This is a genomic window from Exiguobacterium qingdaonense (assembly GCF_018617855.1).
GTDB lineage: Bacteria > Bacillota > Bacilli > Exiguobacteriales > Exiguobacteriaceae > Exiguobacterium > Exiguobacterium qingdaonense.
In genome coordinates this window covers 1-113242 of the sequence record NZ_JACSKY010000006.1, presented here as the reverse complement: position 1 = coordinate 113242, position 113242 = coordinate 1, and the positions used below count along the sequence as shown (strand labels likewise).

The 113242-nt window shown below is 48.2% G+C and carries 119 protein-coding genes, 1 pseudogene and 1 other annotated feature (1 of these 121 cut by a window edge); of the genes and pseudogenes, 60 read left to right on the top strand and 60 right to left on the bottom strand.

Features of this window, described 5'->3' with window-relative positions:
• The 3 genes in view from nagE to KNP00_RS08870 are tightly spaced (at most 20 nt apart) and all read right to left on the bottom strand, a layout consistent with a single transcriptional unit that may run on beyond the window.
• Window positions 1-542: the 5' portion of an N-acetylglucosamine-specific PTS transporter subunit IIBC gene (nagE, locus tag KNP00_RS08880; protein WP_215144303.1), read on the bottom strand. Its footprint begins 949 nt before the window's first position; 542 of the gene's 1491 nt are visible here — the first part of the coding sequence; the start codon lies at window positions 540-542; its stop codon lies off the left edge, out of view.
• Window positions 539-1387, bottom strand: a complete 849-nt coding sequence (locus tag KNP00_RS08875) for a PRD domain-containing protein (RefSeq protein WP_240542804.1) — start codon at window positions 1385-1387, stop codon at window positions 539-541. The genes nagE and KNP00_RS08875 overlap by 4 nt, the downstream gene beginning before the upstream one ends.
• Window positions 1388-1407: 20 nt before the next feature.
• Window positions 1408-1896: a PTS sugar transporter subunit IIA gene (locus KNP00_RS08870; RefSeq protein WP_215144302.1), complete on the bottom strand. Its 489-nt coding sequence runs from the start codon at window positions 1894-1896 to the stop codon at window positions 1408-1410.
• A gap of 459 nt (window positions 1897-2355) precedes the next feature.
• Between KNP00_RS08870 and KNP00_RS08865 the strand changes: the two genes are divergently transcribed.
• Together KNP00_RS08865 and KNP00_RS08860 are read left to right on the top strand one after the other, a co-directional pair.
• A complete protein-coding gene (locus KNP00_RS08865; RefSeq protein WP_215144300.1) occupies window positions 2356-4272 on the top strand; it encodes an endonuclease MutS2 in 1917 nt (638 codons plus the stop codon).
• A gap of 64 nt (window positions 4273-4336) precedes the next feature.
• Window positions 4337-5044 carry a hypothetical protein gene (locus KNP00_RS08860; RefSeq protein WP_215144298.1) on the top strand — a complete coding sequence of 236 codons (708 nt, stop codon included), beginning with the start codon at window positions 4337-4339 and terminating at the stop codon, window positions 5042-5044.
• 36 nt (window positions 5045-5080) lie between these two features.
• On the opposite strand, the gene KNP00_RS08855 is transcribed toward KNP00_RS08860, so the two are convergent.
• Window positions 5081-5629, bottom strand: coding sequence for a hypothetical protein (locus KNP00_RS08855; RefSeq protein WP_215144296.1), 549 nt, complete (start codon window positions 5627-5629; stop codon window positions 5081-5083).
• A 145-nt stretch (window positions 5630-5774) separates the two neighbouring features.
• On the opposite strand from KNP00_RS08855, the gene KNP00_RS08850 reads away from it, so the two are divergent.
• Genes KNP00_RS08850 through KNP00_RS08840 form a run of 3 tightly spaced genes read left to right on the top strand, consistent with a single transcriptional unit; the run spans window position 5775 to window position 8421 of the window.
• Window positions 5775-6425: a response regulator transcription factor gene (locus KNP00_RS08850; protein ID WP_215144294.1), complete on the top strand. Its 651-nt coding sequence runs from the start codon at window positions 5775-5777 to the stop codon at window positions 6423-6425.
• Complete coding sequence (locus KNP00_RS08845) at window positions 6422-7690, top strand: HAMP domain-containing sensor histidine kinase (RefSeq protein ID WP_215144292.1); 1269 nt, start codon at window positions 6422-6424, stop codon at window positions 7688-7690. The genes KNP00_RS08850 and KNP00_RS08845 overlap by 4 nt, the downstream gene beginning before the upstream one ends.
• Window positions 7681-8421: an AAA family ATPase gene (locus tag KNP00_RS08840; RefSeq protein ID WP_215144375.1), complete on the top strand. Its 741-nt coding sequence runs from the start codon at window positions 7681-7683 to the stop codon at window positions 8419-8421. The genes KNP00_RS08845 and KNP00_RS08840 overlap by 10 nt, the downstream gene beginning before the upstream one ends.
• 111 nt (window positions 8422-8532) lie before the next feature.
• Here the strand turns inward: KNP00_RS08840 and KNP00_RS08835 are convergent, their stop codons facing one another.
• The gene (locus KNP00_RS08835) at window positions 8533-8970 is read right to left on the bottom strand and encodes a hypothetical protein (RefSeq protein WP_215144290.1); all 438 of its coding nucleotides are present in this window, start codon (window positions 8968-8970) and stop codon (window positions 8533-8535) included.
• A gap of 160 nt (window positions 8971-9130) precedes the next feature.
• On the opposite strand from KNP00_RS08835, the gene KNP00_RS08830 reads away from it, so the two are divergent.
• Window positions 9131-9742 carry a class I SAM-dependent methyltransferase gene (locus tag KNP00_RS08830; protein ID WP_215144373.1) on the top strand — a complete coding sequence of 204 codons (612 nt, stop codon included), beginning with the start codon at window positions 9131-9133 and terminating at the stop codon, window positions 9740-9742.
• 16 nt (window positions 9743-9758) lie between these two features.
• A complete protein-coding gene (locus tag KNP00_RS08825; protein ID WP_215144287.1) occupies window positions 9759-10421 on the top strand; it encodes an NAD(P)H-dependent oxidoreductase in 663 nt (220 codons plus the stop codon).
• A 38-nt stretch (window positions 10422-10459) separates the two neighbouring features.
• Here KNP00_RS08825 and KNP00_RS08820 read toward each other — a convergent pair whose 3' ends face one another.
• Window positions 10460-11095 carry a nitroreductase family protein gene (locus KNP00_RS08820; RefSeq protein WP_215144285.1) on the bottom strand — a complete coding sequence of 212 codons (636 nt, stop codon included), beginning with the start codon at window positions 11093-11095 and terminating at the stop codon, window positions 10460-10462.
• On the bottom strand, window positions 11092-11538 hold the full coding sequence (locus KNP00_RS08815; protein ID WP_215144283.1) for a MarR family winged helix-turn-helix transcriptional regulator: 447 nt from the start codon (window positions 11536-11538) through the stop codon (window positions 11092-11094). The genes KNP00_RS08820 and KNP00_RS08815 overlap by 4 nt, the downstream gene beginning before the upstream one ends.
• Before the next feature lie 180 nt (window positions 11539-11718).
• Here KNP00_RS08815 and KNP00_RS08810 point away from each other — a divergent pair, with 180 nt between their 5' ends.
• The 5 genes from KNP00_RS08810 (at window position 11719) to KNP00_RS08790 (ending at window position 17513) form a co-directional block, all read left to right on the top strand.
• Window positions 11719-13899: a malate synthase G gene (locus KNP00_RS08810; protein WP_420828316.1), complete on the top strand. Its 2181-nt coding sequence runs from the start codon at window positions 11719-11721 to the stop codon at window positions 13897-13899.
• On the top strand, window positions 13896-14192 hold the full coding sequence (locus tag KNP00_RS08805; protein WP_215144281.1) for a hypothetical protein: 297 nt from the start codon (window positions 13896-13898) through the stop codon (window positions 14190-14192). The genes KNP00_RS08810 and KNP00_RS08805 overlap by 4 nt, the downstream gene beginning before the upstream one ends.
• Before the next feature lie 73 nt (window positions 14193-14265).
• The gene (gene aceA / locus KNP00_RS08800; RefSeq protein WP_215144279.1) at window positions 14266-15537 is read left to right on the top strand and encodes an isocitrate lyase; all 1272 of its coding nucleotides are present in this window, start codon (window positions 14266-14268) and stop codon (window positions 15535-15537) included.
• 216 nt (window positions 15538-15753) lie between these two features.
• Complete coding sequence (locus tag KNP00_RS08795) at window positions 15754-17079, top strand: PepSY-associated TM helix domain-containing protein (RefSeq protein WP_215144277.1); 1326 nt, start codon at window positions 15754-15756, stop codon at window positions 17077-17079.
• Window positions 17076-17513 carry a hypothetical protein gene (locus KNP00_RS08790; RefSeq protein ID WP_215144270.1) on the top strand — a complete coding sequence of 146 codons (438 nt, stop codon included), beginning with the start codon at window positions 17076-17078 and terminating at the stop codon, window positions 17511-17513. Before KNP00_RS08795 ends, KNP00_RS08790 begins: the two co-directional genes overlap by 4 nt.
• A gap of 26 nt (window positions 17514-17539) precedes the next feature.
• Here KNP00_RS08790 and KNP00_RS08785 read toward each other — a convergent pair whose 3' ends face one another.
• Together KNP00_RS08785 and KNP00_RS08780 are read right to left on the bottom strand one after the other, a co-directional pair.
• On the bottom strand, window positions 17540-17803 hold the full coding sequence (locus tag KNP00_RS08785; protein WP_215144268.1) for an LlsX family protein: 264 nt from the start codon (window positions 17801-17803) through the stop codon (window positions 17540-17542).
• 65 nt (window positions 17804-17868) lie between these two features.
• Complete coding sequence (locus KNP00_RS08780) at window positions 17869-19062, bottom strand: LysM peptidoglycan-binding domain-containing protein (protein ID WP_215144266.1); 1194 nt, start codon at window positions 19060-19062, stop codon at window positions 17869-17871.
• A 265-nt stretch (window positions 19063-19327) separates the two neighbouring features.
• Between KNP00_RS08780 and KNP00_RS08775 the strand changes: the two genes are divergently transcribed.
• Complete coding sequence (locus tag KNP00_RS08775; RefSeq protein ID WP_215144264.1) at window positions 19328-20077, top strand: FixH family protein; 750 nt, start codon at window positions 19328-19330, stop codon at window positions 20075-20077.
• Between the two features lie 33 nt (window positions 20078-20110).
• Here KNP00_RS08775 and KNP00_RS08770 read toward each other — a convergent pair whose 3' ends face one another.
• From KNP00_RS08770 to KNP00_RS08750, 5 genes are all read right to left on the bottom strand, one after another.
• A complete protein-coding gene (locus KNP00_RS08770) occupies window positions 20111-21736 on the bottom strand; it encodes an ABC-F family ATP-binding cassette domain-containing protein (RefSeq protein ID WP_215144262.1) in 1626 nt (541 codons plus the stop codon).
• A gap of 123 nt (window positions 21737-21859) precedes the next feature.
• On the bottom strand, window positions 21860-22309 hold the full coding sequence (locus tag KNP00_RS08765) for an SACOL1771 family peroxiredoxin (protein ID WP_420828315.1): 450 nt from the start codon (window positions 22307-22309) through the stop codon (window positions 21860-21862).
• 52 nt (window positions 22310-22361) lie between these two features.
• Window positions 22362-23600 (bottom strand): peptidase T, encoded by a 1239-nt coding sequence (gene pepT, locus KNP00_RS08760; RefSeq protein ID WP_215144252.1) that lies wholly within the window; start codon window positions 23598-23600, stop codon window positions 22362-22364.
• Between the two features lie 98 nt (window positions 23601-23698).
• Window positions 23699-24373 carry an LrgB family protein gene (locus KNP00_RS08755; RefSeq protein WP_215144250.1) on the bottom strand — a complete coding sequence of 225 codons (675 nt, stop codon included), beginning with the start codon at window positions 24371-24373 and terminating at the stop codon, window positions 23699-23701.
• Window positions 24370-24723, bottom strand: a complete 354-nt coding sequence (locus KNP00_RS08750; RefSeq protein ID WP_215144248.1) for a CidA/LrgA family protein — start codon at window positions 24721-24723, stop codon at window positions 24370-24372. Before KNP00_RS08750 ends, KNP00_RS08755 begins: the two co-directional genes overlap by 4 nt.
• Window positions 24724-24842: 119 nt before the next feature.
• Here KNP00_RS08750 and KNP00_RS08745 point away from each other — a divergent pair, with 119 nt between their 5' ends.
• Window positions 24843-25328: a P-loop nucleotide/nucleoside kinase family protein gene (locus KNP00_RS08745; protein WP_215144246.1), complete on the top strand. Its 486-nt coding sequence runs from the start codon at window positions 24843-24845 to the stop codon at window positions 25326-25328.
• A gap of 39 nt (window positions 25329-25367) precedes the next feature.
• On the opposite strand, the gene KNP00_RS08740 is transcribed toward KNP00_RS08745, so the two are convergent.
• Together KNP00_RS08740 and KNP00_RS08735 are read right to left on the bottom strand one after the other, a co-directional pair.
• Window positions 25368-28520 carry an efflux RND transporter permease subunit gene (locus tag KNP00_RS08740; RefSeq protein ID WP_215144244.1) on the bottom strand — a complete coding sequence of 1051 codons (3153 nt, stop codon included), beginning with the start codon at window positions 28518-28520 and terminating at the stop codon, window positions 25368-25370.
• Window positions 28521-28546: 26 nt separating this feature from the next.
• On the bottom strand, window positions 28547-29113 hold the full coding sequence (locus tag KNP00_RS08735) for a TetR/AcrR family transcriptional regulator (RefSeq protein WP_215144242.1): 567 nt from the start codon (window positions 29111-29113) through the stop codon (window positions 28547-28549).
• 221 nt (window positions 29114-29334) lie between these two features.
• Here KNP00_RS08735 and KNP00_RS08730 point away from each other — a divergent pair, with 221 nt between their 5' ends.
• The 4 genes from KNP00_RS08730 to KNP00_RS08715 all read left to right on the top strand — a co-directional run bounded on the left by KNP00_RS08730 (window position 29335) and on the right by KNP00_RS08715 (window position 33216).
• On the top strand, window positions 29335-30396 hold the full coding sequence (locus KNP00_RS08730; RefSeq protein ID WP_215144240.1) for a Fe(3+) ABC transporter substrate-binding protein: 1062 nt from the start codon (window positions 29335-29337) through the stop codon (window positions 30394-30396).
• A gap of 133 nt (window positions 30397-30529) precedes the next feature.
• Window positions 30530-32167 carry an ABC transporter permease gene (locus KNP00_RS08725; RefSeq protein WP_215144238.1) on the top strand — a complete coding sequence of 546 codons (1638 nt, stop codon included), beginning with the start codon at window positions 30530-30532 and terminating at the stop codon, window positions 32165-32167.
• Window positions 32167-32874: an ABC transporter ATP-binding protein gene (locus KNP00_RS08720; protein WP_215144236.1), complete on the top strand. Its 708-nt coding sequence runs from the start codon at window positions 32167-32169 to the stop codon at window positions 32872-32874. The genes KNP00_RS08725 and KNP00_RS08720 overlap by 1 nt, the downstream gene beginning before the upstream one ends.
• A gap of 150 nt (window positions 32875-33024) precedes the next feature.
• Window positions 33025-33216 (top strand): hypothetical protein, encoded by a 192-nt coding sequence (locus KNP00_RS08715; RefSeq protein WP_215144234.1) that lies wholly within the window; start codon window positions 33025-33027, stop codon window positions 33214-33216.
• 67 nt (window positions 33217-33283) lie between these two features.
• Here KNP00_RS08715 and KNP00_RS08710 read toward each other — a convergent pair whose 3' ends face one another.
• The 3 genes from KNP00_RS08710 to KNP00_RS08700 all read right to left on the bottom strand — a co-directional run bounded on the left by KNP00_RS08710 (window position 33284) and on the right by KNP00_RS08700 (window position 36407).
• Window positions 33284-34183, bottom strand: a complete 900-nt coding sequence (locus tag KNP00_RS08710; RefSeq protein ID WP_215144232.1) for a class F sortase — start codon at window positions 34181-34183, stop codon at window positions 33284-33286.
• 18 nt (window positions 34184-34201) lie between these two features.
• Window positions 34202-35542, bottom strand: coding sequence for a copper amine oxidase (locus KNP00_RS08705; protein WP_215144230.1), 1341 nt, complete (start codon window positions 35540-35542; stop codon window positions 34202-34204).
• A gap of 85 nt (window positions 35543-35627) precedes the next feature.
• On the bottom strand, window positions 35628-36407 hold the full coding sequence (locus KNP00_RS08700) for a helix-turn-helix domain-containing protein (protein WP_215144228.1): 780 nt from the start codon (window positions 36405-36407) through the stop codon (window positions 35628-35630).
• 123 nt (window positions 36408-36530) lie between these two features.
• Here KNP00_RS08700 and KNP00_RS08695 point away from each other — a divergent pair, with 123 nt between their 5' ends.
• A complete protein-coding gene (locus tag KNP00_RS08695; protein ID WP_215144226.1) occupies window positions 36531-38180 on the top strand; it encodes a glycoside hydrolase family 13 protein in 1650 nt (549 codons plus the stop codon).
• 103 nt (window positions 38181-38283) lie between these two features.
• Window positions 38284-38787 (top strand): flavodoxin domain-containing protein, encoded by a 504-nt coding sequence (locus tag KNP00_RS08690; RefSeq protein ID WP_215144224.1) that lies wholly within the window; start codon window positions 38284-38286, stop codon window positions 38785-38787.
• Here the strand turns inward: KNP00_RS08690 and KNP00_RS08685 are convergent.
• Window positions 38751-40349, bottom strand: coding sequence for a glycoside hydrolase family 55 protein (locus KNP00_RS08685; RefSeq protein ID WP_215144222.1), 1599 nt, complete (start codon window positions 40347-40349; stop codon window positions 38751-38753). The two genes, KNP00_RS08690 and KNP00_RS08685, sit on opposite strands and share 37 nt — an antisense overlap.
• 265 nt (window positions 40350-40614) lie before the next feature.
• Between KNP00_RS08685 and KNP00_RS08680 the strand changes: the two genes are divergently transcribed.
• The 4 genes from KNP00_RS08680 to KNP00_RS08665 all read left to right on the top strand — a co-directional run bounded on the left by KNP00_RS08680 (window position 40615) and on the right by KNP00_RS08665 (window position 42407).
• Window positions 40615-40815, top strand: coding sequence for a cold-shock protein (locus KNP00_RS08680; protein ID WP_015880427.1), 201 nt, complete (start codon window positions 40615-40617; stop codon window positions 40813-40815).
• Window positions 40816-40931: 116 nt separating this feature from the next.
• Window positions 40932-41345 (top strand): pyridoxamine 5'-phosphate oxidase family protein, encoded by a 414-nt coding sequence (locus tag KNP00_RS08675; protein WP_215144220.1) that lies wholly within the window; start codon window positions 40932-40934, stop codon window positions 41343-41345.
• A gap of 178 nt (window positions 41346-41523) precedes the next feature.
• Complete coding sequence (locus tag KNP00_RS08670; protein WP_215144218.1) at window positions 41524-42030, top strand: DoxX family membrane protein; 507 nt, start codon at window positions 41524-41526, stop codon at window positions 42028-42030.
• Window positions 42031-42110: 80 nt separating this feature from the next.
• A complete protein-coding gene (locus KNP00_RS08665) occupies window positions 42111-42407 on the top strand; it encodes a DUF3817 domain-containing protein (protein WP_159563308.1) in 297 nt (98 codons plus the stop codon).
• A gap of 20 nt (window positions 42408-42427) precedes the next feature.
• Here the strand turns inward: KNP00_RS08665 and KNP00_RS08660 are convergent, their stop codons facing one another.
• Window positions 42428-43690, bottom strand: a complete 1263-nt coding sequence (locus tag KNP00_RS08660; RefSeq protein WP_215144216.1) for an MFS transporter — start codon at window positions 43688-43690, stop codon at window positions 42428-42430.
• A gap of 102 nt (window positions 43691-43792) precedes the next feature.
• On the opposite strand from KNP00_RS08660, the gene KNP00_RS08655 reads away from it, so the two are divergent.
• The gene (locus KNP00_RS08655) at window positions 43793-44983 is read left to right on the top strand and encodes a helix-turn-helix domain-containing protein (protein ID WP_215144214.1); all 1191 of its coding nucleotides are present in this window, start codon (window positions 43793-43795) and stop codon (window positions 44981-44983) included.
• Window positions 44984-44987: 4 nt separating this feature from the next.
• Here KNP00_RS08655 and KNP00_RS08650 read toward each other — a convergent pair whose 3' ends face one another.
• The 3 genes from KNP00_RS08650 to KNP00_RS08640 form a co-directional block, all read right to left on the bottom strand.
• Complete coding sequence (locus tag KNP00_RS08650; RefSeq protein ID WP_215144212.1) at window positions 44988-45995, bottom strand: S66 family peptidase; 1008 nt, start codon at window positions 45993-45995, stop codon at window positions 44988-44990.
• Between the two features lie 296 nt (window positions 45996-46291).
• Complete coding sequence (locus KNP00_RS08645; RefSeq protein ID WP_215144210.1) at window positions 46292-47284, bottom strand: 5'-3' exonuclease; 993 nt, start codon at window positions 47282-47284, stop codon at window positions 46292-46294.
• Between the two features lie 199 nt (window positions 47285-47483).
• Window positions 47484-48806, bottom strand: a complete 1323-nt coding sequence (locus KNP00_RS08640; RefSeq protein ID WP_240542802.1) for a hemolysin family protein — start codon at window positions 48804-48806, stop codon at window positions 47484-47486.
• Between the two features lie 189 nt (window positions 48807-48995).
• Here KNP00_RS08640 and KNP00_RS08635 point away from each other — a divergent pair, with 189 nt between their 5' ends.
• Window positions 48996-49793 carry a glucose 1-dehydrogenase gene (locus KNP00_RS08635; protein WP_215144208.1) on the top strand — a complete coding sequence of 266 codons (798 nt, stop codon included), beginning with the start codon at window positions 48996-48998 and terminating at the stop codon, window positions 49791-49793.
• A 33-nt stretch (window positions 49794-49826) separates the two neighbouring features.
• Here the strand turns inward: KNP00_RS08635 and KNP00_RS08630 are convergent, their stop codons facing one another.
• Window positions 49827-51782 (bottom strand): HAMP domain-containing sensor histidine kinase, encoded by a 1956-nt coding sequence (locus KNP00_RS08630; RefSeq protein WP_215144207.1) that lies wholly within the window; start codon window positions 51780-51782, stop codon window positions 49827-49829.
• A 187-nt stretch (window positions 51783-51969) separates the two neighbouring features.
• Here KNP00_RS08630 and KNP00_RS08625 point away from each other — a divergent pair, with 187 nt between their 5' ends.
• A complete protein-coding gene (locus KNP00_RS08625; protein WP_215144205.1) occupies window positions 51970-52290 on the top strand; it encodes a PadR family transcriptional regulator in 321 nt (106 codons plus the stop codon).
• Window positions 52287-53318 (top strand): DUF4097 family beta strand repeat-containing protein, encoded by a 1032-nt coding sequence (locus KNP00_RS08620; RefSeq protein ID WP_215144203.1) that lies wholly within the window; start codon window positions 52287-52289, stop codon window positions 53316-53318. The genes KNP00_RS08625 and KNP00_RS08620 overlap by 4 nt, the downstream gene beginning before the upstream one ends.
• Window positions 53319-53353: 35 nt before the next feature.
• On the opposite strand, the gene KNP00_RS08615 is transcribed toward KNP00_RS08620, so the two are convergent.
• The 4 genes from KNP00_RS08615 to KNP00_RS08600 all read right to left on the bottom strand — a co-directional run bounded on the left by KNP00_RS08615 (window position 53354) and on the right by KNP00_RS08600 (window position 57698).
• The gene (locus tag KNP00_RS08615) at window positions 53354-54046 is read right to left on the bottom strand and encodes a LutC/YkgG family protein (protein ID WP_215144201.1); all 693 of its coding nucleotides are present in this window, start codon (window positions 54044-54046) and stop codon (window positions 53354-53356) included.
• Window positions 54046-55446, bottom strand: a complete 1401-nt coding sequence (locus KNP00_RS08610; protein ID WP_276312659.1) for a LutB/LldF family L-lactate oxidation iron-sulfur protein — start codon at window positions 55444-55446, stop codon at window positions 54046-54048. Before KNP00_RS08610 ends, KNP00_RS08615 begins: the two co-directional genes overlap by 1 nt.
• 2 nt (window positions 55447-55448) lie before the next feature.
• Window positions 55449-56186 carry a (Fe-S)-binding protein gene (locus KNP00_RS08605; protein ID WP_215144198.1) on the bottom strand — a complete coding sequence of 246 codons (738 nt, stop codon included), beginning with the start codon at window positions 56184-56186 and terminating at the stop codon, window positions 55449-55451.
• Between the two features lie 228 nt (window positions 56187-56414).
• Complete coding sequence (locus KNP00_RS08600) at window positions 56415-57698, bottom strand: NCS2 family permease (protein ID WP_215144368.1); 1284 nt, start codon at window positions 57696-57698, stop codon at window positions 56415-56417.
• Between the two features lie 245 nt (window positions 57699-57943).
• Here KNP00_RS08600 and KNP00_RS08595 point away from each other — a divergent pair, with 245 nt between their 5' ends.
• The 5 genes from KNP00_RS08595 (at window position 57944) to KNP00_RS08580 (ending at window position 60751) form a co-directional block, all read left to right on the top strand.
• The gene (locus KNP00_RS08595; protein WP_215144196.1) at window positions 57944-58177 is read left to right on the top strand and encodes a hypothetical protein; all 234 of its coding nucleotides are present in this window, start codon (window positions 57944-57946) and stop codon (window positions 58175-58177) included.
• A 10-nt stretch (window positions 58178-58187) separates the two neighbouring features.
• Window positions 58188-59147 carry a LacI family DNA-binding transcriptional regulator gene (locus tag KNP00_RS08590; RefSeq protein WP_215144194.1) on the top strand — a complete coding sequence of 320 codons (960 nt, stop codon included), beginning with the start codon at window positions 58188-58190 and terminating at the stop codon, window positions 59145-59147.
• A gap of 67 nt (window positions 59148-59214) precedes the next feature.
• On the top strand, window positions 59215-59496 hold the full coding sequence (locus KNP00_RS08585; RefSeq protein WP_215144192.1) for a HesB/YadR/YfhF family protein: 282 nt from the start codon (window positions 59215-59217) through the stop codon (window positions 59494-59496).
• Window positions 59497-59593: 97 nt separating this feature from the next.
• Window positions 59594-59728, top strand: a complete 135-nt coding sequence (locus tag KNP00_RS14300; protein WP_256441184.1) for a hypothetical protein — start codon at window positions 59594-59596, stop codon at window positions 59726-59728.
• Between the two features lie 93 nt (window positions 59729-59821).
• Window positions 59822-60751: a manganese-dependent inorganic pyrophosphatase gene (locus tag KNP00_RS08580; RefSeq protein WP_215144189.1), complete on the top strand. Its 930-nt coding sequence runs from the start codon at window positions 59822-59824 to the stop codon at window positions 60749-60751.
• 90 nt (window positions 60752-60841) lie between these two features.
• On the opposite strand, the gene KNP00_RS08575 is transcribed toward KNP00_RS08580, so the two are convergent.
• Genes KNP00_RS08575 through KNP00_RS08565 form a run of 3 tightly spaced genes read right to left on the bottom strand, consistent with a single transcriptional unit; the run spans window position 60842 to window position 64212 of the window.
• Window positions 60842-61969, bottom strand: a complete 1128-nt coding sequence (locus KNP00_RS08575; RefSeq protein ID WP_215144183.1) for a DUF418 domain-containing protein — start codon at window positions 61967-61969, stop codon at window positions 60842-60844.
• A gap of 20 nt (window positions 61970-61989) precedes the next feature.
• Window positions 61990-63543 carry an ABC-F family ATP-binding cassette domain-containing protein gene (locus tag KNP00_RS08570; RefSeq protein ID WP_215144181.1) on the bottom strand — a complete coding sequence of 518 codons (1554 nt, stop codon included), beginning with the start codon at window positions 63541-63543 and terminating at the stop codon, window positions 61990-61992.
• Between the two features lie 60 nt (window positions 63544-63603).
• Entirely contained in the window at window positions 63604-64212 is a 609-nt protein-coding gene (locus KNP00_RS08565) for an NAD(P)-dependent oxidoreductase (protein ID WP_215144179.1), read from the bottom strand.
• A gap of 241 nt (window positions 64213-64453) precedes the next feature.
• Between KNP00_RS08565 and KNP00_RS08560 the strand changes: the two genes are divergently transcribed.
• Entirely contained in the window at window positions 64454-65101 is a 648-nt protein-coding gene (locus tag KNP00_RS08560) for an NAD(P)H-binding protein (protein WP_215144177.1), read from the top strand.
• Complete coding sequence (locus tag KNP00_RS08555) at window positions 65098-65490, top strand: RDD family protein (RefSeq protein WP_215144175.1); 393 nt, start codon at window positions 65098-65100, stop codon at window positions 65488-65490. The genes KNP00_RS08560 and KNP00_RS08555 overlap by 4 nt, the downstream gene beginning before the upstream one ends.
• A 20-nt stretch (window positions 65491-65510) precedes the next feature.
• Here the strand turns inward: KNP00_RS08555 and KNP00_RS08550 are convergent, their stop codons facing one another.
• Window positions 65511-66776, bottom strand: coding sequence for a purine/pyrimidine permease (locus KNP00_RS08550; protein ID WP_215144173.1), 1266 nt, complete (start codon window positions 66774-66776; stop codon window positions 65511-65513).
• A 73-nt stretch (window positions 66777-66849) separates the two neighbouring features.
• Here KNP00_RS08550 and KNP00_RS08545 point away from each other — a divergent pair, with 73 nt between their 5' ends.
• Entirely contained in the window at window positions 66850-67554 is a 705-nt protein-coding gene (locus KNP00_RS08545; protein WP_215144171.1) for an alpha/beta hydrolase, read from the top strand.
• A 35-nt stretch (window positions 67555-67589) separates the two neighbouring features.
• Here the strand turns inward: KNP00_RS08545 and KNP00_RS08540 are convergent, their stop codons facing one another.
• The 3 genes from KNP00_RS08540 to KNP00_RS08530 form a co-directional block, all read right to left on the bottom strand.
• Entirely contained in the window at window positions 67590-68768 is a 1179-nt protein-coding gene (locus KNP00_RS08540; protein ID WP_215144169.1) for an MFS transporter, read from the bottom strand.
• 116 nt (window positions 68769-68884) lie between these two features.
• Window positions 68885-69676, bottom strand: a complete 792-nt coding sequence (locus KNP00_RS08535) for an endonuclease/exonuclease/phosphatase family protein (protein ID WP_215144167.1) — start codon at window positions 69674-69676, stop codon at window positions 68885-68887.
• 51 nt (window positions 69677-69727) lie between these two features.
• Window positions 69728-71356, bottom strand: a complete 1629-nt coding sequence (locus KNP00_RS08530; RefSeq protein ID WP_215144165.1) for a PTS transporter subunit IIBC — start codon at window positions 71354-71356, stop codon at window positions 69728-69730.
• A gap of 228 nt (window positions 71357-71584) precedes the next feature.
• Between KNP00_RS08530 and KNP00_RS08525 the strand changes: the two genes are divergently transcribed.
• The 3 genes from KNP00_RS08525 to KNP00_RS08515 all read left to right on the top strand — a co-directional run bounded on the left by KNP00_RS08525 (window position 71585) and on the right by KNP00_RS08515 (window position 73411).
• Window positions 71585-72349 carry a TrmH family RNA methyltransferase gene (locus tag KNP00_RS08525; protein ID WP_215144163.1) on the top strand — a complete coding sequence of 255 codons (765 nt, stop codon included), beginning with the start codon at window positions 71585-71587 and terminating at the stop codon, window positions 72347-72349.
• Between the two features lie 57 nt (window positions 72350-72406).
• Window positions 72407-72865 (top strand): GNAT family N-acetyltransferase, encoded by a 459-nt coding sequence (locus KNP00_RS08520; RefSeq protein ID WP_240542800.1) that lies wholly within the window; start codon window positions 72407-72409, stop codon window positions 72863-72865.
• A gap of 87 nt (window positions 72866-72952) precedes the next feature.
• Window positions 72953-73411 carry a hypothetical protein gene (locus KNP00_RS08515; protein WP_215144161.1) on the top strand — a complete coding sequence of 153 codons (459 nt, stop codon included), beginning with the start codon at window positions 72953-72955 and terminating at the stop codon, window positions 73409-73411.
• Between the two features lie 627 nt (window positions 73412-74038).
• On the opposite strand, the gene KNP00_RS08510 is transcribed toward KNP00_RS08515, so the two are convergent.
• Complete coding sequence (locus KNP00_RS08510) at window positions 74039-74536, bottom strand: hypothetical protein (RefSeq protein ID WP_215144159.1); 498 nt, start codon at window positions 74534-74536, stop codon at window positions 74039-74041.
• Between the two features lie 108 nt (window positions 74537-74644).
• Between KNP00_RS08510 and KNP00_RS08505 the strand changes: the two genes are divergently transcribed.
• On the top strand, window positions 74645-75301 hold the full coding sequence (locus KNP00_RS08505) for a TVP38/TMEM64 family protein (protein WP_215144157.1): 657 nt from the start codon (window positions 74645-74647) through the stop codon (window positions 75299-75301).
• A 30-nt stretch (window positions 75302-75331) separates the two neighbouring features.
• Here the strand turns inward: KNP00_RS08505 and queF are convergent, their stop codons facing one another.
• Genes queF through queC form a run of 4 tightly spaced genes read right to left on the bottom strand, consistent with a single transcriptional unit; the run spans window position 75332 to window position 77623 of the window.
• Complete coding sequence (gene queF, locus KNP00_RS08500) at window positions 75332-75820, bottom strand: preQ(1) synthase (protein WP_015880473.1); 489 nt, start codon at window positions 75818-75820, stop codon at window positions 75332-75334.
• A gap of 11 nt (window positions 75821-75831) precedes the next feature.
• Window positions 75832-76542 carry a 7-carboxy-7-deazaguanine synthase QueE gene (queE, locus tag KNP00_RS08495; protein ID WP_215144155.1) on the bottom strand — a complete coding sequence of 237 codons (711 nt, stop codon included), beginning with the start codon at window positions 76540-76542 and terminating at the stop codon, window positions 75832-75834.
• Complete coding sequence (gene queD / locus KNP00_RS08490) at window positions 76524-76982, bottom strand: 6-carboxytetrahydropterin synthase QueD (protein WP_015880475.1); 459 nt, start codon at window positions 76980-76982, stop codon at window positions 76524-76526. Before queD ends, queE begins: the two co-directional genes overlap by 19 nt.
• The gene (gene queC, locus KNP00_RS08485) at window positions 76979-77623 is read right to left on the bottom strand and encodes a 7-cyano-7-deazaguanine synthase QueC (RefSeq protein ID WP_215144153.1); all 645 of its coding nucleotides are present in this window, start codon (window positions 77621-77623) and stop codon (window positions 76979-76981) included. Before queC ends, queD begins: the two co-directional genes overlap by 4 nt.
• Before the next feature lie 217 nt (window positions 77624-77840).
• On the opposite strand from queC, the gene nhaC reads away from it, so the two are divergent.
• From nhaC to KNP00_RS08465, 4 genes are all read left to right on the top strand, one after another.
• Window positions 77841-79217, top strand: coding sequence for a Na+/H+ antiporter NhaC (nhaC, locus tag KNP00_RS08480; RefSeq protein ID WP_215144151.1), 1377 nt, complete (start codon window positions 77841-77843; stop codon window positions 79215-79217).
• Between the two features lie 82 nt (window positions 79218-79299).
• Window positions 79300-79884, top strand: a complete 585-nt coding sequence (locus KNP00_RS08475) for a DNA-3-methyladenine glycosylase (RefSeq protein ID WP_215144149.1) — start codon at window positions 79300-79302, stop codon at window positions 79882-79884.
• Between the two features lie 82 nt (window positions 79885-79966).
• Window positions 79967-80479, top strand: coding sequence for a type 1 glutamine amidotransferase domain-containing protein (locus tag KNP00_RS08470; RefSeq protein ID WP_215144147.1), 513 nt, complete (start codon window positions 79967-79969; stop codon window positions 80477-80479).
• Window positions 80480-80644: 165 nt separating this feature from the next.
• Window positions 80645-81715, top strand: a complete 1071-nt coding sequence (locus KNP00_RS08465; protein WP_215144140.1) for an MFS transporter — start codon at window positions 80645-80647, stop codon at window positions 81713-81715.
• Window positions 81716-81984: 269 nt separating this feature from the next.
• Here the strand turns inward: KNP00_RS08465 and bshB2 are convergent, their stop codons facing one another.
• Genes bshB2 through pdxK form a run of 3 tightly spaced genes read right to left on the bottom strand, consistent with a single transcriptional unit; the run spans window position 81985 to window position 83883 of the window.
• Window positions 81985-82635, bottom strand: coding sequence for a bacillithiol biosynthesis deacetylase BshB2 (gene bshB2 / locus KNP00_RS08460; RefSeq protein ID WP_215144139.1), 651 nt, complete (start codon window positions 82633-82635; stop codon window positions 81985-81987).
• On the bottom strand, window positions 82632-83003 hold the full coding sequence (locus KNP00_RS08455; RefSeq protein WP_215144137.1) for a YojF family protein: 372 nt from the start codon (window positions 83001-83003) through the stop codon (window positions 82632-82634). The genes bshB2 and KNP00_RS08455 overlap by 4 nt, the downstream gene beginning before the upstream one ends.
• Window positions 83004-83058: 55 nt before the next feature.
• On the bottom strand, window positions 83059-83883 hold the full coding sequence (gene pdxK, locus KNP00_RS08450; protein ID WP_215144135.1) for a pyridoxine/pyridoxal/pyridoxamine kinase: 825 nt from the start codon (window positions 83881-83883) through the stop codon (window positions 83059-83061).
• A gap of 186 nt (window positions 83884-84069) precedes the next feature.
• Between pdxK and cbpA the strand changes: the two genes are divergently transcribed.
• Window positions 84070-84705 carry a cyclic di-AMP binding protein CbpA gene (gene cbpA / locus KNP00_RS08445; RefSeq protein WP_215144133.1) on the top strand — a complete coding sequence of 212 codons (636 nt, stop codon included), beginning with the start codon at window positions 84070-84072 and terminating at the stop codon, window positions 84703-84705.
• 65 nt (window positions 84706-84770) lie between these two features.
• On the opposite strand, the pseudogene KNP00_RS08440 reads toward cbpA, so the two are convergent.
• The 4 genes and pseudogenes from KNP00_RS08440 to KNP00_RS08425 all read right to left on the bottom strand — a co-directional run.
• A pseudogene (locus KNP00_RS08440) lies at window positions 84771-84929 on the bottom strand (IS3 family transposase); the annotation flags it as partial.
• Between the two features lie 121 nt (window positions 84930-85050).
• Window positions 85051-85569, bottom strand: coding sequence for a GNAT family N-acetyltransferase (locus tag KNP00_RS08435; protein ID WP_338082268.1), 519 nt, complete (start codon window positions 85567-85569; stop codon window positions 85051-85053).
• Window positions 85570-85632: 63 nt separating this feature from the next.
• Window positions 85633-86517 carry a diacylglycerol/lipid kinase family protein gene (locus KNP00_RS08430; RefSeq protein WP_215144130.1) on the bottom strand — a complete coding sequence of 295 codons (885 nt, stop codon included), beginning with the start codon at window positions 86515-86517 and terminating at the stop codon, window positions 85633-85635.
• A 132-nt stretch (window positions 86518-86649) separates the two neighbouring features.
• Complete coding sequence (locus KNP00_RS08425; RefSeq protein ID WP_074034233.1) at window positions 86650-87024, bottom strand: hypothetical protein; 375 nt, start codon at window positions 87022-87024, stop codon at window positions 86650-86652.
• Window positions 87025-87183: 159 nt separating this feature from the next.
• On the opposite strand from KNP00_RS08425, the gene KNP00_RS08420 reads away from it, so the two are divergent.
• The 4 genes from KNP00_RS08420 to KNP00_RS08405 all read left to right on the top strand — a co-directional run bounded on the left by KNP00_RS08420 (window position 87184) and on the right by KNP00_RS08405 (window position 91056).
• A complete protein-coding gene (locus KNP00_RS08420; RefSeq protein ID WP_215144128.1) occupies window positions 87184-87615 on the top strand; it encodes a MarR family winged helix-turn-helix transcriptional regulator in 432 nt (143 codons plus the stop codon).
• Window positions 87616-87732: 117 nt separating this feature from the next.
• Window positions 87733-88368 carry an FMN-dependent NADH-azoreductase gene (locus KNP00_RS08415; protein WP_215144126.1) on the top strand — a complete coding sequence of 212 codons (636 nt, stop codon included), beginning with the start codon at window positions 87733-87735 and terminating at the stop codon, window positions 88366-88368.
• 80 nt (window positions 88369-88448) lie between these two features.
• Window positions 88449-89126: a uracil-DNA glycosylase gene (locus tag KNP00_RS08410; protein WP_215144124.1), complete on the top strand. Its 678-nt coding sequence runs from the start codon at window positions 88449-88451 to the stop codon at window positions 89124-89126.
• Between the two features lie 134 nt (window positions 89127-89260).
• Window positions 89261-89454 (top strand) — a binding site (T-box leader).
• A gap of 45 nt (window positions 89455-89499) precedes the next feature.
• A complete protein-coding gene (locus tag KNP00_RS08405; protein WP_215144122.1) occupies window positions 89500-91056 on the top strand; it encodes an aromatic amino acid hydroxylase in 1557 nt (518 codons plus the stop codon).
• Between the two features lie 42 nt (window positions 91057-91098).
• Here the strand turns inward: KNP00_RS08405 and KNP00_RS08400 are convergent, their stop codons facing one another.
• On the bottom strand, window positions 91099-92097 hold the full coding sequence (locus KNP00_RS08400) for an alpha/beta hydrolase (RefSeq protein WP_215144120.1): 999 nt from the start codon (window positions 92095-92097) through the stop codon (window positions 91099-91101).
• A gap of 31 nt (window positions 92098-92128) precedes the next feature.
• A complete protein-coding gene (locus tag KNP00_RS08395; protein ID WP_215144117.1) occupies window positions 92129-92950 on the bottom strand; it encodes a Cof-type HAD-IIB family hydrolase in 822 nt (273 codons plus the stop codon).
• Between the two features lie 125 nt (window positions 92951-93075).
• Here KNP00_RS08395 and KNP00_RS08390 point away from each other — a divergent pair, with 125 nt between their 5' ends.
• From KNP00_RS08390 to KNP00_RS08375, 4 genes are all read left to right on the top strand, one after another.
• On the top strand, window positions 93076-93768 hold the full coding sequence (locus KNP00_RS08390; protein ID WP_215144115.1) for a response regulator transcription factor: 693 nt from the start codon (window positions 93076-93078) through the stop codon (window positions 93766-93768).
• Window positions 93765-95144 (top strand): sensor histidine kinase, encoded by a 1380-nt coding sequence (locus KNP00_RS08385; protein WP_215144113.1) that lies wholly within the window; start codon window positions 93765-93767, stop codon window positions 95142-95144. The genes KNP00_RS08390 and KNP00_RS08385 overlap by 4 nt, the downstream gene beginning before the upstream one ends.
• A gap of 65 nt (window positions 95145-95209) precedes the next feature.
• Window positions 95210-95572 (top strand): DUF1499 domain-containing protein, encoded by a 363-nt coding sequence (locus KNP00_RS08380; protein WP_215144111.1) that lies wholly within the window; start codon window positions 95210-95212, stop codon window positions 95570-95572.
• Complete coding sequence (locus KNP00_RS08375) at window positions 95572-96996, top strand: dihydrolipoyl dehydrogenase family protein (protein ID WP_215144109.1); 1425 nt, start codon at window positions 95572-95574, stop codon at window positions 96994-96996. Before KNP00_RS08380 ends, KNP00_RS08375 begins: the two co-directional genes overlap by 1 nt.
• Window positions 96997-97026: 30 nt before the next feature.
• Here the strand turns inward: KNP00_RS08375 and KNP00_RS08370 are convergent, their stop codons facing one another.
• The 3 genes from KNP00_RS08370 to KNP00_RS08360 form a co-directional block, all read right to left on the bottom strand.
• Window positions 97027-97806, bottom strand: a complete 780-nt coding sequence (locus tag KNP00_RS08370) for a flagellar motor protein MotB (RefSeq protein ID WP_215144107.1) — start codon at window positions 97804-97806, stop codon at window positions 97027-97029.
• Window positions 97784-98566 carry a flagellar motor stator protein MotA gene (motA, locus tag KNP00_RS08365; RefSeq protein ID WP_215144105.1) on the bottom strand — a complete coding sequence of 261 codons (783 nt, stop codon included), beginning with the start codon at window positions 98564-98566 and terminating at the stop codon, window positions 97784-97786. The genes KNP00_RS08370 and motA overlap by 23 nt, the downstream gene beginning before the upstream one ends.
• Window positions 98567-98652: 86 nt before the next feature.
• Window positions 98653-98904, bottom strand: coding sequence for a hypothetical protein (locus tag KNP00_RS08360; RefSeq protein WP_240542798.1), 252 nt, complete (start codon window positions 98902-98904; stop codon window positions 98653-98655).
• Between the two features lie 139 nt (window positions 98905-99043).
• Between KNP00_RS08360 and KNP00_RS08355 the strand changes: the two genes are divergently transcribed.
• Window positions 99044-100423: a TrkH family potassium uptake protein gene (locus tag KNP00_RS08355; RefSeq protein WP_215144104.1), complete on the top strand. Its 1380-nt coding sequence runs from the start codon at window positions 99044-99046 to the stop codon at window positions 100421-100423.
• Window positions 100424-100588: 165 nt separating this feature from the next.
• On the top strand, window positions 100589-100873 hold the full coding sequence (locus KNP00_RS08350; protein WP_215144101.1) for a hypothetical protein: 285 nt from the start codon (window positions 100589-100591) through the stop codon (window positions 100871-100873).
• A gap of 88 nt (window positions 100874-100961) precedes the next feature.
• Here KNP00_RS08350 and KNP00_RS08345 read toward each other — a convergent pair whose 3' ends face one another.
• Entirely contained in the window at window positions 100962-102032 is a 1071-nt protein-coding gene (locus KNP00_RS08345; protein ID WP_215144099.1) for an SDR family oxidoreductase, read from the bottom strand.
• Window positions 102029-104200 (bottom strand): PAS domain-containing sensor histidine kinase, encoded by a 2172-nt coding sequence (locus KNP00_RS08340; protein ID WP_215144097.1) that lies wholly within the window; start codon window positions 104198-104200, stop codon window positions 102029-102031. The genes KNP00_RS08345 and KNP00_RS08340 overlap by 4 nt, the downstream gene beginning before the upstream one ends.
• A gap of 120 nt (window positions 104201-104320) precedes the next feature.
• On the opposite strand from KNP00_RS08340, the gene KNP00_RS08335 reads away from it, so the two are divergent.
• Together KNP00_RS08335 and KNP00_RS08330 are read left to right on the top strand one after the other, a co-directional pair.
• The gene (locus KNP00_RS08335; protein ID WP_240542797.1) at window positions 104321-104821 is read left to right on the top strand and encodes a restriction endonuclease; all 501 of its coding nucleotides are present in this window, start codon (window positions 104321-104323) and stop codon (window positions 104819-104821) included.
• 216 nt (window positions 104822-105037) lie between these two features.
• Window positions 105038-105520: an LURP-one-related family protein gene (locus KNP00_RS08330; protein WP_215144094.1), complete on the top strand. Its 483-nt coding sequence runs from the start codon at window positions 105038-105040 to the stop codon at window positions 105518-105520.
• A gap of 121 nt (window positions 105521-105641) precedes the next feature.
• Here KNP00_RS08330 and KNP00_RS08325 read toward each other — a convergent pair whose 3' ends face one another.
• A complete protein-coding gene (locus tag KNP00_RS08325) occupies window positions 105642-106265 on the bottom strand; it encodes a DUF1836 domain-containing protein (RefSeq protein ID WP_215144092.1) in 624 nt (207 codons plus the stop codon).
• A 151-nt stretch (window positions 106266-106416) separates the two neighbouring features.
• Between KNP00_RS08325 and KNP00_RS08320 the strand changes: the two genes are divergently transcribed.
• A complete protein-coding gene (locus KNP00_RS08320) occupies window positions 106417-107067 on the top strand; it encodes a diacylglycerol/polyprenol kinase family protein (RefSeq protein ID WP_215144090.1) in 651 nt (216 codons plus the stop codon).
• A gap of 155 nt (window positions 107068-107222) precedes the next feature.
• Entirely contained in the window at window positions 107223-108143 is a 921-nt protein-coding gene (gene murB / locus KNP00_RS08315; protein WP_215144088.1) for a UDP-N-acetylmuramate dehydrogenase, read from the top strand.
• Between the two features lie 86 nt (window positions 108144-108229).
• Here murB and ald read toward each other — a convergent pair whose 3' ends face one another.
• The 4 genes from ald to trhO form a co-directional block, all read right to left on the bottom strand.
• On the bottom strand, window positions 108230-109360 hold the full coding sequence (gene ald / locus KNP00_RS08310) for an alanine dehydrogenase (RefSeq protein ID WP_215144086.1): 1131 nt from the start codon (window positions 109358-109360) through the stop codon (window positions 108230-108232).
• A 132-nt stretch (window positions 109361-109492) separates the two neighbouring features.
• On the bottom strand, window positions 109493-110716 hold the full coding sequence (locus tag KNP00_RS08305; RefSeq protein ID WP_215144084.1) for a PucR family transcriptional regulator: 1224 nt from the start codon (window positions 110714-110716) through the stop codon (window positions 109493-109495).
• A gap of 84 nt (window positions 110717-110800) precedes the next feature.
• Entirely contained in the window at window positions 110801-111214 is a 414-nt protein-coding gene (locus KNP00_RS08300; protein ID WP_215144082.1) for a divergent PAP2 family protein, read from the bottom strand.
• A gap of 125 nt (window positions 111215-111339) precedes the next feature.
• Window positions 111340-112281, bottom strand: a complete 942-nt coding sequence (trhO, locus tag KNP00_RS08295) for an oxygen-dependent tRNA uridine(34) hydroxylase TrhO (RefSeq protein WP_215144080.1) — start codon at window positions 112279-112281, stop codon at window positions 111340-111342.
• A 224-nt stretch (window positions 112282-112505) separates the two neighbouring features.
• On the opposite strand from trhO, the gene KNP00_RS08290 reads away from it, so the two are divergent.
• A complete protein-coding gene (locus KNP00_RS08290; RefSeq protein ID WP_215144078.1) occupies window positions 112506-113135 on the top strand; it encodes a TVP38/TMEM64 family protein in 630 nt (209 codons plus the stop codon).
• Window positions 113136-113242 lie beyond the last annotated feature (107 nt).

Sequence of the window (113242 nt, the reverse complement as noted above, 5' to 3'; positions counted from 1 at the left end):
ACGAGACCTGTAAAGACGACCGGCCAGATGAAGTAAAGCGCGACCGATACGAGAATCATCGAGAAGGCTGTCATGATTGGAACGAGACGCTTCCCACTAAAGAAAGCAAGAGCATCCGGTAGTTTAACGTGACTGAAGCGATTATACATACTAGCAGCGATTAATCCAGATAAAATACCGATAAATGCATTTTCAATTCTCGAGAATGCCGGGTTGACGGCTTCTACATCAATTCCTTGGAACAACGCAACCGTTCCAGCCGCTAAAAGTGTCGTGACGGTCAAGTAAGCCACGAGTCCACTGAGGGCTGCCGAACCATCGCGGTTTTTTGACATTCCGAGACCTACACCGACTGCGAAAAGAATTGGAATGTTATCGATAATGGCTGCACCCGCTTTAATTAAAAATGCAGCGGCAATGTTTCCTGACCCCCAACCAGATGGGTCGATCCAGTATCCGATTCCCATGAGAATGGCAGCAGCCGGAAGTACGGCGACCGGTAACATGAGGGAACGTCCGAGACGTTGTAAATAGTTCATCATTGTTGATTTCCTCCTTTTTGGTGATGCTGATCTTGTAGACGTTGGATGTGAAGCGTAATATAACCAAGTTCTGACTCGGGCAAGACGATGCCATATGTCTCTTCCACTTCTTTTGCGACATCAGATGCGCACGCATAAGCAAACGTAAACTTCGTCTGAATCATGCGAAGCATGTCTTCATCAATCGTGTGATGATCGTAATGGTTGACCCGATCCATGACGAACCGTAAATGGGTTAATAATCGTTGGTAGGATAAGTCATCTTCTTCAATGGATACATCGAGTCGTCGTGAAATCGATTGAATCATGTCGCGGACAATCGTTGTCTGTTTGACCGTCTTGCGCAAATCACCTCCTTTCACTTTCATCGTATGGATATGAAGCGCGATGAACGCAGCTTCGTCTTTTGGCATTTGCACATTCAGTTTTTCGGCAATCTGTTCAATCGCCCATAGTCCAATCTCATATTCATTCCGGTAGAGGATTTTTATCTCGTTCAACAGTTTGTTTCGGAGTGAGATGCCATCCATTTCTCGTTCGATGGCGAACGAGATATGATCGGTTAAGACGATGTGGATGTGCTCATTAAACGATGTCTCAAGCCGCTTTTCAGCATACGAGATAATTTCCTCGGAAACGGTAAAGTGTTCAACCGGGATGCGGCTCAATAATTGTTGGAACTTGTCATTCTCCGGCATGATGAACAGCTTTTCGATTTTATGAGGATTCACGATGTCGTTCTTCGCTTTTTTAAACGCGACGCCCGGACCAATCGCAATCTTTTCTTCACCCTCGTCTGAGACGATGACCGCATTGTTGTTTAGAATCTTTTTGATTTTTATCATGTGTCCTCCTTATTCCGGAGTCACGCTTCCACTCGGGCAACAATCGTCTTACCCGGAACAGCTTCCTTCGTGAACGTGAAGGCGTAATGATGGGCAAGTGTGCCACCATTCGTCACGACCATTGGCGTGACCGTGTCTTTACCAGCTTGATGGATTTGTACCAAATCTGCGGTGAGTAGTAGCTGACCCATTTTGACATGGTCGCCGACATCTACTTGAAGGTCAAATGGTCGACCTTCGAGTTCGACGGTATCGAGTCCGACATGAATCAAAATCTCAGCACCATCCTCGGTCCGAATGCCGATGGCGTGCTTCGTCGGAGCGATTTGTATGATTTCCCCGTCAGCTGGTGAGACAACGGCTCCGTCTGTTGGTGTGATGGCGATGCCATCACCCATCATTTTTTCACTAAAGACAGGGTCCGCTACTTGTTCGAGTGGAATGACGTCTCCTTCCATTGGTGAGTGTAAGGTTGTTTTTTGTCGATTCATCAACTTATTCCATAGCATATCTTTTACATCCTTTCTTGAAACAAAACACCGAGAAAAACAAAACAGGCATGGAGTATAGACGGGTGGCATGCACCGTACGTCTTACCCCATGCCTGATCGAATCAGTCACATGTGATCGCTATTCGTTTCTTCACGTTCAACATAACATGTGTTGATTTGAGACACAAGTCTTTTTTTGAAAGCGTTCTCTAAAAATTTACAAGGTAGTGAATCTGTTGTATAGTAAGGACGAATCTAAATGAGAAAGGTGTTGCATGTTGATGAGTGAGGTTGTATCTGCCTAACGAACTGAAAAATGTCGGATGACATGTCTATTTGTCATGCCGTCATGTTCCGTTACAGATACCGCCCATCAAAAACTGCCAGACACCCGTCTGTCTTTTTGCGTTGGTCGCCATCGACCGACGCTTTTTGTTTGTGCGGTATCTCGATTCTATCATTTGAGGAGAGAGACACATGAACGAACAAACATTTGAAAAATTACAATACAACGAATTGATGACGAGAGTAGAACGCTTCTGTATCAGTGGATTCGGAAGACGACTACTCAGGCAACATCGTCCAACGAGTCACTTGGCGACAGTGAAGAAGCGTCTACAGGAAACGTCTGAAGCCCGCGCGATTCTAGATGCGACGTCACACGTGCCGTTTATCGGCGTGTCTGACATGGAGACCATCATCGGAAAACTGCAACGAGGAATCCAACTCGAAGCGACAGAACTTGAAGCGGTCGCCGAGTTTTTACGGGGAGCGCGCAAGCTGAAGCGATTCATGCTCGAACATGAATTTTTTGCACCTCTCTTGTCCACCTACGCTGCTGGGATGGGCGAATGGCGGACGCTTGAAGAGGACATCACACAAGCGATTCGAGCCGGACAGGTCGTTGATGAGGCGTCGAAAGAATTGAAGCGGATTCGCAAACAAGTCGATATTCTTGAAGGACGAATCGAGGAACGATTGACCAAGTTCTTAAAGAGTGCCGCTAATCGTGAGATGATCCAAGACGGATTCGTCACGAAGAAACAGGATCGCTTTACGATTCCAATCAAAGCCTCTTATAAGCATAAAGTGGCGGGGACGATTGTAGACACATCCAATCGAGGAACGACGGTCTTTATCGAACCGGAAGCCATATCGAAATTAAACGCCGAACTCGTCGTCAAGCGTACGGAAGAAGCGGTAGAGGTATATCAAGTGTTAGCGACGTTGACTGGTGGGGTGACAGAAGTCCTTCCTGACATCGAGTCGACACTCGACGTCATCGCCCAGTACGATATGGTCTTTGCCAAAGGGAAGTACAGTCAGTCGATCGATGGCGTGACGCCACACGTGAACGCGACAGGTCGCATCGAGTTGAAGCAAGTGCGACATCCGCTCTTAGAGAGCGCCGTGCCACTCGATTTTGCCATCGGTACGGACTATCGCGGTTTGATTATCACCGGACCGAACGCCGGGGGCAAGACGGTCGTCTTAAAAACGATTGGACTTCTCAGTCTCATGACGATGACGGGTCTGCATATCCCGGCACACGCTGACACGGTCATCTCGACATTCAACGAAGTGTTCGTCGACATCGGAGACAATCAAGATCTAGAATCAGCGCTCAGTACGTTCTCGGCACACATGCACAACGTAGCGAACATTATGCAAACCGCCGGGAAGCGTTCGCTATTGTTATTTGACGAGATCGGAAGCGGGACGGAACCGAACGAAGGGGCCGCTCTTGCCATTGCAATCTTAGAAGCGGCATATAAACGGGGTGCGATCGTGGTGGCCTCGACCCATTACGGTGAAATCAAATCGTATTCTGAAGCGCACCCTGATTTCATGAATGCCGCGATGCAGTTTGACCCGGAAACACTTGAACCGAAGTATCGATTGCTTATGGGTCAGTCCGGTGACAGTAACGCCCTGTTTATCGCCCGTAAAATGAAATTGCCCGAGGCGATTTTGAAACAGGCATCTCGTTATATGAATGAGAAAGCGTATGACGTCACGAAAGTCGATGACTCTAAAGTCACGCGAGAAGTAGAAGAGGTCCCGCTTGAAGAGGCAGATATGTATGAAAAAGGTGACCGTGTCCGCTTGTTAGAGACGAATCAAGTCGGACTTGTGTACGTGTTTGATGCATCCCGTCGGCACGTCCGAGTATTCGTAGACGGGGAGTATGTAGAATTGCCGAGTCGTCGCGTTCGACTAGAAGCGCGTGCCGCGGAACTCTATCCGGCTGACTATGATTTGGAAACGCTATTCACGACGTATCAAGAACGTAAGGAAGCACACGACTTTGCCCGGGGATCGAAGAAAGCGTTGCGGCGAGTGGAGAAAGAGATTCGGGCAAGAAAGAAGCAAGAGCAATCGAAGCGGAAATGAATGCGGCATACAACGAATGGGTAAGAACACATAGAAAGAAAGTCTCGACAAGGGAGGGTCTCAATTGTTCGAATTAAGTTTTTGGTTTGCATTCGGCTTTGCGATGATTCACTTTTTCTCGGGGACGCTCATTCATGTACGCGAAGTGCCGAGAAGTCGATTTTTATCGGTAGCGGGTGGAATTGCAGTTGCCTATGTATTTTTACATCTGTTGCCAGAGTTGAATGAATACCAGCATGAATTAGAAGGGGAGATTGAAAACAACATATTCGCTTCTCTTGAGAATCATATATTGATGATCAGCATGTTAGGGCTAGCTGTGTTTTACGGGCTTGAACGGTTCGCGACGGCGAACAAGCGTATACAAAAGCCGTATGTGTTTTGGATTCACATCGGTTCGTTTACATTTTACACGTTTAGCATCGGCTATGTGTTAGCAGAGAGTGAGTTCCAATCAGACTGGTCGATGTTCCTCTACTTTGTAGCGCTTGGTATTCATTTCGTTACAGTCGATCAAGGGTTGCGACAGCATCATCAGAAACTTTACGATCGACAGGGACGTGTCTTGTTAGCGCTTGCTGTGCTTTTAGGGTGGGCAGTCGGCACCTATGCGGAAGTGAATGAACTCGGCTTATCGATTGTTGTCGCCTTTTTAGCAGGAGGTGTGATTTTGAATGTCATGAAGGAAGAGTTACCTGCTGAACGCGAGAGTAGTTTTGGTGCATTTTTGATTGGTCTATTAGGATACGCATTGTTATTGCTTTTCATTTAGTGAAAAGGCAGCCACACACGTTGGCTGCCTTTCGACTTACAAGCTATTGCTTTGATTTTCTACGTTGCTGTCGCTCTCTGAAGCATCGTCATGATGTGGTCCGTGACCATGCCCATGACGACCGCCTTCACGTCCGCCGCGCATACCACGTGCATCTTCTAAGTCATCGTAACTCGACACATCGGCAAAACGCTCTTCATGGTCGGCAAGAATTTGATCGGCTTCTTCTCGCGTCAACTTGCCTTCCTCCACAGCGGTCGCAAGTTTTTCTTCATGCGACGTCATGATGGCGTCGATGAATGCTTCGATTGAAATGCCTTTCTCTTCTGCGAGCTCAGGAAGTGCCTGTCGATTTTCACGTGCGGCGTTTACTTCTTCTTCCGTCAATCCGAGTGCCTCGATAAGGGCTACATGACCCGCTTTCCGATCACCGAACGTGCGAGACCCTTTTTCACCATGTTCACATTGTGTCGACTCTGTCATGGTCGATTCATCTGTCGTCGTGTCATTCGTTGAGGCATAGACGCCTGTGCCTGAGACAGCCAATAGACCGGCTAAGGCGATTGCAAGTTTAGTAGATTTCATGTGTATCTCCTCCTTTTGATATTTCAAGTGTAGAACTGAAGGGGATGGAAGTTGTGAGAGAGTTGCAAGGTTTCTGCAAATTGTCTTTGGGAAACGGTGGGACGTTCCATGTGTACGATATAATGGATGTGGAGGCGATTTGGAGATGAACATACTCGTTGTGGAAGATGAACAGAAACTGGCGGAGGGGATGTCCCGTTTTTTAACGTATGCCGGATTTGATGTGACCGTGGCCATGTCTCTCGGTGAGGCAAAGCGACAGTTACATCAGCGCTTTGATGCCGTTTTATTAGACGTACGTCTCCCCGACGGAGAAGGTTGGACGTTGATTCCAACATTAAAGGCGCAACAGTCATCGCCTGCCATCATTCTGACGACAGCACGTGGTGAGGCGGATGATCGCGTATTCGGATTAGAGCTCGGCGCGGACGATTATTTGGTCAAACCGATCGTTTTAAAAGAGTTGGAGATTCGTCTGAAACGTCTCGTCAAACAGACGGATATGATTGAGTTCGGAGCACTCACGATTAACATCAAGTCGAGAATGGTACAAGAACACGGTAAACCCCTCCGTTTGACGAATAAGGAATATGAGTTGTTGCTGTATCTATGGAAGCACGTCGGGGAGGCGCTAGACCGGAACCGTTTGCTCGACGACGTATGGGACTACGCATTCGTCGGAGATACACGTACGGTCGACACGCATATTAAACAATTGCGTGATAAATCCCCTACACTTAAAGAACAACTGAAGACCGTTCATCGAGTGGGCTATCGATTAGAGGAACGATCATGAATCGCTTGATGAAGAAGTTGTTGTGGACGGCTATCTTGCCCCTCGCTGTGATGGCATTTTTAACATTCGGCCTCACGTCACTGTTGATCGGACGTTTCGCGGAGAATGAAACGTATACACAGTTGGAGCGCGAGGCGACAATCGTGTATGAAGCCCTTCAAGAAGGACGTGGGATTCCTCGTCAACTTGACGTGATCCTGTTTCAAGACGGGCAACGTATCGAACTAGAACGTGGTGGACGGATGCAACGTATGATACCAATTACCCTCAATCCAGATGACTTAGCGGTTCAAGACGAAGTGAGTGTGAACGGAACCCGTTTCTTGACGTATTTACAAGAAGAAGGCGACATCCAGATCGTGACATACAGTCCTGTGCCATTTTCAAATCCACAGTTCCAACAAATCTATCTCATTTTAGCAGGTGGGTTTATTTTGGCACTGATGGTTGCCATCGGTGTCACATTTTGGATGAGTCGTCGACTCACACATCCGCTTGTCGAATTGAAACAAGCGACCGCATCGATTATGGAGGGACGCCATGATATTCGTCTACCGAACGTCACGGATGACGAGATTGGAGATTTGACCGTCACCATCGGACAAATGAATGCTTCACTTGAACAAAAAGAAGCGCTTCAAAAATCATTCATCTCTGGAGTGACGCATGATGTGCGTACACCGCTCGCCATCGTCCGGAATGAGGCGGAAATGTTAGAACTTGGCGTCGTAAATGACACAGAAATTGAGGCGACCGGAAAAAGTATTACCGAAGAAGTGGATCGGATTGACCGACTCGTCAATCAGATGCTCGAATATTCAAAGTTGTCGTCCGCTACGATTCCGCTTGAAATGGAGTCGCTTCAACTGGATGACTTGATTCGTCGATTGACATCACGCATGTCCGAATGGTTCCGACAAAAAGATGTGACACTCGACCTACAATTGGAACCTGTAACGATTCAAGCCGATCGACTGGCGATGGAGCGGGTTCTCTCGAACTTCTTGAGAAATGCGTATGAAGCAAGTCCTCGTGAGGGACGCATCACTATTAGACTGACATCCAATCGATTAGAAGTGATAGATGAAGGGAAAGGGATCGACCCTGCCATCCAGCATTCGATATGGGATATGTATGTAAAGGGAGATCGTTCAAACGGACATGGTCTAGGTCTCGCTATCACAAAATTACTTCTTGAGGCACAAGGACTTTCTTACGGGGTAGATTCAGATAAGGGGGCGACATTTTGGATCGAATGGACATGACTTTATTTTTACGAGGGGTACGGTTAGAGAGGGACCGCATCCATTCGACGGGCTATCCGTACTCGTTACCCATTTTTCAGACACTCGATGAACTGACGTTTCATCATCCTGTCACGTTTCTCGTCGGAGAGAACGGGAGTGGAAAATCGACTTTGATTGAAGGGATGGCCGTCGCGGCCGGGTTCAATCCGGAAGGTGGGGCACCGTCTTTTCAATTTGAAACGGAGTCGACGCATAGTTCGTTATATGAGGCGCTGCGTCCGATTCGAGGACCGTATCGACCGAAAGATGGCTTTTTCTTACGTGCCGAGACAGCGTATCAGTTATCGAGTTATGTGGATGAAATGGCAAAGTCGGGGCTTGATCCTGAACGGTTTTATGAGTCTTATGGCGGGCGTTCCCTTCATGAGCAGTCGCACGGGGAAGCGTTCCTCTCCCTCATGTTGCATCGATTCCGTGGCGATGGCCTCTATATTTTGGATGAGCCCGAGGCCGCATTGTCACCGATGCGGCAACTGACGATGCTCGCGCGCATGCATGAACTCGTCCAATCGGGGAGTCAGTTTATTATTGCGAGTCATTCACCAATCTTGATGTCGTATCCGGGTGCGATGATCTTACAAGTGGAGACGGGACTTTCCCCGACAGCGTTTGACGACCTCGAGCACGTACGGGTCATGCGTGACTATTTACAAGCGCCGGAGCGGATGCAGCGGATTTTGTTCGACTAAAAAACGGCCTCGGCCGTTTTTTTCATGCTTTCGTAATCTTTCGCAATAAGATGATCGCGAGACTAACACCTCCGGCAATCAACATATACAAGACAATCTCCATCCATGTGCTCATTCGTCTTCTCCTTCGGCAAATACAGCGAGTTCTCCTTGTGGCATCGCGACCAAGAGATAGGCGTCTCCACCGAGCGGTCTTGCATCTCCCGCTTGCCAGCATTCAAATTGATCTTGGTATCCATTAATGAATAAAAGCGAACCGGATTCAAATTCCAGTTCGAGATGAGGGTGTTCGTCACCGAGGCGTACGTGATGGATGCGCTCTCGTCTTAAGCGCATGAGCTGTTCGAGTTGTTCACCTTCGTCAAACGTACTTTGCGTCGCGTGGACATGCCACGGTCCCTCGATAGAGATCCAAGATTCCAGTCCTTGGCGACTGAAATAGAGGAGATGATGATTCGGACCGGAACCGAAGTCGATTCCGACAAAGGAAGAGGCGGTAAAGAGGTGATGCAAAATAGATGTCGCTTGTTCGTGCTCTGTGGTAGACACACTGTCACCTCACTTTAAAGAGTTCGCATCATTATCATTTCACGTTACCACGCTAAAGTAAATGAATCACGCTCAATCTTATAAAATTCGTTGTAAGAAGAATGAACAATGAAACTAACGATATACTAGAAGAGACTATTGATTGGGAAAGGACAAACTTATGAACGAACAGCAATATGAGCAACTCCTACACATCCAAACGGTCAAACCACAGCAAGGATTTCCGTCCTCGGTAGAATATCATCGTTATGAACCGACTCCTTACGAGGCACTCGATTTGCTTCGGGATGCGTATCCGTTAGAGTCGACGGATACCATCGTTGATTTTGGTTCGGGCAAGGGGCGTCTGCCGTTCTATTTGGCGTATACGTTTCGCGTGCGGGCGATCGGTGTCGAGATGGACGGCGGGTTTCATGAAGAGGCGCTTCAAAATTTAATGAGTTATACGAAGAAACATCGGACTCGGGGAAGTGTTCAATTGGTACATGGGCTTGCGGAAGAGATCACGATCCCACCGGATGCGAATCGGTTCTATTTCTTTAATCCGTTCTCGGTGAACGTCTTCCGCCGAGTGATTGCCAACATCATCGAATCTGTTGAAACGGCCCCCCGTCCGGTCGACGTCATTTTATATTATCCGGCAGATGCGTATCTTCACTATTTGAACGATGAGACGCCGTTTCAGTATGTACAGACCGTTCGACTCCCACTCAAAAATCTTCATGAGCGATTTTTGATTTATCGGTTTGATATGATGGAGTCATCTTGGTAATGGAGGAGTGAGTACGATGAAAAAGAAAGACATTCTAGAAGCGTATCGTTGGCGTCAAGCGACGAAAGAGTTCGATGCGGATCGTAAAATCAAAGAAGAGGACATGGAGTTCATCTTAGAGACGGGACGTCTTTCGCCGAGTTCGTTCGGATTCGAGCCATGGCAATTCGTTGTCGTGCGTCGGGAAGATTTGCTCCAAAAAATTAAAGATCACGCATGGGGAGCGCAAGGGCAGGCTTTGACCGCGAGCCATTTCATATTGATTCTCGCAAGAACACCGAAAGCCATGCGTTACGATGCGGACTATATTCGTCATATCGTGACAGGCGTGCAAGGGCGGACGGAAGAAGAATACGCGCAACGCGTGAAACGGGTCCAAGAGTTCCAGGAGAACGACTACCGTCTTTTAGACGATGAACGCGTCTTCCAGGAATGGATCAAGCGTCAGACATATATTCCGCTCGGAAACATGATGACGGCTGCCGCACAAATCGAGATTGATTCATGCCCGATTGAAGGGTTCAATCAAGAGGAAATTGATGAGCTGCTCATCTCAGAAGGTGTCATGGAGCGAGGCGAATGGTCGCTTTCGGTCATGGTCGCTTTCGGGTATCGGTCGCGCGATTTCGCACCAAAAACACGTCGTGACTTTAACGAAGTCGTCAAATATATCGGATGAAAAAAGGTTCAATCGCCTCAGCGATTGAACCTTTTGAATTATTTCCAGTCTGTGATGCGGTCGACTGGGAAGCGGACAGATGGGTAACCTTCTTCTGCTGCTTTTCCGATTGAGAGAAGCATGACTGGAAGGTAACGCTCTTTGTCGAGACCGAACGCTTCAGCGATGTTCGCTTTGTCGTATCCACCGATTGGGTTTGTGTCATAACCATGTGCCCGTGCGACGAGCATGAGTTGCATCGAGACGAGACCTGAATCGAGTAGGATACTGTCTTTAATCATTTCTTTCGGTGCATCCTTGAAGATGCCTTTGATCATGTCGACTTGACGATCACGGACTTCAGTCGGCATCATGCCGCGCTCTACCGCCGTGTCGAAAATCTCTTCCGTGTAATCCGCCATTTGATAGTCAGCAAATACGGCGATGACAGCAGAAGACGTTTCCACTTGCCGCTTGTTGAAGCTCGCGAGGGGGAGAAGTGTTTCTTTTCCTTCAGCGCTATCGATGACGACAAAACGCCATGGCTGGAGGTTAAGGGATGAAGGGGCTGTCGTCGCTTCTTCAAGAATTTGTGTCATCTCTTCTTTTGAGATTTTGACGTTCTCATCATATACGCGAATCGAGCGGCGTCCTTTTACAATCTCCATAAAGTCTTTATGTGTAGCAGTGTTCATATTGTAGTCTTCCTTTCGTAGTCGATAGTATCTTGTAACACCTTGAGTGATGCTAATAACTGTTGTTGGTCCTCTACCTTCATATTTACAAAAAGTCGGTCCGTTAAGCACTGTTTTTGCTCAGTCCAACGTGCAATTTGGTGACGACCAAGGTCTGTCAACTCGACATAGATGACACGGTTATCCTTCTCACATCGTCTACGTGTGATCAGTCCCTGTGTCTCTAACTGTTTCAAGTGTCGGGTGATGGCCGCATGGTCGACATCGACTCGCTGTTGAAGTTCACGCTGTCGCAATGGGCCAACGTGATATAAATTGCTTAAAACATCATAGCGGGTCAAGCTGAGACCGCCCATTTCGGAGTCGAACAACTGGCCCATCTCTTTTTGTACGGTAATGATGTGATAAAGAATTTGATCGCGAAGCGAGCAAGAATCTCGCACTCACGTCACCTCCTTGATTCATTGACGAATCAATCATTGATATGTCACACAATGTATAGTAAACCGATTCGTAATCAATTTCAAATAAAAAGTTTTAAAAATGGGTTGTCAAACTGTTATATAATAGTCTATATTATATTCAACTGATATATAACAATTAATAAGGGAGGATGTGAGCGCTTGGAACGTTACAAACGACTCAACATGTATCAAGTTCACGAGAAACTGTTCGAATTTGTAAATGAAAGTGTGTTGGAATCTCATGAAATCAACGGATTTTGGGAAGGGGTCGAATCCATTCTAGAGCGTTTCATTCCATCGAATCAGATACTCTTGGATAAGCGTATGAAGTTTGAGCAGTTATTACAGGATTGGTACAGCAGACACGATGAAGTCGACCTCGTCGAATACGAAACCTTTCTGACCTCAATCGGTTATATCGAACCATTCGTCGAAGAATTCGGCATCAACGTATCCGGTGTCGACCATGAAATCGCCCATCAAGCCGGTCCGCAACTCGTCGTTCCGCTCGATAACGCCAGATATGCACTCAATGCGGCGAATGCCAGATGGGGGAGTCTTTATGACGCCCTTTACGGGACCGATATGATTGAAGAAGAGAACGGGATGGAGAAAGGGCGGGGATACAACCCAGTTCGAGGGAGTGAAGTCATTCGATTGGCTAAACGGTTTCTAGATGACACGTTCCCGCTCGAAATGGGCTCGCATCAAGACGTGACACGATACTTCGTCCACGATCATGTTGCCTATGCCGAAATCGGGGAAAAGGAGCAGGCGTTTGCTCACGATTCGTTCGTAGGATATACCGGGGAGCAGGACCAGTTAGACACATTGATCCTTCGGCATCACGCATTGCACGTCGAACTTCAATTCGACCACGAGCATCCGATTGGAAAAACCGATCCGGCTGGACTGATGGACATCGAGCTTGAATCAGCGCTATCCGCAATCGTGGATTGTGAGGACTCGGTCGCAGCTGTTTGTGCGGAAGACAAGGTCCACTTGTACCGAAACTGGCTCGGATTGATGAACGGGACGCTCGAAGCCTCGTTCCAAAAGAACGGGAAGCAGCTCGCACGACGTTTGAATGAAGACAAGCGAGTCATTGGGAAAGATGGTGTAGAAATCGTATTACCTGGACGAGCACTCTTATTTATTCGGAACGTCGGTCATTTGATGACGACCGACTTGATGCTTGATGCAGAAGGTCGTGAGGTACCAGAGGGGATCGTTGATGCCATCTTCACTTCATTGATCGCGAGTCGCCACCTACATCGTCGTCTCAACTCAAGAGAAGGGTCCATCTATATCGTGAAACCGAAAATGCATGGTTCCGAAGAAGTGGCTTTCACAAATGAGTTGTTTAACGCGGTAGAAGATGCGTTGGACCTTCCTCGTCATACGTTGAAAGTCGGGGTAATGGATGAAGAGAGGCGCACGTCGCTCAACTTAAAAAATTGTATCGCGCAAGTGAAGGATCGTGTCGTGTTTATCAATACAGGCTTCCTTGATCGTACGGGAGACGAGATTCATTCCTCGATGACACTCGGACCGATGCGGCGCAAAGGGGAAATGAAGACGTCACCTTGGCTCAGCGCGTATGAACGATTGAATGTTTCGACTGGTCTCGAGACAGGTTTCCATCATCAGGCACAAATCGGAAAGGGAATGTGGGCGATGCCCGACCGAATGCGGGACATGATGCATGAGAAGATCGCGCACGTAAGCTCTGGAGCGACGACGGCATGGGTCCCTTCTCCGACAGCAGCAACACTTCATGCGATGCATTATCATCAACTCGATGCGTTCGACGTCCAGCAATCATTGATTCAACAACCTTTTGAGAATGAACGACAACGACTCCTCGATATCCCGCTCGCAACACGTATCTATTCGCAAGAAGAAATCAAAGAAGAGCTCGAAAACAACTTGCAAGGGTTGCTCGGATATGTCGTTCGTTGGGTTGAGCAAGGCGTAGGTTGCTCAAAAGTACCGGATATCCACGATGTTGGTCTGATGGAAGACAGGGCGACACTCCGTATTTCAAGCCAACATGTTGCCAACTGGTTGTATCATGGCATCTGCTCTGTGGAACAAGTCGAGGCCACCCTTTATCGGATGGCACAGGTCGTCGACGAACAGAACGAGTCAGATCCGCATTATCGTGCGATGACACCGAATGTGGAGCAATCGGTCGCCTACCAAGCCGCGCATGAACTCGTGTTCCAAGGACTGGATCAACCGAACGGATATACAGAACCGATTTTACATCGCCGCCGCCGTGAATTTATGAAGCGACAAACTGTAGAGTTAAACCTTGAAGGAGGAACCTCATCATGACTACAAAAAAAATGGAAAGCGAACAGTTGATCGAACGTTGGGTCGTCCGTCGGATCGTTGCCGGAGAATCAACAGCTTCACTTGCAAACACAGCTTTCGTGTATGGGAACGATTTGATGCGGCTCGTCTTAGATCGGACAGATGGCTCGCTCCAAATCACAAAAGAACCAATCGATGAAGTCGTTGTGTTCCGTAAACCCGAGGATCGGGATGAGGCGAACATCTGCCGTTGCTGTGGGATGGAGCATTCAACGTTTAAAGCAGCATTAGAGTGTTGTGCATATCTCGATTGAAGTATTTCATTTGCATCAACTGTTATATAACAAATTAAATTTATTAAAATTAATATAATACAGGAGGGTATACATGATGAAACAACGAGAACAGTTGGAGAACAGTTGGAAGTCGGAGCGATTCGAAGGGGTGGAGCGTCCGTACTCTGTGGAAGAGGTCATGAAATTAAGAGGTTCCATCGTCATTGAGCACACGCTTGCGACAAAGGGAGCGGAACGGTTGTGGCAATTGATGCACGAGCGTGACTATGTACATGCGCTTGGTGCGTTGACCGGAAACCAGGCCATCCAACAAGTGAAGGCCGGACTTGAAGCGATCTATTTGAGCGGTTGGCAAGTAGCAGCAGACGCAAACCTGTCGGGTCACATGTATCCGGACCAAAGTCTATATCCGGCCAACTCTGTACCGAACGTCGTCAAACGGATCAATCAAGCACTCCAGCGTGCCGATCAAATCCAAACAGCGGAAGGAAAGGGCGACACCCATTGGTACGCACCGATTGTCGCTGACATGGAAGCAGGATTCGGTGGAGTGCTCAACGTATTTGAATTGACGAAGGCGATGATCGAAGCCGGGGCTGCTGGTGTTCATCTCGAAGATCAACTCTCTTCTGAGAAGAAGTGTGGTCATCTTGGCGGGAAGGTATTGCTCCCGACACAGACGGCTGTGAAAAACTTGATTTCGGCCCGTCTCGCGGCAGACGTTATGGGTGTCCCGACAATCATCGTCGCACGGACTGACGCACACGCGGCGAACTTGATCACGAGTGACATTGATCCAGTCGATCATCCGTTCATTATCGGGGAGCGTACACCGGAAGGGTTTTATCGCACAGAGGCTGGCATTGAGCAAGCCATCGCTCGTGGTCTCGCCTATGCACCGTATGCGGACCTCGTCTGGTGTGAGACGTCTGAACCAGATTTGGCGGAGGCGCGCCAGTTCGCCGAAGCAATTCATGCGAAATATCCGGGTAAACTTCTCGCTTACAACTGTTCACCATCGTTTAACTGGAAGAAGAAACTGTCAGACGAAGAGATTGCGACGTTCCAACAAGAGATCGGCGCGATGGGATACAAGTTTCAATTCGTCACACTCGCTGGTTTCCACGCGCTCAATTTCGGGATGTTCGAGCTCGCACGCGGATACAGAGATCGTGGCATGGCAGCTTATTCAGAATTACAACAAGCAGAGTTTGCGGCTGAAGTACACGGCTATACGGCGACACGGCATCAACGTGAAGTCGGAACAGGTTATTTCGACGAAGTGTCGCTCGTCATTTCAGGAGGTCAATCGTCAACGACCGCTTTGGCTGGATCGACAGAAGCAGAACAATTCACAAATTGATCATACATTGGAGACGCTGATTCGTTGGCGTCTCTCTATTTGTGTGAAAGTATGTGAAGAAGGTCCGGAAATATGTGAAAAAACAGTGAACATAAGTTCAATATAATTCCGTTAATTAGACGAATAGTTGTCACAAATTGATAGTTTGAAACGCTTCCAATTCCTTTATGATTAGTTTGTTCACAAGTTGGACACAACATCAAAGGGGGATTTTTCATGCAAGGGGAACGCTCGAATAAACGCAACGCTTGGTATCAGGCGATTTGGCGTTGGCACTTTTATGCAGGCCTTATATTTGCACCAATTTTCATCATCCTGGCTGTGACAGGGAGCATTTATTTATTTGAACCACAATTGACGAAGATGCAGTACAAAGACATGATGACAGCATCATTTACTGAAGAACAACCGATTGAGGCACAAAAGGAATCATTCACGAAAGAGCATCCGGACGCGATGATCACATCGATTCGTTTGCCAGATGAAGGAGAATCAACTCGAATCGGGTGGATGAATAATGACGAGATGATGTATACATATGTACATCCGGAAACAGCAGAAGTTTTAGGAACGCGAACTGCTGAAAGTAGTATGGATTTATTAGTTGTGATTCATGGCACACTACTCGGCGGACAAATCGGTAACTGGATTGTCGAACTCGCGGCCTCATGGGCCATCATTCTACTCATCACCGGTACATTCTTATTCTGGCCACGTGGCAAAAATCCGATTCGGATGCTCGTGCCGAAACTTGGCAAAGGACGGCAGTGGTGGAAACAGATGCACGGTAGCGTCGCACTATGGTCATCGTTAGGTCTTGTGATCATCATCAGCTCAGGCCTTGCGTGGTCATCTGTGTCAGGTGCGATGTTACAATGGGTGTCCTCATCGACGAACACGGGAGCACCGATGTATGCGTATGCGTTCGGTGCCAAGCCAGAGTCGACATTGACAACGAAGGATGTGGCAGAAGACGTACCTTGGGCGACACAAGAGGACATTGTCCCACTATCCTCGCCGAGTTCGTTATTGCCGATTGATTTAAATCGCGTATCGAGTGATGTTTCGATTGCGCGTCCGTATACGATTTCTTTGCCACAAGGTGAGACCGGGGTATATACCGTCACTTCGGCAGCAGGACACCCGTTCAAAGAAGCAACGGTCAACTTGGATCAGTATAGCGGTGAGACGCTTAGCTCTGTGACGTACGCGGACTATGGAGTTCTTGGTAAACTGATTACGGTCGGGATTGCCTTCCACGAAGGTCGGTTGTTCGGTTTACTTAATCAATTAGTAGGAGTTGCCCTTTGTTTAGGTCTCATTTTTGTTGTCATCAGTTCGTTCGTGATGTGGCGCAAGCGCAAAATCGGATCGATCGAACAGATGAGACGGTTCGAAGACGAACGCATCAAGCGAATCGTTGGGATCTTGATTTTACTACTCGGTGTCACGTTACCACTCGCAGGAATCAGTATCCTCATCGTACTCGTATTCGACTGGGTCATCGGTCGACGGAAGCTGAAAGCAGAGGTGGCAGCATGAAGCGATTCAAACAAGTTCTTCCTATCCTCATGGCAACGATGTGGTTAGGTGCGTGTCAACTTCAACCGGTCGACCGCGCGATTGATCCAATCGGCATCCAACTCATTGTTCCTGAACGTGCGGAGGTCGGATCGACGACGCTTGCGATGAAGGTGTCAAATGACGAGCGCGTGACAGAAAGCCATATTCAAGTCACACCGTATGATACCGAGGATACACGTACGTATGAAGTGATCGAAAAAGACGGATACCTCGTGACGAGTGTAAAACTCGATCAAGGAATCTATCAGGTGAACGGCATGGTGCATGAGGGGCAAAAAGTATATACGCCGTCCGCATGGATGATTGTCGGCGACGTACCACAAGATCAAATCGATCAATTGCAGCAACCGATCGTTCATTCACACGACCATGGTGGAGGACACCACCATTAAAAAAGTAACCGCTGCATGCGCAGCGGTTACTTTCGTTTGAGGCGTATTCCAATCTCGCCAATGAGGACGGCAATCCCCATAAAACCAGCACCAAGGATGGCCATCTGATTCTGATTGGCGACCCCGACCGCATTTTCGAATTGATAAATGTCGAGATGCAACAATTGAATCGGCTCACCAGATGTGAGTGCCTGTTCATAACCAAGCCAAATCAAAATCGAGAATGTGGCAATAGAGACAACAAGTCCGATGAGTGCAGCGATACTAACGCGGATTACGGTTCGAGTCATAGCGGTCCCTCTTTTCCTGTTTGTACAGGATACGGTACCGAAAGAGAAAAAGATTCATCGGACGTTTATTTTGGGATGGTGAGCACTTGCCCGATTCGGATCAGATTGACGTTCGTAATGTTGTTGGCAGCGGCGAGCGCTGACACGGTGACATTGTTTGTCCGTGCGATTCTGTAAAGCGTGTCGCCCGGCTTCACGGTATAGCTCACGGTCGTCGCAGGGGGCGGTGTGACGGTCGTGCCAGGTATGACGAGCTCTTGTCCGACGCGAATGAGACTGACGTTCGTGATTTTATTGGCAGTTGCGATTTTAGAGACGGTCGTCTTGTACATCGTCGCAATGCTGTAAAGCGTGTCGCCCGGCTTCACGGTATAGGTCACGGTCGTCGCAGGAGGTGTGACGGTCGTACCAGGTATGACGAGCACTTGTCCGACACGGAGAAGGTTTACGTTTGAGATGTTGTTAGCGACGGCGAGCGCTGACACGGTGACACCGTATGCCCGTGCAATTCTATATAACGTGTCACCTGACTTCACGGTATATGTTTTGTTCGTCGACGTGTTTTGATAGGTGAGTAATTGTGAGACCGTGACAAACTTGTAGCCCTTCGCCTTCAGTTGCGAAATCATCGTTGGGAGTGCGAGCGGTGTACCCGATGCCCCGGCACCTGTATGCATCAAGACGATTGAACCGGGTTTGATATTGGATTGCACTTTCGTATTGATTTGGCTCGCGGTCAACCCTTTCCAGTCAATCGTATCGATATTCCATTGAATCGTATATCCGTATCCGGCAGCCCCGACGCCGTTTAATACGGTGTTATTGACGGCTCCATACGGGGCTCTAAAAATCGGCTTCGTCGTTTTTCCGGTCACTGATTTGACTAAGGATTCGGTACGGTCGAGTTCGGATTTCATTTGAGTGGCAGTCAGTTTTGTGAAATCCGGGTGCGTATAGGAATGATTACCGAGCTGATGTCCTTTCGCGACTATGTTCCGGATAGATTGTCGATGATGATTTGTGCCGGTACCTGTTAAAAAGAAAGTCGCTTTGACGTCATACGTCGCCAAGATGTTCAAAATCTGATCGGTATTTGTACCATCCGCCCCGTCATCGAATGTCAATGCGACGACTTTACTCGTCGTGTTCACGCTCGGAATCAGTTTAGAAGCAGCGGCACTGACGGAGATGGATTGTGTAATCATCATCGCCAGTAGGATGAACAGTGCCATCGCCCCACGAATGACTTTACGTCCCATTTAAATGCGCCTCCATTCATGTTGTTATTTCCTTGATGTTAAGACTTTCCAAATAAGAAATCGATTTATAACTTATATACCCTTTTTTAATTGAAACGGACTGAAAATCCGAAATGAAATCAATGAACTTTGATTCGGATATATGTGTGAAATTTGTGAGAACGAACCGTGTGAAACCTCACAGAATGCTCACACCATCATTGGAAAAGAGTGGTATCATGAAGAAAGTGTGAAAGATGTAAGCGATTTAAAAGGAGGACTTATGATGAAAAAGGTGATGACACGATTTGGGGTCGTGTTTGGACTAATTGGATTGTTCGTACTCGGTGCGTGCGGTACTGAAAAAGATGAAGAAAGCGCAGCCTTACCGCAATCCATGGAACCGGTAGAGGCCGAGTTGACAGTTGCGGAAACGGCAGAAAAGGGAGAGACGGTACCATTGTCTGTTCGCGTCACGCAAGACGGTCAACCTGTAGATGATGCGGATGAAATCAAGTTCGAAGTGTGGAAGAACGATACGAAGGAAGATAGCGACATGATCAATGCGAAGCTCATAAAAGATGGGACGTATGAAGCAGAGATGACGTTCTCTGAAGAAGCAGTCTACACGGTCCAAGTGCACGTGACAGCTCGTGCTATGCATACGATGCCTACGACGGAGGTGACGGTCGGAAATCCGGAAACAACGTCTGAAGCGAAAGCTGATAGTGACCATCATCACCACCATGGCGCGGATATTACGCTTGACCTGAAAGAGGCGACGACAGGCGAAGACAAACCGATCATGGTGCACGTCATGATGGAAGATGAGATGCTTTCTGGAGCAGAAGTACAACTCGAAATCTTTCAAGATGGGGCAGAGAAACATGAATGGGTGAAGTTAGAGGAAGCAGATGCGGGGATGTATAAAGGTGCACACACATTTACTGAGTCGGGCGCATACAACGTTCAAGTCCATGTTACGAAAGGCCATGACATTCATGAGCACGTGATGGAGACGGTAAACGTTAAATAAAAAAATCGGCTCGCGTTTGAGCCGATTTTTTTATTATGCATTTTGGTAAAGGGATTCAACTTGTTGTTGAAGCGCTTCGTTCTCCAAGTATTCATCGTACGTTGCTTCTTTATCCACGATGCCATTCGGTGTCACTTCGATGATGCGTGTCGCAATCGTCGAGATGAGCTGATGGTCATGTGAGCTAAAGAGGAGCACACCTTTGAATGACTCGAGACCGTTGTTCAGAGCCGTGATCGATTCGAGGTCCAAGTGGTTCGTCGGATCGTCGAGGACGAGCACGTTTGAGTTCGAGAGCATCATTTTCGAGAGCATGCAGCGTACTTTTTCTCCCCCTGAAAGGACAGACGCCTTCTTCATGACTTCTTCGCCTGAGAAGAGCATGCGGCCAAGGAATCCACGAAGGAACGTATCTGACTCATCGGCTGGCGAGAACTGACGCAACCAGTCGAGGATGCTCTTTTCAGAACCCTCGAAATATTCCGAGTTGTCTTTCGGGAAGTATGACTGGGTTGTCGTCACACCCCATTTGACCGATCCTGTGTCTGGTTCCATCTCACCCATGAGAATTTTAAAGAGTGTCGTGATGGCAACATCGGAACGACCGACAAATGCGACTTTGTCCGTCTTGTTGAGTGAGAACGTGACGTTGTCGAGTACTTTTACACCATCGATTGTCTTCGAAACGTTGTCGACGTACAAGACATCGTTCCCGATTTCGCGCTCCATCGTGAATCCGACGAACGGATAACGACGTGATGACGGACGAATGTCGTCGAGTGTGATCTTATCGAGCAACTTCTTACGTGATGTCGCTTGACGCGCTTTCGATGCGTTCGAGCTGAAACGCGCGATAAAGTTTTGAAGCTCTTTTATCTTTTCTTCTTTCTTCTTGTTCTGGTCTGCCGCCATGCGCGTAGCAAGTTGGCTTGACTCATACCAGAAGTCGTAGTTCCCGACATACAATTGGATCTTTCCAAAGTCGAGGTCGGCCATGTGCGTACAAACTTTGTTCAAGAAGTGACGGTCGTGGGAAACAACGATGACCGTGTTTTCAAAGTTGATCAAGAACTCTTCTAACCATTGAATCGCCTTTAGGTCAAGTCCGTTGGTCGGCTCGTCTAAAAGGAGGATATCTGGCTTACCGAAGAGTGCTTGGGCAAGAAGGACTTTGACCTTCTCTCCACCTGTGAGTTCGCTCATTTGTTTTTGGTGGAGCGCTTCTGAGATGCCGAGACCTTGAAGGACCATTGAAGCTTCCGATTCTGCTTCCCAACCGTTCAACTCGGCGAATTCGCCTTCAAGTTCAGCTGCGCGCATCCCATCTTCATCAGAAAAATCTGCTTTCAGGTAGATCGCATCTTTTTCTTTCATGACGTTGTAGAGGCGCTCGTGACCCATGATGACGGTCTCGAGAACCGCGCTATCCTCATACGCGTAGTGGTCCTGTTTGAGGACGGCGAGGCGCTCGCCCGGTGTGATGCTGACATCACCCGTCGTCGTATCTTGCTCACCTGATAAAATCTTTAAGAATGTCGATTTACCGGCACCGTTCGCACCGATCAATCCGTAACAGTTGCCTGGCGTGAACTTGATGTTCACTTCTTCGAACAACTTGCGACCGCCAAATTGTAGGCTGACGTTATTTACTGTAATCATGTATGGTATCCCTCGTTTTTCTGATTAGTTTACGACGTGTATTGTATCACGTTTTTGAAAAACGCGCAGTGTCGTATCCCATCTAACATCATTGTGCGTTCAAAATGAGTCGTCATGATGGCTTCAGTCGACTCTTACAACAGTCGTATCGAGTTCGAACGCCACATTTCCTGCGAGCGCGCGTGAAATCATACATTGATCTTTCGCTTTTTTTGCGATGCGCTCGACCAGCGTGATCTCTCGGTCGGTCATCTCTGCCGGTACCTGAATCGTTGTCGCATAGCGAATCGTCTCATACGTGAAGATGCCGTTCGTCACATCGACGATGCCTTCCGCCTCAATCGTGATGCCACGGTGAGTCAGTTCACTTCGCCCGAGTACGGCCGCGAAGGTGATGATATAACACGTGGCCGCGGCCCCGAGTAGCATCTCATCCGGATTGGTGCCAACTCCGGGACCGTCCATTTCTGGTGGAATTGAAATCTGTGTCTTCAATCGCTCGGCCTCGAGGGTGCCGACGTCATTTCGTCCTCCATTCCAGCCGAGGTTCATGCTAAATGTATGTTTCATCAAAAATCGCCTCCAATGTCTCTAGTGTAAAAGAGAACGATTGGAGGCGCATATGTTATGCTTGTGCACGCTTCGCGAATGTGCGAAGTGTTTCGATAATGACCGTTGTCGCTTTTTCCATGTTGTTTACAGAAATATATTCGAACTTCCCATGATAGTTTTCGCCACCTGTGAAGATGTTCGGTGTCGGAAGACCCATATAAGAAAGTTGCGATCCGTCTGTTCCGCCACGAATCGGTTCGATCTTCGGTTCGATGCCGAGGTCGCGCATGACGTCAGCGACGGTATCGACGATGTGCTTGACCGGTTCGATTTTCTCGGCCATGTTGTAATACTGGTCTTCCATCTTGAGCTCAATCCGCTCTTCCCCGTATTTCTGTCTCCATTCGAGGACAAGTTTCTCCATCAACGCTTTACGCGCTTCGAACTTCTGTTTGTCATGGTCGCGGATAATATATTGAAGCGTCGTCTTCTCCACATCTCCGTTGAAGCCGTTCAAATGGAAGAATCCTTCGTAGTTGCTCGTGCGTTCCGGTGCCTCATCAGCAGGCAACCGGTTCTGGAACGCCATCGCGAGCTTCATCGAGCTGACCATCTTGTTTTTAGCGCTACCGGGGTGTACGTTCGTCCCGTGGAAGGTGACGGTCGCACCGGCCGCGTTAAAGCTCTCATACTGCAACTCTCCGAGCGGACCACCGTCCATCGTGTAAGCGAAATCCGCGTTAAAACGGGCGACATCGAATTTATGTGGACCACGTCCGATTTCCTCATCCGGCGTGAAAGCGATGCGAACCGGTCCGTGTGGAATCTCAGGGTGAGCCAATAAGTATTCAACGGCTGTGACGATTTCGGCAATACCGGCCTTATCGTCCGCACCGAGGAGAGTCGTGCCGTCCGTTGTCATGAGCGTATGCCCGACATACCCGTCTAGTTCCGGGAAGTCTTTTGGTGATAAGACGACATTCAGCGACTCATTCAAGACGATATCGCCACCTTCATAGTGCTCAACGAGTTGAGGCGAGACGTTCGTTCCCGTAAAATCAGTCGCCGTATCGACGTGGGCGAGGAAGCCGATTGTCGGGACGTCATAATCGACGTTACTTGGGAGTGTAGCGAAGAGATAGCCGTATTCGTCGGTCTCGACATCTGTTAGTCCGAGTTCTTTTAATTCTTTCTCCAAATGGCGAATCAAATCCCATTGTTTGGCCGTCGATGGTGTTGTTGTACTCGTGAAGTCAGACTGTGTATCAATCTTTGCGTAAGTCATTAAGCGTTCAATTAATTTTGCTTGCATGGATTGCCCTCCTCTAATAAGTTTCATCTTCATTAGTTTATCACGCGCGCTCGAAGTCGAAACAAAAAAGTCGCGCCCATCAAATGGACGCGATCTGTCTAAAAGAGAAACGGATATAAAATGGGCAAGATAAACGATGTGAAGATTGCGGTCAATCCCATCGCAGCACCGCCTGTCGCACCGGACAACGGATGTTCAGTCGCCGCCTGGGCGGTCCCGATTCCGTGACTGATCGTGCCGAGTGTGAGTCCGCGTGTGAACGGGTCGTCCATACGAATCCATGTCAATAATACCGGTCCGAGCATCGCGCCTAAAATACCGCAGGCAACGGCAATCGAGGCCGCAAGTGTCGCATCCCCTTCTAGCTGTCGAGCCAACTCAAGGGCGATCGGGGACGTAGCAGACTTGACCGATAGTGCAATCAATACATTTTCGGTGAATGAGAACAACTTTCCGAAGAGCACAGCGACAAAGATTGTGGAGAGTGATCCGATGATAATCGCGCCTAACGCTCGCTTCGCCCGAGCGAGTAGTACGGGTAAGTTGCGATAGAGCGGTAACCCTAGGGCCACCGTCGCCGGACCGAGTAAGATCGTGATGATATCGGTGGCCGGCTTGTAGGCATCATAAGATTGTCCCGTTACAAGCAATATTAAAATCAAGAGGGTGGTGCTCAAAAATACAACGTTCGTGAACGGGGAGGACCACTTTATGGAAAGTTTCCGACTGAACGAATACACGAGAATCGTCAATCCGATCCAAAAGTACGTCATGATGCCTCACCTTCTTTCCCGGAAACAAACGCCGTCACGACCATTCCGACCGCCATGCTGACGAGTAACGTGATAAGAAGGGGAATGCCGGCGGCTTTCAAAAGAGCGCCGTATGCCATGAGACCGACGGCGATTGGGATGAAGAAGAAGGCGAGATGCTTCGTCAAATATCCGGCACTGTCTTCAATCCATTCCACGCGAATGACTTTTGTCAGTAACAGGACGAGTAGCAGCACCATACCGATGACGCTACCCGGTACTTTCCAAGAGAACGTCTCAACGATCCAGTTGCCGAGTGTGCTCAACCCGAACAAGAGCGTAAGTCCGATGATCCATTTTAATAATTTCATATACATGACTTCCTTTCACGTCATTCAAAACGTATGAATCTTCTCAAATTCGACGGGATAGGTCAAGAAAAGGGTATGATACGTTTATTCTACTCGATGAAAAGGAGGAAGATAGAGCGATGGAAGAAAAGGGTACACTTTATTTCTTATGTGGGAAAATGGGGGCTGGAAAGTCAACGATGGCTAAACAACTTGCTACTGAACAGCAAGCCCTTCTCTTGTCAGAAGATGAATGGTTATCTACGCTATATCCGGAGGAAATCCATACGTTTGAAGATTATCGGAAACATGCGAATCTTCTTAAGCCACTTATTGAATCTCATGTGAAACAATTGCTAAAACTAGGGGTGAACGTCGTGATGGATTTTCCGGCAAACACGAAGGCGTCTCGCTCTTGGTTTCTCAAACTTGCTCAGGATATTGGCGCAGGTCACTGCTTGATTTACCTCGAGCGAAGTGACGAACAGTGTCTTCGACAGATTCAAAAACGCCGCAGCTTGGAACCGGAACGAGCCGCATTTGACACGGAAGACGTCTTTCATCATGTGACGTCCTTCTTTGAAGAACCGGAGTCTACGGAACACCTACATATCATCAAAATGTAAAACATGCGCCGCGGTTGATCCGCTGCGCATGTTTTTGGTTTACATTTGTTTTTTCTTACGGAATCGTGCGAAGAACTCATAGACGATCGGCACGATGAGCAACGTGAGGAGCGTCGAACTTGTCAGTCCGCCGATCACGGTGACGCCGAGACCTTTCGAGATGAGCGCACCGCCTTCAAGACCGAGTGCGAGTGGTGAGAGTGCACCGATTGTCGCGAGAGCGGTCATTAAGATTGGGCGAAGACGTGTACCTGCCGCCTCAAGCAACGCATCACGTGTCGATAAACCGGCTTCTTCTTTATGAATGACGCGGTCAATCAAGACGATGGCATTCGTGACGACAATCCCGATCAACATGAGTGCCCCGATCAAGGCAGAGACCGAAATCGTTTCACCTGTGATGAGAAGGGCGACGAGTCCCCCGATAATCGCATATGGGAGTGAGAACAACACGACGAATGGCGTGAGTGCCCCACCGAATGTGATGACGAGGACCAAGTAAACGATTGCAACAGCGGCAAGCATCGCGAGACCGAGCTGTGTGAACGATTCTTGAATCTGTTCTGTCACACCGCCGATATCATATGACACGCCGGATGGGAGCTCGATGTCCGATACGCGCTCTTCAATCGCAGCAGATGCCTCTGTTGCTTTATCCGTACTCAGTTCAACGTTCACTTGTGCGAGCAGTTTCCCGTCTCGCTCAACGAGTGTGTCCGGTGTCGTCCCTTCTTCGACTTCAATGAAGTCTGAGATCGGACGTGGACCGAACGGTGTCGTGATCTCTTGAGATTGAAGATCTTCGACACTGTCGTACGTCACTTGCTCGTTCGGAATGATGACGTCTAACTGCTTGTCATCCACCGTTACGCTCGCAAGTGGACTTTCTGGTGCCTGGAACTGACCGATGGCTTGTGCGATTTGACCTGCAGACACACCGGCTTCCGCTGCAGCCTGTTGGTCGACGTTGAACGTGTATTGTACATACGATTCACGCAAGTCAGAAGTCGCTTGACGGACATAGTCCGTTTCTTCTTCGATTGTTTCGATGAACGTCGGCACAATCGCCTCTAAATCTTCAAGCGTGTTGGCATATACGTTATATGTGACACCGCTCGTCGCACCGCCACCTGAGAAGTCTTGTTCTTTCCACTCGCCGTTCGATGCGAGCTCGTTCAATTTCTCGATATCGGCCAATTTCACATCGGCGAAATCTTCCGTATCTTGATCATATTGAACGATGAAAATTCCTTGTTTGTTGTTCCCGGGGTTCAGCGGATTTTCTCCACCGACCGTGAACTGAACGTCGGTTGCGTTCGGTTGTTCTTCCATGAAGTATTCTTCTGCCACTTCCGCTGCGGCAATCGAATCTTCAAGCGTTTGCCCAGGCTCTGGGTCAAACGTGACGAACAGCGTCTTCTCCGAATCTTGGTTCAAGAAGTTGACCCCGATCGCTGGGACGAGGGCAAAACTACCAAGAAGAAGAGCAGTCGCGAGTCCGAAGACGACGAGTTTATGGTTGAGTGACCAGTTCAAGATGCCACGATACCATTCGGCGAGCTTCCCTGGGCCTTCTTCCGGCTTTAACTTGTCTCGATTTTTAAAGAACGAGTCGGCCATCATCGGGACGACCGTAATCGCCACGAGCAACGAAGCGAGAAGGGCGAAGACGACGGTCAATGCGAATGGTAAGAACAACTCGCCGACGAATCCTGTGACAAATCCGAGTGGCAAGAAGACCGCAATCGTGACGATTGTCGACGAAGCGATTGGAATGAACACTTCTTTCGTTGAAGCGATAATCAATTCTTTTCCGCGAAGTTTTTCATTCTTCCGTGTGAGACGACGGTAAATGTTTTCAATGACGACAATCGAGTCATCAACGACACGTCCGATGGCGACGGTCATCGCACCGAGTGTCATGATGTTCAATGTGATATCCAATTGCTTCAACACAATCAGTGCCATGAGAAGCGATAACGGAATCGAGATGACGGCGATGATTGTCGAGCGGAAGTTTCGCAAGAACACCAAGATGATCAAGATGGCGAATAAACCACCGAGCAATGCTTTCGACAACATCGTCTCGACAGATTCTTCAATCGGTTGACCTTGGTCGAGCGTGATTGAAACGTTTGCTGTGTCGTACTCTGCCTCGAAGTCGTTCAGCACTTCTTTGACGGCGTTGACCACATCGACCGTGTTCGCATCTTGCGTTTTCGTTACTTGTACGCCGATTGAACGTTCTCCGTTTGAACGAGAAATCGATTCTTCAATCCCTCGGTCTTCGATGGTCGCAAGCTCACTTAACGCGACAGTCGGGACCGTTGTCGGGACGTTCGGCGGTAACGCTGAAGGTGTCTCCGATGGGATCTCTGTCGGTACATCTGGCGTTTGACCGGGTGGCAATTCCGTCGGGGCAGACGGGGTTCCTGGTGCTGCCTGGGCTGGTGAGTACGGGATTTGAAGGTCACGGAACGCTTCGAGTGTCTCAGACTTTCCGTCGATGACGACTGCCTGCTCCGTGTCACCTAATTCATACAATCCGAGTGCGATGCGGGCATCGTTCGCTCGAATCAACTGCTTGACCGTATCTTCCGTCAAATTGTATTCAGCGAGCGCGTCTTGGTCGAACTGAAGCTCGACTCGACGAATCTCCTGTCCCGCAATCTGGACGGTTTGCGCACCCTCTACGCCTTCAAGGGCAGGCTGCACTTCTTCTTCGACGAGTTTTGTCAATTCAGCCAAATCTAAACTTTCATCAGCAATCGCGGCTCCGATTACGGGGAAAGCGTCAAAGCTGAGACGCGATACTTGAGGTTCTTGAGCTGATTCTGGTAATTCGACGTTACTTAACGCATCTTTAACTTGCTGCTCGGCTTCATCCATGTCTGTACTGAAATCGTAATCGATTTGGATGTTTGAAGCGTTTTGGAATGATGAAGAGCGAACTTGCTCGACACCGTTTAAACTTTGTAGTCGGTCTTCTAAGACGGTACTTACTTCTTCGAGCACTTGTTCAGGTGATGCACCGGGATAAATCGTCGTGACAGAGACGGTCGGTGTCGTGATGTCCGGTAACGTCTCGAGTTTCATCGTCAGACCGGCAAAGAGACCTGCGGCCGTCAAAATGAGCGTCATCAACCAGACGGCGAACTTGTTGTTGACCGAAAAGGACGTAATTTTCTGCATAAATTCGTAATCTCCTCTAGTGTTTTTTATGATTGGCGATCAATGTCGTGTGCCCGTTCAATGAGCCGAGCGATGACGGCTTGTTTCAGTTCGACTGGTGGAACCCCGACCTCGAAATGTTCTGACATCATCATGCCTTCGAGTGCATAACGAATAATCATCGTCTCGACCGGGTCGGCAGTTTTTTGAAACTGTTCAAAGAACGTATCCAAGTCGTGTTTCCATCGATTGGCGTACTCTTGGTCGACAGCGAACAGAGTGAGAAATGCAATCATTTTCTCGACATCAATTTGAATGGTGGCACGTTCAGGATGCAAATTCGTCTCGTCGAATAGACGGACGAACGCCTCGACAGGGCCATACCCCTCTCGCTGTAGGGAAGCGTACAAATCGTTTTGCTCTTGTTGCAATCGTTCTACAATAGCAGTCAATAAAGCTTCTTTTGAAGCGTAGTGATACAAAAGACCACCTTTTGATATTCCTGCTACTTTGGCCACCTCATCTAATGTGAGGTGATGAATGCCTTGGTTCATGATGATATCCGTTGCCGCATCCAATAATTTTTGCTTCGTGATGTTCGATCGGTTTGACATGACTTCACCTCTTTTGTACCGACCAGACGGTTTGTGTTCAATATATCGTTCCTATTGATTTGAAGTCAAGAAATGATGACGTCAAAACTGTCACAAATCATGTATTCAAAGTGACAACGATTACAGAAAATCCTTGACGTGAGAATGATTATCAGTAATGATAGGTATTGAGAGTAATTATCATTACCAAGAAAAATGATTGAAACGTGGGGGAATGACAGATGAACAAAAAATATGCAGCGCTTGGGATTTCAGCAGCGTTAACGACATCACTCCTTGCCGCTTGTGCAAGCACGGACGAGACAACTTCAAATGAAGGTTCAGACGATTCGAACGTCGTGAATGTTTATTCGAGTCGCCACTACGATGTCGATCAACAACTATATAAGCAGTTTGAGGAAGAAACAGGTATCAAAGTCAACGTCGTGGAAGGAAAAAGTGACGAGCTTCTCGAGCGTTTGAGCACTGAAGGAGAGAACACGGAAGCAGACCTCTTCATCACAGCGGATGCTGGGAATTTGTATCAAGCAAAAGAAGCGGGTCATCTTCAAGCGGTCGATAGCGACAAGCTTGAATCAAATATTCCTGCCAAGTACCGCGATACGGATAACGAGTGGTTCGGCTTGACGAAACGTGCGCGTGTGATCGTCTACTCAAAAGATCGTGTACAACCTGAAGACTTGTCGACGTATGAAGCGTTGACAGAAGAACAGTGGAACGGAAAAGTACTCGTCCGTCCATCTGAAAACATGTACAACATCTCACTTCTCGCATCATTCATCGAAGTGAACGGTGTCGATGAAGCGAAAGAGTGGGCGAAAGGTCTAGTGAATAACATGGCGCGTGACCCACAAGGGAACGACCGTGACCAAGCAAGGGCTGTCGTTGCCGGCGAAGGAGACGTGGCCATCATGAACACGTACTATATGGGGCTCATGTTAAATTCTGAAGATGAAGAAGAGAAAAAAGTAGCTGAACAGCTCGGTGTCTTCTTCCCGAACCAAGACACGACCGGTACACACGTGAACATTTCTGGAATCGCGATGACGAAAGCATCGAAACATACAGAAAACGCTCAGAAATTGATGGAGTTCATGTCAGAACCTGAAGCACAAGAAAAGTTTGCCGGTGTGAACTATGAGTACCCTGTCAATGAGTCGGTTGAACCGAACGAACTTCTCCAATCATGGGGCGAGTTCAAAGAGCAAGACATCAACCTCTCTGTACTTGGAGAAAATCAACAAGAAGCCATTCGAATCTTTAATGAATCGGGTTGGAAGTAAGATGACTTCGGCTTGAACGAGAGTTCAAGCCGGAGATTTTTGCGTTTCTCACACCCTAGACGCTACACGGTACGCGTAGAAACTGATATGATGGGACAGGAATTGATTGTTTATAGAACGGGAGCGGTACGACATGAACTGGCACGCGGTAAAACGACAATTGAATGGATGGGCGATCCTCAGCTTTCTTGCGATTTTATTGATCGTCTTGCCGGGAATTGTCGTGCTCATCGAACTATTCGCGCCGGTCAATGACAACTGGCAGCACATCCAAGAGTATTTGTTGCCCCGTTACGTGCGGAATACGTTGTTCATCATGTTGGCTACCGGTGTATTGACGACGGTGATTGGAACGAGCCTCGCCTGGTTCGTGACCGTCTATGATTTCCCGTTCCGTCGCTTTTTTAAATGGGCACTCATCTTGCCACTCGCGATTCCCCCCTATATCGGGGCATATACGTATCACGGCATTTTAAATTACACCGGGGTGATTCAAACGACGCTACGAAACCAGTTCGAAATCACCGTCGATCAGTCATACTTCAACATCATGTCGATTCAAGGAACGGTGTTTATTTTCACATTGTTCCTCTACCCATACATCTATACGATTACACGGGCGTTCCTGCATAACCAATCGTCTTCGATGATTGAGAACGCACGAATTCTCGGTCGTGGTTCGTGGGATATTTTCTTCACGGTTGTCATCCCGATTTCTCGAGTGGCAATCATCGGTGGAGTCAGTCTCGTCCTAATGGAAGTGCTCAACGACTATGGGGTTGTGAAATACTTTGGAATTCAAACGTTCAGTACGGCCATTTTCAGTACATGGTTTGGAATGAAGGATACCTCATCAGCGTTGAAGCTTGCGGGTACACTCATGATTCTCGTCATCGCGATTTTGATGATGGAGCGTCTCGTCCGAGGACGAAAACAGTTCAGTTATGCTTCGACGAAAGTGAAACCGCTCAAACCGAGGCCGCTTCATGGCTGGCACCGTTACGCAGTATTCGCCTACGTCTCAATCGTCTTCGCTATCGCATTCGTCATCCCGTTCACACAGTTGACGGCATGGACGTTCCTGACGTTCGATACGGTATTTACGGCAGCGTTCTGGCAACTCGTTTGGAATACAGTACGGGTCGCCTTTATTGCGACGATGATCATCTTGCTTTTCGCGCTCATCATCGCGAACTATACACGACTCTTCCCGTCGAACATGACGCGTGTCATCTCCAAAGTGACGACACTCGGATATTCAATCCCGGGAGCGGCCATCGCGATTGCGGTCATCACCCTCTTCCTGTGGCTCGATGATCAAGTACTCAGTTTGGCACGCCTATTCGACCTGAGTCAGACGTTCGTATTTCGAACGACGCTCATCATGCTCATTTTCGCTTACGTGATCCGTTTCCTCGCAATCGGATATAATTCCATTGAGAGCGGGTTCGAGAAGGTCGGGAAGTCGTTCACCGAAGCATCCCGTATGCTCGGCTGGAACACCGTCCAAACCTTTCTTCGTGTCGATATCCCGATGATCAAAGGCGCCATCATGAGCGCGTTCATCCTCGTCTTTATTGACATTATGAAAGAGTTGCCATTGACGCTCTTTTTACAACCGTTTAACTTTTCGACGCTTGCGACACAAGCGTTTAAATATGTGAGTGATGAGAAGATTCATGAAGCGGCGCTCGCTTCGATTGTCATCGTGCTCATGAGTGGTCTGTTGATTTTCGTTTCCCATAAGGTGCTTGATAAGGAGGCCGACTAATGTTTGTTCAAATCAATGATTTACATTTCAGCTATAAAGGTGCGCATGAAGAGACAATCAAAGGGTTTTCCCTATCGATCACAAAAGGCGAAATCATCTCGCTTCTTGGGGACAGCGGGTCGGGGAAAAGTACGATTCTCCGCTTGATTGCGGGACTCGAGATGCCAAATCAGGGCGTCGTCGTCGTGAACGACTGCGTCTGCTGTGATGATTGCCAGTTCATGCCACCAGAAGATCGCGGTGTCGGGATGGTCTTTCAGGACTATGCGCTCTTCCCGCACATGACCGTCGAAAAGAACATTCGGTTTGGCCTTCATAAACTTGGTCGCAAGGAACGAAACGCACGTGTTGAAGAGATGCTTGCCCTCGTCAACTTGACGGAGTTCCGTCATCGTTATCCTTATGAGCTCAGTGGGGGACAACAACAGCGTGTCGCGCTCGCTCGTGCGCTCGCACCGAAACCGGCGCTCTTGATTTTAGACGAACCGTTCAGTAACCTCGACACGTCACTTCAACACCGGATTCGTGACGATTTGCGCCGTCTCTTGAAACAGACGGGCACGACGACGATTTTCGTGACACACGACGAGGAAGATGCCGAGGCACTCGCCGACCGCATCGTCTACCTCGGAGAAGGCAAAATTAAAAAGCAGGTCATGACGGAGAACAACAAGACGTTCAACCCGCAGATCCCTTGCTTCGTATAAGTTCCGCGCACTCATTGATAAAATGGGTGCGTTTTTTTCACATAATATATAGCAGTTCAAGATATTTAATTCATAAATATTTTTCAAATGATTAGAAATGGTTTCATCCGATAAACATGGGAAATATTTAAACTAAAGGAGGAGAGTGAAATGAAAAATAAGCGGGTGCTCAGTGGGGCCGTCATCATTGCGATTCTTGCTATTGTTGCATACGTTCTTGACGATTATTTTTATTACTCGGATATGAGGATGGCAGAGATTTTTGTGTACCCAATTGCGCTGTTACTCATCATTCTTATTTTTTTGACAGTCATTTTACCGCCACTCAGGAAAGCGCGATAACACACTTTCAAAAGACGAGTATTCCTCTATATGAGAGAAGTACTCGTCTTTTTCTTAAACGGATGATTTAATTCGTTGTTTGCGACGGTTTCGACTCATTTCCAAGCTGGTCAATCGCAGTCACGTAGTAGGATGCATCGTTCTCATTTGTGACTTCGATACTTTTTCGTGCATGGGATGGGACACTTTCGATGTGAGTCGCTTTTCCGTCGACGACTTCATAGACTCGATATCCGATCACGCTCTCTTGACGAACGGCGTGCCATGTCAATAAGTTTCCTTTCAGCTCGACTGCCGTCGGTGTCTCGAGATCGACAGTTTCGTTCAATTCGGTATCCACCAGCTCTGTATAGACGACGAATCGTTCATCATAGCCCCCGTCCCCGAACGTACCCGAACAGGTGATCAAATTTAAGTTCCGATTTGATGTGGCACCGAAAATCTCTTCAATTGGCGCGGTTTTCGTATCATATCGTTCTGTTTTTGTGACGCGGAACCGGAGTGTGTTACCCGCTTCATCTCGAATCAGAACGTCATCGCCTTTTGTCAGTTGGTCGAGTTGATAAAAGATGGCCGGGCCGGTCTTACTATCCACATGACCGGCAATGACAGCATTTCCTTTGCTACCGGGTGTGACGCCGGGTTCGAACCACCCGACCTGGTTCTCATCCTTTGGCACGCCCATCTGTCCATTCTCGAGTACCCCGACTTGCTCGACGGCGGTGTCGACATCGATTTTAGGGATCTGAATTTGAACAGGTGTGACGGCCTTGGCGTTTTCTTCTTCCTCGGCTAATCGCAACTTCTTCACCTCTTCCTGTAGAAGTGAGAATTCAGCCGTTAAATCCGGGCTCTCCTCTATTTGTTTTTCTTCTACAGGTGGTGACGACGATTCTTGGGCGCTCGTCCACGTCCAGAAGCTAAAACAAAAGAGAGAGAGCGCCAGAAACAAATGGCGCTTGTTCATGGGCTCCCTCCTTATTGATTACTGTTCAGACACTTTACGTTTGCGAAGCGTCACGAAGGCGAGTAAGATACCGCCAAGGACAGCGAGTGCAGCGTAGAGGCTGTTCATTGATTGTTCTTGTGCGCCACCGAGACCTGTTTCAGGCATCTCTTCAGGCATCATTGTTTCTTCAAATTTGTCAGGCATTTGTGTCACGATCGCGTTACCGAGTGTTTCACCAACACCGAACATGAACGCATACCCTTCGCGGAATGACATCCAAGCCGCTTCTGCATCACCAGCGACGTATTGGTCGAACGTGTCGAGGACGAGTGTTTCATGTTGCTTGATGGCTTCTTCACCGGCAGCTTGTGGTAAGTTACCTTCTGTTGCAGCATCAAGGAATGTGCTGAAGTCGACAGCGAATTGGTCGAGTCGCATACGCGCATCTTCAATCATCGCTTCATCGCCTTCAAGTGTAGCGGCGACGATGTCACCTTGTGCCGTGATGTGATCTGAGTTCCACACTTTTTCGAACTGTGCGGCACCTTCGTCACCGTATATAGATTGAATCGCTGCTTTAAAGTCGAGTGTGTTCTGATCTTCTGCCCATGTCACATAATCATAGTCTTCTGCTTGGTCATATCCTTTTTGCATCCCGATCGCGGCGAGGGCGAAGTGTTCACCTGCGAGACTGTTCAAAGTCGAGCGAAGTTCGACAGCCGGTGTGTCGGCACCTGTTGTGAACTTGTCCGGCATTTGCATGACGACTGCGTTTGAGAGGGCTTTACTAATATCAAACATGTGCTTATACCCTTCACGGAACGTCATGTACGCTTCTTCGTAATCTCCTTCGACATAGTTATCGAATACGGAAAGGACTTGGTCTTCGTGAAGTTCAATCGCATCGGCTGCTGCGGCCTTCGGCAAGTTTCCTTCTGTCGCTGTATCAAGGAAAGTTGAGAATTCCTCTACAAATTCGTCGACTTCAGCTTCAGCTTCCATGCGTAATTCTTCGTTGTCTGATTTTGCAGCTTCTACGAAGTCAGATGAATAGTCGTTATGACCAGCGAAGATTTCTTCGAATTTCATACCGCCTTCTTCTCCATATACTGAAGAAATGGCCGGTGTCATGTCGAGCGCATTTTGATCAAGTGCTTGCATCGCCGCTTCGGCATCTGCTGCCTCGTCATATCCTTTCATCATCGACGTGACGGCTAGCACGTAGTGTTCAGACAAGAGTTGGTCGAGTGTTGCGCGAAGGTCTCCTGCTGGTGTACTCGCTGTCGGCATATGGTCATCTGCTTGTACGCCTGTCGGTACGAGTAGTCCTAAGGCAAGTGCCGGTGCTACGATCTTGTTTAACGTTTTCTTCTTCATGGGTAATCGCTCCTTTTCGTAAGTGAGTGTTGTCGTTATTTACACCCATCTAACGGAGCGGTTCAAAAAATGGATCACTCTTTTTTTATTTTTTTTCGTTTTTTTGTTGAAGAGTACGATAAACCCCTGGTGCGACGCCATATTTTCGTTTAAAAATTCTGTGGAAGTACGGGTAACTCCGAAATCCGGACAACTCCGCAATCGTTTCTAACGAATGCTTTGTATAGCGCATTTGTTCTTCGGCAAGCTTGAGGCGAATCGACTGTGCATAAGCAACGATCGTCATACCGGTCGCTTCTTTAAAGAGATGGACAGTCCGTGAAACGCTGAGTCCGACCGCATCGGCCACATCTGCTATATGGAAGTCACTCGTGACGTGCGCTTCGATAAAGCGCATCATGCGTGAAACGATGGGAGGTCGTGCGTGGGAATGCACATCTTGAATCGAGCGATCGAGCATGAGCAGGAGCGCCTGAACGAGTGTTTCGATCAAGACGGAACTCTGTTCAGATTTTGGGCGACGCACTTCTTCCGTGACATGTTGCCACAGTGAGAGAAGGCGAGAATCGATTGTGATGGAATACACTCGCTCTCGTGGGATCATCTGCCACCACGCGTCCATCGAATGTCCGGTACAAAAGATATGGTAGTCTCCGCTCGCAGGTGTATCGACGTGCATTTCATAGAAGTCACCGGGACGGACAATCAACAAGTCACCCGGCCGTGTGAAAATCGTGTCCCCGTTCACCACAATCCGCGACGTCCCTTCCGTTTGTAAACGGATCAAGTACGTATCGAGTAAGTTGGCGAATGGAAAAGTATAAGTCGTCGTGTGATATGAATAGCCACAAAAGCCGATTTCCATAATGTTCCCCTCTTTTTATAGCAAGATTGTACATATGCTAATCATATCATGGATGGTCATGGTCGTTTGCAGGCAGTACGATGAAAGCGTTGAAACGGAAATGAACTTCAAGGAGGACGTAACATGAAACAGTGGTGGAAAGAAGCGGTCGTATATCAAATTTATCCGCGGAGCTTCAATGATTCGAACGGAGACGGGATTGGGGACATTCAAGGAATCACAGAGAAAATGTCTTATTTGGCAGAACTCGGCATCGATGTCATCTGGCTCTCGCCGGTTTATGATTCACCGAACGATGACAATGGATACGATATTCGTGACTACCGTGCCATCATGGACGAGTTTGGTACGATGGCCGATTTTGATCAGATGCTTGAAGAAGCGCACCGTCACGGAATCAAAATCATGATGGACCTCGTCGTCAACCATTCTTCTGACGAACACCAATGGTTCATGGAGTCGCGTTCTTCGAAAGAGAGTCCGTATCGTGACTATTACATTTGGAAAAAAGGGAAGGACGGTCAACCACCGACGAACTGGGGTGCTTTCTTCGGCGGTAGCGCGTGGCAGTATGACGAGGCGAGTGATGAATACTACCTTCACCTCTTCAGTAAGAAACAACCGGATTTGAACTGGGAAAGCGAGACGCTTCGCCGTGAAGTGTATGACCTCATGACATATTGGCTCGATAAAGGGGTCGATGGATTCCGGATGGACGTCATCAACATGATCTCAAAAGACGAAAGCTATCCAGACGGTCAAACGCAAGGGACAGGATATGGTGATGGTACGCCATTCTTCTTTAACGGACCACGCATCCATGAGTTCATGCAAGAGATGAATCGAGAAGTGTTGTCGAAATACGACACGATCACGGTCGGTGAGATGCCAGGTGTCAGTGTGGAAGAGGCGAAACTCTATACAGGTGAAGACCGCAACGAACTGAACATGGTGTTTCATTTTGAACACGTGGACGTCGGGAACGGGAGCTTCGGGAAGTGGAATCCGACGGACTGGAAGCTGACTGAACTAAAAACCATCTTCTCCCGCTGGCAAGAAGGGCTCGAAGAGGAAGGGTGGAACAGCCTGTACTGGAGTAACCATGACCAGCCCCGTGCCATCTCGCGCTTTGGAAACGATTCGCCTGAATATCGCGTCCGTTCTGGAAAGATGCTTGCGACGCTTCTTCATCTATTAAAAGGGACACCCTATATTTATCAAGGGGAAGAGTTCGGCATGACGAACGTCGCCTTTGATTCCATTGATCAGTATCGGGACATTGAAACGTTGAACGCCTATCGCGACTACACCTCAAAAGGGTTGTTAACACACGACGAGATTTTCCGTGGCATCCATGAGCGGGGACGTGACAATTCACGCACACCTGTACAGTGGTCAGACGAAGCCCACGGTGGTTTCACGACAGGAACGCCTTGGATCGACGTCAATCCGAACTATGTTGACATCAATGCGGAAGCAGCACGGAAGGACCCGGATTCACTCTTCCATTACTATCGTCAGCTGATTGCACTTCGAAAAACCAATCCGCTCGTCGTATATGGAAAGTATGAGCTGCTGTTACCGGAAGATGAGGCGGTCTATGCATTCACACGTTCGTATGAAGGGGAGACGTGGCTCGTTCTCTGTAATTTCTCAGATGAAACACAACAGCTTGATTTACCGTATGACGTGACAGAGCGTGTCATCGGAAACATGGAACCGGTTGAAACGTTCACCCTTCGTCCATACGAAGCACAAGTGTACAAACTGTGACCAAAAGCTCGCCAGACGGCGAGCTTTTTTGAGTGCATACGTATCGTCTCGCGATGATTCGGGAATAGTGTAAGTAACGTCTGACATGAAAAGAGGGAACGACATGGGTACTTTAATCGCGTATTCATCTAGGTACGGAACGAGCGAAAAAGTAGCAGCCTTATTGGCTGAACGTCTAGAAGATGTTCGTGTACAAAATATCGTCGAAGAACCGGACGTCAAATGGGAAACGATTGACCACGTCATCGTCGGTAGTTCGATTCGGATGGGTACCATTCAGGACGAGATGAAGGAATGGTTGGCGCGTCACGAACCACATTTACTTGAACGCCCCCTTGCCTTGTATCTATGTGCCGGGACACCGACGGAATCGGAGCGGATTCGCGAGCTAGAAGAAGCTTATCGTGACACGCTGCGCGAGCATGCCTATTTCGTCGAGGTCGTCGGAAGCGGGTATGACTTTGAACGGATGGGCTTTTTAGACAAGGCGATCGTTCGGATGATGGCCAAACAGAAAGAAAGTTCGCTTCAACTCGATGACACCAAACTGAATCAACTTGTAGAGGCGGCTCAAACGTCAGAACGCACCCGATCCGAGAATCCGTAAGCGAGTAGTTCTTGGGCATCAATCGGACTTTTCGTGGAGATGAGGACATCTCCACTCTTTTTCTGTCCTTTAATCTGTTGAATGGCAATCTGTTCAAGTTGGCGACCGATTTTCAAAGCGATGGGCGCGGACTCTTGACACTGTAAGTCATCGATCGTCACGTCATCCGTACGATGATCTCCCCCGAATAGTTCGAGGTCGGCTCGGGCCGTGGTAAACCCGCGCACGGAGATTCGTTTCAATTGAACGCGTCTCGACTTGTATTGAATCGCAAGCGCTGGATGGTGTTTGTAGTCGTAGGTCGGGTCGCCAATCGCCGTCAAACCATGGATGAAGACGTCCTGATATGCGGAGACGACCAGGCTTCGTGGTGAGGATTTTTCATATAACGAGCTACGGACTGGTTTGATGGACACCAAGTTCGTGCCAGATAAGAAGCGTGCCGTCTCCGAGTTTGGATCGTCTGCCAAATGATGACCGATATGGCGGAAGTTAAACGAGCGGTTGTCGTGAACGGAAAGATGTCCGAAAATATGGACGTCATGAGCCGCGGACGAGGTGCCATGTCCCTTCACTTCGACTCCTCCAAAACACGCTTCACTCTTATTGTTCACGAGCGTGACGTGACGCGATCCGTCATCAATCTCGATTCCATTCGAATTGGAGAATCCTGAGGCGTGCGTTCGACCGTGGGGATGATGACAATAACAGTTCGTAATATAGATGGCATCACTATGATGTGTCGTGATTCCGTCATCCCCATAGTTCGTCGCCTCGAGGTGATTGAGATGGACATACCGGCTCCCGTTTGCCGCACGTAGACCGTCACCTAAGTAATGATAATGCGGAGCAGTGATATCAAACGCATGGAGTCCAGCATTTTTAGCCGTCACGTGATGCACCCATCCATACGTCACATGTGCAAACGTCAAGGCACTCGATGTCGTGTCACCGCTCGTCGTCCGTTTCACATCCCCTAGACGGTCGACGTTCCAATCGAGCGTAAGATGTGAGACTTCGATATGATGGTTTCCCGCAAACGGCGTGGCGTTCCGTAATAATCGACGATGTTTCGGTGCACGGTCGGACAGTTTGAGAATCGTGATATCTTGACCGGCCCCTTCAAGTATGCAATTAGAAGGAAGACGAATCCCCCGGACGATAAATACGCCCTTCGGGACAACGACACGACGATTGGAGCGGATGGCGAGACGAAAGGCGAGGGTGCAATCCGTTTTTCCATCTCCGACAGCTCCGTAGTCGGTCACATCGACGCGGTCTTTTGTCACTTGCATCAAGTTCAAATACTCGGCATCGAGCCGACGCATCCAGACGGGACGAACGACGCCGTCGATTTGTTCGAGCGGGAGTGCGGTTCGAACAGGGGTGATCCGTTCCGTCAACGGGATGCGGCATGGGATGGACTGATGTTGCTCTGAAAAGGCATTCTCACGTGTCGCACGATGCCACTCGAGTGTCTGATGAATCAAGTCTCTTTCAGACCAATCGGAATGTGAGGTAATCATTGATGCAACGGACTGTCGATCAGGTGAGTGATTCATAGTTGTTCCTCCTAGCTTCATCTTCTCTAAAGTGTTGTACCCGTTTTTCACCCGATTTTTAGCAATCAGAAGTATTTACTAGACAGAAGCATCTAGCCGTGTTATATTCAATATGTGCTTAATTAAGAATAGCTGGAATCATAATTCACAAGTGCTTGGGATTATTTTTCATTAGATAATCCAGAGGCTTGTATTTTTTTTGGTCAAGTTTTTTCTAGTAAGGCACTACTATAACGCATAGCGTTTATTTCAGGAGGGTTCATTCATGAACACAGGTAAAGTAAAATGGTTTAACTCAGAAAAAGGTTACGGCTTCATCGAAATGGAAGGCGGAGACGACGTATTCGTACACTTCTCAGCAATCCAAGGCGACGGCTTCAAAACACTTGAAGAAGGCCAAGAAGTAACTTTCGAAATCACTGACGGAGCTCGTGGACCACAAGCTTCTAACGTTGAAAAAATCTAATCTTCCTTTCTAAGGAATATGATACCTGCTCGCATCGGCGAGCAGGTTTTTTGTGTTTAATCATATAGTTTGAGGGAACAGTATATGAGCGACAAATCATGAAGGAGGAATTCGGAATGAGTGCAAAAGACACGGCAAAAAAAATTTTAGAGGCGAGCAATGTCGGGACGATGGCGACCGTATATAAGGTGAAGCCACATAGTCGATATATGACATTTTTCCATGACGACTTCACGCTCTATACGGCGACGTCAAACGACACAGATAAAGTAGAAGAGTTAGAAAAGAATCCATATACGCATATTTTGATTGGTTATGATGGCGATGGAGTGGGCGACACATACTTAGAGATCCTCGGTAAAGCGACCGTGTCGGATGATGAATCGATGAAAGAGAAAGTATGGAACGACAAACTCGAAGGGTGGTTCGAAGGCCCGGACGATCCGAAACTCGTCATTCTCAAAATCGAACCAGAATCGATGCGTGTGATGAACAAGAAAGGTGAGTCACCTCAAGAAGTAACGTTGTAAACCGATTGATGACGCCTCCAAAAGGCGTCTTTTTTATGGATGTGTATAGATTATGTCATGAACGTGGACAAACTATGAACAAACTAAAATACATATGTGAAAAAGTGAGCATGGATGTTATATTGTGAATGTAATCACATTATTCATTTATTTAACTTCTTGAAGGGGAGGAATCATCATGTTCATGAAATTTTGGCAAAATCATAACATCGCCACAGCCATCTTGACGGTGTTACGCGTATGGCTCGGTTATCATTGGTTAACGGCAGGGTGGGGTAAAATCACGGGAGGTTTTGGAACAGAAGGGTTCTTGAACAATGCGGTGACACTCGCTTCTGGAGAGCATCCAGCTGTTGCCGGTTGGTGGGCAGCATTCCTCGAAAACGTTGCAATCCCGAACGCTGGCCTATTCGATGTCCTTATTCCTTACGGTGAATTCCTGGTCGGGTTAGGATTACTGCTCGGTGCCCTCACACGTAGTGCAGCGTTCTTCGGTCTTGTCATGAACATGGCTTTCTTGCTCTCGGGAACGGTCAGTACGAACCCAACGATGTTGATCGTCTCCGTATTGATTTTGGTTGCCGGTCACAACGCTGGAAAATTCGGAGTCGACGGCTTGTTCCTACGCAACTTTGTCGAGTCAAAAGTGTTACATCGTTCACCAAATCGTCAAATAGCCTCGTAAGTTTTATGCGTTCTCTTGTGACAAACCTCTCACGTTTCGGATACGATAGATATAGCCTACAGAAATAAAGGAGAACGCATATGACTACGACTCATTTTAAATGGCTTGGCTACACAGAAGGCGTATCCTTCTTGTTGTTACTGTTCATCGCGATGCCATTGAAATATATGGCTGGCATTCCACTTGCGGTCAGTATCGTCGGTGCAGCACACGGTTTCTTGTTTGTGGCCTATGTGCTCGCAGCGATGTACATGGCATGGCGCTTGCGCTGGGGATTCAAAGTGTTGACGCTTGCCGTCATGGCGTCGGTTATCCCATTCGGACCATTCTTATTAGAAAAACGGGTACTCCCGTCAACAGAGAAGACATCGAACTGATTCGTTCGATGTCTTTTTCGTTATGATACACGTTCCATTGACTGGGCCGAATCTCGTTCTGCTCGAATGTCATGACGGATGCGATACGTAAGAACGAACGTACAGACGAGTAGACCGATCATACATGCGGTGTATAGGTGTGCAACGGGCACAAGGTCACTTAATACTCCGAATAGAATAAAACCGATTGGTGTAATTCCCATCGCAAGTGACTCGAGTACACCGATGACGCGCCCTAAATAATTCGGATCTGTATTCGTTTGAAGAAACAGTTGAATCGGAATGTTGACACGTACGATCAAAAAGCCGCTCAATAAAGCGAATATCGCAAAAAAGAAAATCGAAGTGAGGACGTTGAAGTTAAAATATAATGGAATGGCAGGGCCGACAAATAGAACGCTTAATATGACCAGGGCAGATCGCATGGTCGATAGGCGATGTTTGATTTTGAATAACGGTAAGGCATGCAGTAAGGACGCGACTAAAAATCCGATGGCAACCATGCTTTCAAGCAGCCCGAACTGAAATGGGGAGACACCGACCTCTTGTAATGCTGCAATCGGGAATAGCACTTCTGACGCGACAAAAAAGAAGTTCAAAAATGCGGCCAGGACGGCGACCGTCCATAAAACCCGTTGTTGCTTCAAATAAGAGAGACCAGATCGTACATCTTCCCATGTGGATTGTTCGGTTGGAGCAATCTCTTTCTGATGAAATGTGAGTCGGGAGGCAAGCAAGGCGGCAATCATAAAAAATAGGGCTGAGCTGAATAAAAACACGGGAATCGGTACAAGTTTAAACAGTGCGCCGGCAAGAAGCGGGGTGCCGATACTTGAGATGGAGATGATACTTTGAATGAGAGAGTTGGCACGTTGAAGCTCTTCCTCCTCAAACAGAAGTGGAATCGAACTCGATAATGTGACCGATAAGAAGGTTGAGACAATCGACAAGAAGAACGTGATGACATAAAAGGTGGGTGCTTCAAACGTCCAAAGCAAGCTTCCGACACCGGCGAGTAAAAATAATCCCCCATTCAAAGACTCCATCTTGATGATGACTCGTTTTCGGTCCAGTTTGTCCGCATAAGCGCCAGCGAATGGAGATAAAAGCACTCGAGGTAATGTTCCTGCAAGTAAGACGAATGCGAATTGCAGTCCAGATCCAGTCGTCGTCAACACCGTGAGTCCCGCCACAAACGTAAATAAGTTGGATGCAAACAGTGACATGAATTTACCGAGTAATAAAATCGATAAATTGGAAGAAAAGAATTTCAAAGAGAACACTCCTTTGCAAATTAGTTAAATGTGATTTAACATTATCATAAAGGCAATAGATTGGAATGTAAACATAAAGTTCAATATAATTTAACTTATAGAGGTGTCAATATGATTGGTGAACGAATTAAAGCGTTGCGAAAACAGAAAAAAATGACCCAAACACAGTTGGCGGAAGGCATCGTCACGAAATCGATGCTCAGTATGATTGAAAACGGGAAAGCAGAGGCATCGATGCGCAGTTTGCGAGAACTTGCCAGTCGATTGGATGTCTCGATGCAACAGTTGTTGACCGATCCGAAAGAGGCCGAACTGCAGTCACTGGTGGAAAAGCTAGAGTTTGAGGAGATGCAACTCATTTCACTACCGGATCAAGAAATTCGGGAAACGCTCAAGCCTTACTTACAGACAGAAATGAACTCCGTGTGGCAAGGGAAAGCATACATGTTGTATGGGGATACGTACTTTCAAGAGGGCGACAGTGAGAGAGTACTAGCCTACTATGACCGTGCGATTGAGATTTTTGAGAAGCTAGGTGAGTCCGAGGAATTGGCGATGGGACGAATTAGCCAGGCTTATTATTTATTGATGTGGAATCGATATGAAGAATCGATTGAACGGATTGAAGTGATTGAATTACTTGATGCAAAATATATGAAAACAAAGACGAGAACTGAATATGCCATGTTGATCGTCTTTAAAAATCTTCTTTGTAATGAGGATTTGGAAGGAGCGATTCAACAGCTTGAAGGCGCGCTCGACTATATGAAGCGAACGATGATTTATTATCGTGCAGACGACGTATATCGTACCATTTCGATTTGTGCCCTCTACTTGAACGATGAGAAAAAAATTCGTGAGTCGTTACGGAAGGCAAAACAATACATTCAATTCACGGAAGACCGTTTGGCTGAAATCAAAGTGGCGCTTTCTGAAGCACTCTACGCGATGGAATTTCGATATGTCGAACTATTAGGAAAGAACATCAAATTGATGGAATCCCTTACGACAGCTAAAGATCCGTTCATTGCATCGATTGCGATGGCAAAAGGCGTGTACTATGCGCTACAAGGTGAAACGGACAAGGGAAGGGAACATTTATTGGAACTGTGGGAAAACAGAGACGAGTGGACAACGCACAGTTTAGTCGATATCGCCATTTACTATGAGGGATTATTAAGAGGAACGCTGAACGGATGCGGGGACGACTGGGTACCGGTCATCAGAGAAAAAGTAGCAGAATTCCCACGAGGTCTGTTTCGCAAACGTCTAGAATTATTACTACAACAAATCAAGGGCTGACGCATCAGCCCTTGAACGTTTGAATCAATGTCCCTTGCCCATGCTCGACTTGGACAGACGCATGGGCCCCATTGACGAGCGTCATTTGCGGGGGGACGTGTCCGCAGTCGATATCGTAAAAGATGGGAACACCGAGCATATCGTGAATCTCCTCATAAATCATCTCGATCGTATAGTCTTGATGCGAAGACGGTGCCTCACTCCGTCCGAATAGAATACCAGACGTCTGATTGAACCAACCGGCCCACTTCATTTGAAGGAGGCTTCTTTTTACTGCCGGAACGTTCATCTCTACGTTCTCAAAATACCAAAGAATTGGCTCGTCGTTCAGATGTTCGCGCTGGAACGTCTCGACGTCTCCATACGGTGTCCCGATTGTATGTAAGAGCACATCGAGACATCCGCCGAGCAAGCGTCCCGTTGCATTCTGACCGCCAATCGCTTTCCATTCGGTCGTTTCCGTCAGATGAAACAGATGTGGCGTCGGATTGTCGAACTGCCATTCTTTTTGAAACTTTTCGGATGAGCGCTGGATGACGGTCTCTTCGACCCGGGTCGAGAGGACATCGAGCCAGCGTGAACTCGTCTCATCCCACATATCGGCACGTAAATCGACTAAGTTCGGTCCATGGGCCGAGGCAATCCCGGTTTTTAGCGTATAGACGAATAGCAACAGACTCGTATCTGAATAGCCGAGCATCCATTTTGGGGACAATGATTGCCAATCGATTTGATCGAGAATCTCCATCAAGAGCTCTCCTCCCCAAGGCGGGATGATCAAGTCGACTTTGTCATCTTGAAGTAGAGCTGTCAGTTCGTGGGCACGCACTCGATTCGGGGCAGACTTTCCAAATCGTTGCTTCCACACATTCGGAGTAAAATGCAACGTGAACCCGCGATTGGAAAACGTATGTTCCGCTTCATGCAAGAGATGGTGCAGTTCTTCTGGTATACCTGACGAAGGGGCGGTGACCCCGATTTGATGACCGGTTAACTGTGGATAACGAATCATGACGACCTCCTGTGGATAAGTGATGTGTTCAATAGGAAAAATGGGTTATCCACATGTGGACAACTGAGCGGGTCACTTTGGCATGATACTAGCTTACACTGAGCAGGGGATGTGACCTGTCGAGTGTCATGAAGAAAATCAAACATTCTGGAATCATTGAAATCACTATACCATGTTGCACTGACTTTTGTGAGGACGGTCGACTTGACGGGAATTACCTGTTGATTGATGAAGAAAAATGAGATGTTTCTCGCTTCCTTTATACAAAAGAACGGACGCTTGAGGGCGTCCGTTCTTTAACGTGCGGATACTTTTTTCTGACTTGCGTTAAACGAGACACGAATTCCGCGTTTTTGATACGCTTGCTCGACTCGCTTCGGGTTGAGACTGAGCTCGAGATGAGCCAGTTTCAAATGTTCAAGTGCCGGCACCGTGACATCAAGACGAACGAGCTCCATGTTGCGCTCTGCTTTTTTGCGTGTTCGTCTCAAGTTACGGGGCACCTCCTCTGACGTCAGTGCCGCGATCGTTTCATTTACTTGTTGTCGTTTGTCACCTTTGATGCTCAAGGCAGAATACAGCTTATCGAGCGAACCGAATCGCTTGATCAGTTGGACTGATTGGTTTTCGTCTAGCCCGGCGACTGGAGGGATTCCGTCAGAACGGTCTCCCGTCAACGCTTTAACGGCTGACAGTTGCTTCGGTTTCAACCCTTCGTATAACGCCGCAATCTCTTCTGGTCGAATTTCTAGATGACGCTTGAGCGGTAACGGACGGTTATCACGAATATCACAGCGAGCCTGCATTTGCTGAAGCTCCTGCGTCTGCAACCAAACCGTGATTCGTGGACTGACAAGCTGTAACAAGTCTTTATCTTTTGTCATGATGACCACAGGGGCACTGCAGCTGAATTTACGCGCGATGTGGGCGATCAAGTCTTCCCCTTCATACCCTTCCACTTGAAATTGTGGGATTCCACTATCTTCAAGCAATTGGCGCATGAGCTCCATCTGTGCTTTCAATTCAGGCGGTGTTTGACGTCTGCGGCGTTTATAGCCCGGGTACAGTTCTCGACGCCATAATGTTTCACGTGAGACGTCCCAGACGACGACAAAATGAGTCGGACGATGTCTGCGTAAAATCGTCCGAATGAGGCCGGTCATTCCGATGACGGCACTCCGATCGTTTTTGGATACCTCGCGTCCTTTTTTCGTTCGGCTCGCGGCGGCACCATAGTAAGCACTGGCCAGCATGGAGTTACCGTCAATCAAAAATAGTTTGCGTTCCATGCGTAACCTTCTTTCTATTTACTTTCTGTTTAAACCGAACATCTCGCCATGTTTCGGTGATGTTGTGTCATTGAGTGAATCACACCCAAATAAGCAACATATGTGCAGTATATCACGGCAAGAGTCGAAAATATAGCGACAGTTCGGTTCATAGATGAAAAACCCTTCTCCAATCTTTGGAGAAGGGCGGGTGAAAGGGTCATTCGGATAACGGTTCTTCTTCTTTATAAGACGCTAAAATGAGGTCTACGAAAACGATGCGGTGGTTATCGACTTCGCTGACAATCAGTTCATGGTTGCCAGGCAACGTGAAGCGCTCACCTGTCCGGGCATTCGCTTTTTGCGACAAGACAAACCCGCCGACCGTATCGACGTCATCCTCGATTTCGATGCCGAAACGTTCTTCGAGTTCTTGTGTCAACACAAGTCCGGAAAGACGATAGTGTTTCGGGGCAATCTCTGTAATCTCTGCCTGTTCATCCCGGTCGAACTCGTCGCGAATTTCACCGACGATTTCTTCTAAAATGTCCTCAATTGTCAAAAGGCCGGCAGTACCGCCATACTCATCGATGACGAGGCACATCATCGTCTGCGCATTCTGCATTTTCACCATTGCTTCTTGGAGCGGCGTGAACTCAGTGACGAGCGGTAATTGATGGATGAACGACTCGAATGGAGCGTCATTTTTTGAGAGTTGGGCGGTGAAAAGTTGTTTCGCATTCACAAACCCGAGCACATCGTCCCGGTCGCCATCTCGTGTGACCGGATAGCGTGTATACTGGTGCTCTTCGACGACTGAAATGATCTCTTCAATCGTATCTTCTTCATCGATTGTGACCATGTTCATTCGTGGGACCATGGCATCTTTGGCGACGCGTTCATCAAAAGAAAAGATGTTTTGTACATACGCCAATTCATTTTCATTAATTTCACCACTACGAAAACTTTCCGTCATGATAATTTTCAATTCTTCTTCTGAATGAGCCGTCTCCTGGGCCGTCGTCTGCACCCCGAATAAACGAAGTGTAAATCGCGCCATACTGTTCAAGACGCGAATGAACGGATAAAAGATTTTTGTAAACACATAAAGCGGTCGTGCAACGAGGAGCGTTATTTTTTCAGCCTCGTGAACCGCTAGCGTTTTTGGCACCAACTCACCGATGACGACGTGTAGGAATGCAATCAGTAAGAATGCAATCAGAAACGACAAAAATGTCACGAGAGAAGAAGATAAGTTTAGCTGTTCGACCAATGTATGAATATATTTTTCAATTTGATCGGCGCCGATCCATCCAAGTCCGAGCGCGGAGAGCGTGATTCCGAACTGAGAAGCAGAAAGTGAGTCGTCGATGTTCTCAATCACTTTTTTCGCACTGACTGCTTTTTTATTTCCTTCGAGCACGAGCTGGTCGAGTCGGGCACCGCGCACTTTCACGATGGAAAATTCGGCTGCCACAAAAAAGGCGGTGAAGAAGATTAAGAGCGCAACGATGAATAAGCTTAGTAACATGGGACTGTCCAACAATTCCCCCAAAAATCGGGGAGTCACCTCCATTGATTATAGAATCAAACGTCTTTCAGGCTGTTCCTGAAAACGAATAGTTTGTTTCAGTATAGTTGATTTGTTTCAATTATTCAAAATGCAGACAATCATGTTTGATAAAGAGGAGAATGCGGGAACTGAACACGAGAAGATGAAGGAGGAATTCATATGGCAAACTATCCGGAACTAAAAGGCAAAGTCGCTGTCGTCACAGGAAGTTCAAAGGGGCTTGGTCGAGCGATTGGCGAGCGTTACGCAAGAGAAGGGATGAATGTTGTCCTAAATTATCGTAGCAGTGAAAAAGAGATGGAAGAAGTCATCCGTGGCATCGAAGCAGGTGGCGGAAAAGCGGTCGCCGTGAAAGGAGACGTCTCTGAAGAAGGTCTCGTGGAGAAAATGATTGAGAAAGCGATTGCTGAGTTCGGCAAGATGGATATCTTCGTCAACAATGCCGGTGTTCAAGTCGAGGCAAAAACACATGAAATGGAATTCGACAATTGGAAGAACATTATCGACGTCAACTTGAACGGGACGTTCCTTGGTGTCCGTGCCGCCTTGAGATATTTTGTTGAGAACGGAATCGAAGGCAATATCATCAACATGTCTTCTGTTCACGAAGTCATCCCACGTCCGGGTTATACACATTACGCGGCAAGTAAGGGCGGCGTAAAAATGTTTACAAAATCAGTCGCACTCGAATATGCGCCGAATCACATTCGCGTCAATGCGATCGCACCTGGGGCAATCGATACGCCAATCAATGAAGAGACGATGAACGACCCAGAAGAGAAAGAAGGGTTAGAGGCGCTCATTCCATCTCATGCGATTGGGAAGCCAGAGCAAATCGCTGCCGTCGCTGCTTGGCTCGCTTCAGATGAGTCCTCATATGTGACAGGCACGACAATCTTTGCGGATGGTGGCCTGTCACTTTATCCATCATTTGGTCCAGAGAATAAAGTACAGTAAACAAGAGGGTGCGGCATCGCACCCTCTTGTTGTTTAGCTACTCATCTGACTCGTGACATCCATTTTTGGAAGACTGACGGTGAAGGTTGAGCCTTTGCCGATGCTCGATGTGGCGTGGATTGTCCCGCCATGACCTTCTGCAATCTCTTTACAGATGGCGAGCCCGAGACCCGTCCCTCCGATTTTTCGGCTTGCCGAGTTGTCGACGCGGTAAAACTTGTCGAACAGTTTCGGAAGCGCCGTCTGAGGAATTCCGATTCCATAATCTTCTATCGAGATATCGATCCAATCCGGTCGGTCACTGACTACACGAATGTGGATTTCGCCACCACTCGGGGAATATTTGACCGCATTGTGTAACAAATTCGTGAAGAGTTGATTCAGTCGCGTCCGGTCTCCGTACACATAAAGCTCTTCTTGATAATCAAACACAATGTGATGATGTTGACTCGCTCCTTGATACACTGTGACGGTTTGCTTAAGAATATCAATCAAGTGCTCACGTTCGTTATGATACGTCTGCTTGCCGGCCTCCATGCGTTGGACATCGAGTAAATTCGAAATTAATTCCTCAAGACGCAATGTTTCTTGATGAATCATTCCTAAATATTTTTCGGAACGTTCAGCGGATAGTTTACGGAAACGAAGAAGTTCCGTAAATCCGATAATACTCGTAAGTGGAGTCCGGAGCTCATGAGAGACGGTCGAAACGAGTTCGGTTTTCAAACGGTCGACTTCCGTCTCATGTGTCACATCACGGAAGACGAGCATCGTGCCATGGCGTGTTCCCCTCAAGTAAATCTTCTCCGCATACATTTGAATGAAGCGCTCTTCCTGATTCATCGAGAAGGTGACGCTCTCTTCTTTGCACTGTCCATCGAAGGAGCGTTCCATAAACGCAAAGAAATCATCCTTTTGGTCGACCTGCAACCCAAGTTCTTCAAGACTCGTGTCTAAACGATATAAGTCGACTTCATTTCGTTTCGTGATCGGTTGGTTGAATAGGACGAACAATGCTTGGTTCGCCACTTTTTCACTTGTTGCATGCTCCACATAGATGACGGCATCACGAATCGAGTGAAGGAGGCGTGCGGTTTTCTCACGCTCTTCCTCGATTCGATAGCGTTGTGTCGTAAGAGATGTCGCCATTTGACGGAAAGACGTCGTCAATTGACCGACCTCGTTTTTAGACTGGACGGCTGCTGGCGTGACCGGTTGTCTCTCTCCGGCAAGACGCTTACTGTTTTCAATCAACTCTTGAAGTTGTCCCGTCAAGCGTCTTACATATGGACGGGCGACGATGAAGAGGATGAAGAGGACCCCGAGTAAGGAGAGGAGCCAAAGGGCCTGCGCCCACTTCGTATGCGTCGTAAGTTGAGCGCGAAGCGCATCCTCTTCTGCGTTCAGCGAGTTTCGATATTCCGTGAAGACGCTCTCCATATCAACGATGCTCGCACTCATATCCGCCGCACTTTTCGAATTGATCTTAAACTTTCGGTCTGCAGGCGGTTCTTCTTGCGGATTCACTTTACCGAGTGTCGGCATCTTCAAGAATGGTTCGGTCACACTTCCGTCCCGTTTTCCTTCTACATAGCGTTCGAGGCTAGGCATGACGCGCTCTTGATAAGCAACAAACAGCGTACGGGCATCGTTCGCATACGTTTGCTCCTTGTCCGTCACGGCGTTTTGTTCAAACCAAGTCGTCTGTTCGTCAATCAAAACTTGTTTGTCTTGCACACGATTTAACAACGCTTCGTCTCCGAGAAGGACATATCCGCGCATTTCATATTGCATGGACTGCCACGTCTCAAACAACTCGGTCGCGTTCGTGCGCCGTTCACTAATGCTCTCGAGCGATGACGTCGTCTGTTCAATTTGATTTTCTGTATATACATATACGATTAGAGATGTAAGGAGGATCAGTCCAATAAATAAGTAGAAGACGGATAAAAATTGTCTTCCGATCCGCTGGTCAATCCACGACTTCATAAAGGCCATTCCTTCCTAGAATGATGAACATTCCGACTGTGACTTTTATCTACGAGTGTCATTCTTTCATTGTACAGATTCAACTCTTCAGATGCTATCTATTGAGAAATCAGACAAATATAACTATTGTTTATTGAACAGTAGTATTCGATGTGCTATTATCTTATGTATAGTAGGGGGTGGGAGGATGAATCCTCAATTTAAAAAAGGAGTGTTGAACCTGTGTGTGTTGGCGCTCGTAGCGGAACGTGATCGCTACGGCTACGAACTCGTCCAAGCGATTTCGGCAAAGGTGTCGATTTCAGAAGGGGCAGTTTATCCGTTGTTGCGTCGACTGACAACGGAAGGTTATTTTACGACCTATCTGACCGAGTCCGGGGAAGGTCCGCCACGGAAATACTATCAGATCACGGAACAAGGTCGGACACATTTGACTGAACTGCGAGCGGAATGGAACGTATTCACGACCGGCGTCAATGACTTAATCCGAGGGGGAGAAGACAGATGAATGAAGAACAATACTTGTCAGAGCTCGAACAATTGTTGATGAACGTGAAAGTGAAAGACCGTCTTGATATTTTACGAGACGTGTCTGAATATTTCACGAGCGGTCGTTTGGAAGGGAGAAGTGACGAGGAGATGGCACGCGAGCTAGGCGAACCGAGCGTCCTCGCCTCAGAACTGCTCGCCTCTGTCGATGTTGAAGGATTGGATTCGACACGGTCGCCTGCGGTTGTCAAAAGTTCGGCCGTCGCTTTCCAAAGTGTCTTGATTCAAGTACAAAACGCGCAAGTATTCGTCACACCCTCTCAAGATGGCTATGCTTACGCAACGCTCGAAACCGAGACAGAGCATGGGGTGATGATGGATATCGTTGGAGATACGCTAGAGATCCGAATCGAATCGGAGCGTCGCTTCGGTCTCTCCGACCTGTTCTCATGGTTCGGCTCGAAAGCGCCGATGCTTCGGGTCGAGTTACCACATCACGCCTATCATCAGATTCACCTGAAGAATAGTCACGGTTCAAGTGATGTACAAAACCTTCGAACGGAGCGATTGCATGTGGAGAGTGAGAACGGTCGAATCATTGCGCATCAGATTCAGGCGAAACATGGCGTCCTGCGTACCTCGAACGGGAACGTTCTCGCGTCAAGCTGTCACGGTCACGATTGGGAACTCCATTCCTCGAATGGTCGTGTCGAAGCGAAACGCTCTCTGTTAGACCATATCAACATTCATTCATCGAACGGCCGAATCGACGTCGATCACGTTACGGGTGCAATCGATGCCAAAACCTCGAACGGACGAATTGACTGTATCGTTCAAGCAATCGAGGCACCGATTCGTTTGAAGACGAACAATGGAAAGATTGACTTGCACGTTGATGAGTATCCAAAAGATGTCACCATTCGAGCAAAATCACGAAATGGAAAAGTCGATGTGTTCGGGGAACGGTCAAAAGAATGTGTATTTGGAGACGGGTCGATTGACGTGAAATTGACAAGCTCGAACGGAAGCGTCACTGTATCGAAATAAACACAGCCCCTCCGTCAATGATGGAGGGGCTGTACTTATAGGTCATGCACTAAAACATAGGCGACTCGAACAGGCCCATGCACACCGACGATCAGGTTCATCTCGATGTCGGCCGAATTCGACGGACCGGAGATGAAATTGACACCGTTCGGGGAATGGAGACCGTCTCGGTCGAGTGCAGCAAGTTGTTGTGCGGTTTGCGTCATACGTGGAACGAGGACAGATTTCGGGATGATGGCAATATGGTCTTGTGGTAACAGACTGATCGTCCGTGATTTACCAGGCTTCGCATATTGGGCGATTGTCGCACTTTCCGCAAACGCCGCATCCGCAATCGTGATCCCGATGTCAGCACGGGCGGCGAGTTCTCGACTCGTTTCTGGTTTTGTTGAATCCCACCAAACGAACGTCTCGCTCGTTGAAGGTGCCCAAGCGGAAATTCGCTCATCGTTTTCTGCGAGAATCCGTGTTCCATCATAACGCTCAATCAAAAGGCGGAGCGTATCATCAAGATTCGCAGATTCACATTCCACCAAGTCGGTATGAATTCGGGTGGCGACCATACGAAACGTTTCAAGTAGCTCTTCTTCGCTCGCGCCTTTCAACACCTCGTCTTGCGGACGATGTGTATACTCCCGCTTTGGTGGCGTGAGGTCGACTTCACGACCAAATTGTTTGGCGATGCGTTGTAAAAAATCTTCACGGTTTGTGATCGTACCAGGATTCATCATGCGTTCCCCCGTTTCTTGAACCAATCTCGGACAGTCTGTTTATTTGGTTGCGGCAAATCTTTTGAATCCGTCCAAGCAGGCAGTCCTTTTTCGATTTGTCCGGATGTGGCGAATGGCGATGTCGCAAACGGTGCAACGTGTTCCGCTGCTTCGAACAAGAACGGACTTGATGACGTGACGGCAAATCCTTTCATCGCGATCCGTTCCACAAAAGGCGATTGTTTTTTCTCCTCTACGATGACACGGCGATGTTCGATCAACAGCTCGTGTAGCGGAATCTTTACGGGACACGCTTCGGTACAGGCACCACAGAGACTCGACGCGTAAGGGAGTTCTTTATAGTTCTCGTATCCGTCAAGAAGCGGAGCCAAGACGGCACCAATCGGACCCGGGTAGATTGACCCGTACGCATGACCACCGATATGACGGTAGACGGGACAAACGTTGATACAGGCCGCGCAGCGGATACATTGCAAAACCGATTGGAACTGTGTCCCGAGAATGCCGGAACGTTTATTGTCGACGATGACGAGGTGGAATTCTTCTGGTCCATCGACTTCACCGGCCGTGCGTGTTCCGGCGAATGTCGTGATGTATGACGTAAGTCGCTGACCGACGGCACTTCGGCATAACATATTGACGAGCACCTCGAACTCTTCATAGGACGGGACGACCCGTTCCATCCCCATGACAGAGATGACCGTGTCAGGAAGCGACGTCACCATGCGTCCGTTCCCTTCATTCGTCACAAGCCCGACGGCCCCGCTCTCCGCGATGGCGAAATTACAGCCGGTGATCCCGACTTCTGCCTTCAAAAAGTCTTTGCGCAGCTCTTGACGCGCATAACGACCAAGTTCAGTCGGATCATTTGAACCGGTATATCCATGAGCAGTGAACGTCTCGTGTACAGCGTCTCGATCTTTATGCAGGGCCGGGGCGACGATGTGGGACGGTGGGTCTTCATCGAGTTGCAAAATCCATTCCCCGAGGTCGGATTCGACGACGGTGCAACCTTCTTCCTGAAGTGCCTCGTTCAATCCGATTTCTTCCGTGACCATCGATTTCGATTTCACGACATGTTTGGCTTGTTTCGAGCGAACGACCTCCCGAATGTAGCGATTCGCCTCTTCTGGTGTCTCTGCGAAAAAGACGCTCCCGCCACGTTTTGAGACATTTTCGCTCAATTGATATAAGTAATAGTCCAAATGTTCAAGCACATGCTGACGAATTTCTTCCGAATGATTGCGAAACGCTTCCCAGTCCCCGAGTTCGCCCGCAGCATGCAACCGTCCATCCCGTAGCCGGTTTTGAGCCGAACTGACGGCTTGACGCATAAACGCATCCTCAATCCCGTCTTTCCGACGGTCCTGAAACTTCTCATCTAACCGAATCCCCATGCTCATGCTTGCTTCACCCCTTCATTTAAGACTTCGGCGATATGCATCACTTTAATTGGATGTCCCTGTTTATGAAGACGTCCGCCGATGTTCATCAGGCATGACGCATCCGCTCCAATCAACACCTCTGCGCCTGATTGCAAAATCGATTCGACTTTTTCATCTACCATCTGCACCGACACGTCTGGCATTTTGACGGAGAATGTCCCGCCGAACCCACAACAGTTATGTACGTTCGCGAGGGGGACCATCGTCAGTCCATCGACATTTCCGAGTAACTTTCCGGGAGCCGCTTCGATTCCGAGCAGGCGGGTCATATGGCAAGACGCGTGATAGGTCGCTGTAGCGGGAAACTTGGCACCGACATCGGAAACTTCGAGCACATCGACGATGAACTGCGTCAGTTCGAACGTTTTGGCGGCAAGCGCTTCTGCGCGGGGGCCCCACACCGGATCATCTTGAAACAAATGCGGATAGTCGCGCATCATCATGACACACGATCCCGATGGTCCGACGATATACTCTGCATCCGTCTTCTCGAACGTTTCAATCATGTGTTTGGCAATTTTTTTTGTCTCCTCATGATAGCCACTATTGTAAGCGGGTTGCCCGCAGCAAGTCTGTTCAAACGGGAAAGTCACATCACACCCTAAATGTTCGAGTAGTTCGACTGTCGCTTGTCCGACAGATGGAAATAACGTATCGGACAAACACGTAACGAATAGAGCCACATTCGGCATAACCATTCCTTCTTTCTTCTCATGATAGCGATTTCAACGTCATTATTTCACAATGAGTAGAAAAATTACAGAAAAATGGGGAGAAAAACTGATTTATTTGTAAAATACTGTCTAATTGATAACGTATCTCATTGAAGCGATATTCATCTCTTTTCTGATATGAAACAGGTAAGGAGCATGTATAACAGAAAAAAATCCTCGTCACATGACAAGGATCTTCTGTCTAACTCATAGGAAGAACATTTCCAAGATGAAGAGTGCGGCGAACAAGTAGATGAGCGGGTGAACCGTCTCTTTGTTCATCGCTTTGAAGATTGGGTATAGGATGAATCCGAATGCGATTCCGCGTTCGATGCTGCCTGACAATGGCATAATCAAAATCGTCATGAATGCTGGGAAGTATTCGCTAAAATCGCTCCAGTCGATGTACCGGACATTCGTCAACATGAGTGCACCGACGATGATGAGGGCGGGAGCCGTGATCGCCGCGACGCCAGAAATCGCGCCGATGAGCGGGCTGAAGAAAAGTGTCAATCCGAACAATCCAGCGACGATGGCCGTCGTGAGACCTGTACGTCCACCTTGGGCGACACCGGCGGCAGACTCGATGTATGCCGTAGACGGACTCGTTCCGACGAGCGATCCACCCATTGTGGCAAGCGAATCGGCAAAGAGTGCACGGTGACCGTTTTCGATTGTTCCATCTTCTTTTAAGAGCCCCGCCTGTTTTCCGACACCGACTAGCGTACCTGTCGTATCGAACAATGTGACGAGGAAGAACGAGAGGACAGCCCCGAACAAACCATATTGAATGACGTCACTAAATGCCGTCACAGGGTTGACCATGAGCCCTTCCGGAAGCGTCGGCATCGCCGTGACGCCGTCGATTTGTAAGATGTCCATGAAGTACGCCACAATCCCGGTGAGTACCATCCCAATAAGTAAAGAACCGGGTACGTTGCGTGAGAAGAGAAGTGCCGAGACGATCAAACCACCGAGTACAAGGAGTACTTCTGGCGAGGACACGTCACCGAGACGTACCAAGTTCGCTTCATCGGCAACGATCAAGCCTGATAACTTTAATCCAAGTGAAGCGATGAAAAGACCGATTCCGGTCGTGATGGCATGCTTCAACGAAGTCGGTATTGCTTGAATCAGTTTTGTCCGAATCGGTGAGAGCGACAAAATCAAAAAGAAGACGGACGAGACGAACACGACGCCGAGCGCGGCGGACGGGGCAATCTGCTCTTGGGCGACAAGCGTGTAAGCGAAGAATGCGTTGAGCCCCATCCCTGGCGCCACCGCAATCGGTAAGTTCGCATAAAACGCCATCAAGCCTGTCCCGATGAGGATGGCGATGATTGTTGCCGTGAATGCTTGAGCGAACGGGATCCCAGCATCAGAAAGGATAGCCGGGTTGACGACAGAGATGTACGCCATCGTGACGAACGTTGTGATTCCGGCGGTCACTTCCTGTTTAACATTCGTTCCATGTTGTTTCAGTTGAAAGATATTCATCGATAAAACTCCTTATTTCGGTCTATTTCCGAACATTAATTAATAAAAATGTTTAAATTAACGTTATCAACTTGATGACTATACAAAATTGTTTAATTCCCGTCAATTGTTTTGAGTAAAAAACGTGAAAAATGGAAGTTAAGAATAAATAATGTTCGGAAATAAACTTTTTTTAAAATGATGCTTGCTCTGAAACGCGTTTCAGAAGATACGGTATAGACAAAGGGAGGGGAACCGATATGAAATCGACAACGTGGAAGACATGGTGCAGTGGAATCGTATACGAGCTCGTCATCAATCAGTTGTATACACCGTTTGGAAAGATGTTGTGTACCCGTTTTCGTGAAGAGTTTCTCCATTTACCGATAGAAGAGCGCTTCCGCCTCGTTCAGGCGATTCGTTGTCAAGTCGTCGAAAGAGGTGACAGTCAGCAAGCAGAGTGGGTACACTATATGCAAAGACTGACAAGTTGAGGTGAGACGAATGGCAAACATTCGAGATATCGCAAAGCACGCTGACGTTTCGGTGACGACGGTCTCGCGCGTCTTGAACGAGCATCCGTACGTATCGAAAGAAAAGCGGGTCCGTGTCCATGAAGCGATGAAGGAGCTCGGGTATTTGCGGAATCAACAGGCGTTGACGTTGTCAACAGGAAAGACACAACGAATCGTCGTTATCTTGCCGTACATGGATCATCCGTATTACGGTTTCTTCGTTAATGGACTCGCCAAGGCGGCGCTCGAGCATAACTACCGACTCGTCATGTGGCAAACGGAATATAAACTGAATGAAGAACGGCAAGCGCTCGATTTATTGAAACATCGCGAAGTCGATGGGGCGATTGTTTTGTCCCACGAGATGTCCTTTAAGGAAATGGAGACGTATCGCGCCTATGGACCAATCGCTGTGGCGACTGTCGGCGCACCGGAGACAATTTCGTCGATTCATGTTGATCATTACGCGTCGTTCATATCAGGTATTCGTGTGTTACAGGAACACGGATATGAAGAGATTGGAATCATCTTGTCAAGAAGCCATAGTCCCAGTTCCCTTGCGCGTCAGCAAGCCTATTTCGATGAAGTAGCGCATGCGCGTCAGCAATGGATTTGGACCGGTTATTTGACGAGCGAGGACGGCATTCGGTTAGCTGAAACGTTCCTCTCACAAAAAGAGCGTCCTCGAGCGCTCTTTTTCTCGTCTGATTATGTCGCCCTCGGATTTTTAGGAGAGATGCAAAGAAGGCATATCGCCATCCCTGAAGAAGTCGCCATGCTAGGGTTTGACGGGCATCCAATCGGTCATGCGTTCGGACTGTCGACGATGCTCTCACCGAATGAAAAAATCGGGCGACGCTTATTTGAAACGACGCTCGCCGAGATGAACGGGGCTCAACCGGAAACGCATGGCATGACGGTGAGCTATCAAGTTGGCACAACACTTTAGGCAACTTCCTCGCTCGACTCTTTTGAAACGTTTAGAATGAAAGGAGTAGTCGAGAGGAGGAGATGTTATGAAGATTCAAGTAACAGAAGAAGCGCTCCAATGGTTCAAACAAGAGATGGAAGTCGAAGCGGGCCAAACGGTTCGTTTGTTTGCAAAATACGGGGGTTCAACAGACTTGACACACGGTTTCTCCGTCGGGGTCATCACGGAAGACGTGAGCAATGCGGCTGTTGAGACAGAAGAAGACGGCATTCGTTTCGTCGTGGCGGAACAAGATGAGTGGTTGTTCCAGGGGCAAGACGTGAAAGTCGAGCTCCGCGGAGAAGAAATCGTCTTCGTACAGGCCTGACGTTTCAGTTTGTTTACGTTTGATGAAATGTCGTTTCGTGAAATCTAGCTTGGGGAACAGATTACGACAAGTCAGATTTTCGAAAGGATGACGTAATATGTCAGACAAAGAAAAGCGTGAACAAGAAGAGAAAGAGAAGTTAAAACGAGATCAACCGGATATCTCCCACGAAGAGGATTCAAAAGGAGATCATTCCGACCTCGAGGAGACAGATGAAGACGAACAATCATAAGAGCCGACATGGCTCTTTTTGTTTGGGAATTGAAAGAAATGCCGTGGACGTTATAATGGATAAGGGAAAACTATTTAGTGAGGAGAATGAGATATGAGTACAGTACTAGTCTTCGGACATAAAAATCCAGATACCGACACGATCACATCAGCACTCGCCTATGCCGAGTTGAAAAAGAAATTAGGGATGGACGCAGAAGCGGTCCGTCTCGGTGAAGTGAACGGGGAAACGCAATATGCGCTCGATCACTTCCGCGTGAAAGCACCACGTTTGATTGAAAGCGTGAAAGGCGAGGCAGAAGAAGTCATCTTAGTCGACCATAACGAATTCCAGCAAAGTGCGGATGGCATTGAAGACGTGCGAATCCTTGAGGTCATCGACCACCACCGCATCGCGAACTTTCAAACGGCAGACCCGCTCTACTATCGTGCGGAGCCAGTCGGATGTACGGCGACGATCTTGTTGAAGTTGTATAAAGAGCATAGCATCGACATCGCAGCGGACATGGCTGGTTTGATGCTTTCAGCCATCATCTCGGACTCGCTTCTCTTCAAATCGCCGACATGTACGGACGAGGATATCAAAGCGGCGAAAGAACTTGCTGAAATCGCTGGCGTCGATGCGGAAACATACGGTCTCGAGATGCTCAAAGCGGGTGCGGACCTCAGTCAAAAAACGATTGAAGAGCTCATCTCACTCGATTCGAAGGAGTTTGCGATGGGGGACTATCGTGTCGAAATCGCACAGGTGAACACGGTCGATGCGAATGATGTCTTGAACCGTAAAGAAGAAGTCGAAGCCGCGATTGCCAACACGGTTGCAGCAAAAAACTTGGATTTGTTCGTATTCGCCATCACGAACATTTTGACGAACGATTCGGAAGCTATCGTCGTTGGACCAAAACCAGAACTCTTCGAACAAGCGTTCAACGTGACTCTTCAAAACGGATTGGCGACACTTCCTGGCGTCGTCTCACGTAAGAAGCAAATCGTGCCATTCTTGACTGAAGCCGCGACAAAATAAAAACTCGAAGCCGTGGCCTCGAGCGGAACTGCAGACGTTCATACGTCTGCAGTTTTTGTTTGAAAAAAGACCGGACAATAAAGTCCGATCTTAAGACGATTTCGTTTGGCGTCCGTATGTTCCGAGACGCCATAGTTTCTCAAACGGTCCATAACGGTGATCTTTTAGCCACCACATCGAGAAGAACGATTGGGCAATCAAAATGGCGATGCTGAGGAATAGACCTTCGGTTAATGAAAGCGTCCCGTACGCCCCGAGTGCGATCACTGGCAAGACAATGATCAACGTATGTGTCAAATAGTTCGTGAGTGCCATTCGTCCGAGCGCTTGAAGCGGGGCGAACGTGCGACCTTTTCGAACGGCGATGGTGAACAGACAGACGTATGTCGTAGCGAGTAGCTTTCCGGAAACGAGAACGGCAACGAGATTTACCCAGTAATATGCCTCGCCTTGACCGTAATGGTGCCAGATGATGATCCCGAAAAATGGCAAGGTGAACAGGGCACATATTATCGCAGTTCGAGTTAGTCCTTGAATCGACCATGTGAGAAGCTTTCGTTCGCGTCCAATATAAAGACCGAACAAGAACAAGCTTAAAATTTCAATGCCCACAAGGAGTGAATTCGACATGGCAGTGAATATCTCAATTTGTAGACGGTAGTCGAACCAAGTACCGAATCCCATATTATAGGGTGTCGGGAATGGGGCCCCGCTATTGAAGTCACCCCCATTTGCCCATTCTACAAGCGCCGATGATCCATAAAACAAGAAGAAACTCCCAATCAGTAATCCCCACGCCCACGCCAGAATGGCGCGGTTGCTCAATCCGTAAAAGAGGGGAAGCAACAAGCCCCACATGGCGTACGTATGGAGGATATCTCCTGACCAAATCGCCAAGTGCGCGAGACCGAACAAGAAGAGAATCAAAATCCGGCGTATGTAACGACTGATCGATTCGCCACGAGCGTAAGAACGCTCGAGGAAAATCGAAAAGCCGATCCCGAATAGAAGGGAGAAAATCGTATAAAACTTCGTCTGGACGAACAAGTCGAAGAGTGTCCGGACGAATAGATCGCTCCCCGCATAGTCAGGGCGACCGAACATCCAGTCGCTCCCGAGCATACTCGGGATATTGACGAGGAAAATGCCGCAGAGGGCAAACCCTCGGATAATGTCATACAAGATAATCCGTTCATTCGTTTGAATTGGGCCAGCCATACGACACGTCCTTTACTGAATTAGAATACTTTCGTCGTCCACGACTCACAGTTCCAGACATCTGTGACGATATCCTCATAGAATTCTGGTTCGTGACTGATGAGGAGGACGCTTCCTTTGTACTCTTTCAACGCACGCTTCAACTCTTCCTTCGCGTCGACGTCCAAGTGGTTCGTCGGCTCATCGAGTAAGAGCAAGTTCGTTTCGTTGTTTAAGAGTTTGCAGAGGCGGACTTTCGCCTTTTCACCACCACTGAGGACAGAGATTTTACTTTCAATATGCTTCGTCATGAGTCCACACTTCGCGAGCATCGCGCGCACTTGCTGTTGGTTAAGTGACGGGAACTCACTCCAAATCTCTTCGATACATGTGTTGTTGCTCGTTGCCGCTTCCTGTTCGAAGTAACCCATTTCAAGAAACTCACCGCGTTCGACTGTTCCTTCAAGCGGATTGATCAATCCGAGTAAGCTCTTTAAGAGCGTCGTCTTCCCGATTCCGTTCGCTCCGACGAGGGCGATTTTTTGACCGCGCTCCATCTGAAGGTCGAGCGGACGTGAGAGCGGCTCGTCGTATCCGATGACGAGACCTTTCGCATCAAAGATGAGTCGTCCCGACGTACGGGCCTGCAAGAAGCGGAATTCCGGTTTCGGACGCTCCGCACTCAATTCGATGACATCCATCTTATCGAGTTTCTTCTGACGAGACATCGCCATATTTCGTGTCGACACGCGCGCCTTGTTTCGGGCGACGAAGTCTTTCAAATCCGCGATCTCGGCTTGTTGGCGCTTATAGGCGGCTTCAAGCTGGGAGCGTTTCATCTCATACACTTCCATGAACTTGTCATAGTCCCCGACGTAGCGGTTCAACTCTTGGTTTTCCATATGGTAGACCAAGTTGATGACACTATTTAAGAACGGGATATCGTGTGAGATCAAGATGAAGGCATTGTCATAGTTTTGGAGATAGCGTTTCAACCACTCGATATGCACTTCATCCAAATAGTTGGTCGGCTCATCGAGGAGCAAGATATCTGGCTTCTCCAAAAGCAACTTCGCGAGCAATACTTTCGTACGCTGTCCACCTGACAAATCCGTGACGTCACGGTCGAGACCGACATCTAAAATGCCGAGACCGCGTGCGACTTCTTCTACTTTCGCATCGATGATGTAAAAGTCGTTCGAGTCGAGCGTCTCTTGAAGTTCACCGACTTCTGCGAGCATGTCTTCCATCTGTTCAGGTGTCGCGTCGCCCATCTCCATGTAGAGTTTGCCGATGCGCGTCTCCATGTCGATCAAGTATTGGAATGCGCCTTTCAAGACGTCCCGAATCGTCATCCCGCGCTCAAGCACCGCGTGTTGATCGAGGTAACCGACACGGACGTTTTTCGCCCATTCAATTTTCCCTTCATCCGGTTGCAGTTTGCGTGTGATGATGTTCATGAACGTCGATTTTCCTTCACCGTTCGCTCCGACGAGGCCGATGTGCTCCCCTTTTAAGAGGCGGAAAGAGACATCGTTCAAAATCGCGCGGTCACCAAAGCCGTGGCTCAAGTTTTGTACCGTTAATATACTCATAATTCGTTTTCGTTCCTTTCAAAGTAAACTACCCGATATTGTAGCATGAATCCAATCAAATTAGTACGCCAGTCCGACTGACTCTCGTACGTGTTCTTGTTCTTCAATCGTATGAAGCATGAACTGGGCGACGTCTGCCCGTGAGATGTGTTTCCCGTTCTCTGGTACTTCGTCGATGGCCGTGCGATACGTCGAGGTGCGAGGACCGTCCGTCAATTGCATCGGTCGTACGATCGTATAGTCGAATGACGAATTTCGCCATAAGTCAACGGCCGCCCGATGATCGCGGAGGGGTTTCCGAAGCATGAACGTAACGGCCTTCCCGGCAAGTCCCGGAATCTCATTGTCGATTCCCGCTGAAGCGAGATAGATGATACGTGAAACTTTGTTCGCCTTCATCGCGGGGACGAGCTTGTCTGTGACACTCGCTAAAAAGTCTGGGTCGCTCAAATCCGTTCCGAGACAACTGACGACCGCATCGTGACCATGCATCGCTTCAGTCAATGCGTCGACATCATATAAGTCGCCTTCGATGATTTCGAGTTGTGGCGTCCGAATCAGCTTTTTCTGTTCACGAACGAACGCGGTGACATCATGACCGTGCTCGATGGCTTGATCGATGAACTGATGTCCGGTCCGACCGGTTGCGCCTAATACGAATAACTTCATAAGGGCAGGGCTCCTCTCTCATATCCAATAGTTACAGTATACAGCAGTTTCGGAAAAATCGGACATGTCACCGTCTCCTCCTATCTCATCAATCTGATTATTGAAACAGTCGAATCATTTCCTTCCATCGCACGGAACGGTTTCTTTCGCATGATGGACCATTTCCGTCCCAGGACAATCATTGCCGAGGAACGACAAGTCAGCTAGACTGAAGGAAACAGTAGTCTAGGAGGAGTCACGAATGGGGAAAACTGCACTTGTCGTAGGCGCGACCGGCTTGATTGGCCGCGAATTGGTTGAACAGTTGTTAGAGAGTGACCGTTATGATGCGGTCTGGATTGTCGTCCGTCGCTCAAAGCGATGGAGTCATTCAAAGCTTCATGAAGTCGTTGGTTTTGAAGAGATGGATGCGGCACTTCCGCACATCGACGACGTGTACTGTGCGCTCGGTACGACGATTGCGGTCGCCGGTTCACAGGAGGCATTCAAACAAGTCGATTTAGAATTGCCACTTGAAGTTGCTCGTGTCGCCAAGGCGCATGGTGCGACACGTTATGTGGTCGTATCGGCACAGGGTGCGTCTTTACGTTCATCCTTCTTTTACAATCGCGTCAAAGGGGAGCTCGAGAACGCGTTACGCGTCTTCAACTTCCATCACTTGATTATCGCGCGCCCGTCTCTATTACTCGGAGAGCGTGATTCATTCCGACTTGGAGAGAAGGCGGCCGAGGTCGTCAGTCGACCGTTCCAGTCACTTTTACTTGAGAAAACACCTGAAGTCGCGCCGATTCAAGCGCTACACGTCGCACGTGCCTTAATCATGGCGTCTGAAGAGGGCGAAGGGATCGAAGTGTTGACGTCGGGGATGATGCAAAGGATGAGCCGATGAATCCATTGACAAAGAAACGAACGAAAGCGGTCTTGATTGATAGTGTCATCGCAGGGCTCGTCAGTTATGGTGTTGAACTAATCGTGAGAAAGAAAGTGAAGAGTGAGTTCGTACATGCGGTCGTCACACCGACACTGCTCACGTATGCAATGGAAGCCTGTCAAATGAGTCGAGGCGGACAGACGATCGGGTATAGATTGATGGGGCTCGAGTTGAAAAATGATGATGGTACGGCTGTCACGGCGAAGCAGGCGTTCCAGCGCGCTGTCTACCGCGATACGAAGTCATCGATTCGTTACTTTAAAGACCGTGCGCATTTTGAACAAGAAGAAGGCGCCGTGTTACCACATGACGCCCGATACGATATGCATGTACGCGAAAAGAACTGACCATAGGCCAGTTCTTTTTTTCAATCCTTGATTTTACTCAAAATGGCTGTCGTCAAGGCGACGATCGTTCCGAGGACGAGCCCGTTAGAGAAGACGGTCGCAAGGAGCGGCGGCAAATCATTCATCGAACCTGGCGGGAGGAGCATCGCCCCGGCACCAATGACGAGCGGAAGTCCGACCGTGAGGGAAGCCGTCGATTGTTTTAATTCAAAGGCAGCCTCATTGATTCCGATAATCATCATCGTCGCAATGAGTGGTGTCACGATCGCATAGCCGACAGCAGCCGGAATGCTTGCAATCAACGAAACGAATGGACCGATGAGCGCTAGTCCCATCATGAGGGCATGGGCAATCAAATGAGGGGCGCGCTGGACGCTCTCCGTCGAAGAGAGGAATCCGGCCGTCCCTGAGATGGCGACAGGACCCGGTGTCCCGAACAGACCAGCCACGATTTGACTGACACCACTAACGACACCGGACGCGGGGACATTCCCTTTCACTTCTCGTTTTTCACGAGAACTGATAATCCGCTCAATCAACTTGATGTTCGCGAGCACATTCGTCATGAGAAGTAGCGTGATGACGAACGCGGTCGGCAACAAGTTCCAGTCCCATACCCAATTACCGAACGGAAGGAGGTCTGGTACGAGGAAGAACGATTCTGAACGGACGACTGGATTCCCAAGATCGAGCAAATTGAACAGACCGAACCCGACGAGTAACGTCATGACGAGTCCATATTGTTTGAATCTGCTTTGCTCGAGCGTGAGCGCAAACAAGACGAGACCTGCCGTCGCGACGGCCTGAATAATGTTGATCCCGTCTTCCGTCACCCCGAAGCCACCTTTAATGACGGCCCCTGATAACTGGAGGACGAGTAAAATCATATAGACGCCGAGCACTTGTGGTGTAAAGAGGGATAGCATTCTTCTTAATATACCGGTGACGGTCAACAACACACCGAGGACACCGCTTAAGAACAACATAAATCCGAGCGCTTGTAACGTTTCCTGCTGACTTCCGTAAAGAGCGGGACCGATGGATGCGTATAGGGTGAAGACACCCCACCATATGCCTGCGGGTCCTTCAAGGATCGGAAGACGATGACCGAGTAACGTCTGGACGATGCTAAAGAGTGCGAAGATGAAGAGTGAGCGAGATATGAAGGTCATCGTCTCATTTGGTGACAGTTCGAACAAGGCGGCGATGGAAAGTGGTGGTACAATATTTGTAGCTAAAATAAAAATAAACCACTGAATCGTCGTGGTTACATTGCTTTTGGTCATGGTGTCCCCCTGATCATGCTTTTTCTTATTAGTGTAACGTTATGATGAAGTGGATGCAAATGGAGGCTATATAATGAAGAAATTCTTCAAGTGGGCTGCACTCTCGATCATAGGAATACTTGTCATCGCGGTAGCTGGATTTTTGATTTGGACACAATTCACGTATGGACCGACCGATGAAGCGACGCAGTATGCAACAGAGGGGACAGTGGTCGACGACCGTCTCGAATTCGGAGACACGACGAGTGAGGTTGGGGTCATTCTTTATCCAGGGGCGAAAGTCGAGAAAGAGGCGTATGCCTATTACGGAACACGATTAGCGGAAGAAGGGGTCTTTGTTGCCATTCCATCACTTCGTCTCAACTTAGGTATTTTAGACATCGATGCAGCAGCCCCGATTATCGAGGCGCATCCGGAGATTGAACGCTGGATCGTGGCCGGTCATTCGCTCGGAGGTTCGGCTGCATCGGGGTACGCGCTTGAGCATCAGGAACTGGTGGAGGGTGTCATTTTCCTCGCCTCGTATCCAATCAGCTCGATGGTCGATAGTGACTTACGCGTGTTATCGATTTCCGGTGAATTGGATGGGCTCGCCGTTCCGGAAGATATCGAAGCAAGTCGAAGCGACCTCCCTGACGATAGTCAGTTCGTACAAATTGAAGGTGGGAACCATGCGAATTTTGGAATGTATGGTCCACAAACAGGAGATCAGGAAAGCCCGCTCACATCAAAAGAGCAATTGGACGAGGTGCTATCAGCGATTCTTGAATGGTTATGAAAAAGCGTGTGCACCTTCATCGAGGTGCACACGTTTTAGCGTCGGTCAAGCGAATAACTGACCGCAGTCAACCCGGCTGTCACGAGGGCTACAAGTCCACCGACGAGAGCGAGTGTCATGATGGGGCTCGTCGCATAGACGACACCACCGAGAGCGGACCCGATCCCGATTCCGACATTACTCGCAACCGGCATGAGTGACGAGGCGAGACCTTTGGCGTTCGGGTTGAACTTCTCCGCCAAATCGATCAAATAAATTTGAGTCGATGTCGTCAATAAAATTGCCATGAACGACATGAGGGCGATATTAAGGAGACCGAGCGTCACATTCGATGTCGTCACGAATAGCGCAGCCAAGACAAACGCCTGGACAAGAAACACGAACCGTAAGCGCCCGATCGGATTATGATTAGCAATCTTACCGGCAGCGATATTACTGAAAATCGAGATGAATCCGTAGGCGAATAAAATCGGACTGACCCAAGCGATCGGAACACCGAGGACATCTTTTAAAATAGGCACGAGATACGTGTAGCCAACATACGTTGCTCCGAAACCGAACGCGGGAATCAAGAAGGCGATTAAGATGCGAGGGTTCGTCAGTAATGCTAACTGTTCGCGGAGTGATGCCTTGTCTTGAGACAACTGGTTTGGCAAGACACGGTAGATGGCGATCCAGGCGACCGCACCGAGCACGGTCGTCAAGAGGAATGTTGATTCCCAGCCTGTCCGTTGTCCGATCAGCGTCCCAATCGGCACACCGAACACGTTAGCCATCGTGAATCCACCAAAAATAAAGGATACGGCGATACCACGTTTTGCCGGAGGGACACTTTCGCTGGCGACGAGCATGGCAAGTGAAATCAAGACACCAGTGGCAACGGCCGTCAGCATGCGTAAGACGAGGAGCCATTCATACATCGGTGCCAGACTGCTCAACAAGTTCAGGACAGTGAAGAAAATCGTCAAGCCAAGCATCAATTTACGTTTCGGTAGATGGCTTGTCAAAGACATCGTGATTGGTGTTCCAATGGCAAAGCTGATGGCGAATGCGGATACGAGACTCCCCGCTGTCGCAATGGAAATCGATAAGCCGCTTGCGATATCAGGTAAAATGCCAACAATGACGAATTCACTCGTTCCGAGAACGAACGTCAATAAGGATAGGGATAAGACTAGAGTCCAGTCGCTTCGACTGAGCGAGCTCGTCTTCATGTGCAAACCCTTCTTTCTATTTTATCTTTAGTAGTTAGACATCAGTCTTCTATCACGTTACAAGATTTTCTCCAAAAGAAAAACCCTTTTCTCCCATGGAGGAAGAAAAAGGTGAATCAGCGCCAAAACACAGTGGCTTCGACACCGGCGTGGTCAGAGACGATGGGGCCGTTCTCGCCATCGAAGACGACGGCATGTCGAGAGACGTGAATCGGGGCGTTCGTCAACATTAAGTCGATGCGGAGTGATTTTTTATTCTCATCCCACCCTGCGATTTTCCCTTGAACGGTCGCTTCGCCTTCCCGTTCCGTTGCGAGATGGAACAAGTCCTGGAGTCCGTTGTCCATCAAATAATCGTATCCTTCTCCACGGATGAAGGCATCGTTATTGAAGTCACCGAGTAAAAGGGCGTGATCATCATGCTCGACACGCCGCAACAGTTCGTCGAGTTGATGCTTCACCGGTTCCTCTTCGTCGTGCCACCATCCGAGATGACATGAGTAGACGGTCGTCGGCGCCCCGACTCCTTCAATCACGGCTTTGACAATTTTACGCGATTTGTAGTTGTTTGGGTCCGTTGTCTTAGAGACGAAGAACGATTCTGTCGAGAGGAATGGTGTACGTGACAAGATGGCGACTCCTTCCTCATAAATATCATATCCATAATGGGCAAAGTCCCATGTCATATGATAATGAAGGTCTACCTCTTTTAGGCGCTCGACGAGGACGTGGGCAAAATTGTTCTCACGGATATTCTCCAAGATGAGAGGGGCTTCTTTATGTTGATTGACTTCTTGAAGCGCAATGAGGTCGTACTCTTCGCTCGCGATCCGTTCGACGATGGCATCAATTTTCTCCTGTTGACGGTCTTCTAACCAGGCATGACAATTGAGCGTTAAAATATTCACGATAGTCCTCCTTTAGAAAAAGGCCAACTCTCGAACGAGTTGGCCATTAGATTATGCACCGATGACATCTTGAATGTCTGATTTCAATACGTCGGCTTTCGGGCCATAGATGGCTTGGACTCCACGATCTTTCACGATCAGTCCCATCGCGCCATTTTTCTTCCACTCTTGCTCATCTGAGACAAGTGTGATGTCTTTGACGGTCACACGAAGACGAGTCATACATGCATCGACATCTTCAATGTTTTCTTCCCCACCGAGAAGTGTGATAATCCCCATGACTTGCTCGTTACCTGTCACGGATGATTTCTCTGTCGTTTCTTCCATGTAGTTCCCGTTACGTCCTGGCGTCGGTAAGTTCATCTTCTTGATGAAGAAGTTGAACACACCGAAGTTAAGGAAGAAGAACACGACGGAAACGAGGATGAAGTTGATTAAGTCTTGAAGTAATCCCGCTTTCACGATCATCGGGATGCGCGTCAATAATTCAATCGCACCGAAGGCATGGACGCGGAGGTCGATGATATCTGCCAATGCAAAGGCGGCACCGGCCATAAGCGCATAGACGACATAAAGGACTGGCGCGACGAACATGAACATGAACTCGATTGGTTCTGTGACACCTGTCAAGAAGACGGCGAGTCCAGCTGATAGGAACATCGGCTTGTATTGTGCCTTCTTCTCCGCATCAACGTTGCGATACATCGCATACGCGGCACCAATCAAGGCAGCGAATGACAAGATGACTTGACCGACTTTGAAGCGGGCCGGAACGACATCAGCGAGAAGGGCGTTGTATGCGGCTGTATCACCGGCAGCACGTAAGTTGACGAGGTCCGTTACCCATGCCAACCAGAGCGGGTCTTGCCCAGCGACGACCGATCCAGCTGTCGCCCCAGTTAAGATTGTATACGTCCCACCGAGCTCCGTATAGTTCATTGGTACAGTGAGCATGTGGTGTAAGCCGAACGGTAAGAGGAGACGTTCGAGCGCACCGTAAATGAACGGAGCGAGGACCGGAGCCGTGTTACGTGATGTCGCAATCCACTCACCAAAGCTGTTGAGTGCACCTTGAATCGTTGGCCATACAATCGATAAGACAATCGCGGCAACGACCGAACCAAGGATGACGACGAATGGTACGAAGCGCTTCCCATTAAAGAACGAGAGGGCGTTCGGTAACTTGTTGAAGTTGTAGAAACGGTTGTAAAGGGCACCACCTAGGAAACCGGCGATGATCCCGACGAACACACCCATGTTGAGGGCAGGTGAGCCGAGTACAGATGTGAAGTAGTCAGCAACGACAAGGTTTGCACCGAAGAGTGACTCGATTGTCGCTTCCGGATCTTGAAGCATGGCCCCGTTGACACCGAAGATGGCACCTGTGACGCGGTTGATCAAGATGAAAGCGAGGAGTGCTGCGAACGCACCGCCTGCACGATCTTTTGCCCACGAACCACCGATTGCGACCGCGAAGAGGATATGTAAGTTGACGATGATTCCCCAACCTAAGTCTTCAATGATGCGAGCGGTTGTTAGAAGAATCCCGACATCTCCTGCAGACATTCCAATCAGTTTTCCGATGGAAATCATCAAACCGGCAGCTGGCATGACGGCGATGACGACCATCAATGCTTTCCCGAGTTTCTGCCAGAAATCGAATGAGATCAATTGTTTCATATTATACGCTTCCTTCCTGTGAGGGAATTTTTCTAATTTTTATCTCTACCAATAGTGCAATCGCTTGCATTAATGATTGTAATCGATTGCATAGATTCATGCAACCGTTTTCGCAAATTTATTTACTTTTATTTTCCAATAAAAGAATGAAGGAATGGATGTATGGGGTGAACTTGTCAGTCGGATTGAATCTAGCTACAATATGATAGGTTGAAGGGAGCGAGAAAGATGGGTTGGAGACAGACCACATCTGCTTTGACGAAAGAAGAGCAGATTGAACTAAAAGAAGAGTTGTTACAAAAGGGTGTATTGCGAAGAAATGATCTTCCTCTTTACGAGATGCTCATGCCTGACCGGGTCAAGCGGATGTATGAAGTGTTGAATATACGAACGAACCACATCACGATTTTGACGGAAGGTGTGGACGACCCGCACAACCAATCGGCCGTCTTACGTTCGGCCGATGCGTTCGGGGTGCAGACATTGCACGTCGTCGAAGGACGCGCGAAGTTTAAACCGAACTCGATTATCGCCAAAAGTGCCGACCGCTGGGTGGACGTCGTGGAGCATGGATCGATTGAAGAGGCGATTGACGTGTTAAAGGAAAAGGGCTATCAAGTGTATGCGACGGCATTGAGTGAGGAGGCGATCCCGCTCGAAGAAGTCGATGTATCAAAGCCGACGGTCCTTCTATTCGGGAACGAACATAGTGGTGTATCGGAAGCCGCACTCAAGAAGGCGGACGGGAATTTTGTCATTCCGATGCAAGGGTACGTACAAAGTTTGAACATCTCGGTTGCTGCCGCGATTTCATTATATGATGTCACGACACGGTCGCGACACATCGTGACGGACGGCTATGAACTGCCTGTTGATGAGCAGGCAAGGATTTTCAAGGATTGGATGATCAAAAGTTTACCGAAACGTACGCTTGGTCTGTACAAGCAAAAAGGTGTCACGGCTTTTGAGCGGGAGACAGGAAAAACGGAATGAATGGCGAATGGAACAGACGTACGGAATTTTGTCCATAAACTGAAAGGGGATGGAATGATGAGTACGACGAGTTCATTTATCGTAAAAGATGTGACGAACAATTTTAAAGATTTTGAAGAGGATTTCTTCGGACTGTATCGCACGTTGTATGGTGACCTTGATCAGTTGCGCTTCAAAGAGCGCCTATATCGTCACGCCAATCCGTTAGTGTTGCTGGCTTTTTCAGAAGATCAGTTGGTCGGCTTTAAAATCGGTTATGAAGCAGAGCCTTATCGGTTTTATAGCTGGGCGGGCGGCGTACACCCGGACTTCCAAAAGCACGGCATCGGCCGCAAGCTGATGGATACGCAACTCGAATGGGTCGAAGCGCAAGGTTTCCATTCGATTCGAACGAAAGCACGTAATACGAACAAAGGGGTCATCATCCTGAACCTTCTTTGCGGGTATGACATCATGGGCGCCTACACAGAAGACGGCGAGCCGCGCATCATGATGGAGAAGCAATTGAACAGTTGAATCGATGCCGCGGTCTTGTGATCGCGGTTTTTTTGATGAAACCGATTCTGCTGAATGAACGTACATAAAGAAAAGGGGGAATGTAGGATGTCAGTTTTAGAATTTGGGGCGGATCCATTTTTCAGTATCATGAATTTACTCTTTCCAATAATCTTCTTCGCCATTGTTGGATTTATCGTATTCGTCATCGTTAAATCAAGTCGGAGTTATTCCAAGACATCGAACACCTTGAAAGATTTACAGGGATTTGCCTCACAGTTAGCCGATTATCCGAGTGACGACGCGGCCGAGCGATTGGCAGACTATTTACGGGGCGTCGATTCCTTCACGATTGAACGGACGCGCATGGAACCGTTCCGTGTCGCGCTCGGATGCTATCAATTGGTGATGGAGTCAAGCTCGGTTCGCGAGGAGACGAAAGAGCGGGTCGGTCGTCAATACAAGCGTCTCGGGATTTTGGACGGGGAGAGGTTTGCTGATGAAGCACCTCCACGTAGCCGTTCCTCATCGAGTCATCACGATATTCATCACAATCACCATATGTAAAAGCGAAGGAATGATTCCTTCGCTTCAGCTTGTTGACTAACATGAATCATATCGCTCGCCTGTCCGACGCCCACGCTTTCCGCAGGCAATCCCGGAGCCGCATCGCGACCTAGGTCGCTGCTGGGTCTCCGTCGGATTGCAATCCTTTCGGAGTCGGGGCGCCGTCGGGCGAGCAACGCAAACGGTCGTCATCTGGCGGCCGTTTGTCTTTTTCTAAGGCCTCGACGGCCAAAAAAAAAGCTCGGTACATACTTTGAATCGATGTATCAAGGGGAAGGGAAGGGAAACGCCGAGCCCGCCCGTCATCGATCCCGAAATCATCCTCCTCGGGCCGCCGTTCAACATCCGTTCCGTTCGTCAGACCGTGAAGGATGGATGGTGTCGACTTGTTGATTATCAGATCCGCCCCCTGTGTGTTCTTCTCACACCATTATGTGGGGGTGACCGAGAACGGGCAGGCGAGACTCCTGAGGGAATAGCAAGCAAAGGGAGACCCAGCAGTGACGCAGTCGCGATGCGGCTCCCTGCTTGCCCCTAGGAAAGCGAGCCGTGTCCGGATTTGGCATAAAAAAGACATTGGACCTATACTTTGTCTACAGTCTGAAGCGAAGGGACCCCTTCGCTTTTTTACATATATCGTGAAGCATCAAAGTCAATATCGGTTTGAACACGGACGGTCCGAATGGCACTTTCGATTCGAATGGCCCGCTTCTTAATATCGCGTGCTTTCAAGCGATATAGCTCTGGGTCATATAGGGCATGTTTGATCACGGCGACCCCGTGTACGTATTCTTTCTTCGGACGAAGCGACAGCTTCTCATAGAGCCGCGCCTGAACACGCAACTGAACAGCGAGCTCGATTGCCTCTACGAGCGGGAGTGGACCGTCATGTGTATCAACGATGGCTTGAACGTTCGCCTCTTGAATGAGCCGGTCGAGCTGGCGTAGGTCTAGACGGATGTGTTCAAGTTCCATTTCGATGTCTTGAAGGGAGCGAGACTGAATCGTCGGAATGGATTCAGTCGCTTCAAGCGAGATGAACGCCACGTGTTCAATCTCTTCGGTCAATGTATCGATTTGCTCATGGAGCAACTGTTTCAATGTTAGGGCATCTGCAAGGTTCATACGGATTTCCTCCTTATGCTTTTTCTAACCGTACCACATCGGGATGGCTGAAAAAAGGTGGATGACATCCTGGATTAAGGGAATAATCAAATAGAGAGGAGGAGGACGATGAAGAAGTGGAAAGTACAATGGATGATCGCACTCATCCTACTCCTATTCGGGACGGCGACGTTTCTTTATCAGTGGATTGACGTCAGCCCAGGCGATATTCGAGATTACATCATTCGATTCGGATGGTTGGCTCCTCTCATTTACATCTTGCTGTTCACCGTTCGTCCGCTCATCCTATTTCCGACATCGGTCTTGTCGGTCGCCGGTGGCTTGGCGTTCGGAATGTTACCAGGTGTCATCTATACCGTCATCGGGGCGACATTGAGTGCCCTGGTCGCTTATTACGTGGCAATCTATTTCGGTGACCGCTTCTTGCATCACTTCGAATCAAAAAATTATGAAGCCATTCAACACAAAATCGAAGAGGACGGCTTCTTTTATGTCCTCATCTTACGACTCATCCCACTCGTCAATTTTGATTTGGTCAGCTATGCTTCCGGTCTGGCGAAAGTAAACGTAACGGCATATTTGTTCGCGACCGTCGTCGGTATGGTCCCTGGGGCGTTCGCGAATAACTTTCTTGGAAGCAGTATCGCGAGCGGGGATTGGGAGCTCATCGCATTGGCATTTGGGATCATGCTCGTGTTGACGCTCATCGCAACGGTGTTCCGCGAACCGATAAAGCGCCAGATTCATCGCTATCAAAAAAAGTAGGCGACTCCAGATGGAGCGCCTACTTTTCAGTTACCGGTTATCAACTGTTTCTGGATACAGGTCATGGTTGAACAGACGATGTTCTGCCATTTTTTCATACTTCGTGCCCGGTTTTCCATAATTGTAGTACGGGTCGATCGAGATGCCGCCGCGGGGCGTGAATTTCCCCCACACTTCGAGATAGCGGGGCTCCATCAATTTCACGAGGTCTTTCCCGATGACGTTGATGCAGTTCTCATGGAAGTCACCATGGTTACGGAAGCTAAACAAGTACAACTTCAACGACTTCGACTCGACGAGTTTCTCATCCGGGATGTATGAGATGTAGATCGTCGCAAAGTCGGGTTGGTTCGTGATCGGGCACAACGATGTAAATTCAGGTGCGTTGAATTTAACGAAGTAGTCGTTCTCCGGATGACGGTTCGGGAACGCCTCGAGGACGTCAGGTGTATATTCAAAAATATAAGGGACGCTCTTCTGTCCGAGGAGCGAGAGGTCTTGTAAGTCTTCTGGTCTCATGTTCATTCTCCTTAGACGCCACGTTCGTTGGCGTACAGTAATGTGTGTAGTTGTGGCAAGACGCGGACGCTTTGCCATGACGGGTCGCGTGCGACGTCTTCCCATAGTTGTTTCAAGCGACGGAGCTGGGCATCGGTGATGTCTCCGTCCGCACCAGGCTCTGGGTTACCGGCCGACAAATACATGACGTCCGGTAAGTAGCGCTGTTGCACTTCTTTCGCATAGGCGAGGTCCACCTCATCAAAGACAGCGACTTTGAATGTCGTCTGCTCCGGGCGTAACCGTTCGACGATGTCGTCGAGTTGTTCCCAGTTCGTCTTCATACCAGACGACGGGGGCTTCGGGCTGAGGGTCACGTCATCGATTTGTGTGAGCCAGTCTTGATAGCGGCTACCTTGCGTCTCGACAGCGAGTGTGACACCACGTTCTTTCAATTTCACGACGAGGCCTCCCATAGCTGCGATGAGAAGCGGATTGCCACCCGAGATGGTGACGTAATCGTACGTACCGAGTGCATCCAGGCGAGCGATGACCTCATCGGCTGTCAGCATGTCCGGTTTTTCTGAACCGTCCCACGTGAAGGCGGAATCGCACCACGAACAGCGATAATCGCAACCGGCGGTCCGGACGAACATCGTCTTTTGTCCGATGGCCCGGCCTTCGCCTTGGAAGGTCGGTCCGAACACTTCAAGAACAGGAATTTTCACGATTCCACCAACCATTCACGGCGGAACTCAGCGTAAGACGTCGGCGTTTCATACAGACGGACGAACTCGACACGGACGTCGCGTTCATTCGGCAAGTGTGTCGCCAACTGTTCAAAAATCCAATAGCACATGTTTTCTGCAGTTGTATTCATATAAGGGAGTGACTCGTTCAAATAGCGATGGTCGAGATATGGCTCAAGCTCTTCTTTGAAGATCTTTTTCAAGTCACCAAAGTCGAGCGTCATCCCGCGATTGTCGAGAAAGCCGCTGACACCCATTTGGAGCTTATACGTATGACCATGAAGAGCACGACATTTGCCATCATAATCAAATAGATGGTGCGCCGCGTCGAACGTCACTTCTTTGACGATTTGAACGCGATGCGGACAGTATATGAGCGATCCTTCTTGCTTTGATTCGACACTGGTCGGAGCGAGGAATGGAGCATGTTTCATACGCGCACCTCCTCGTAGGCTGTCAGTCCGTTTTGACGAAGAATACACGCCGGACATTCTCCACAACCTGAACCGATGACACCGTTGTAGCAAGTGAGCGTGCGTTCTTTGACGTAGTCGAACGCACCGAGCGCGTCGGCGAGTGCCCACGTCTCTTTTTTATCGAGCCACATGAGCGGTGTGTCGATGACGAATGGATAATCCATCGCTAAATTGAGTGTCACGTTGAGTGATTTGATGAACTGGTCTCGGCAATCCGGGTAACCTGAAAAGTCCGTTTCACACACACCTGTCACAATGTGATGCATACCGAGTTGTTTGGCCATGACGGCCGCAAATGATAAGAATAGATGGTTGCGTCCATCGACGAACGTATTTGGGACGTCCGCATTGTCGATGTCGAGATCGTGTCTCGTGAGCGCGTTCGATGTGAGTTGTCCGAGAAGGGACAAGTCGAGGATGTGGTGTGGGACATCGAGTTCTGCCGCAATTTCTTTTGCGACCTCGATTTCCGCATCATGGCGTTGACCGTATGCGAACGTCACCGCCTCCACATGGGAGAATTGTTGTTTTGCCCAAAACAGGCAAGTGGTTGAATCTTGGCCACCACTAAAGACGACCAAAGCTTTTTCGTGTTGCATGAAGCACACTTCCTTTTCGCTAGTTTTGATGTCGGAGGAGGTTACGAACTCCGGAGGTCACCCTCAAGCATATAATTTATCATAAAAAGACGTTTGACAGGGAGAAAGGAAGCGAGTATAGTAAAAAACATCACTGACATGCTTTTGTGCATAAAAGCGTTTAAGCGGTTAGGCGAAATAATGAATGATTAGCTTATAACGAAAGGAGGGGACGTCGATGCAGATGAAAGGAAAAGAAGCTGTATTCGTCGTGTTGATGAGCGGGATCACCTTGCTCGCACTGATGTTTTTGGCCAAAGCGACGCCACATATGGCGATTTTTGGCACAATGGTAATGGTAGGTGGATACGCGTATTATCGTTCACGCGACTTCAAACAGATTGAAACGGCGATGATCAACGGGATCCGTGAAGCGATCATGCCGGTATTGATTTTGTTGTTGATCGGGATGCTCATCGGAGTATGGCAAATGTCCGGGACGGTCGCGACGATCCTCTCCATCGGTCTAAATACAATCTCTGCTGAATGGTTCTTACCAAGTGTCTTATTGATCACGATGATCGTCTCGACCTTCACAGGAAGTGCGTTTACAACCGTCGGGACGGTCGGTGTCGCCTTATTCGGAATCGGGACGGCACTAGGGATCTCACCGGCACTCGCCGCAGGTGCGATCGTGTCGGGTGCCCTCTTCGGGGACAAGATGAGCCCGTTGTCGGATACGACAAACTTTGCGCCGGCAGTGGCGGGTGTCAAACTGTTCGACCACATTCGCTTCATGATGGGGACGACGATTCCAGCGTTCATCATCACATTGATATTATTCACGTTCCTCGGAAGAAGCGGTCAAACTGCTGACACGACACAAATCGCAGAAGCGCAAGCCGCACTAAGCGGACGATTCGACCTCTCATGGCTCACGTTGATTGCCCCGGTCCTTGTCGCAGTGCTCGCGTTCCGGCGCATGCCGGTCTTGCCGACGATGCTCGTCGGGATGTTCGCCGGTGTGTTGACGGCCGGTTTCGTTCAAGGCAACTGGAGCATCTCGAACTGGCTCGGTGTCATGCAGTCTGGCTTCAAGTCAGGTGTCGAGAACGAGACGATTGCGACGGTACTCGATCGTGGGGGTCTTGAATCGATGCTCTGGTCGGTCAGTCTCGTCTTGATCGCCCTTGCATTCGGAGGCTTGTTACGTGAACTCGGTGTGTTCCAAGCGATCGTCGAATCGTTGCTCGAGCGTTTGAAATCACCAGGGAGCTCTGTTTTATCGGTCGTCCTTAGTTCAATCGGTGTCAACTTGCTCGCGGGAGAACAGTACTTGTCGATCCTTTTGCCAGGTCAGGCGTTCAAACAAGGGTTTATCGATCGCGGGATCGACCCACGCTACTTGTCACGGGCACTTGAGGACGGTGGAACTGTGATCAACCCGCTCATCCCTTGGGGTGTTTCTGGCGCCTTCTTCGCAGCGACACTCGGCGTGCCAGTATTGGAATACGCACCGTTCGCGTTCTTCCTCTGGCTCAGCCCGGTCTTCTCGGTTATTTTGGGATACGTCCGTTTGGGGAAGCAACGTGAATCACTCAAAATCGCATCATAACGAAAAGATGTCCTCGGCGAGGGCATCTTTTTTGTGTGTGAAACACGACTTTTGAGAAAATAATAAAAACGGAGGTGGAACCATGCAGCGACTCGATTTATCATTTTATGAACAACCGACACTCGATTTGGCGCGTGCCTTACTCGGAAAATATTTGGTGATGCGACATCCGGAAGGCGACATCATCGCAAAGATTGTTGAAACGGAAGCTTACCTCGGAGCCATCGACCGGGCGGCACACAGTTTCGGAGGACGCAGAACGAAGCGGACGGAAGTCATGTTCGGGAACCCGGGACATGTGTATACGTATCAGATGCATACGCACACGCTCCTGAACGTGGTCAGCGGACCGATCGGCACACCGGAAGCTGTATTGATTCGAGCCGTCGAACCGATTCAAGGGCAGCCCTTTATTGCGGCGAACCGTCCCGGGGTGAAACGATATGACCAAACGAACGGCCCAGGGAAGTTGACGAAAGCACTTGGAATCACGATGGATCTATACGGTCACTCGTTTCAACGAGACCCACTCTATCTCGCGGAAGGCGAAACGGGAGTAGCAATCGAGTCGGGTCCGCGCATTGGAATCCCGAACACGGGTGAGGCGCGCGATTATCCGTATCGCTTCTTTGAACGCGATAACCCGTACGTTTCAAAATTTCGTTGAATGCTTTTTGAGATGTTTAACTGATTCATGCCAGTGGAACAGTCCCTATGTGCATAAAACAAACAGAGGGAGTGTTTAGAATATGGCAAAAGTAGCAACGCTCATTACCGATATGTTTGAAGATGTAGAATTCACGGGTCCTCGTGACGCATTGGTGGAAGCGGGACATGACGTCGTGACGATTGAGAAGAAAGCGGGTAACACGGTGGAAGGAAAACAAGGCGAGGCGAAGGTAAACATCGATCAGGCGATTGACGATGTATCACCGGAAGATTTTGACGCGCTTCTCTTACCGGGTGGATTCTCACCTGACTTGTTGCGTGAAGACGAGCGCTTCGTCTCGTTCGCGAAATCGTTCATGGATGCGAAGAAACCCGTGTTTGCCATCTGTCACGGACCACAGCTGTTAATTACAGCGAAGACGTTAGAAGGGCGTGACGCGACCGGATACAAATCGATTCGAGTCGACATGGAGTATGCTGGTGCGAAATATACGGATCAAGAAGTTGTCGTCTGTCAAAATCAGCTCGTGACGAGCCGTCAACCAGACGACATCCCGGCATTCAATCGCGAGATTCTGAAGCTATTGAAATAACACGTCAACCACGAGAGAAATCTCGTGGTTTTTTTGTGTATTCGGGAATAGGAAGATAAGGAGGAGATTCAGATGAGAAAACGGGCACGTTCACCAAGTTAAGTTCGTCGAAATATCGTTTGGATAGGCTGGATTCGTTGGTTTGAAGGACTGATTCCCGCATATGTGATTGAACGATTGTTTTGGGAATCACGAGGCATCTCGATTCAAGAAGTTGTCTATTTAGAGATGGTATATGCACTCATCGTCGTGCTGTTGGAAGTGCCGACCGGTGTTTGGGCGGATCATACGGAAAGACGTCGACTCATTCAAATCGGTGTCGCGTTAGAATGGCTGTCGTTCTTGGTCATCTTGTATTCGTTCACGTTCATCGGCTTCTTTGTCGCCATCGGTTGTTCGGCTGTAGGGTCGGTCATTCGAAGTGGTGCGGAGAACGCCTTATTGTATGAGTCGTTACAGGAAAGCCATGATGCTTCATCGTTCGAGCGCATCCTCGGAAGACTGAACGCGATTGGGATTATGGCCGCTGTGACGGCAGCATGGAGTGGCAGTATGTTGGCTCAATACCTTCCATTGGAGTGGAACTACAGACTTTCAATTCTCAGTTTATTGATGGCGACCGTGTGTAGCTTATTTCTCGTTGAACCCGTTCACGGCGAAGGAGAAGACCGATTGACGTGGCGGCACTTGTTGAAAGGATTTCAATTTGTGTGGTCGCACACATCCCTTCGTAACGTCACCATCGGATTTTTGGCAGCCGTGTCCGCATTCAATTTCATCGATGAGTTCTGGCAACTGTATGCACGTGATGTATCCATCCCAATCTATTGGTTCGGTGCCATTTCAAGCGTCCTGCTTTTGATTCAGTTACCTGGTCAACTTTTTGCGGGGACGCTTATACGATTTGCGTCATCCGAGCGTTGGTTAAACGGTTTCGGTTGGTTAATGGGCGGTGGATTTCTCCTCGTCGGGTTGTTCCCGAGTCCGATTGGAATCGGTGTGATGGGACTCCTAGCTCTATTGTATGGTGCGATGGAGCCACTCTATTTTGGGCTCTTGCATCATCAGGTGCCTTCCGATATCCGAGCGACGACGGAATCATCTGTCTCGATGCTATGGCATCTCGGTATCCTTGTGTTAGGGTTTGTCTTTATTGTAGGAACGACAGCGTCGCTATTTTTGGCGTTCATCTTAATCGGGCTTGTCGTTTGGTTCGTTCATGCGACTATCCGCTAATCTTTACAGACATGGGTCATAAGCCATGTCTGTTTTTACGTCTTAAGGCGGACGAAAAAATTAAAAGAAGCGTGTATGCTTAGAACAATCAATTTGTGTAAAAAAAACAGAACACCAATCAAAGGTGCTCTGTTTGAAACCAATCGTTTGAAACGTTCGTAATTGTTAGAAGAGGTGAGGATATGGGACAAATCGTTGTCGTATTCGGAACGTTAATCGGTCTTGGAACCGTTGGGGCATTGCTTTATGTGACCCGTCTAGCCTACGAATCATGAAAATGAATAGTGATAGAAGCGCTCACGCTGGAGTAACTCCATGACGTGGGCGTTTTCTGCTTGATTGATTGCACGAAGAAGACCTTCCGTCTGGGAACGGTGAGCGAACAATGCGTCTTTTTTCTGTTCACTTTCTGCCGTCACGTCGACGATGACGTGTGGTTGTCCGAGTTCATCCTCGGTACGGTGATCGAATGCCACACCTAAGAATTCTGGACGCGACTCTCCCATTTCTTGCAGTGCTCGCACGACGGCACGTGCTGTCGCTTCATGGTCCGGGTGAACGGCGTATCCTGGATAGAACGAGATGACTGTTTCCGGCTTCACCTCGTCAATCAATGCGCGGAAGCGACCGGCGAGTTCTGCCTCATCCTCAAACTCGACGGTCTTGTCACGAAGCCCCCACATGCGCAGGTCTTCGATGCCCATCATGCGACATGCGTCCTCTAACTCATGTTTTCGGATCTTAGGTAGCTCTTCACGTGTCGTAAAGATAGGGGAACCCATATTACGCCCCATCTCACCAAGTGTTAAACAGACATAGGTGACCGGGAGACCCTTTTGACGATGTTGGATGATCGTTCCGGCTGAGCTGAACGCCTCATCGTCCGGGTGTGGGAAAATGACGAGTAATGGACCATTCATTGTTCTTCCACCTCCGATGCACCTTGCGGGAGCGGTTTGATATCGATATGAAGCGCACATGCCAGACGACCGAGGCGATCGTGCCCGGCGAGCAACAACTGTTCTTCGTGCATCTCATAGTCGGTCAATCCTTCGACATAGAGCCAGCCGTGGTCGAGTTTCAAACCGACACGATACGGACCATTTCCTTTGATTTGACCGATGCTGTATTCGATTTTGGCATTACGGATAAACATCCCGGCGTTATGAAAGTCCGGGTCATTATGTGTCGCATAGGCACCGTTTGTCGTCTCGACATGGACGAAAAGTGGTGTCGCGACGTGATTGTCTAAATATTGCTGAATGTGATCAGGTTGTATCGTTTTCACGTCTGTCCCTCCAATGGAAAGGATGACCCGAAACGCGTAGTCCCGGGTCATCTGTTTACGATTGTGTTGCTACTTTTTTGCGGTATCCGGTATGGTTCGTCGGTCCAACGTACTGGTTGAGACGGAATGAATGACGGACTGCTTCTGTAATAAACTCTTTTCCGATTTCAATCGCCTCTTCGACCGTATGACCGTTTGCGAGTGAGGCTGCGATTGCAGAAGAGAACGTACATCCGCCGCCGTGTGTGAAAGCGGGCTCGATTTTTTCGCTCTCGAGTAGGCGGAACTCGTTTCCGTCGTATAAGACGTCGAACGCGGTATCGAATCCGAGTTTGCCACCGACTTTGACAATGACAATCTCAGCACCGAGCTCATGAATCAAACGGGCGGCTTCTTTAATTTCATCCATCGTCGATGGTGTTTTGTCGAGGCCAGCGAGCATACGCGCCTCGAATAGGTTCGGTGTGATAATTTTCGCGACAGGAACGAGGTATTGGCGCATCGCGACCGCCACGTTCGGATCGAGAATCTCATCTGCACCTTTACATGCCATCACGGGGTCGACGACCGCGTTTTGAATGCCATACTCTTTAATTTTCCGTGCAGCGAGTTCGATGATTTCTGGCGTCGGGAGCATCCCCGTTTTTACTGCATCGACTCCGATTCCGGCGAGTACCGTATCGATTTGCTTCTCAATCAAAGTCGTGTCGATCGGAAAGACTTCGTGATTCCATGCGTTATGTGGATCTTGTGCCACGATGACAGTCAAAGCTGTCATTCCATATACACCGAGTTCTTCCATTGTTTTCAGGTCAGCTTGAATCCCAGCACCACCGCTCGTGTCAGAACCGGCAATCGTCAATGCTTTTTTCATCGTCATAATCGTCCATCCCCTTTGTCTGTTTGGATAGTTTCACTATAACGACTTTTTTGATTTCCGACAAATGCGACGATTAAAAGGCGTAATCATAATTTTTCAGGAAAAACATGCAGGATGTTCATCATATTTGGGGAATAATAATGAATAGGGTGTAGACCACTTTATTTTTGGCTAGGAGGAAAACGCATGTTAGTGCATAGTTTATGTATCCCTAAAAAGGATGTTGTCACCATCAGCGAAAAGGCAACATTGCGGGAAGCGCTTCATACGCTTGAAGAAACAGGATATCGCTGTGTACCTGTTTTAGATGAGACGGGAACATTTTTCCGAGGTAACATTTATAAGATGCATATGTATCGTCATGGAATGAACGGGGAAAACATGGACGATAACGTGATGACGCTCATTAAAAATACACAAAAGTATGTTCATGAATCCGATGGTTTCTTCGAAGTATTCTTCTCGATCAAAGAGTTACCATACATCGCAGTATTAAAAGATGAAAGCAATGAATTCTATGGCATTCTTCCACACGGTAAAATGCTCGGGATGCTCGAAGAAGCTTGGAGTCGTGACACGGGCAGCTACGTTTTGACGATTGCTCTAAGTGAACAAACCGGTGCGCTCGAAAAAATCACGAAGATTGTAAATAGATACACATCGATTGCAAGCTTAATGACGCTTGATGCAAAAAGTAAAGTGTTGCGTCGAGTGTTGATGACGTTGCCACCTGATTGTGACGAAGACATGAAAAACAAAGTAGTGGCCAAGCTCGAACAAAAAGGCTTCCGCATCGTTGAAGTTGAGAATTTAAACAATTGAGCAAACCCCTTCCACATCGTGAACTGCTCCCCGTCAAGTAGACAGGGCAAATAATGAAAACCAGCCTAGGCGGCTTGAGACCTGTATTCGACAGGGCTCAAGCCGTTTAGTCGTTTCTGGAGACGATCGTGGTTGTAAAACGATATGTAGGTCTCGATGGCCGTTGTGAGTTCGCTATAGGCCTGGAACTCGTGCAAGTAGTACATCTCCACTTTCAAGGCACCCTAAAAACTCTCGATTGAATGCCGACTTCTCGCCATAAAAAACACTCCCCAATCAGATAAACAGATTTGTTATTTCATCTGTCTACCTATTGGGGAGCAGTTCACCGCGTGGAAGGTTTTTTTAGTATAGCCGTTTCTCCATTCGAATGTCGGACCACAATTGACCGTCCCAATATGTGAACTGCTCGATTCGTCCGATTTCTTCATACCCACACTTCGTATAGAGGCGATGGGCCGCATGGTTGAAGGCGAATACGCCAAGTTCCATTCGAGGTGTTTGCTTGGCTCGCAATGTCTCTTCGAGCAAACGAAGAGCTTCCGTGCCGACGCCTTTCCCACGACCGGAGGTTTCTCCGATGACGAGACCGAGCCATGCTGTACCAGGTTCCTGTCGATACAGATGAGGTGGGTCATACATGACATTCATCTCACCAACTAAAAGGTCATCCACATATATAAGGAAAATGTCATGCGTCAGGAGACGTTCTGTTAAGTCTTCGAGTGTCATTTCGTGATAGGCGGTCAATTCTTCTTCAGAACGACATGGACGAATGAGATGTACAATCTCAGGATTGTTATTCCAACGATTGAATGTGTCGACGATATCGCCGGATGCGACTGTTAATGGAACAAGCGAAATGTTGATAGGTCATTCTCCTTTCTCGCTTGAACATATTCGTTCCAATTGACGTAAATCCTGCTTTTAGAGTGGCTTCAAAACGTTCAAGTGGCTCGGCAAAATAGTAAACGTGAGCGGTAAAGTGCCTCCTGTATCGCCATCCGCATTGACGGGAAGCGACTCAGACGAGGTCACGTTTACCCGTGTCGTACAAAACGAGGTGACGCTGTCCGTCTCTTTCAACTTTCCGGTGAAAAGGGCGGGAGTTAATTGGAGGGCGTCTTTTAGACCGAGCTCTTCAAATATATAAACGTGTAACAGTCCGTCGTTGAGTCGCGCGTCCGGCTCGAAGTTTTCAAACCCTCCGACGGAGTTCGTCAAGGCGATGACAGCGAGGTAAGCCTCTCCATCAAATTGACCGTCGGCGCTTTCGATCGTCAAATCATATGGGCTATGTTCGCGGAACGCTTTCACGCCCTCGATGAGGTAGGCGAATGGTCCCCACTTTGTCTTCTCTTCCACACTGACTTCATCGACTGCTTCAGCAATCAGTCCAATGGCGATAACATTCATAAAATAACCATTCTCAGACTTTCCAATATCCATCGGTGCCGGTGTAGCGTCACGAAGGGCTTCAATCGCTTTTTTAGGATTGTTTGGGATCTTTAGGGCACGGGCGAGGTCATTGACCGTTCCGAGCGGAATGATACCGAAATCAGGGCGATGGGTCATCTCGGCAAGCCCAGTTACGACTTCGTTCAAGGTTCCGTCTCCACCCATCGCAATAACGGCCTGATAGTGTTTTTGAGCCGCTTCTTTTGCGAAATGAGTCGCATCCTGCTCTTTCTCGGTGAATCGGATATCGACGTGTCCGTATCGTTCGCGTAATACCTCCTCCGCATATGTTGCGTGTTGCCTCCCCAACTCTTTTCCGGAAGAGGGGTTGATGATTAGCATGACTGTGTCCATTCCAACATATCTCCTTTACAGTTCGGGTACAGTCCTTTATTCCCCTCTAAAAAAACAACTACTCCAAAAAATCCCCATGTCGATTAGCCGTTTCGGTCTAACCTTCATGAGGAGGATCTACAAACGATTTGATTAGTAATGTCGGAATGCGGACATATCTAAATGACTCGCCTCGGACTCGTCAACCGCAAGCTCGATTCGCAAGTGTTCGTGGAACGGGGAGACGAGAGCGCCCATGCATGCAACCGGTTCGTGATCGGGGACCGGTGATTTACGTTTCGTTTTGACGAATAAGTAGTCCGATCGTTTTAACGTCAATAAAAAACGTTCCACGGCATGCGGTTCACGGGTCACGTTTGGCCAAGGTAAATGATTGAATAACAAAAAGACCGCGCCTTCTTTTTCGAGCGCATAGTCCGGTGCGATGCCTTCCCGATTCAACAAATCGATGACAGCATGCAAAAACTCCCGTTTAATCGTCAATGAAATTTCGTAATACTCACGCATACGGTCCACCCTTTCTTAAAATCACAATACTACCATTCTAAACGTTTACGACATGTGCGACAATGAAGAAGTCTCTTGACGAAGCTTTTTTACAGGCTTATACTGCATAAGTCCTGCTATACTAGTGATATATGATGAACGAATTGAGGTGAAACCGACATGATTGAATCCCTTGAATTGAAGGCGTGGGTCGTTCTCGCACGTACGATGGATGCCATCAGTGATCGTGTGAAAGAAGACTTGCGAAGCCACCAGTTAAATTCAACAGAGTTCGGTGTTTTATCCGTACTGTATAAACGCGGAGATACCACGTTACAACAAATCGGAGATCAGATTTTGATTACGAGTGGTAGTGTGACATACGTCATCGATAAGTTGGAAAAACGTGGACTGATCGAACGAATCGCCTGTCCTTCTGACCGTCGCGTCACGTATGCTTCGTTGACAGACGATGGAAAGGCGCTCATGGATGTCGTCTATCCGCAACACATCGAAATCTTCAAAGATATATACGGACCGTTAAGTGATGACGAGACGGAACAATTGATTTCGCTATTGAAACGAGTCGGTTATAACGCAGCGGGCAAATAATGTCCGTTGCTTTTTTTGTGTAATATCTTGAAGTTGAAATAATTGACGATGAGATATATGGATGATATAGTTCAAACTGTTCTTGAAATAGAAAACACATTTATGGAGGATGACATGATGACTAAAGTATTATACGTATCGGCTAACCCGAAACCGACTGAACTTTCATACAGCAAACAAGTGGCAGAGACATTCGTATCAACACTTCAAGCAGAAAATGCAACCATCGAAGTAGAAGCAATCGAGCTTTATGATGTCGATGTCCAAGAGATCGACGGAGACGTGCTCAGTGCGTGGGGCAAATTCGCATCAGGTGAAGCGCTCACGGATGTGGAGGCGAAAAAAGTGGGTACGATGAGCGGTATGCTCGAGAAGTTCATGCAGGCGGACCTATACGTATTCGCGACTCCAATGTGGAACTTCTTTTTCCCGGCACGCATGAAGATGTTCCTCGACAGCGTCCTCATGGCGGGCAAAACGTTCCGTTACACAGAACAAGGTCCTGTCGGATTGCTTGAAAACAAACAAGCGGTACACATTCAAGGAACGGGTGGAATCTACACAGGAACAGACCTCAACTTCGCGGACGCATACCTTCGTCAAGCGCTTGCGTTTGTCGGTGTATCTGAAGTGACGACGGTGGCGGTCGAAGGAGTGAGTCAATACCCGGATAAAGTGGAAGAGATTGTTGCGGACGCAAAAGCGAAAGCAGAGGCACTTGCGAAAGAAGTGGCAGGCGCAGTAACGGTATGACCTTAAAGGGTGAGTCAATCGACTCGCCTTTTTGTATGCATTTATTTTGGGTATGATACAAAGGGAAAGGGGAGTATGCCATGGCAGATCAGTTATCGAGTCGACTGCTTGGGGATTGGACGGATATCATCCAAGAAGAGATGAAGCAGCCTTACTTTCAACAGTTGAAAGAGTTCGTCGACCAAGCTTATGAAGAGACGACAGTGTATCCGAACCGACAAGACATTTGGAATGCATTTCTTTACACGAAGTTCAGTGACGTGACATGTGTCATTTTGGGTCAAGACCCTTACCATGGACCGAACCAAGCACATGGACTTAGCTTTTCAGTACAAGACGGTGTTCGTTTGCCACCATCATTACGAAACATCTTTCAAGAACTAAAAGATGACATCGGATGTGACCTCCCGAAGAATGGAAATTTAGAGAAATGGGCAAAACAAGGGGTCCTTCTGTTAAATACCGCATTGACAGTCGAAGCGGGGAAGGCAGGTTCTCACCGGGGGAAGGGGTGGGAACAGTTTACAGATTCTATCATCGAGCGACTCGGGAGTCGTGAGGAACCAATCGTGTTCATCCTGTGGGGGAATGACGCGAAGAAGAAGATGAAGTGGATCGGAGATCAACATAAAGTGCTCACGTCGGTACATCCAAGTCCGTTGTCGTCCCATCGTGGGTTCTTCGGCTCTAAGCCATTTTCACAAGTAAATGATGCGTTGAACGAGTGGGGGAAATCCCCGATTGAGTGGTGCCTCTGACAGTCTACGAAAATTCGTAGGCTGTTTTTTGTTGACGTGTCAAAAAACCTTTGGTAAAGTAACTAGCAAGACGTCACTTTAGCGCTTAAAAGCATATATGCATAACAGCATGACTGTAAAAAAGAAAATATGTAAATAAAGCGAAGAAAGAACCGAAGTAGAGACATCTTCCCTGGCCCAGAGAGCGTGTGGTGCTGCGAATACGCCCAAAAGATGAATCGAATTACAGTTCTTGAGCTCTCAAATTTGAGCGGTCCCCCGTTATCGGATCAAGCGGCCAGATATTGTTTGGCAACTAGGGTGGTACCGCGGCTTCGTCGTCCCTATCGATTCAATCGATAGGGACTTTTTTTAATTTAAAGGAGGACTTCACATGTTGACACAATCGATTCCAAAACACCTAGCCCCACATATCTCTCCACAGTTTTACAATGAATACACACCAACAGATCACGCCGTGTGGCGCTTCGTGTTGCGGTTAAACCTGCATACGTTAGAAGGAAAGGCGCATCCATTTTACATCGAAGGATTGAACCGGACAGGAATGGGGCCGGACCGGTTGCCAAACGTCGAACAGATGACCGATGAGATGCAGGCGGCAGGATGGTCGACAGTCGCGGTGGATGGACTCATCCCCGGCGTTGCTTTTTTCGACTTCCAGGGGAACGGAATGCTACCGGTCGCAACGGATATCCGAAAAGTCGAGAACATTTTATACAGTCCGGCGCCAGACATCATTCACGAGGCAGCGGGACATGCACCGATGTTGATGGACCCGACATTCTCGGGAATCGTCAAGCGTTTCGGCCAATTAGGTGCCAAAGCGTTCATGAACCGGGAAGAGCATGCTTCATTCGCGGCATTGAAACGTTTGACGATCGTGAAAGAGAATGCCAATTCGACGGAAGAAGACATCGAGGCGGCGGAAAGAGCCGTACATGAAGCGAAAGCGCAAGTGACAGGATTTTCTGAGGCACAACAAGTCGCACGCATCTTTTGGTGGACTGTCGAATTCGGTTTGATTGGAGACCTCGAGAGCCCAATGATCTACGGGGCGGGTCTTTTATCATCTGTCGGAGAGAGTCGTCACTGTCTCACTGACGCGGTCGTCAAGCATCCATTCGACTTAGAGCACGCATTACAGACGAAACAAGACGTGACGAATATGCAGAAAGAATTGTTCGTCATCCCGGATTTCGAGGCTTTATCGTCTGTCCTAGATGAGTTAGAAGGGAGAATGGCAATTCAAAAAGGTGGGATCGAATCGGTAGCGAAAGCATTGGCGTCGGGAAGTCAATCGACGATTCGACTTGAGGACGGGTCAGAGCGCGTCGGCATCGTTCGCCACATGACGGAGTCGAAAGAACATACGCTCATTCAATGGGATGCGTGCACCATTGTAAAAAGTGGTCAGTTGACGAAACGAGAGCGTCACGGACTTCTCATTGTACATGATACGGAATCCGCGCTAAATCGAGACGACCTCCTCGACGGGATGACCGTTCGTCAAGCATGTGCGTCCGACACGCTCGAAAGTGTGACGGTTCAACTGGAAGGACGGACGATCTCACTCGACTCACTCGAGGTACGAGTTGACTCGCTTCCATCCGTTTTCCCAGGAACGACGGTAGAAGAGTTGATGATGATTGAAAAGCCTGTGATCATCGAGCGAGACGAACGTGTATGGACGAACGATGATCCAATGTTCAACCGCATTCATCTCATGCGTGAGCGAGGAGAATCGATTGATGGTCTCGTCCCCACTATTTTATCTGAACATCCAGACGCTTGGTTACTGCACATCGAGTGTCTCGAAATGGTGAAAGACGAAAGGTTGAAGCAGACATTGATTGACCGACTCGAAGCACTTCGTCATACATCACCTTCTCGTGATGAACTGATTGGACGCGCATTTGAACTGTTGCGCTAAAAAATAAGCGACGTTCACCGTAAAAGGCGAACGTCGCTTATGTTATGAGGATGGATTCGTCGTTTCACGTAAGAACGTGATCAAACGGCGATACGTGGAATTAGCAGCCGGACGGTCCATTTCAAAATAGTAGTTATGACCGAGCTCGTGTTCATTTCGGTCATAAAAAGCGGTCGTGACATCTGTTCGACCGGAGAGGATCGTCGCAAATTCTTTCGCTTGATCTTCAAACGAGTGGGCGTTCCCATCGGTGATGAATGTCGGCACGAACGTTGCAGGCACGTTGACTAGAGGTGAGGCCTCGGCGACGACAGGGAGTGTCTCCCAATTATACGTGCCAAAGTAAGCCCAACCGATTCGTTTAAATAAGAACCGATTCATGGACTTCGATGATTCAAGCCATGCACGTTTAAAATCAAGCGGAGCAGATAATAAGACGGTTCCAAGAATTGATGATTTTGGTACGACTTGCAAAACATCGGCAGAAGGCGAATAGTCGTCGTTCAACTGAATCCCGACGAACTGTGCTACAAGCTGTCCACCGTTTGAGTCTCCGGCAAAGAAAACACGTTCCAAATCAAGATGGAATCGATCGTTATTTTCCGCGATAAAGGTATACGCCTCTTCAATCTGCTTGAGTGGAGTCGGATATGTCACGTCAGGCGCGAGCGCATAGTTGATGCTGACAACATTGTATCCGTTACTCGCGATCGAAGCCGCGTAGTTCAATACGTCTGATTTGTCACCGCCGACGAATGAACCGCCATGTACCCAAAAAATCGTAGGAACCTTGCGTCCATTTCCTTCATAGCGAATCAAGTCGAACGTTCCGTTTTCATAAGCAGACAAATAGTCGATGTCTTTTCGGACAGACGTCTTTTGAACGACTTCCTCAAATCCCTTCATCTCCACTTCGTTCCCCCCCGCGAACGAAGTTTTGATGAGACGCGTTGCCGGTTTAGGCGAGAGGAACACATACGCCGCTCCTGCGATCGCTGTTCCAATCAAACCGACTCCAGCTCGTTTCAACCCTTTATTCATCTTACTTCCTCCCTTTCTTGCAACAAGAAGCTTATTGCGTGACGAGTACGTCCGTCATGTACGTGTCGATGACATGAGCAATGCCGTCATCATTGTTTGATTTTGTGATGAAGTCTGATTTCCCTTTGACGATCGTGTTTGCGTTACCCATGGCAACGCCGAGACCGGCCCATTCAATCATCGTCAAATCGTTGTTCCCATCGCCACAAGCAATCACTTCCTCTTGTGCGATGCCGAGTTGGTCGGCTAAGAAGGCGAGGCTTGTCCCTTTTGTGACACCAGCCTCTGTAAACTCTAAGAAGAATGGTTTAGAACGAGCAACGGCCAACTGCCCGGCCAACTCTTCTTGTAGCTTTGTCTCGATTGGGGCGAGCGTATCACCATCTGCAAGCATCAAACATTTGACGACCGGGGCTGTCACGGCTTCTTTGAAATTGTCGACATGTACGACCGGCATACCCGTCAATTCACCTTCGATATCGGTATACGGGTTCGGACGATCGGTTACGATTTCGTTACCGACGTACGTATGAATCGCGATTCCTTCACGTTCACTGATATCATGGAGATGGGCGACTGTATCCGGTTGGAGCGTGCTCGAGAAAATTTCCTCGTTTGTCGCGCAATTGATGACCGAAGCACCGTTGAACGATAGGATGTAGCTACCGTATTTCGCAAGTTCCAATTCACGGGCTGCATCCCACATCGCAAACGTTGGTCGTCCGCTCGCAAGAACGACTTTATAGCCGCGTGCTTGTACATCAAGAAGCGCTTCTTTTGTTTTAGGGGAAATCTTATGGTCGCTCGTGAGAAGCGTATCATCCATATCCAATACAATCATCTTGTAACTCATAGTAGTAGGGGGTCCTCCTTCAGATTCTAATGACTCCATCCTAAACCTTTTTAAGGTCAATTGACAACCTTGTCGCAAAAACGTAACTATAATGTAGAGAAGTGAACTCTAGAAGAGGTGGAAATATGAATCGAATTTTAGTAGCTGAGGACGAGCATGCGATTCGCAGCTTCATTATTGTTAATTTAAAGCGGGCCGGTTTTGACGTGTGTGAGGCGACGAATGGACGAGAGGCGGTCACCGCTTTTGACCGTGAACCGTTCGATGTCGTCCTGTTAGATGTGATGATGCCAGAGATGGACGGGTTCGAGGCATGTGCGGCCATTCGGGATATCGACGAAAATGTTGGGATTATCATGCTGACAGCAAGAACGCTTGAAGAAGATAAGATTGAAGGACTCGGAAAAGGAGCAGACGATTATATTGCCAAACCATTCAGTCCGGGCGAATTGGTGGCACGTATCCAGGCGCTGTTGCGTCGCGTGGAAAAAGTGAAACGAAAAGACTCCAAACGATTGAAATCGGGACCGTTCGCCATCGACCTCGCCGCGAAACAAGTGACGAAGTACGGACAATCGATTGATTTGACGCCGACAGAATATGATTTGATTTGTCACCTCGTTCAAAATGAAGAAATCGTCTTATCACGTGATGCGCTTCTTGACGCTGTATGGGGGATCAATTATTTCGGGGATCGAAAAACGGTCGACGTCAACATTCGCCGCTTGCGTCAAAAAATTGAAGACGACCCGAGCCATCCGATTTATATCGAGACGTTGTGGGGTCACGGATACAAATGGCGGAGACATGAAGCATGAAGCAACAGTTAGTCATTCGCATGATGATTGTCGTGACCATCGTCTTACTTTTACTCGTCAGCGTGCTGTCTTATGGGACATATCGATACTATTACGAGTATGAGTCAGAGGCATTACTCAGTCATGCGACCACAAGTGCATATTTATACCCTCAAGCCCAAGTCGGATTTGAGACCCCGAGCGCATTCTCGGTCCTCGTTCGGACATTTGGCTATCCCGGGACCGATTTGACGATTGTCGACCAAAGCGGTTCGATTGTCAAAACGACGGGACAGCGGACGCGGCAGGCATCTTTTTCACCAGAGCAGTTACAGAAGCTTTCAGAAGGGGAGTCGGTCGTCCAAGACTATGATGTCGGCGATGAACATTACTTATCGGTCACTAGTCCCATCATGACAAACGAAACGTCAGAGTTTGCGATTAGCTTCACACGGCCACTTGAAGATTTAGACACGCTCATTCGTGAAATTTGGATGACGGTCGTGACCATTGGGGTTCTCATTTGGTTACTCGCTCTGTATACGGTCATACGAATCGCCGAACGCTTCGTCAGACCGATTCGCCAAATCATCGAAACAGCAGATGAGATGGTACAAGGGGACTTTGACGTATCTGTTGAATCAAACGAAAAACACGAACTCGGGGCTTTGGCTCGAACACTCACGTATTTAGGTGCGAAAGTGCAACAACACCAGTCGACACGTAACGAGTTTCTCTCTAGTGTGTCGCATGAACTGCGAACACCGCTCACCTCGATTAAAGGATGGACCGAGACGATTCGTGGAGGCGATGAAAAATTGTCGGATGAGACGGAGCTTGGGTTGAGCATTATCCATTCGGAAACAGAGCGCATGATCGGTCTTGTGGAGCAACTGCTCGATTACACAAAGATTGAAGAGAGCCGCCTAGTCCTATATCGTCAAGAACTGGATTTGGTCTCCTTGTTACGGAAAGTGACGTTGCAATTAAAGCAGTCACTTGAAGATAAAGGCATCACCCTCGTCGAGCGCTATCCACAAAAGTCGGTCGGGCTGTTTGATGAGAATCGGTTAAAACAAGTGTTTTTAAATATTCTGGAGAACGCCATCCGTTTCTCACCAGAGGGGGGGACGTTGACGATTCGCTTCGTTCAGTCAGAACGTGTCGCTTTCATCTCGATTATCGATGAGGGTCCCGGCATTTCACGTGATCATTTACAGCGAATCACAGAGATGTTTTATCAAGCTCACGTGACAGAAGGGAGTAGCGGGCTAGGGCTTGCAATCTCAAAAGAATTGATCGAGGCGCATGAAGGAAAACTCGTAATCGAGAGCGAAGTCGGACATGGGACGACCGTGACCGTCTTGTTGCCACTCGACCCGAGTGAATTACATTAATAGGATTAAACCTCCCGATTTCAGGCTACATATAGATGTATGCACAGAGAGGGAGGTTTTTCACGATGGCCAATCAATCTTTGAAACCGTTAAAAGGAAGTCCGAACGCTGTTTCGACGCAAACCTCTATTGAAAATTTGCGGATGAATCCCCTCCCATACGGAGGGAGTCGCGATCGATCAGTTGAAGCGATCAAGATGATAATGAATCAATTACCGAGGACCGAATTGATGAAGGAAACAGAGGATGGACTTCATTATGTGGTCACTTCGAAGGTGATGCGATTCAAAGATGATGTCGATTTTTTATTTGATGACACGGCGCAACAAATCGAGTTTCGGTCTGCGTCTCGTGTCGGTCACTCAGACCTTGGAGTGAACCGAAAACGGATGGAACATGTAAGCGAACAGTATCGGAGGTTGATTTGATGAAGGATTATCAGTTGATTGTTATCGGTGGTGGCGCCGCAGGGATGACGGTAGCCGCTGGGGCGGCAAATTTAGGCGTGAAAGTAGCGCTCGTCGAAAAGAATAAGCATTTAGGGGGCGACTGTCTGCACGTCGGGTGTGTACCATCAAAAGCGTTGATTGCTGCTTCAAAAGAAGCGAATTCGATTATGCAAGCAGCACGAGTTCTCGGAACCGAGTTTGATGGTGCCGAACATTACCATATGTCAAAAGCGCGGGTCGACAAGGCTCGTGCCATCATACAAGAGCATGATGGAAGAGAACGGTTTGAGAAAATCGGGGTAGATATTTATATAGGAGAGGCTTCATTCCAAAGTCCATATGAATTGAAGGTCGGGGACGAGTTGTTGATTGGAAAGAAATTTGTCATCTCGACGGGGTCAAAGCCGACCGTTCCCCCGATTGATGGATTAGACCAAGTGAAATACTTAACGAATGAAACGGTGTTTGAAGAAGAGACACTACCGAAGAGCCTGATAGTCATCGGTGCCGGGACGGTCGGGCTCGAGTTAGCCCAGTCCTTCGCTCGGCTTGGCTCGCAAGTGACGGTGCTCGAAGCGCAGGATGACTTTCTCCCTAAAGAGGACAAAGAGGTCTCGACCTATTTAAAATCCCAACTCGAGATGGCGATGCGCTTAAAGATTGGCGTGAAGGTCAAGCGGGTCGATTCAATCGATGGTCATGTTCGAGTGACGGCAGAGGTGAATGGAGAATCGGTTGAGTATGAAGCCGAGAAATTGCTCATGGCGACGGGACGTGTGCCTCGAATCGATGAACTCCGTCTCGACCGGGCAAACGTTCAAGTCACGAAAGGGTATATCGACGTCTCCTCTTCGTATCGGACGTCACAATCGCATATCTTTGCAATTGGAGATACGATCAAAACGCTACCGTTCACACATGCGGCAGGGGAAGAGGCAAAGGCGGTCGTCGCCAACGCGCTCTTTGGACTATGGAACAAGGTAGATTATAGCAAGCTACCTTGGATTACATTCACAGACCCTGAAGTATTTCATGTTGGGATGACTGAACAGGAGGCACGCGAGCGTTACGGGGACGATATCGAGACGTATAAAGCGACCTTATCCGAAGTTGACCGTTTCATCACAGATCGTCAAGAAAACGGATTCGTAAAAATAATTACACGTAAGAACGGTAAGATTCTTGGCGGACATGCAGTTGGGATGTCTTCGGGAGATTGGATGCAGATCGTCGTCTATGCGATGCAGCGCGGTGATAAGATTGGAAAGTTATCACGAATGATTTATCCATATCCATCCCGAAGCGAGGCTGTGAAGAAGGTGACGGACCTGTATTGGCGGAAACGCTTGTTTGAAAGTCCGCTTACTGAACTGGCGAGACGTTACTTCAAATTGACGCAATAACATAAATCACCCACTCGAGAGTGGGTGATTTTAGTTTGGCAAGATGATAGTTTCAATCATTTTCGGTTCACCTTCAGAAAGGTTGACGAGTGGTTTGATTAACACTTCAACACGTCGGTTTTTTGAACGACCTTCTTCCGTATCGTTCGTCGCAATCGGCTTGAACTCACCATAACTCGCTAATGTGAACTGAGCGGGGTTCAATGACTCGTTCTCTAGAAGTCCTCGCATGAACGCGGTTGCTCGCGCCGAACTGAGTTCCCAGTTTGATGGGAAACGAGGCGTGTTGATTGGAATGTTGTCGGTATGACCAGAGACGACGATTTCTCGCTTACCGGCCTTCTGCAATATCTGACTAATGTTTTGAGCGACACTTCGAGCGTCCGCATCAAGCGTCGCTTCTCCTAGATTGAAGAGGGCGCGGTCCTGAATTGTTAAGACAAGACCACTCGAGTTAATGGTCGCTTTGATTTGGCTTTCTAGACCATTCTTTTTAATATATTGGTTCACTTCTTCTTTTAACTCATCAAGCTGAGCCAGTTCGTACGTCCGCGGGTTCGCGGTCGTATCTGTTCGATCTGTCCGACTGATATCACTGTTTGAAGCGGTAGAAGCCTGAAAGACACTAACCCCTCCAGAGAATACTTGACTGAAGGACTGTGACATTTTTTGAAGTTTCGTTTGATCGACGTTACTTGATGCGAATAGTACGATGAATAGCGCGAGCAAGAGTGTCAACAAGTCGGCGTAAGGAATGAGCCATCCTTCCGGGATATGTTCTTCATGATCATGCTTCTTTTTGCGCTTCATAGTCAGCTCGCTCCTTTGGAGACAAATACACAGACAACTTATCTTCTAGCGTTTTAGGAGATTCGCCGCTCTGAATCGACAAGATCCCTTCAATCATCATTTCTTTAACGACGACCTCGCTCTTTGAATATTGCTTCAACTTATTGGCGAACGGGAACCACAACACATAACCACTGAATATCCCGAATAACGTCGCAACAAAGGCAGCTGAAATCGCATATCCAAGTTTGTCGATATCCGATAAATCTTTCAATGCGGCGACAAGTCCGATTACGGCACCGAGTACACCGAGTGTCGGAGCGTACGTACCTGCTTGTGTGAACACGTCAGCGTTCGCTTTATGGCGTATTTCCATATTCTCGATATCACGAGACATCACCTCGGCGATGTATTCGGACGGTTGACCATCGATGACCATCATCATACCTTGGCGCAAGAACGGTTCTTCGACTTGTTCGAGTGCCGTTTCAAGAGATAAAAGCCCTTCTTTCCTCGCTTGTGTCGACAAGTCAACGAACTGAGTGAGCAACACGGGCTTACTTGGCAGTTCTTGCTTTTTAAACAAGATTTTAAACAGTTTCGGAACGTTTTGCAGTTGTTCTTTCGATACGGCAATACTGACCGCGGCAGCTGTACCGACGAAAATAATAACGATTGCGGCAGGGTTGATCAGCGGTGCGATACCTGCGCCCTTTAATAGCATTCCACCGACGAGGGTGAGGAACCCAAGTATGAGTCCGACTAACGTAACGACATCCATGTCTTTGTTTTCCACCTTTCCAAAATAAATCAGGACAAAAAAAGCGAGAGACGCTTCTCGTCTCCCGCAACATGCGTTCCCGATGATTAAGCGCCGTTTTCATCAATCAACATTTGAATGCTGATATTTCGTTCTTCACGCTCTATATCGGTTAATACGTCGTATTTTTTTAACAATGCATACAATTGATTCACGACTTCTTGCTCAAGTGACCAATGAAGCAATTCTTCTAGCTGAAAATAAAGGTGGGCAGGCATACATTGTGATTGGCGCTCCAGCCTTCGTGAGACATCCTCTATCGAATGATCTACCGTACTAGGGTCCACGGTTTCATTCAACCTCCTCAACATTCTTAAAGTCTATCTCTCATAATACCAAAAAATGATCGAAAGCGTTAGAGATACATTTTGTATTGGCATTTATAAGGGTGGAGAGTAATATGAGGCTTAGAACAAAAAAAGTGAAGGAGATGTCGTGATGCGGCATAGATTATCAACGCGTAAATTACTCATGAACCGAATTGAGGCTCTCTATCGAATCGTTTTCGAAAAACCCGCTCGTTTTATCGCGGGAGGTTTCTTGCTGGCGATCTTGATTGGGGCGACACTTCTATATATGCCGTTTTCTCAGGAACAACCGGTTTCTTGGATTGATTGTCTGTTCATTGCGACATCGGCGGGAACCGTGACTGGTTTATCCACAGTCGACATCGGATCATCCTTTACGCTGTTTGGTGAACTGGTCATCGTCGCCCTCATCCAAATCGGAGGTCTCGGGTTCATGACGATTGCGTTGATGCTCCTCAGTCTACTAGGGAAGAAAATTGGATTGAAACAGCGGATTCTGTTGCAAGAATCATTGAATTTGGCAGGACCAGGCGGGACAGTTCGACTTGTTCGAAATATCGTCTTCACAACGATTATCGTGCAATGGATGGGAATGATGTTTTTGACGTTCGAGCTATATAGAACCGGGGACTATTCTTTCGGGACAGCTCTCCATTACGGATTTTTTCATGCCGTTTCTGCGTTCAATAACGCAGGGTTCGCCCTGTTTCCGGACAGTCTCATGTCGTTTGAACAGAACACGGCAATTGTTGTAACGATTGCGATGATGATTACGATTGGAGGTCTTGGATTCACGACGATTGCTGACGTGACGGAGGTGAGAGGGTGGAAACGACTCGCCCTCCACTCAAAAATCATGATTTTGTCTCTTTTCATCATCAACGGTGTGGCTTGGTTCATCCTCATGTTGTTTGAATGGGTGTCAAACAAAGGGGTCATGTACGGAAAGCCGTTCGGTGAGGCGTTACATGTAACGTTCTTTCAAGCGGTGACGACGCGAACGGCAGGCTTCAATACAATCGATATCTCGACGATGGCCCCTGCATCAATCGGCTTGATTTTAATTCTCATGTATATTGGGGCAGGTGCGGCCTCGACCGGTTCTGGAATTAAAGTGACGACGCTTGCGGTCATCTTTGCAGACATGTGGGCGTTCATTGCAGGGAAAAAGGAAACGGTGATCATGGAGCGAACGATTGACCCGTTTCAAATTAAAAAGGCGTATGTGGTCGCAATTTCAAGCTTCTTGTTTATTCTCATCATTACGGCGCTCGTCATTTTGACGAACGGTCACATTCCGGCAGGATCGATTTTGTTTGAGACGGTCTCAGCATTCGGTACGGTTGGTTTATCGCTCGGGATCACGGCCGAGCTGAATGACGCCGGTAAAGGGTTCATCATGTTCATGATGCTTCTTGGACGGGTCGGGTCGTTGACGATTCTGTTCACGGTCGCACGGCAAGCCAACCGAAAGATTCGTTATCCGAAAGAGAAAATTTTGATTGGATAATCGTGTGTCGCAGGCTGTATTCCCAACGAAAAAATTGAAGCTGTTTCGAGTTAAAGAAGTCAGATGGTGACATGATTTGTAATCACCTTTATTCGATTCATAGATTGGTATATAATGGGTTTTTGAATACGGAACTTGACTGAATCGATCAAGGAGGGGTTTGACTTGTTATCTTGGCTCGGTATGACAAAAGGAGAGGAAACAGGGCGACAATTCTTCGGGGATGTGTCGAAACGAGCGGTAACGCTTGTATTACTTTCGTCATTGATTTTGATGTATGGCGTGAAGTCGTTACTGATCTACCTAATTCCAACAGCGTATATGGAGGATGCAATCGTTGCGGTGCTCCCTCGTATCGTTGGGCTTTTTGTGGCATTGGTCTATATTCTCGTCTTCGAGCGTCTGCTACACGACCAAGCGGATTCTCGTAAAGACGCGAATCAAGTGTAAAAAAGTGTACTCCCGTTTGCGGAGTACACTTGCCGTTGATGTATGAATCTCATGCATTTCGTCAATCCTCGCTTCAAGCCCTGACGAATCAGGGCTTTTTGTGTGTCATAAAATAACGGACAATTTCCGGGAGGTAGTCCTTTAGGTCTGGACAAACGATTCCCGTCCCGTCGAGTGCACGGATCGTTTGGGTCGTGTCAAAGTGAACGGGATGTTTAAAGTAGTCCAGTAGTTCGTGAGGAACCTCGAGTCGTTTGCCACCATTCCATGCAGTGAATGCCGCATCGGCAACCGTATGAGGAATAGTCCCACGAGGGGGACGTGCAAACATCGCCTCATGCAACATACGGTACACTTCCCGTGCGCCGTGAGGGAATGGGTCCGTCAAATGGAACGTCCGCTTCATCCCGGTCGGAGAGTGGGCTAAGAAGGCGGTCGCCTCCACCACATAATCGTACGGGACGAGGTTTACCTCGACGTTCGCTCGCCCGATGTAGGGCAATGGGCGCATCTGCTGAAGTTGTGCCATCAATTTCAAGACGAAATAAACACCATCGAACTTTTTCGTTTCGCCGGTTCGGCTATGACCAATCACGATACCAGGGCGAATGATGGTGATCGGCATGTTTCCCATCTCACGGGAGACGAGCGCTTCCGCCTCGTACTTAGTCGCTTCATAATGATTTTTAAACTGGACCCGGTGCCATAGTTCGTTCTCATAGACCGTTCCACGCCGACGTCCGGCGATATAGGCTGTGCTAAAGTAAACGTAACGCTTCAATTGTTTCGAACGTTTGGCGAACGCGGTCACATGTTTCGTTCCGAGGATATTGATGCGATAACCGATGTCATATGGGATGCTCAAATCGTAAGCGGCAGCGAGATGAAAGACGTAATGTACATCGCGTTCAACGACAGACCGTACGATTGGATCGAGAATCACTTCAGGTAATGTGATATCCGCTTCCACGAGCACGAGCTGATGCGGTTCAAGGGACGTTGCTGAAAGCAAAGAGTCACGCAAGTATTCCGCTTCACGTTGTTGATTTGGAAGATGCAAGGCGTAGATGATTCCGATTTGATGCGGTAACGAAGCGAGATGTTCAATTAATTTTCCCGCTAAAAAGCCAGGGAATCCGGTAAAAGCATAATTGTTCATGACATGTCCTCCGCTAAGTCTAATGTGAATGTGAACGTAGAGCCTTTTCCGACAGTTGACTCCACTTCGATTATTCCGCCGTGTGACTCAATGATTTCTTTACAAATGGATAATCCGAGGCCCGTCCCACCGATTTTACGTGTATCTGAATTATCGACTCGATAAAACTTCTTAAACAGTTTCTCAAACGCATGCTCGGGAATGCCGATTCCGAAATCTCGGATGGATACGTGTGCCTGATTATGCTCTTGTCGGATTTTCACTTCAATCTCTTGTTCATTTGGAGAATACTTAATGGCATTTGAAATCAGGTTGACGAGTACTTGTTCGATTCGGTCTCGATCCGCAATCAACTGAATGTCATCGGTGTGATCGAAATGGATGGCATGATCACTCGTTTCACGGAATCGTTCAATCACTTCCAAAGTCAGTTCATTCAATGAGAAGTGATTTTGTTTGTATTCCTGATGGCCGTCCTCCATCCGCTGAATATCTAAAAAATCGTTTAGCAATGCGGTCAGTCGCTTCGCTTCTCGCGACATTGTGTTTAAAAAGCGCTCTCGTTTTTCAGGTGTCAAATCGCGAGCGAGCATCAGTTCGATATATCCAGACAACGAAGAAAGTGGCGTCCTCAATTCATGGGATACGGTGCTCACCAACTCATTTTTCATTTGATCCATCTTCTCTTCTTCCGTACGATTGCGAAACACAAACAAGAAACCACTATCCATTCCGATTTGCCGTTTCGTATCCATCGTTGTCCCATACATCTCGTAGTATTCTTCATCTCGATCGTTTGGTTGCGGGATTGAGAATCGCATCGACACCTCTCGAGCCGTTCCGTCAAACAACTGGTCCATTTTACGTAACATCTCGCTTCTGTCACGAGGACGGAACGTGGAGAGGAGGGGGATTCTCTCTTGGATTTTGTTCGGGGCGATGCCTGGCAAATCCATGAGACGTCTCGCATGAACGTTCATGAACAAGACACTCCCATTCGATTCGGTCAATACAAACGCTTCGTTTGACGCTTGTAAAATGGATTGAATGATATCCCGTTGACGGGCGATCGCATTTTTTTCACGTTCGAGCATGCGTTCAATCTTTTTACGGTCACTAATATCACGCATAACAGCTACTCGCAACGTTTGACCTTGGTAGGTCACTTCTTTCGGATAGACTTCCATCTCTAAAAATGTCCCATCGTCCCGTCGTCCGATGACTTCATAAGGCGTTTGAATGTGATTTCGAATGCGTCGCAATACGTCTGCTCGGTATCCCTCGGCGATAAACTCAATCGTCTGGCGCCCGACCATCTGTTCTGCAGGAATTTTAAAGATCGACTCGGCCGCCTTGTTCGCGTCGAGAATCACTCCACCTTCATGAAACAGGACGGCTTCGATCACGGACTCGGCAAACATGCGATAACGCTGCTCTTTATAGCGAAGTTCCCGTTTCAACTCAATCTCGGAACTCACATCAAACACGAAGAAGAAGAAACCGATGAGCTGTTCTTTCTCATAAACGGGATGCATAAACAGTTTACCGATGAAGTGTGTCCGGTCTTTACATTGAAATTTCCACTCACGGTTTCCTCGGTCGAGCGCAAGGCGCAACATTTGTTCAAACGAAAGCAATCGCTCGGTCTCGTCTTGATAAGCAGAGCGTTTTTCGCTCAACTCTCTCGACTCAAACAAAGCGAACGGCGTCATTTCATAAAGGACTTCATGAGGCGCGTAGCCGAACAGTTCCATTGCCCCTTGATTGAAACGGGTGATCAACATATTGGCATCTGTCATAATCATCGCCATGTCGAGCTCGGTGTGCATCATTGCCTCGAAAGCATTGTGTTGAATCGTCACGCGTGTATCATGGGGAAGTGGTTCAATCGAGAGGAGGTAATGGTTCTCCCAAGGGATGGCATGCACGCGCATCGTTGGTAGTTCATACATCCAAGGAAGTCCTTGTTCCATCCGGCGAGACAATTCCATCGTGATGGGAGACTGATTGACCATATGAAACAGGTTCGTACGAGTTTGGAGATTCTCTGGGAACTTTTCTAGAAATGGTCGGTTTGCTTGAACGATTGCTCCATCTTTTTGTATTAAGGCAACCCCGTAAGGTAATGCATGCAGTAACTCACTTTGGAGATTGGCGTGGTTCTCCATGAACGGTCATCCCTCCTTCGTGGTGTTAAACGAGCACATCCTCTATATCATTCGACAGCTCCCCCTTCCAATTCCTGCCCGTGAAACGGTAAAGTAAGATAGAAGAATTGGAAAGGAAGGATGGAGTTGATCGGTTTACTTTTAAGCATCATCGGTGCGGTTTGTTTATGGTGGTTCGAGGCACCACTTTGGAGTAGCATATTGCTCCTCATTCTCGGCATCGTGTGGTTGATTTGGAAGTTCAGATTGTCGACCCTCGATCGAATCGATCGGATGGATGGTCGTGAGTTTGAACTATTCTTAGAAGAAGTATTCACAGCCCTCGGTTATACAGTCACGGTGACCCCCGCATCTCGCGATTTTGGAGCGGATTTATTACTTGAGACTCCGGATGGATGGTCGATTGCAGTTCAAGCAAAACGCTATGAAAAGGTAGTCGGTCTTGAAGCGGTTCAACAAATCGCGGCGGCTGTTCCGTATTATGGGACGCACGAAGGCTGGGTCGTGACGAACTCAACTTTCACGGACAGTGCGCATGAATTGGCTGCACCGAATCAAGTTCGTCTGATTGCAAGAATGGAGCTTGAAGAACTCTTAAAGGAAGCGGGATACAGGCGTTAAGAACAGGCTTGTTCACAAGTTCGACAGAATCCGAAATCGTGTCGAAAAAAAGGGGTTGTCTTTTTCTTTAAACGATGCAATAATCATCTTCGTCATATGAAATATGTAGTAGTTGAAACGAGATAAAAATGAGAGAGAAACGATTGGGGTTTTCAGAAATACCCGACCGTACACATATAAAAAATCACGGTTGGAACGTGCTAGGAGGAAAAAGCGGTGCGCAAATTAATTTATGTAAAAGGTTGTGTCTTTACGCAAGGTGAGGCGACCATTTATGACGAGTCAAATGATGCGATCGGATCTGTTCACCGCGACGCGGAAGGCAGTGTCCAAGTGCACAATTTGTCAGGACGACAAATCGCTCACGGGAAGTATATCCCGAATTGCCAGAAATGGGTCGTCATGAACCATGACGGGCAGGCGATTGGTCAATTGAAAGACAAATTCTCGTTGTTCGGGAAAAAGTGTGAGTACAATGTCTATGAACGCGGACTCTTCACGATTCAATACGATGTGGAACGTCATAAATTCAGCGTTCGGGACAAAGCAGGTAAGCTCGTAGCAGAGCTACGAAAACAAGAGGACGACACGTTCTGCTTAACGAAAGAAGCAGATCAGTTATCGATGTTTGAACTTCTTTCTGTACTCAAAACGTTGACGATTAAATCACGGATGCCGCTTGCGGTATCTGTCTCATAACGATGAAGAACACCGGTCAGAAGAGAGGGTACTGAAAACCTTCTCTCTATCCGAACGTGAACAGAAAAAGGACGATTGGACCGACTTGTGTCGGGACAATCGTCCTTTTTCTTTCGTTCCATCAAATGAAACGGTTTAAGTAATGCTTCGCCTCAAGTTCAAGTGTCGTCACCCGATGTGCATACAAACAAAGCTTCAAGACGTGGATAATGTTTGGGTGTGAATACTCCATCTTTTCAAGCGATCGTTTCGCTCGTGTATCGAGCAGGTCGATTGGGCTCGTTGACTTTGCATACTCCGCATACAGGCGATAAAAATCAATCGGTTTGATAAAGTCGTCCTCATCACGGTCGGGGTTATTGAAGATGAGCGCCAATAGAGAACTCGTCTCTTCTAATGAAAAAAGGTGTTTTAAGTCGTCAAGGAGATAAATAATTGCCGCTTGGTGTAATGAATATTTTTTACCGATTCGCGGGACACCGATGATTTTCCGGACTTCACGCTTTGTCCAGTTTTGAATCGTTGTCGCGGATAGATGTTCTCCAGTCAATGTGTTTGCGAGAGCAACGATTTGGTTGATGGATAAGCCGTTTTTTTCAATGTGGAACAAGTGGATTTTTCGAAGTTCTTTTGGGAAATGCTCACGTACGTCCTCCGGGAAGAGGGCGATGGCTCGCTCGATTTCTCCAACTTGCATGAAATGAAGGCAATCTGCCAAAGTTTGAATTGAAGTTGCGTCGCGCATACGGCCACCCTTTCTATCGCCAACATCGTACGTTGGCTATACAGTCATTTGACCTCATTCTACCAAATGTTTGAAAAGTAAGCTAGGATGGGCACTGAATGAGGTATAATGACGGTATTATAAACATTCTGTACATAGAGGTGGTCAAACAATGAATGAATGGCTCAGTTCGATTCTTTCCATTGCGGTCGTCCTTGTGTTTCTCGTAGGAATCGAACAAATCGGGAAACGTCTTGGGTGGACAGATGAAACGATTCGAAAAGGTGTACATATCGCAGTCGGACATTGGTCGCTTTTGGCGGTATGGTTAATGGATTCATGGTACGTCGCGGCAGTCCCACTCCTCTTCTTCACTTTTGCGAATGCGGTCTTGCTATATAAGAGTCCGTCGCCGGTTCACCAAACAGAACGAAAGTCACTCGGTACGGTATACTACCCGATTGCGTTACTCGTCATTTTATACTTCTTCTTTGAGTCGGAGCCGATCGCATTTTTAGCCGGGTCGCTCGTCCTTGCGTGGGGAGATGGGATGGCCGCGCTCATTGGACGTAAATATGGCACGGTCATCTATGATTTATACGGTCAAAAGCGTTCTTTTCAAGGAAGCATCGCTATGTTCCTAAGTTCGTATGCAGTCTTATTTTTATTGTTTTTGTGGAATGATGTTGTCATGTGGCAAGTGGTAACTTATGGATTCATCATTTCCATTATAGCTACGTTAACTGAAGCGATTTCATATCGTGATTGGGATAACTTTACAATTCCGATTATAGTTGCGATCGCTACATCGTTATTGTTATAAACTAATCGCCATATTGTAAGAAAAACGTTGCTTGTCACGTCCATCAATCATTTGTATACTGTGTTTCGTACTGAAACCATTCAGTGACGTGCTCGGAGCGGATGAAATGGAGCCGAAGCACTGATTAAATAGAACGTAAAGGATTGAGTGAACGCATGAGCTTTTTACAGCAACTTCAGAGTATTATTTCGCCCGAGCGCGTCCTTCAAGACGAGCCGTTGTCGGCACACACGTATACAAAACTAGGTGGAAAAGCAGATTACTTCGTAGCACCACACACATATGAAGAAGTACAGGCCGTCCTACAATTAGCTCATCAAGAGGCGATGCCGTTTATGATTCTTGGCTTCGGTTCAAACTTGATCGTCCGTGACGGCGGAATCCGTGGAATCGTATTGAACCTGAATGAGTTAAACACGATTCGTCGAGACGGGAATCAATTGATTGCCCAAGCAGGGGCAGCGATTATCGATGTATCGCGCCAAGCGCTTACGGAAGGTTTATCCGGTCTTGAGTTCGCCTGTGGGATTCCTGGGACAGTCGGTGGAGCGGTCTATATGAATGCAGGCGCATACGGCGGAGAGACGAAAGACGTCATCACTTCTGCGACGGTATTGACACCGGATGGGGAAGTCCTTCATTTATCGAAAGACGAGTTAGAACTCGATTATCGGACGAGCTATGTTTCTAAAGAAGGATTGATCGTCTTAGAGGCGACGTTCGAGCTTGAACCGAAGAGCGACGAACTGATTAAAGAAGTCATGGATGACTTGACGTATAAACGCGAATCGAAGCAACCGCTTGAGTATCCTTCTTGTGGAAGCGTGTTTAAACGCCCTCCCGGCTATTTTGCCGGCAAGTTGATTCAAGACTCAGGCTTACAAGGGAAGCGGATCGGGGGAGCGGAAGTGTCACTCAAGCATGCAGGATTTATCGTCAATATTGCGGAGGCGACAGCGACGGAATACATTTCATTGATTCGTCACGTGCAAGCAATCGTTAAAGAGAAGTTCGAAGTGGAGTTAGAACCGGAAGTGAAGATTATCGGGGAAGACATCACCGTTGAAAATGCATAAGCGAAGAATGGGGACGGGCGCTGTCGTTCGGACCATTCTTTCATATTAAAGGAGGCGACGAGAATAGGCATCTCGTCGCCTTTTGTTTACACTTGTTTTTGTTTAGTGACCGCTTCGTAAGGATGCATGAACGGATACTCCAAATCACGAGCGACCGCTTCATACGTGACAGTCCCGTTTATAACGTTCAATCCTTTTAGAAGCGCATCGTTTTGTTGAAGTGCCGGAAGTACACCTTTTTGTGCACATTCGATAATATACGGCATCGTTGCGTTCGTCAGACCCATTGTAGATGTGCGTGGCACGGCACCTGGCATGTTGGCAACAGCATAATGTTGCACGCCATAGCGCTCATACGTTGGGGCATCGTGTGTCGTGATATGATCGATTGTTTCGCAAATGCCTCCTTGGTCGATCGCGACATCGACGATGACCGACCCGGGTGACATGCGTTGCACCATTTCTTCTGTGACAAGCTTCGGTGCTTTTGCTCCCGGGATGAGGACCGCCCCGATGACGAGGTCACTCTCAGCCACTTGTTTCGCAATGTTGTATTTATTTGAGATCAACGTATTGATCGTATTTCCGAACAAGTCGTCGATTTGACGGAGTCGGGCTGGACTAATGTCCATCAAGGTGACGCTCGCCCCAAGACCGATTGCGATACGGGCTGCATTCGTTCCGACGACACCGCCTCCGATGACCGTGACGTTCGCACGAGGCACACCAGGTAAGCCGGACATAAGAATGCCCTTCCCACCATGAGGTTTTTCTAAAATTTGTGCTCCGATTTGTGCAGCCATACGACCTGCGACTTCACTCATCGGTGTGAGGAGCGGTAGCGTCCGATCGACTTCTACCGTTTCATATGCGATGGCCGTGATGCCTGAATCGACGAGCGCTTTTGTCAATTCTGGCTCTGCTGCCAAGTGCAAATAGGTGAAGAGGGTCAAGTCAGGACGGAAATATTGATATTCCGATGCTTGCGGCTCTTTTACTTTGAGTGCGAGTTCAACGCCCTCCCATACTTCTTTCGCTGTCTCGACGATTGTTGCACCAGCGTCGATATATTCTATATTTGTGAAACCGCTACCGAGACCAGCGTTCGTTTCGACGTAGACATCATGACCGAGCTCCGTTAACATCACTGCCCCCATCGGCGTTAAGGCAACCCGATTCTCATTGTTTTTAATCTCTTTTAATACCCCGATTTTCATGGAACATTCCCCTTTCATTCCGTTGACACAAATTGTTCACACCCTTAGTATAGACCCATTTGAAAACGCTGTCTTTATCATGGATTCTAAAAATGAAGACAACCACTTTGTGAAAAAACACAAAGTGGTTGTCTAGTCTTCTAATCGATATTGACCGGCTTTGATTGCTAAATAAATCATCGCACGTTCCGGTAAAGAAACTTGAGTAATATTCGTCAATTCTTCGATCCGACGCATCCGATACAAGACGGTATTCGGATGAATGTGTAGGTGTGACGCGACCCTTTTTACGTTACCCTCAAAATAAAAATACCATTCGAGTGTCGTCTCGAGTTCGGTCTGATGCGATGAATCATACTGTTGCAAACGTTCGACGGTCGGGTGGGTTTCAAGACGTAGACCGATGCGCCTTGCGAGTTCGGGGACGAGTTGATAAATCCCGATTTGCTCAAATGCATGAGAGTTCAAAAGCTCCAAAGGGAATTTGCGACGTAACGTGGTGACGCGCCTCGCTTCTTCGGCTGCGGCGTACAGCATATCACTTTCGAAAAAACGTCGGCTGATGCCGAGTCGTGGTTCGGATTCGGAGAATTTGTCTTGAAGCAATCGTTCGAAACGTTTTGCCCAGGCGAGTAACGCCGTCTCTTCATCGGAGAGTTCTGATTTCATATAGTGCCAAATGAGTAACTGTTGCCCGTCGATGGCGTGTAACACGACTTCGATTGCCTCTTGAGTCGCGAGAACATAGTGGAGACGTTCTGCCAACTGCGGGGTAATCGGTTGGGCGCATTCAATGATCGTCAAACGACTTGCGACCGCAATGGGCGCGAGTTCGTTCAATCGTTCGCGATTGGAGTCATTGAGTGCCGGGGAGGCGAGGACGTCTAACAAAAAGCGTTCGAGTTCGGCATTGATGCGCCGCTCGTGCATCGCAATCGTCATGAGTAGTTTTTTTGCGATCGTCGCTCCTTCTTTCAAAATGGCTAATTCTTGATTGGTAAACGGGGTTGTCCGTGCCAAGCTCCATATATAGCCGAGGACTTCATCATGTTGCTTGATGACGACAGCTGCACGTTCCCCGAGTCCGACGGCGAGGCGGGCCGGGATGACGACAGGGTCATGTTGATTGATGACCTCTCTTAATATGCCGCTTTCCCATAAGTCCTCGATGACGGGCTCGGGGACACGCCGACCGATAATGGTTGCGATTCTGGCCGGGTCGGTCGAATCAGGATGTGTGCTATAAGCAAGCAATTGATGATGGCGGTTTTCGATTGTAATGGGTGCTCGAATCGCTTGACCAATTGCTTCTGCGAGTGAATCAAGTGACTCATAAGATTTTTGCAAAAAAGGCATGTCGATTCCTCCTCACTCTGAGTATAACGTCTTCTTTGTGAAACTTCACAAAAAGAATCAGAAGTGTGAGAAATGACATACCTTTTATATTGGGAAAAGCAATCCGACGACAAGACCGAGCAATGCTCCGACGATGACCTGAAACGGAGTGTGTCCGACGAGTTCATTCAAAATGGGGGTTTCATGTTTGATTCCTTTAAAGTAATCATTTAGAAGTCGAGCTTGAAATCCGACCGCCTGTCGGACGCCTGTCGCATCATACATGACGATGGTCGCAAAGACGATTGCGAGGGCAAACATGCTCGAATCGATCCCTTCCATGCGTCCGATAGCCGTTGCGAGCGCGACGACCGTGGACGAGTGTGAGCTCGGCATACCACCAGAAGCGAACATAATTTCAAGTTCAAAATCCCTCGTTTTAATGAGTTCGGTTACGAGCTTGGCTGCTTGGGCGATGAACCAAGCGAGCATCGCAGCGAGTAAAGGTTCGTTAAACATACATTCACTTCCTGTCTGACATAGTATCTTCACTATACCCGAAAGCGGCTGTTGCTAGACGTTAAGATTTTGTCAAAAAAGGTGTCACGGAGAAGTTCTCCATGACACCGATTGGTCGATTTTTGTTACCCGGCAACTTCTTCAGTTTCTTGAAGTTTCTCTGCAATGTTGTCAATGACATAACGGTTGCGAGGGTGTTCTTCACACGCTTTTGAACATGAACGCTTATGTTTCGGTTCACATTCTTCACAACAGAAATGCTGTAAGTTACACTCCGGGTTGGCACAATTAACGTAGCGAACCGTCTCTTTCCCACAGTGCATGCAATGTGAGACAACATTCGGGTTCACGGAGTTGACTGGTACATTGATGCGTTCGTCAAAGACGTAAAGCTCACCTTCCCAGTCCTCTCCTTTTGTCGCTTCATCTTTTCCATACATCGCGACGCCACCTTTAAGGTGGAAGATGTTGTCGTGACCTTGGTCACGCATATATGCTGTAAATTTCTCGCAACGGACACCGCCGGTACAGTACGTGAGAAGTGTTTTTCCTTCGTAAAGGTCCTTGTTCTCTTCGAGCCAATCTGGCATGTATCGCGACGCCTCGACATCAATTTTGATCGCGTTTTTAAAGTGACCAAGCTCGTACTCGTAATTGTTACGAACATCGAGGATGACGACATCATCACGATTCATCATCTCTTTCCATTCTGCTGGTTCGAGATATGCCCCGTGTTGTTTCGGCACGTCAAACTCACCATCAAAGCGCCACGTCACGAGCTCTTTCTTATGACGGACAAAAATTTTCTTGAAAGCATGCTCTTCAACCTCATCGATTTTAAATTCGATGTCGCTAAAAAGTGGGTTCTCTTTCAAGTCATTCATGTATTGCTCGGTTTGTTCCCAAGTACCAGAGCACGTCCCGTTGATTCCTTCGGAGGAAATCAAGATGCGTCCTTTGACCCCAAGCTCCTTACAATACTTCAAATGCTCTTGCGTGAGTGTTTCTGGGTCTTCAATGTTGACGTACTTATAGTACAACAAGACCCGCATTGGTTTTGATTCCATGTTATGTTGCTCCCCTGTGTTCAGTTTTTTGCAGGAAAACGAACGTTGGGTTGTGTCGTTCGACGAATAGACTTGCCTGCAACCACAAGTCCATTATTATATGATAAATATCACGGCGAGTTTTCGCAAATGGTTTTTATTTTTTTTCGTGAATGCAGGGAGATGCGTCTTGTAAATCGAATTTGGGGAATAGGGTAGTAACGAAAGTTGAAGGTGGAACGACTATGCTCACTTCTCTCCAACAGTACATCATCCAATTGATCGAATGGCTTCAAAGTTTACCTGGTGGCCCGTGGGCCGGCCTCGGCGCGCCTTTTTTGGAAGCGATTTTTCCATTTTTGCCGCTCGTCTTAATCATCTCAGCCAATGCGGCCACATATGGCTTTTTATTAGGAGTTCTTTTATCGTGGATTGGCAGCTTACTCGGGACGGTCGTCGTCTTCGTAGCTGTAAGGTACATCTTCCGAAAGCCGATGACACGATGGTTAGAGAAACATAAGACCGCGGTATATTGGCTAGAGCGAATCAATCATATGAGTCCGATTTCGCTCGGGTTCTTGTACTCGCTCCCGTTTATACCGGTCAGTTTGATCACTTATTTGTTGGCGCTCATTCAAATGAAGCTTCGCACGTTCGTGTTGGCGGCCGGGTTTGGTAAACTGCTCGTCGTCGTGATTTTTTCTGTCATCGGAGACCAATGGGAAGAGTTTATCCAAAGTCCGTTCCGTTTGTCGATGCTCGGTCTGCTTTTGGTCGCATTGTGGGCAATCAGTCGGGGACTTGAGGAAGTGCTCAAGCGACGGGCTTTCAAAAAACGGAACGAAGAGTTGAAACAAGATTTGATCAACAAATGACAAACACCCCTTCGAGAAATGATATGCTCCCCAATAGGTAGACAGATGAAATAACAAATCTGTTTATTCTAATTGGGGAGTGTTTTTTTATGGCGAGAAGTCGGCAT

What these genes read in the sequence shown, in the direction of transcription:
- KNP00_RS08875 (WP_240542804.1), bottom strand. Translation starts at nt 1,387, where the DNA reads ATGATAAAAATCAAAAAGATTCTAAACAACAATGCGGTCATCGTCTCA.
- KNP00_RS08870 (WP_215144302.1), bottom strand. Translation starts at nt 1,896, where the DNA reads ATGCTATGGAATAAGTTGATGAATCGACAAAAAACAACCTTACACTCA.
- KNP00_RS08865 (WP_215144300.1), top strand. Translation starts at nt 2,356, where the DNA reads ATGAACGAACAAACATTTGAAAAATTACAATACAACGAATTGATGACG.
- KNP00_RS08855 (WP_215144296.1), bottom strand. Translation starts at nt 5,629, where the DNA reads ATGAAATCTACTAAACTTGCAATCGCCTTAGCCGGTCTATTGGCTGTC.
- KNP00_RS08850 (WP_215144294.1), top strand. Translation starts at nt 5,775, where the DNA reads ATGAACATACTCGTTGTGGAAGATGAACAGAAACTGGCGGAGGGGATG.
- KNP00_RS08845 (WP_215144292.1), top strand. Translation starts at nt 6,422, where the DNA reads ATGAATCGCTTGATGAAGAAGTTGTTGTGGACGGCTATCTTGCCCCTC.
- KNP00_RS08840 (WP_215144375.1), top strand. Translation starts at nt 7,681, where the DNA reads ATGGACATGACTTTATTTTTACGAGGGGTACGGTTAGAGAGGGACCGC.
- KNP00_RS08830 (WP_215144373.1), top strand. Translation starts at nt 9,131, where the DNA reads ATGAACGAACAGCAATATGAGCAACTCCTACACATCCAAACGGTCAAA.
- KNP00_RS08825 (WP_215144287.1), top strand. Translation starts at nt 9,759, where the DNA reads ATGAAAAAGAAAGACATTCTAGAAGCGTATCGTTGGCGTCAAGCGACG.
- KNP00_RS08820 (WP_215144285.1), bottom strand. Translation starts at nt 11,095, where the DNA reads ATGAACACTGCTACACATAAAGACTTTATGGAGATTGTAAAAGGACGC.
- KNP00_RS08805 (WP_215144281.1), top strand. Translation starts at nt 13,896, where the DNA reads ATGACTACAAAAAAAATGGAAAGCGAACAGTTGATCGAACGTTGGGTC.
- aceA (WP_215144279.1), top strand. Translation starts at nt 14,266, where the DNA reads ATGATGAAACAACGAGAACAGTTGGAGAACAGTTGGAAGTCGGAGCGA.
- KNP00_RS08795 (WP_215144277.1), top strand. Translation starts at nt 15,754, where the DNA reads ATGCAAGGGGAACGCTCGAATAAACGCAACGCTTGGTATCAGGCGATT.
- KNP00_RS08790 (WP_215144270.1), top strand. Translation starts at nt 17,076, where the DNA reads ATGAAGCGATTCAAACAAGTTCTTCCTATCCTCATGGCAACGATGTGG.
- KNP00_RS08785 (WP_215144268.1), bottom strand. Translation starts at nt 17,803, where the DNA reads ATGACTCGAACCGTAATCCGCGTTAGTATCGCTGCACTCATCGGACTT.
- KNP00_RS08780 (WP_215144266.1), bottom strand. Translation starts at nt 19,062, where the DNA reads ATGGGACGTAAAGTCATTCGTGGGGCGATGGCACTGTTCATCCTACTG.
- KNP00_RS08775 (WP_215144264.1), top strand. Translation starts at nt 19,328, where the DNA reads ATGAAAAAGGTGATGACACGATTTGGGGTCGTGTTTGGACTAATTGGA.
- KNP00_RS08770 (WP_215144262.1), bottom strand. Translation starts at nt 21,736, where the DNA reads ATGATTACAGTAAATAACGTCAGCCTACAATTTGGCGGTCGCAAGTTG.
- pepT (WP_215144252.1), bottom strand. Translation starts at nt 23,600, where the DNA reads ATGCAAGCAAAATTAATTGAACGCTTAATGACTTACGCAAAGATTGAT.
- KNP00_RS08755 (WP_215144250.1), bottom strand. Translation starts at nt 24,373, where the DNA reads ATGACGTACTTTTGGATCGGATTGACGATTCTCGTGTATTCGTTCAGT.
- KNP00_RS08750 (WP_215144248.1), bottom strand. Translation starts at nt 24,723, where the DNA reads ATGAAATTATTAAAATGGATCATCGGACTTACGCTCTTGTTCGGGTTG.
- KNP00_RS08745 (WP_215144246.1), top strand. Translation starts at nt 24,843, where the DNA reads ATGGAAGAAAAGGGTACACTTTATTTCTTATGTGGGAAAATGGGGGCT.
- KNP00_RS08740 (WP_215144244.1), bottom strand. Translation starts at nt 28,520, where the DNA reads ATGCAGAAAATTACGTCCTTTTCGGTCAACAACAAGTTCGCCGTCTGG.
- KNP00_RS08735 (WP_215144242.1), bottom strand. Translation starts at nt 29,113, where the DNA reads ATGTCAAACCGATCGAACATCACGAAGCAAAAATTATTGGATGCGGCA.
- KNP00_RS08730 (WP_215144240.1), top strand. Translation starts at nt 29,335, where the DNA reads ATGAACAAAAAATATGCAGCGCTTGGGATTTCAGCAGCGTTAACGACA.
- KNP00_RS08725 (WP_215144238.1), top strand. Translation starts at nt 30,530, where the DNA reads ATGAACTGGCACGCGGTAAAACGACAATTGAATGGATGGGCGATCCTC.
- KNP00_RS08720 (WP_215144236.1), top strand. Translation starts at nt 32,167, where the DNA reads ATGTTTGTTCAAATCAATGATTTACATTTCAGCTATAAAGGTGCGCAT.
- KNP00_RS08715 (WP_215144234.1), top strand. Translation starts at nt 33,025, where the DNA reads ATGAAAAATAAGCGGGTGCTCAGTGGGGCCGTCATCATTGCGATTCTT.
- KNP00_RS08710 (WP_215144232.1), bottom strand. Translation starts at nt 34,183, where the DNA reads ATGAACAAGCGCCATTTGTTTCTGGCGCTCTCTCTCTTTTGTTTTAGC.
- KNP00_RS08705 (WP_215144230.1), bottom strand. Translation starts at nt 35,542, where the DNA reads ATGAAGAAGAAAACGTTAAACAAGATCGTAGCACCGGCACTTGCCTTA.
- KNP00_RS08700 (WP_215144228.1), bottom strand. Translation starts at nt 36,407, where the DNA reads ATGGAAATCGGCTTTTGTGGCTATTCATATCACACGACGACTTATACT.
- KNP00_RS08695 (WP_215144226.1), top strand. Translation starts at nt 36,531, where the DNA reads ATGAAACAGTGGTGGAAAGAAGCGGTCGTATATCAAATTTATCCGCGG.
- KNP00_RS08690 (WP_215144224.1), top strand. Translation starts at nt 38,284, where the DNA reads ATGGGTACTTTAATCGCGTATTCATCTAGGTACGGAACGAGCGAAAAA.
- KNP00_RS08685 (WP_215144222.1), bottom strand. Translation starts at nt 40,349, where the DNA reads ATGAATCACTCACCTGATCGACAGTCCGTTGCATCAATGATTACCTCA.
- KNP00_RS08680 (WP_015880427.1), top strand. Translation starts at nt 40,615, where the DNA reads ATGAACACAGGTAAAGTAAAATGGTTTAACTCAGAAAAAGGTTACGGC.
- KNP00_RS08675 (WP_215144220.1), top strand. Translation starts at nt 40,932, where the DNA reads ATGAGTGCAAAAGACACGGCAAAAAAAATTTTAGAGGCGAGCAATGTC.
- KNP00_RS08670 (WP_215144218.1), top strand. Translation starts at nt 41,524, where the DNA reads ATGTTCATGAAATTTTGGCAAAATCATAACATCGCCACAGCCATCTTG.
- KNP00_RS08665 (WP_159563308.1), top strand. Translation starts at nt 42,111, where the DNA reads ATGACTACGACTCATTTTAAATGGCTTGGCTACACAGAAGGCGTATCC.
- KNP00_RS08655 (WP_215144214.1), top strand. Translation starts at nt 43,793, where the DNA reads ATGATTGGTGAACGAATTAAAGCGTTGCGAAAACAGAAAAAAATGACC.
- KNP00_RS08650 (WP_215144212.1), bottom strand. Translation starts at nt 45,995, where the DNA reads ATGATTCGTTATCCACAGTTAACCGGTCATCAAATCGGGGTCACCGCC.
- KNP00_RS08645 (WP_215144210.1), bottom strand. Translation starts at nt 47,284, where the DNA reads ATGGAACGCAAACTATTTTTGATTGACGGTAACTCCATGCTGGCCAGT.
- KNP00_RS08635 (WP_215144208.1), top strand. Translation starts at nt 48,996, where the DNA reads ATGGCAAACTATCCGGAACTAAAAGGCAAAGTCGCTGTCGTCACAGGA.
- KNP00_RS08630 (WP_215144207.1), bottom strand. Translation starts at nt 51,782, where the DNA reads ATGAAGTCGTGGATTGACCAGCGGATCGGAAGACAATTTTTATCCGTC.
- KNP00_RS08625 (WP_215144205.1), top strand. Translation starts at nt 51,970, where the DNA reads ATGAATCCTCAATTTAAAAAAGGAGTGTTGAACCTGTGTGTGTTGGCG.
- KNP00_RS08620 (WP_215144203.1), top strand. Translation starts at nt 52,287, where the DNA reads ATGAATGAAGAACAATACTTGTCAGAGCTCGAACAATTGTTGATGAAC.
- KNP00_RS08615 (WP_215144201.1), bottom strand. Translation starts at nt 54,046, where the DNA reads ATGAATCCTGGTACGATCACAAACCGTGAAGATTTTTTACAACGCATC.
- KNP00_RS08610 (WP_276312659.1), bottom strand. Translation starts at nt 55,446, where the DNA reads ATGGGGATTCGGTTAGATGAGAAGTTTCAGGACCGTCGGAAAGACGGG.
- KNP00_RS08605 (WP_215144198.1), bottom strand. Translation starts at nt 56,186, where the DNA reads ATGCCGAATGTGGCTCTATTCGTTACGTGTTTGTCCGATACGTTATTT.
- KNP00_RS08595 (WP_215144196.1), top strand. Translation starts at nt 57,944, where the DNA reads ATGAAATCGACAACGTGGAAGACATGGTGCAGTGGAATCGTATACGAG.
- KNP00_RS08590 (WP_215144194.1), top strand. Translation starts at nt 58,188, where the DNA reads ATGGCAAACATTCGAGATATCGCAAAGCACGCTGACGTTTCGGTGACG.
- KNP00_RS08585 (WP_215144192.1), top strand. Translation starts at nt 59,215, where the DNA reads ATGAAGATTCAAGTAACAGAAGAAGCGCTCCAATGGTTCAAACAAGAG.
- KNP00_RS14300 (WP_256441184.1), top strand. Translation starts at nt 59,594, where the DNA reads ATGTCAGACAAAGAAAAGCGTGAACAAGAAGAGAAAGAGAAGTTAAAA.
- KNP00_RS08580 (WP_215144189.1), top strand. Translation starts at nt 59,822, where the DNA reads ATGAGTACAGTACTAGTCTTCGGACATAAAAATCCAGATACCGACACG.
- KNP00_RS08575 (WP_215144183.1), bottom strand. Translation starts at nt 61,969, where the DNA reads ATGGCTGGCCCAATTCAAACGAATGAACGGATTATCTTGTATGACATT.
- KNP00_RS08570 (WP_215144181.1), bottom strand. Translation starts at nt 63,543, where the DNA reads ATGAGTATATTAACGGTACAAAACTTGAGCCACGGCTTTGGTGACCGC.
- KNP00_RS08565 (WP_215144179.1), bottom strand. Translation starts at nt 64,212, where the DNA reads ATGAAGTTATTCGTATTAGGCGCAACCGGTCGGACCGGACATCAGTTC.
- KNP00_RS08560 (WP_215144177.1), top strand. Translation starts at nt 64,454, where the DNA reads ATGGGGAAAACTGCACTTGTCGTAGGCGCGACCGGCTTGATTGGCCGC.
- KNP00_RS08555 (WP_215144175.1), top strand. Translation starts at nt 65,098, where the DNA reads ATGAATCCATTGACAAAGAAACGAACGAAAGCGGTCTTGATTGATAGT.
- KNP00_RS08550 (WP_215144173.1), bottom strand. Translation starts at nt 66,776, where the DNA reads ATGACCAAAAGCAATGTAACCACGACGATTCAGTGGTTTATTTTTATT.
- KNP00_RS08545 (WP_215144171.1), top strand. Translation starts at nt 66,850, where the DNA reads ATGAAGAAATTCTTCAAGTGGGCTGCACTCTCGATCATAGGAATACTT.
- KNP00_RS08540 (WP_215144169.1), bottom strand. Translation starts at nt 68,768, where the DNA reads ATGAAGACGAGCTCGCTCAGTCGAAGCGACTGGACTCTAGTCTTATCC.
- KNP00_RS08530 (WP_215144165.1), bottom strand. Translation starts at nt 71,356, where the DNA reads ATGAAACAATTGATCTCATTCGATTTCTGGCAGAAACTCGGGAAAGCA.
- KNP00_RS08525 (WP_215144163.1), top strand. Translation starts at nt 71,585, where the DNA reads ATGGGTTGGAGACAGACCACATCTGCTTTGACGAAAGAAGAGCAGATT.
- KNP00_RS08520 (WP_240542800.1), top strand. Translation starts at nt 72,407, where the DNA reads ATGAGTACGACGAGTTCATTTATCGTAAAAGATGTGACGAACAATTTT.
- KNP00_RS08515 (WP_215144161.1), top strand. Translation starts at nt 72,953, where the DNA reads ATGTCAGTTTTAGAATTTGGGGCGGATCCATTTTTCAGTATCATGAAT.
- KNP00_RS08510 (WP_215144159.1), bottom strand. Translation starts at nt 74,536, where the DNA reads ATGAACCTTGCAGATGCCCTAACATTGAAACAGTTGCTCCATGAGCAA.
- KNP00_RS08505 (WP_215144157.1), top strand. Translation starts at nt 74,645, where the DNA reads ATGAAGAAGTGGAAAGTACAATGGATGATCGCACTCATCCTACTCCTA.
- queF (WP_015880473.1), bottom strand. Translation starts at nt 75,820, where the DNA reads ATGAGACCAGAAGACTTACAAGACCTCTCGCTCCTCGGACAGAAGAGC.
- queE (WP_215144155.1), bottom strand. Translation starts at nt 76,542, where the DNA reads ATGGTTGGTGGAATCGTGAAAATTCCTGTTCTTGAAGTGTTCGGACCG.
- queD (WP_015880475.1), bottom strand. Translation starts at nt 76,982, where the DNA reads ATGAAACATGCTCCATTCCTCGCTCCGACCAGTGTCGAATCAAAGCAA.
- queC (WP_215144153.1), bottom strand. Translation starts at nt 77,623, where the DNA reads ATGCAACACGAAAAAGCTTTGGTCGTCTTTAGTGGTGGCCAAGATTCA.
- nhaC (WP_215144151.1), top strand. Translation starts at nt 77,841, where the DNA reads ATGCAGATGAAAGGAAAAGAAGCTGTATTCGTCGTGTTGATGAGCGGG.
- KNP00_RS08475 (WP_215144149.1), top strand. Translation starts at nt 79,300, where the DNA reads ATGCAGCGACTCGATTTATCATTTTATGAACAACCGACACTCGATTTG.
- KNP00_RS08470 (WP_215144147.1), top strand. Translation starts at nt 79,967, where the DNA reads ATGGCAAAAGTAGCAACGCTCATTACCGATATGTTTGAAGATGTAGAA.
- bshB2 (WP_215144139.1), bottom strand. Translation starts at nt 82,635, where the DNA reads ATGAATGGTCCATTACTCGTCATTTTCCCACACCCGGACGATGAGGCG.
- pdxK (WP_215144135.1), bottom strand. Translation starts at nt 83,883, where the DNA reads ATGACGATGAAAAAAGCATTGACGATTGCCGGTTCTGACACGAGCGGT.
- cbpA (WP_215144133.1), top strand. Translation starts at nt 84,070, where the DNA reads ATGTTAGTGCATAGTTTATGTATCCCTAAAAAGGATGTTGTCACCATC.
- KNP00_RS08430 (WP_215144130.1), bottom strand. Translation starts at nt 86,517, where the DNA reads ATGGACACAGTCATGCTAATCATCAACCCCTCTTCCGGAAAAGAGTTG.
- KNP00_RS08425 (WP_074034233.1), bottom strand. Translation starts at nt 87,024, where the DNA reads ATGCGTGAGTATTACGAAATTTCATTGACGATTAAACGGGAGTTTTTG.
- KNP00_RS08420 (WP_215144128.1), top strand. Translation starts at nt 87,184, where the DNA reads ATGATTGAATCCCTTGAATTGAAGGCGTGGGTCGTTCTCGCACGTACG.
- KNP00_RS08415 (WP_215144126.1), top strand. Translation starts at nt 87,733, where the DNA reads ATGACTAAAGTATTATACGTATCGGCTAACCCGAAACCGACTGAACTT.
- KNP00_RS08410 (WP_215144124.1), top strand. Translation starts at nt 88,449, where the DNA reads ATGGCAGATCAGTTATCGAGTCGACTGCTTGGGGATTGGACGGATATC.
- KNP00_RS08405 (WP_215144122.1), top strand. Translation starts at nt 89,500, where the DNA reads ATGTTGACACAATCGATTCCAAAACACCTAGCCCCACATATCTCTCCA.
- KNP00_RS08400 (WP_215144120.1), bottom strand. Translation starts at nt 92,097, where the DNA reads ATGAATAAAGGGTTGAAACGAGCTGGAGTCGGTTTGATTGGAACAGCG.
- KNP00_RS08395 (WP_215144117.1), bottom strand. Translation starts at nt 92,950, where the DNA reads ATGAGTTACAAGATGATTGTATTGGATATGGATGATACGCTTCTCACG.
- KNP00_RS08390 (WP_215144115.1), top strand. Translation starts at nt 93,076, where the DNA reads ATGAATCGAATTTTAGTAGCTGAGGACGAGCATGCGATTCGCAGCTTC.
- KNP00_RS08385 (WP_215144113.1), top strand. Translation starts at nt 93,765, where the DNA reads ATGAAGCAACAGTTAGTCATTCGCATGATGATTGTCGTGACCATCGTC.
- KNP00_RS08380 (WP_215144111.1), top strand. Translation starts at nt 95,210, where the DNA reads ATGGCCAATCAATCTTTGAAACCGTTAAAAGGAAGTCCGAACGCTGTT.
- KNP00_RS08375 (WP_215144109.1), top strand. Translation starts at nt 95,572, where the DNA reads ATGAAGGATTATCAGTTGATTGTTATCGGTGGTGGCGCCGCAGGGATG.
- KNP00_RS08370 (WP_215144107.1), bottom strand. Translation starts at nt 97,806, where the DNA reads ATGAAGCGCAAAAAGAAGCATGATCATGAAGAACATATCCCGGAAGGA.
- motA (WP_215144105.1), bottom strand. Translation starts at nt 98,566, where the DNA reads ATGGATGTCGTTACGTTAGTCGGACTCATACTTGGGTTCCTCACCCTC.
- KNP00_RS08355 (WP_215144104.1), top strand. Translation starts at nt 99,044, where the DNA reads ATGCGGCATAGATTATCAACGCGTAAATTACTCATGAACCGAATTGAG.
- KNP00_RS08345 (WP_215144099.1), bottom strand. Translation starts at nt 102,032, where the DNA reads ATGAACAATTATGCTTTTACCGGATTCCCTGGCTTTTTAGCGGGAAAA.
- KNP00_RS08340 (WP_215144097.1), bottom strand. Translation starts at nt 104,200, where the DNA reads ATGGAGAACCACGCCAATCTCCAAAGTGAGTTACTGCATGCATTACCT.
- KNP00_RS08335 (WP_240542797.1), top strand. Translation starts at nt 104,321, where the DNA reads ATGGAGTTGATCGGTTTACTTTTAAGCATCATCGGTGCGGTTTGTTTA.
- KNP00_RS08325 (WP_215144092.1), bottom strand. Translation starts at nt 106,265, where the DNA reads ATGCGCGACGCAACTTCAATTCAAACTTTGGCAGATTGCCTTCATTTC.
- KNP00_RS08320 (WP_215144090.1), top strand. Translation starts at nt 106,417, where the DNA reads ATGAATGAATGGCTCAGTTCGATTCTTTCCATTGCGGTCGTCCTTGTG.
- murB (WP_215144088.1), top strand. Translation starts at nt 107,223, where the DNA reads ATGAGCTTTTTACAGCAACTTCAGAGTATTATTTCGCCCGAGCGCGTC.
- ald (WP_215144086.1), bottom strand. Translation starts at nt 109,360, where the DNA reads ATGAAAATCGGGGTATTAAAAGAGATTAAAAACAATGAGAATCGGGTT.
- KNP00_RS08305 (WP_215144084.1), bottom strand. Translation starts at nt 110,716, where the DNA reads ATGCCTTTTTTGCAAAAATCTTATGAGTCACTTGATTCACTCGCAGAA.
- KNP00_RS08300 (WP_215144082.1), bottom strand. Translation starts at nt 111,214, where the DNA reads ATGTTTAACGAACCTTTACTCGCTGCGATGCTCGCTTGGTTCATCGCC.
- trhO (WP_215144080.1), bottom strand. Translation starts at nt 112,281, where the DNA reads ATGGAATCAAAACCAATGCGGGTCTTGTTGTACTATAAGTACGTCAAC.
- KNP00_RS08290 (WP_215144078.1), top strand. Translation starts at nt 112,506, where the DNA reads ATGCTCACTTCTCTCCAACAGTACATCATCCAATTGATCGAATGGCTT.